Genomic DNA, 115343 nt, shown 5'->3' with positions numbered 1-115343 from the left:
TCGGTTTCTTGCGTGCCAACCACCCGACTTTCGGGTATGTGCCGCAAGGCGCGTTGAATATGGTCAAAGACCTTGGTTTGATGTTCTTTATGGTCGGCATCGGCCTGAGCGCTGGTGGCAAGATGTTTGAGCACCTATCCGAAGTCGGCCCGCAAGTGATTGGCTTGGCGTTTATTGTCAGTGTGGTGCCCGTGGTGTTTGCGTATCTGGTTGGCGCACACATTCTGAAAATGAACCGTGCCCTGCTGTTTGGTGCCATCATCGGTGCCCGGACGTGCGCACCCGCAATGGACATTGTGAACGAATACGCTAAATCAACCATCCCTGCACTGGGTTACGCCGGTACATACGCCATCGCCAACATTTTGATGACGCTTGCAGGTACGATTTTGATACTGCTGAGCTAATCAAGCAGCGCCGTTCACGCGGCGCTGAATTATCGTTTGGCGAGTGCACATGAGCCAATCATCCATCACGGATGAGAAATAAAGGGTATGAAAAAAGGCGCTGAAATCAGCGCCTTTTTTGTCTCTCAATCGAATTAGATATCGATCACGTCAAACTCAACCGCAGGGTTCACGTCTGCTTCATAATCCACACCTTCGATACCGAAACCGAACAGTTTCAAGAACTCTTCTTTGTACAGCGCGTAGTCTGTCAGCTCTTTCAGGTTCTCGGTCGTGATTTGTGGCCACAGATCACGGCAGTGCTGTTGAATGTCTTCACGCAGTTCCCAGTCATCCAAACGCAGACGGTTCTTGTCGTCTGTTTCTGGCGCGCTGCCATCTTGCTTGTAGAGACGCTCGTTGAACAGACGGAAGATCTGTTCCATACAGCCTTCGTGAATGCCTTCTTCACGCATTTTCTTGAATACCATCGCAATGTACAACGGCATCACTGGAATGGCAGAACTTGCTTGAGTCACCACAGATTTCAGTACCGCAACGTTCGCTGAGCCGCCTTTGGCTGCTAGCTTCGCGTTCAATGCAGCAGAAGCGCGGTCTAGGTCCATTTTTGCACGACCTAACGCACCATCCCAGTAGATAGGCCAAGTCAGTTCAGTACCGATGTAGCTGTAAGCCACGGTTTTGCAACCGTCAGCAAGAACACCAGCGTCTTCTAACGCTTGCATCCACAGTTCCCAGTCCTGACCGCCCATCACGGTGATGGTATCTTCGATTTCTTGCTCGGTCGCCGGCTCAACGCTGGCTTCGATGATCACATCTTTATTGGTATCAACCGCTGTAGATGTGTAAGTCTCACCGATAGGTTTCAGTGCTGAACGAATCAGCTCGCCGGTTTCCGGCATTTTACGCACTGGAGATGCCAGTGAGTAAACCACCAGGTCAATCTGACCCAGATCTTGTTTAATCAGTTCAATCGCTTTCTGTTTGGCTTCGTTTGAGAACGCATCACCATTGAGGCTTTTCGCGTACAAACCTTCTTCGTGCGCCAGTTTATCGAACGCTGCTGCGTTGTAGAAACCAGCTGTGCCAGGCTTCTTGTCTGTGCCTGGTTTTTCAAAGAAGACACCGATTGTCGCTGCGCCGCCGCCAAACGCTGCCGCGATGCGAGAAGACAGACCATATCCACTAGAAGAGCCGACAACAAGCACACGCTTAGGCGCGTTCTTGATTGGACCTTGTGCTTTGGTGTAAGCAATTTGTTCTTTTACATTAGCTTCACAACCCACTGGGTGCGTTGTTGTACAGATAAATCCGCGAATTTTAGGTTTGATGATCATATTCAACTTCCTTCAAAAATCTTCGCTAGGATAAAAGGTTCGCCCGCGGTTCGCATCCTATTTCTGTAAAAATGCCTTCATTTCGCAAGTGGTTGGAGCACTCAACGCCTAAATTGGCGGCAAGTTAGGTCATTTTAAGGGGGTGCGCCACATCTCTCACTCGGGGTGTCTGCTTGTGCTTCGTCACGAGCCTCATCGCAAGATGAATCACGACAGAGACGAAGAACACACGAATCTTCCAACGTTTCTAACGATTCCAACGACGTTTCAACGATTCCAACGAAAAGAAGGCTTCGATCAGGAAGCCTTCTTGGATAAACGTGAACGAATCAATTAAGCCACGTTATTGAGCTTAGGTTTACTCTCTTTATTGGTCAAAACTTCGGAGAAATCATGACTAAAATGGTCAACCTGAATGGCTTTATAACGCAGTTTGTCGGCGGCTAAAATCGCCTCTACTTCTTCAGCGTTCAGTACACCTGCCGCTTTGGCTTGTTCCAAGCGCTCAGCCAGCACACCTTTACGCGCCACTTTGCCCTCTTTCACGCCTTTGTTGAGTTTGCGTTCTAAACCTTTCACGCCATACATCGCAAGGAATGCTTTTTCCATCAACCCAACGCTGTCATTTTCATCTTTACCGATGTAGCACAAGTGCGTCAGACGATCACGATGTGCGCCCGGCGTCATGATGCTTTCCGCAATGTTGACCGTCAACGTATCGCTTGGTGCGTCAAAATGGTTGCCCAATGGGAACAGCAGGCCTTTCAGCAACTTGCCGACCGATTTGATCGGGTAGTTGCGATACGCTTCGTTGAGCGACTTCGCCGCATGGTGCAGACAGTACTGCATCGAATAGTGAACAAAGTTCAAATCCGCTTGCTGGCGCCCTTCATCTTCATAGCGTTTCAAGACTGCCGATGCCATGTACAAGTAGCTTAAACCATCGCCCAAACGCGCGGAAATCATCTCTTTGCGTTTCAGTTCACCGCCCAACGTCAGCATGGCGAAATCCGCACTCACTGCCAATGCGCGACTCAAACGCGTCATCTGTTGATAATAAGGTTTAGTCGGCCCGCTCATGTCGGCTTTGATAAAGCGAGAGCCCGTCAACGCAGCCCCTAACGCGCCAAAGGTGTTTTTGGTCGCATGAGCGATGTGTTTAAACAGCAGTTCATCGAACGCTTTCGCCGCTTGTTTTTCATCCGGGTTCGCCGCAGCTTCCATCTCTTTCAACACGTATGGATGGCAGCGCGTCGCGCCCTGACCGAAGATCATCAGGTTACGCGTCAGGATATTCGCCCCTTCAACGGTAATAGCCACCGGCACACCCAAGTAATGGGTTGAAAGGTAATTCATCGGGCCATCTTGGATCGCACGGCCGGAGTGAATATCCATCGCATCATCCAAAATGGTGCGCGCAATTTCAGTCATGTGATACTTGGCGATCGCTGTAACAATCCCCGGTTTCTCTTTGAGATCGAGCGAGGTTGTGGTCAGCGTGCGCGTGGCTTCCAGCAGATAAGTCAGGCCACCAATGCGCCCCATCGCTTCCGCCACACCTTCAAATTTACCGATCGACATGCCGAACTGTTTCCGCACATAACCGTAAGCACCCGTGGTGCGCGCTGTCAGGTGACCAATGGCCGTACCCAATGCCGGCAGGGAAATACCACGACCTGCAGATAGACATTCCACCAGCATGCGCCAGCCTTTACCAGCGTAATCCACGCCGCCAATCAGCCATTCCATGGGAATGAACACCTCGTGGCCACGAGTTGGACCGTTCATGAATGCCAGCCCCAATGGGTCGTGACGTTCACCGATTTCCACCCCGTCGTGATCTGCTGGGATCAGCGCACAGGTGATGCCGATGTCGACTTTATCACCCAGAAGTTGGTCTGGGTCGCTCATTTTGAACGCCAAACCCAACACCGTGGCGACCGGCGCCAGCGTAATGTAACGCTTGTTCCAGTTTAGGCGCACACCCAGCACTTCCTTGCCTTCGTGCATGCCGTAACACACCACGCCTTGGTCCGGAATCCCGCCCGCATCAGAACCCGCTTCGGGGCCTGTCAATGCAAAACATGGAATGTCTGTGCCGTCTGCCAAACGCGGCAGCCAGTAATCTTTTTGCGCCTGAGTCCCATAGTGAGACAGCAGCTCACCCGGGCCCAATGAGTTGGGTACCATCACCGTTACCGCAGCGCTGATACTGCGCGTTGCGATTCGAGTCACGATGGTGGAGTTCGCCAGCGCAGAAAATTGGCGACCACCGTACTCTTTGGCAATGATCAGAGAGAAGAAACGCTCTTTGCGTAGATAGTCCCAAACTTCTTTGGGCAAATCACGGTCGTGTTTGATGATCTTATGTTCATCTAACATCGACAGCAGCGTATCCAACTCATTGTCGATGAAAGATTGCTCTTCCGCGGTCAGAGTTGGTTTTGGATAGTGGTGTAGCTTTTTAAAGTCTGGCTTGCCAGAGAACAGCTCACCATCCCACCACACGCTTCCTGCTTCCATCGCTTCCTTTTCAGTATCGGAAAGCGGCGGAAGTACCTGTTTGAACAGTTTGAAAGCCGGGTCACTAATCCATTTTCTTCGTAGAGAGCACATATTCAGATCCTTTTGTTCACTGGTCTTTATACTTATTGTCTTAATTTTAGTGTGCAGCCACGCCGGCTGCTAAGTATGGAATAATCTGGTCAACGACCGCTTTTGCATCGACCTTATTTCCAAAATCGTTTTCAGCAATTTGTGCCAAAGCCTGACTCGAAGACATCGTGAAGACACACGTTCCGAGCGTAAAGTGCAGTCGCCAGAATAAGGTTTCACGAGTCAAATCCGGATTGGCTTTCATCACCGATTCAATAAACAGAGACAGCGCATCGTTATACCGAGTGGTGATAAACCAACGCAGGTGTCCTTGCACATCGGTATAGCCGCGTCCAATCAACAACATAAAGCGGCTGGTGCCGTTCGGACGAACATCATTGAGTGCTCGCAGCGGGCCGCGCAGCGATTCAAACACATCCGCCATGGTGTATTCGTCACGCAAATTCAGGTTGATCAGCGCATCGTGGACTGCAGGCATAAATGCCTCCAGGTAACGATTGAGCACTGCACGCACCAATGTTTTTTTGTCTCCAAAGTGGTAATTCACCGACGCTAAGTTCACGTTCGCCTTGCTGGTAATGGTTCGTAACGAGGTATCGTTAAACCCATGTTCCGCAAATAATCCCTCAGCGACGTCCAGTATCTTTTCCTTAGTACTACTTCTCGCTGCCATTTTAATCACTCGTATCAAACATCTGTTTGAAATATACCGTTGACACAGATCATTAACAAGCAATTAACATCACACTTTTCACTCTTGGTCTGACCAGAATGTATTTTGTACAACTAACAGCTTGATCCAGCTCTAATTCTGAAAAATGTGAATTTTTTTTATCTTTTCTGGGAACTCTTTCTGTGCAGCCCGGTCTGAATTATCGTAGTTGCCAGAGCTTTAAGAGTTTTACAGGCCGTCGAACGTTCTTCTTTCTGCCAACTGACATTTACGCTGCTTTTTCTTATTAACTCCTATGTTTGTATCAGCCCAGATCGTCTTTGTTCTGGGCTTTTTTTCGTCTGCCGTTCAAGGCACACTATGCGTCATCGCCTTTACATATCGCTTAACATGAAGCTTGCCCATAGCCCGATCACTCCACATCATTTTTCCGGCCACGCGTTTTATCTCAAACGGGATGACTGGTTACATCCGCAATTTAGCGGCAACAAAGCGCGCAAATTGATGAGCTTGCTGACGGGGCATTATCCCAACATCACTACCTTGATCAGCTACGGTTCAGCGCAGGCCAATTCGCTCTACTCTTTGGCTGCGCTTGCACACTTACGCGGTTGGCAGCTTGAGTTCTACGTTGACCACCTCCCTGCGTGGCTGCAAGCCACGCCCATTGGCAACTATCGGGCAGCATTGGCATTGGGGGCTCGCCTCATTGAAACTCGGCCACTGGGTTTCGCTCATCCGCGTGATTACATTGCACAGGTTCGCCAACCCGATGACGCCTGTTTGTCGGTGGAAGAAGGCGGACGCAGCGTTCTCGCCGAGCAGGGGGTCACTCAGCTCGCCGAAGAGTTATTGGCATGGATAGCAACGCAACCGGAACAACCCTGGCGTGTGGCGCTCCCGGCCGGCACGGGTACAACCGCGTTGTATTTGTATAAAGCGCTCTCTTCACATCATATCGAGGTGGTCACTTGTCCTTGCGTGGGGGGCGAGGCTTATCTGACGCAGCAATTTCTGGCATTGGGCGAAACGGCCCATCCCACCATCATTTCGCCTTCATCCAAGCATCATTTTGGTCGCCTTGATCCACAAGACTATGCGATTTGGCAAGCGCTCCATGCGCAGACGGGGGTGGAATTTGAGTTACTTTACGATCCGTTGATGTGGCGTTGTCTGTTAGAATGGTTACCCACTCAACCTGCTAAATCGATGATTTACATTCATCAAGGGGGACTGCTCGGCAATGAGAGTATGCTCCCACGCTATCGGCGCCTCTTGGGTGAGCCGAAGCTGCAACCGTAATCTGGGCGCAAAAGGAGTCCATGTATGATTAAACCCCTCAGCGTATGGGCCGCAATGGCGCTGACCGCTAGTGTGCACGCCGCCAGTATGCACACCAACACCGTGTCTACATCCAACCAACACAATACCCTGTTGATGGATGGAAACCTTGGCAAGCGCGTCTGTTATTACGACGATAAAGCGTATTCCGAAGGGTCGGTCTTGCAGATCGGGGCCGTGTATATGATTTGTCAGCGAGCCAATGATTTTGAAACCAATGGCCCGCTGAAATGGGTGCTGTTACAACAAGAGCAACCTAAAACGCCTTAAACCCAGGCGTGCGTGATGGGTTAGTTCAAGCCGCCCATTAAGGTGTATTTCACTTCTAGGTATTCTTCCAGTCCGTGCTTGGCACCTTCGCGTCCCAAGCCGGACTCTTTCACACCACCAAACGGGGCTAACGTGGTGGAAATCAGCCCTTCATTGATTCCAACAATGCCGCTTTCCAATGCTTCACTCATTCGCCACGCACGCGCCAACGATTGGGTATAGCAATACGCAGCTAGGCCGAAATCGGTGGCATTGGCACGCGCCACCACTTCCTCTTCCGAACTAAACCGAAACAGTGCCGCCAGCGGGCCAAAGGTTTCTTCGTGAGCCACCAGCATGTCATCGCTCATGTCGGTCAAGACATGGGGAACCAGCAAGCGGCTGCCATGTTGAGGCAATGTCCCAAACGCCACTTTGGCGCCCTTCTCCACCGCATCATTGATGTGACTCAGCACTTTCGATGCCGCCGCATCGTTAATCAGCGGGCCGATGTGTGTTCCGGCGTCTAATCCGTTGCCCACCTTCAGTTTGCGCACGCGATCCACCAATTTGGCGGTAAATTGCTCATACACGCTGTCGTGCACGTAGATGCGGTTGGCACACACACACGTTTGACCCGCGTTGCGGAATTTGGCGATCATCGCCCCGTCGACCGCCGCATTGATGTCGGCATCATCAAATACGATGAATGGCGCATTGCCACCCAGCTCCAGCGACAACTTTTTCACGTTGGATGCCGATTGTTCCATCAAGATTTTACCCACGCGCGTTGAACCCGTGAACGACAACTTGCGCACCGTTTTACTTTTGGTCAGCACTTCACCAATTGAAATCGCATCGCCCGTTACCACTTGCAGTAAACCATCCGGCAAACCGGCACGTTTGGCGAGTTCGGCTAACGCAAGCGCAGTGAATGGCGTATCGGGCGCCGGTTTGAGCACCACCGCGCAACCAGCAGCAAACGCAGGCGCCGCTTTGCGCGTGATCATCGCAGCAGGAAAGTTCCACGGTGTAATGGCGGCCACAACCCCCACCGGTTCGCGAGACACCAAAATGCGCGCATCGGCTTTGTGTGTGGGAATCATTTCCCCGTACGCACGTTTGGCTTCTTCGGCATACCATTCCACAAAGCTCGCAGCGTAGCCGATTTCACCTTTGGCTTCGGACAGCGCTTTGCCCTGTTCACAAGTCATCAGATAAGCCAAATCATCTTGATGTTGCTCAATCAGATTGAACCAACGACGCAACACACCAGAGCGCGTGGCAGCCGTCTCTTTTGCCCATGCACGCTGCGCGATCTGCGCAGATGCAATCGCACATTTCACCTGTTCCGCAGTCAATTCAGGCACTGTACCAATCACCGAATCATCAAATGGATTGGTCACGGTCGCGGTTTGACCATCGTCACTGGACACCCATTGGCCATCAATAAAACATTGCTGTTGGAATAGTGCGGAATCGGATAATTGCATACCTATCTCCTGAATCGTGAGTCGAGCGGGCTGAAAGTATTTTTCAGTGTATGACATCAGTTATATCACTAAACCGGAACGTCGTCTGAATGAAGTGGGCGATTGACGTGTAAGAGCGCAAAGGTGCAGCAGTTTGGGCGTGATCGTCCCCCAATTCGCCTCTCAATGCAGAAGTGAAATGCAAAAGGTCAAGCAGCAGGCTAATACAGAAGGCTCATACTGAAGGCAAGGCAAGAGACATGCCCGCGCGTTTAGTCGCGCAGCAAGGACGGATAAAAAAATCCCCGAGGAAGCCCCGGGGATTTGCAGACAGGATTGGGCCAATTACGCCAATTTTTCAATCACACGCATCAGCAGGCGAATGCGTGGCTCAATCGATGCCAGCAGCAAGTACTCTTGATCGCTGTGGAAACCGGCGCCAATCGGGCCAAGGCCATCGAGAGTCGGTACACCAAGAATGGCGGTATTGTTGGCATCAGAGCCTCCACCAACCGCTTTCCAATTGATGTCAATCGCCAGCTCGCTTGCCGCAGCTTCCACCAGCTGCATCAAACCTTCGGTTTGCGCGCTTGGCATCATCGATGGTTTGTACGCTTCGCGTTCAAGCGTCACGTGAACATCCGCGGTGAATGGCGCGCTTGCCAAACCATTCAGTTTGGTGTCGACGTCATCGTACTCGTCGTTGCTCCAGAAACGAACGTCGACAATGGCTTCTGCATGATCAGGAACGATGTTCGCGCCATCGCCACCCGACACAATGCCCACGTTCAATGTGGTACCGGATTCAAAATTAGTCATCGCATTGATGGCCAGAATCCAGTGCGCCATTTCGGTAATCGCACTACGACCATTCTCCGGGTCGTTCCCCGCGTGGGCAGCGACGCCATTAAAGGTGATTTTGTAGCGTGCCATGCCTTTTCGCGCTTTCACCAAACCGCCGTCTGCACGCGCCGCTTCTGCCACCAACACATGCTTGGCGTGTTTGGCCACCGATTGAATCCAATCGACCGAATCCAGCGAGCCCGTTTCTTCATCCGGGTTCATACAGATGCAAACCGACAGGTTGTCCAGCACGGCTGGATCTAGATGACGCATCGCATACACGATGTTCAGCAGGCCAGATTTCATGTCCGACACACCCGGACCATACGCTTTCTCGCCATCCGTCGACATCGGGCGCTGCGCGGCCGTCCCAACTGGGAATACGGTGTCCATATGGCCAATCAGCATCACGTCGATATGCGCTGCCTCGGGCTGATTACGGATTTCTAGACCGACACCCGCTTTACCGCAATCGATACGTTTGACTGTCCAACCCGGCAGGGCTTGGAACTTGGCTTCAAACTGCGCCGCAACCACTTCGATGCCGTCGGTGGTGTACGTCCCACAATCGACATTGATCAGCGGACGCAATTCTTCAAGGTATTCGTTAAGAGAAAATTGCATGATGAACTCCTAGACAAACAAATTCATGACCAGCATGGCGCCAAATGCGTTGATGATCGAAATGATGATCATCACTGGAATGTAGCGACCTTCAGTCCCGATAGGGCCCATGATGCGGCCCATGTACTGAACCTGAGACCCCATCAGGTAGATAGCAGGTGCCAAAATCGCGATGTGAGTACCGTTCAGAATGCCTTGGTCGAACAGCGTGATCACCACGCCCACAGCGCCGCCCATCGACATCCACGCGCCAATCAATACCGCAGCAGCTTCACCCGGCAAACCAAAGACCGCCATGATTGGCGAAAACACCGTGCCCATCAGATCCAGCGCACCCGTGATTTGTAATGCAGCGATAATCACAAACGCCATCAGCACGTTTGGCACTGTTGACGTGGTTGCGATCACCCAACCTTTCTTAGCGCCTTCGACGAAAATATCCGTCACCATCGGCTTACTTGCTTTTGGGTTACTCATTGTGCCGCTTCCTCTGTCAAATGCTTCGCGTCTTTCTTACCTTGTTTGTCTTCTTTGCCTTCCGTGATGTTGAGGTACACACGGAACAGGTTCGCACCCACGATCTTAAAGGCAAACATCACCACCACTGCCAGACCAATCGACGACGACACCGCCAAAGAGCCATCTGCCATGGTGAGCGTAAACAGCACAGCGCCAGAAGAGAAAAAGTTCACAATGGCCGCACCGGCGGTGAATTGGAACATCGTAAACACGTCGGTTTCACGTTTAGTGAGATGCCCTTCATCTTTCAGTTGGCGAGTCATGGCTGCGCCAGCATCCGTACTTTGCAGCGATGCGATCAGCGCCAAACCGGTATTCCCAGGAATCCCCATGATTGGACGTAGTAAAGGCGTCAGCAGCTTACGAGCCGCTTCAAGTGCGCCGTAATGCTCTAGCACATTGATCATGCCAAGTGCGAACATCACCGTTGGGATCAGGGTGAGCGCAAAGATAAAGCCATCGCGTGCGCCGCTACCGCCCGTACCACGGAAAGACGTGGTGGCGGCTTGGACGACGCCATCGGCCGTGGTCGTAACGCCGTGCGCCACCTTACCGAAAGAGCCATTTAATGTGGTGAAGTCGAATACGCCATACCACGCATTGGATTGCATTAAACCAGAGAAGAACACCACGGCAAACGCCAGTGCGATATAGCACCCAAACGTCACCTTGCGTTCAGTTGGAACAGGAGTTGTCATAAAATAACCTACACATGAGGAACAGGGCACACATGCTCCTCCTAATATAAAACGGGAAAAATGATCAAAATCAAATCGCTCGTTAAACAGGTTATTCCCTACAATTATGAATTTTTATTTTATGATTTCAATCACACTCGAAATATAATAAGAATTGCGTTAATAATATCGACACATCGCACTAAATGAATCATTCCCGCATAAACAATTCATATTAAAGATGACTTAATGAAATGACACTGACATCGAATTTGTGATTCATTTCTTATTTTGTGCAGCGTAAATCTACTGATAAATCAGCAGCATGAATAGATACAACCCAGCGTATTCAAAGCAGGTTGTATTGATGGGATTTTATTTGAAGTCATCCGAAATGATGCGGCTCCAAATCAGTGGGTGATTCATCTCCTGCACACCCATGTGTTTGTTCTGGGATTGGTCGAAATAAAAATAGAAGAACATTAAACCACTCATCCAGTCATTGTTTAAATGAACGGCCACGCGTTCAGCTTATTTATAGCCTTGTTATCGACTGCCACTAAAATATTTAGGACGCGCGCATAATGGCGTAATAATATTGATAAAAACAATGACAAGTCACCGTGATGATTCAAGGAATGAAGGCACGCTCGCGTGATCAGAAACGATCGTTAACTCTGTAAGCACCGATGCCATGACAACACAGCATCGGCTAAACGGAGACGACGAAGCGTCACGGCTACGACTCTTTTAATTGCAACTGTGGCTTAATCAAATCGTATACGTAATCAAATTCATCCGCGAGTTGATACATGTGGTTGATGATCCCACCGGCCATATGAGGGTGACCACCACCAAAGCCGATACCGCTGTCGTTCAAGGCTTTGCGCACAATGCGCGCCACGTTGTTGTGTTGGCATTCTGAGCGGAGTGAAAGAAAGGTTTTCTCTTTGCTTCTGGCACTCAAGACCACCATGTCGATCTCATCGACACCCAGCAGGAAATCCCCCAGTACACCCAGCATGTTTTTGCTGCACCCTTCCGGCAACACCGCGAACGCGCAGTTCTTTTCTCGCTTCATAGACGCAAGCAAGGTGTCGAACAGTTTAAGTTCGTGAAACTCAATTTGATTACGGCAAATGCGATTGACCATCGCCATGTCGGCCTTGGATTGCAGTTGCAGCAAGGCATGAATATCTGCAGGCCCAACAGCGCGCGTGAAATTCGCGGTATCAAATGTGAGTCCCACCAGCAACGCGGTGGCGATTTTAGCCGGGATGTCGACGTCACACTGATTGTAATACTCAACCATCATGGTCGCGGTTGAGCCGTAATCAGGACGAATATCGGCATACCACACAAAGTCAGGAGCGCTGACTTGATGGTGATCGATCACGCCCACTTCCAAGCCCGGGAAATCCGTCACGTTCTTTTCGCCAATACAGCCATCGACCACAATGATTTTGTCATCGGGCGTCAACCCCAGTTGATGCGGTTTGACGATGGGAATGTGCAACCATTCAATCAGGTTGCGCAGCGAAATGCGGTCGATAAAACCGTGGTATGTGATGAATGGCTTGAAGCCGAGCTTGCGCAGAAGATAAGCCAACGCAAAGGCCGAGCCTAAAGCGTCGTGGTCTGGAAAATCATGGGCTTGAACGATGATGCGTTCACACTGTTTCAAGCTAGCAAGAAACGTTTCAAAATCGTGGTATTTCATGGAATAGACGTTGTACCGAGATGAAAAGCGGGCGCAAGCGACAAAGAAAACGGGGCTGGCCAATGCAGTTCATTCATTGTTGTTATTGATGAGCCTTCGATTAAACGCTCAAGCCATCAAAAGTACAACACTCAGTCCAAATTCAGACACATTTAATTGACAAAAGTCTCATGTCTACATTTTCTCGCGCTTTAGGGAGACCGCTTCATGCAGCGTCGCTGACCACAAAAAAAGGGCACTGTCACCAGTGCCCGACTCATACTTAGAGCGTTAGGGGGAAGTATGAGTGAAACACTCAGCGAGACGACAACTGACCTTCACTGCCGCACAGGCGGATTTTATCCATCACCACTCGCTTCATGGCCGCTTTTCCTGGTGTGATGTATTTCCTTGGGTCGTTGGCATCAGGATGTTCGGAGAAATGCGTTTTGACCGCGTTAGAAAACGCGATTTTGAGTTCAGTCGCCACGTTCACTTTGCACACGCCAAGCGCAATCGCGCGTCTCACCATGTCGTCCGGCACGCCCGATGCGCCATGCAGAACCAGTGGAATGTCCACCACCGACTGGATTTTTTCCAAGCGGTCAAAATCGAGGTGAGGTTCGGCTTTATACAAACCATGCGCCGTACCGATGGCCACCGCTAATGAATCAATGCGAGTTCGACGCACAAATTCAGCCGCAGAAGCGGGATCCGTCATCAGTGAATCGGCGCTGTCAACGATCAAATCATCTTCCTGCCCGCCCAAACGCCCCAACTCAGCTTCCACGCTGGCATCAAAGCGGTTACAAAACGCCACCACCGATTTCACCACCTCAATATTTTGTTCAAACGCGTAATGTGAACCATCGATCATCACCGAACGAATGCCGTGTTCCACTTTGCAGCGAATGTCTGGCAGTGCTTCGTGATGATCCAGATGCAGCACCAACGGAATGGCATGTTTGTGCGCCGCTTCCTTACAAATACTGATGAGGTAATCGGTCCCTGCATATTCGTAAGTGCCCGGCGTCCCCGCGAGGATCACGGGCGACCCCATTTCAGACGCGGTTTCGACGACCACTTGCACCGTCTCGAGGTTATGGATATTGAATGCGGGCACCGCGTAACCGCCCTGTTGAGCGCGCTTTAACATTTCACGAGAAGAAATTAGATACATAGAGCCTCCTGACGGGGTGAGATCACGGCATCAAAGACCAGACGCCCTTTCACCCACGTTTTTTCAATTGAGAAATCAGAACTGACAGCGACCATAGAAGCGTATTTCCCCACTTCCAAGCTCCCCAGCTGATGTTGAATGCCTAACGATTCGGCGGGCGTGTACGACGCCATCAGCCACGCTTGCTCAATCGGCACATTGAGCCAACGGTGAATGTTCTTGACGCCACGAAGCAATGTTAATGTGCTGCCAGCCAATCCTCCCGAGGAGGTCATGACCACCCCTTGCTTCATGTCGACTTGGTATTCGCCCAAGGTGTATTGCCCATCTGGCATGCCAGTCGCGCGCATGGCATCGGTGATCAATGTCATGCGCGAGCCACAGCAGCGATGAGCAACATCAATCGCGGCAGGATGCACATGGTGACCATCGGCAATCATTTCCACAAAGCAGTGCGGATGTAGCAGCCCCGCGCCCACCACGCCCGGATCGCGATGATGCAGACCGCGCATTCCGTTGTAGCAATGCACAATCCCTTTTGCGCCCGCCGCAAACGCCGCCTTCACTTGCTCGTAGCTGGCGTCGCTGTGGCCCAACATGACGTGAATGCCATGCGCATCGAGATAACGAATGGCCTCCAGCGCGCCAGTTTTTTCCGGCGCTAAGGCCACTTTGAGCAGTTGGTTGTCGCTGTAAGAGATCCAATCTTCCAGCTCTTCTACTGCCAACTCACGAAACCATTGGGTCGGGTGCGCGCCTTTGTTTTTTTCGGTGAAATAGGGCCCTTCCAAATACGCGCCAAGAATCTCCGCCCCCTCGACGCCGTCGTGCTTACTTTTGGCCACTTGTGCCAGTGCCGCCCGAATTTTGGCCACAGGCGCTGTCACGGTTGTTGCGACAAACGCGGTCACTCCCAAAGTGGCGAAATAGCGTGACATGGTGTTGAGGCTGTCATGCGTTGCATCCATAACATCGCACCCTTGGCTGCCGTGCACATGGCTATCGATCAGCCCCGGCATCAAATCCACAGGGCCAAGAGGAATCGCATCGGCATGACGTTGACAGTCGTACGGTTCGATGGCGCTGATCGTTCCATTTTCATCGACCGTCACCACGGCGTCTTGCAGCCATTGCTTACCATGCAGCACTCGCTGAGCGCGAAAACAGTGTGCGTGCGATTTAGATTCCATCGTCTGCTACCATTGTGCTAAGCGGGGCTTTCGCCGCCATTTCTACGGCCAAACAGGTGATGCCACGATGGCCGCATTCCAATGCGAGATTGCGAAACTCAAGTAGCGACAGCGCATCCCTTTCGAGCAACATTTCCGCCGTCATCTGCATGTTGGTTCCCGTGATCACTTCAATATCTTGGCGCGCTTGGCTCAGCAGCGATGCGGTGCGAAAAGGCGTCCCACCAAGTAAATCGGTCAGAAAGACAATGCCTTCGCCACTGTCGATCTCTTCCATAGCTTGGCGCATTGCTGCCTCCAACTGTGGCGTGGTCATCTGCTCAGGAAAATCAATGAATCGAAACTGATCTTGCTCACCAATCACCTGATGCACCGCCTGCGCCATGCCCGAAGCAAACGCGCCATGACCTGATAGTATTACCGCTAACATAGAGGTCTCCTTGATTGGGGCTGACACCTCAGCCCCGTTGCTGTGTGCGATTCGATGTTACAGAACGCCCATAAATCGCCCGGCCACACCCAAAACCATGGTGATGATGATGAGCTTTAACGGACTCCAGCCACGTTTCACCAAGGCATACATCAACAAGGTGTACACCAAGGGCAAGAAGGCAGGCATCAACTTATCAATCACATCGGCTTGCAGTTTGACCACCGCATCCCCGGCTGTAATTTCAGCGGTGGTCGCAAGGCGAACGTATGTCGCGACCAGTGCACCAATGACGGTCATCCCCACCATCGACGCGGCATGACCAACTTTTTTGGTGTTGGCTTTGATCATTGGAATGGCGGCAACCCCCATGCGATAGGCGTAGTGCGCCAAACCAAAGCGCAAGCCAAAATGTACCGCGTTAAATAACACAAAGAAGAACAGCGCCCCCATGATGGAACCTTGCAGCGCAAGGTCCGCACCGATACCGCCGCAGATGGGTAGCAGTGTCAGCCAGAACATGGCATCCCCAATGCCGCCCATCGGCGCACCGACAGCAATTTTGGTGCTCTGAATACTGTTGATGTTCTGTTTAGAGCGTTCCATCGCCAGTACAATCCCCATCACGAACGTGACCAAAAATGGGTGAGTATTAAAGAACCCCATGTGTCCTTGCATTGCTTTGGATAGATCCGCTTGATTGGTATGAATCTTTTTCAGTGCCGGAAGCAATCCATAAAGCCAACCTGAGGCTTGCATACGTTCGTAGTTGAAGGACGCTTGCAAAAGCAGCGAACGCCAAGCCATTTTGTTGATGTCGGCTTTGGTGAGCTCGGCCCCAATCGCTTTGTTCTCATATTCGTCGGCAGAAACGCCTGGCGTAGGCTGAACGGTGATTTGACTCTGCGGCACCGCTTGGTTGATTACATTAGATTCCATCTTCAAGATCCTCGGCTGAAGCGTTAACAGGCGTTGGTTCTGACTTGCGCATAAAATCGATGATGGCCATCGCAGTGGCGGCGCAAGCAATTGCCAAAATGGGTAATTGAAGCCAAGCGGCGGCGACAAACCCTAAGATGAAGTACGGAATATAGGCATTCTTCATCATGATTTTCATCAGTACGGCAAACCCAATCGCTGGCATAATGCCCCCCGCAACCCCTAGGCCATCAATCAATGCTTTCGGGAGCGCCGCAACCATCGCACCTGCATGGTCTGCCCCCAAATAGATGGGCAAAAAAGCACACAAGAAGTAAAAACTCCCCAACACCGCCAGCGCGAAATAGTTCACTCGTTCAATGCCACGAGTATCGGCATTCTTGGCGTATTCATCGCACTTCGACATCACCGCTGACATGGCGGAGAACAGCAAGGTGATGCCCATCTGAACCGCGACCGCAAAGGGAACGGCAACCCCAACTGCAACGTTTGGTTCCACGTTGGTCGTGATAGCGAAAGTGGTGCCCACGATGGTGCCAATGATGACATTGGGCGGCTGCGCGCCAGCCAGTGGCGCAAGCCCCATCCAGATCAGTTCTAACGTTCCGCCGACCAAAATCCCGGTGTGTAAATCACCGAGAATCAGGCCAACCAACGGTCCTAAGACCACCGGCCGGTGAAAGTGAGTCAGGCCATTGAAGAGGTCAAGACCGGCCAAGAAGGCCAGTATGCCCAACATCAACGCCTGAAAGAGTCCTATTTCCATAGTGAATATCCTTAATCAGAGTAGAGTGAAGAGGTCTGTTGCACTTTCTGTCGGGACGCCCTGAATGGTGCAGCGGACGCCGAGTGCTTTGAGTTGTTGAAAATCCGCCACGTCTTCGGCATCCACCGAAACCGTTTTAGAAATTTGTGTTTTGCCATCGATGTAATGCATGTTGCCCACGTTGATCGCGGCGATCGGAACCCCACCTTCCACCAAGCGGCGAAAGTCGTGCGGAGTCTTACACACCAACAAGATGCGCTGACGGTCCGACGCTTTATGGATGGTGTCGATGGTCTTTTGCACCGTCCAAAAACGAATGGCGATTCCGTCTGCCAGCACCATCTCCATCAGGTTCTGCTGAATGGTGTCTTCGGCCACCTCATCATTGGCCACCACCACAATGTTGGCGTCGGCAAATCCCACCCATTGCACGCCCACTTGGCCATGCACCAAACGTTCATCAATTCGGCTGAGTACAATATTTGGCATGATCCGGTCCTTACTGATTCACATCAGGTTGTGGTGAATAGGGATAAATGGTGACGCCTTGCACAACGCGATTCACTTCGCCGGTCGGGCACGGATTGTCTGGCCCCAATCCCAGTTGAAGCGATTTTTCAAACGCCAACATTTGGCAAAACAGGATGTATGGGAAGCAGAGCCAGCGGTCACCAAGGTTCAAACGACCCAACTCAAAAACGTCTTCTTCATCAAGAGGCGCTTCAGTCAGCGCCACATGACGCAGCGCCTGATTATCACGGCGAATTTCACGCAGTAGATCCACATCGTATTGACGCGTGTAGTCATCGCTCGACAGCAGTTGAATCACCAAAGCTTGGTGGTTGATGGTAAATTTAGGCCCGTGGCGAAAACCCAATGAAGAGTCAAACGCCGTCATTACGTGGCCTGCACTCAGCTCTAATGACTTGAGCGACGCTTCACGGGCAAGGCCAGAAAATCCGCCACTACCCAACACAATCAAGCGTTCGTAAGGCAGTGCAGCCAGTTGTTTGACGGCGCTTTGCCACTCCGCCAATTTGCGTTCACACAACTCGGCAGTAGCACGCACTGCCGCCATTGATGAAGCGCCCAACAGCGCCAGCGTGGCCATTAACATGCAACTAAAGCTGGAAGTCATGGCAAAGCTTTTGTCGTTCGAACCTTCTGGCATCAATACGCACAACGCATTCGGAGCGTGTTCGGCGTAACGAGAAAGTTCACCATCGCCATTGCACGTGAGGAACAGGTGATAGCACTCGTTGACTCGCTGATCCGCCAGCTCAACCGCGGCAACACTTTCCGGGCTGTTGCCAGAACGCGCATAGGAAACCAGCAACGTCGGACTGGCGGCATCCAGATACTGCTCCGGGTTAGACACCAGGTCCGTGGTTGGAATTGACGCCACTTGAAAATTCAATTCCGGCTGCAAAAACGGCGCCGCGGCATCCCCAACAAACGCAGAGGTGCCCGCACCCGTCAAAATAATTCGTAGGTCGTCACGCTGTAACAGTGGCGTAAGAAAACCGTCGATGCGTTCCCCTTGCAGCGCCAAACTTTGCGCCAACGCGCGCCACAACGCAGGCTGATGCGAGATCTCTTGAGCCGTATGAATCGCGCGATGTTCGGCAAGCCAAGCGGATGAATAACCTAAATAAGTTGTCATTAAATCGTCTCCTGACACTCAGCCTCATTGCGATAACAAGCATCGGCATACCGCTGAGTCACTTCCATGATTTTGTGAATGATGATCTCCGCGGGATGATTGGCAATCTGTTGCTGCGCAATCGCTCGAGCCTGATTGGGCAAGTATTGGCTTAATAACGTCGTCGGTAAGGGGTTATCAATAAGGTTGGTCAACTGGGTCTGCTGCGCTGCTTGCACGTCCGAATGCGCCCAGTAATAACGAATGCGGTCACTCAGGCTGTACGTGCAATCTAAGAATTGCTGATGCCCTTTGCTTTGATAATGCGAACGCCAGTAATTGGGCTGTTCATGCATCACTTGTTCGATGGTGTCGCGCAGGTGGGATGCGTGATGCGCGCCCAACCACTCTTTCTCTGCCGCATCTAACGCAAAAAGTGCTTCACGCAGTGCAAACGTCAGCGCAGGCCCCACTTTCAAAATCGCAAAATGGTCGCGCACGAGCGCATGATAAGCCGAAGGGTTTTGGTAATCGGTCGAGTGGGCTTCAAACACCAAGTGTGGTTGGTGCTCAATCATTTGACTCAGTGGTTGTGCTTTTTGGCTTTGATAGTGATGCACATCATGGTGATCAAACTCCACGCCAGGCTGCACCACCAAGCCAATCACACGCGGCCAGACATACGCCAACCCTAAATCACTGAATGCTTGATGATGCGCATTCAACGTCGCAATGGCTTGCGCTGGCTGCGTCACTTGCATGTCATGCTCGTGCAACGATTCAAGCGCGCCCCCCGGAATTGGTACTTCCGTGCCAATCACATACAACGGCGCTTCGCCACCCCGGCTTTTCCACGCTTGCTCAGCGACCATACACAACTGCGCCGCACGCTCGGCCATCACCGCTTCACTGAGCGGCGTGTCGTCTCCATCGCAAGCCATCGAACAATCGAGATGAATTTTATTGAAACCGGCGGTGACGTAGTCGTGAATCAGCTGCGCGGAATACTCCATCGCTTGTCGTGCAGGCAAATGCTGCCAGCAGTTTGGACCAAGGTGATCGCCGCCCAAAACCAAGCGCTCTTTCGGAAAATTCAAGCGCGCCGCCAAAGCAACCACATCATCGGCAAACGCGCGCGGGGTTAGGCCGGTGTAGCCGCCAAACTGGTTCACTTGGTTGGACGTCGCTTCGATCAACACCAGTTGATCATCGCGCGCCGCTTGTTTGATCGCAGCTTCCAACACCAGAGGATGCGCAGAACACACGGAGTAGATCCCCTTGGCTTGTCCTTGTTTATGTTGCTGAATTAACGAGAGTAGCGTTTTCATGGTTTGTCCTAGTTCAACTTACGGTGTGAGGAAATGTGGTCTGCGATGATGACGTCCACCCCCATCTCCAGCAGCGCTTGATGCGTGGCGTGTGGAATGAGGCTGTCGGTCACCAGCACATCGATCTGGTTGGCTGCGCGGATCAGGCAAAAGCTTTTACGGCCAAACTTGCTTGAATCCGTCACCGCAATTACTTGCCTCGCCACATCGCACATGGCGCGATTCACTTGTGCTTCATGGCTATCGGGCGTGGTAATACCGGCGTGTAAATCAAATCCATCCACCCCTAAAAACAACTTGTCGAACAAGTAGGAACGAATGTGTTGTTCGCCATGGTGGCCCGTTAGAGAACAAGATGCGCGGCGCAAACTGCCGCCAATAACATGCAGCTCCACATTGTCGTTGTGGCTCAGTTGGTACGCGGTGTTGAGTGCATTCGTCATCACGACTAATTTTTTCTGGGTCAGATGCTGAGGCATCAACGCGATGGTTGAGCCGGAGTCGAGAATGACGGCTTCGCCATCGCTAATTAACTGCGCGGCTGCCAAAGCAATCATCTGTTTGGTCGTGCGATTTAGTTGATCTTTTCGATGTAGCGGTTGGTCAAACGCGAAATTGGGATTGAGGTTTGCGCCGCCGTAACAGCGAAAAACACAGCCTTCTTTTTCAAGCACATTGAGGTCATGGCGAATCGTGACGGCAGAGACATTAAAGGTCAGCGCGAAATCATCCACTTTGCCCGAGCCGTGTTGCTGAATGTGAGACATGATTCGTTGTCGACGTTCTGCGCTGGTCATCATTGTTCTCCCCTTTCGTTGCCTTTCAGTTGGCTTTCCACAGCTTTCGCTTCGTTGTGTTTTTATTTAATCAGGGGCTGTTTGAGAAAAATGAAAGCCAGATCACAGCGGAAAACCTTTCGATTTAACGACAAAAAGCCTTTCACTTCGCAAAAAGTGAAAGGTTAATCTTTCGATAATTCGACAGTCAAACGAGGGTTAACCACAGAAATTCAAGGAAATAAGGGAAGTGAAAGTGAAAGGGAAAGCAGTGGTTAAAAAAGCGGCGCAATTTCACATCATGACCTGCGTGAGATCACACTTTGCGAAAGTCAGCTTAAAATTCAGCGGTCACCCTTTGGGGCACATGGTGAAAAGGAGGCAATCATCAGGCCGTTGGCAGCCGGTCCACCAAACGCACATCCACCCCCATCGCCACCAATTCACGGTGATAATCGTCAGGAATACCACTATCGGTAATCAGCATGTCCAACTGTTCTGGACGCGCGATTAAACAGAAACTTTGCCGGTTAAATTTCGAAGAGTCCGCCACGGCGATCACCATCTGAGCCGCCGCCACCATGCTGCGATTGATGTTGGCCTCGCCCGAATGGGGCGTGGTGATCCCCGCAGACTTATCAAAACCATCCACACCCAAAAACAGTTTATTGAAGCGAAACTGGCCGAGCAGCGCTTCACCGGACTCGCCATGCAATGAATACGAATTTTTGCGCATCACCCCTCCCGTCACAATCACTTCAATGTCTTCGTGATTGGCCAGGTGGTACGCAATGTTGATGGCATTCGTCATCACCTTCAGCTGCTTTTTATGCGTCAAATGAAATGCAATGTGCTCTGTGGTCGAGCCGGAGTCGAGAATTAAGGTGTCACCGTCTTCCACCAGCGAGGCAGCATACGCACCGAGCTGGCTTTTGATGTCCTGATTTAACTGCTTTTTATCGTGCAATGGTTGGTCAAATGCAAATTGCGCGTTGATCAGCGCGCCGCCATAACAACGCGTCACACAACCTTGTCGTTCAAGGATGTTCAGATCGTGGCGGATGGTGACTTCAGACACTTGATAGCGCTTTGAAAAATAGCGAACCGTGCCACGCTGATGAAGTTGGATATAACTGAGAATTTCAGCTCTGCGCTCTTTCGACGTCATCAATACATTCTTAGAAAACAATGAGGTAGCTTTCAGTCTAACCCATATGCATCGAGGCTTCCTATGAAACTACTCATAATTTTGGACTTGTCGGCGTTAAACGTGGCGTCACGCCAAAACGCATCTAGTTGAGATTGCAGAAACGAAAAAGCCCCAGCATTTCTGCTGGGGCTTAGAATTTGGCGGTGAGCAAGAGATTCGAACTCTCGATACGTTGCCGTATACACACTTTCCAGGCGTGCTCCTTAAGCCACTCGGACAACTCACCGTTGTGTTAACCTTATCGGCTAACGAGGCGCTAATTTAATGATTCTGCTGAAGATGGTCAAGAGCAAAACCTAAAAAAAGCGGACAATGTGGTTTGTTTGCTTACTAATTGGCTAATTCGCACAAAATCACCGCGTTCAGATGTTTTGATAGTAACCTGGCACTTTAAACCAACGGCGACACATGTCGAGGAAGTAACCATACAGCACGCCCATGCCACAAGACACCAATGCGTTACTGGCTACCGCGGTGATGATCTGTTCGCTTGACGCGCCAACGGTGTACAAAATCGCCGCGTAAACCGGTGACTGGAACAAGACATACGCCACCAAATCCGAGATGTTCTTCATCACGCTCCCGGTCGACAGTTTTCGACCTTGACGCAACACGAAATCTCGAAAGACGCCATACGGCCATGCAATGGCGATGTTGACCGGAATCGAGAGCGTACGCGAAGCCAGCGACTGCTCAAACGTCATACCTGAAATAAAGATCTCGATGATCATTCCAGCGACAAAACAGAACACGACCATGGCAAATGTATCCGCGGCTGCGTGTCTGATACAAAACGGACCACGTGGTTTCATTTACACCCTCATCAATGAAATATTTAACTGCAATTTAAATGATTTAATAAAACAGATGACTGGATATTACATTTCATCCAGATTATGGCGCTATTAAATCACACAAATATTAGTTTTAGGTTCCGTTTTTCGTTTCAAATGGTAAATAAACTACCAAAAAGTGAGAGAAAAGTAGCCACTCCCGCTAAATTTACAACTACTTAACAAGACAATCGTTTAACTTTGCGCTCTATTTGTAATTTAATTACAGAATTCAGTCAGTAAGACCGTTAAAAGATCGATTTGATCGTGTGAGGGAACGCGCCCTCTTCTTAACGATTCAAGGGTCTGTTCCAGAACGTGGACAATCTGGTGATCGGCAGGAAGTGGAAGGGTTTGTTGCAATGATTCGGTGATTTCCAGCGCGTCATCAACGGCTTGATTATCCAAAGCAATATAGAGTTTGACCAACAGCTCTTCGGTTGAACCGGAGAACACGGGCTTTCGCTGATGCGTCTGAAATTGATACAGGGCATTGGCATGACGATATAACGCATCGTCTAGTTCATTCTCGTCAATCGGTTTGGCAATAATAAAATCGGCGCCCGCATGGAGCATCTGCTCGCGCGTTTCTTTAAAAACATCTGCGGTGCAGCCAAAGATGAGCACTTTGGCTTTGTCGCTATCCAAGCGTCGAATGCCATCAATCGCTTCAACGCCATCTTTAACTGGCATGTGGTTGTCCATCAAAATGAGGTCGTAATGACCATCTTTGACGGCTTTGATTGCTAAAGCGCCATTTTCGACACACGAGCACTCAAACCCTTTGTTTTTCATGAAAGTTTCCAGAATGACGCTGTTGGTGCGATTGTCTTCGACGATCAGTACTCGCAATCCTGTGTAACTGACGTGACGCAGTGGTTTCGTGGTGGTGGTTTGTGACTCCGTCGCATCAATGGCCACGCGAATGGTAAAACTGGTTCCAATGCCCACTTCACTCACCACGTTGACAGAACCGCGCATCAATTCGGTGATCTGCTTGACGATGGCCAGCCCCAACCCAGTGCCACCAAAACGACGTGTGGTAGACGATTCCGCCTGCTCAAACGGTTTGAAGATTTTGTTTTGCGCGTCTTTGGGAATGCCGATGCCGGTGTCACGCACTTGAATGATGAGATACAACTGCTCGCCAACAATTTCTTCTTCAAGAATGACCTCGACCAACCCGCGATAGGTGAACTTAACCGCATTGTTGAGTAGGTTGAATAGGATTTGGCGCAAGCGTGCTTTATCTGAGTAATACCAACGGTTCTCTTCAATTTGCGAATAGACTTTAAATTGCAGCCCTTTTTCGTTACACAACGTGGAGTAAACGCTGGTGACGCTACCAATGATGGAATCCAGCGGAAAACTGCTGCGATCGAGCTCCAAATGGCCCTGCTCTATTTTGGAGAAGTCGAGGATTTCGTTCAGCAGCGTCATCATGTGTTCACCGGACTCGTAGAGGCTCTTCATCTGCTGACGTTGTCGCGGTTTGAGGTCGCTTTTTAACAGAATTTGCGCGGTTCCCAACACACCATTCATCGGTGTACGAATCTCATGAGACAAGGTCGCTAAGAACGCACTCTTGGCTTTGGTTGAAGCCTGGGCTTTGACTTTCTCCGCTTCGAGATAGACGGTTTTTTGATTGAAGGTATCGATAAGGTACCGGATTTCATCTTGGCTGTGATACGGCACATCGATGATGCCGCCTTCCATCGACTCATCTACTTTTTGTGCAATCACCACAATCGGCTTAATCAAGTAGCGATTAAGCAGGTAATAACCGAACATGACGCACAGCAATAGCAATGGAATCAACCCACGCTCCACGCCCGAGATCAACTCATACACTTGCTCGTTGACCAATCGACGCGCATTGACCACTTCCAACTGCCAATGGAAATCGCCAAACGGGTAGCGGCTGACATACGCGCCGCGGCGTAAATGAAAATTGTGCTCACTGATGATCGACCCATAGGCATCATGCAGTTTAATCCCAAGGCCATATTCCTCTGCGTGATCAGCAATAAAATCCACAAAGCCTTCGAGCGACAAATCCACCGTAGCCACACCCGCAAAATGTCCATCCACGTAATACGGTGCGGAGGCGGTGATCATCTGCACTTGGGTGTAAGAGTCCACATAGACCGGCGACCACATCACGCTGCCTTTGGGTTCATCCACCGCCGACAGATACCACGCTTCACGGTCATAACCACCGGCTGCCGGATTGTTCCAAGAGATCAATTGATCAACCTTGCCATCAGTGGCGCGGTTGAAGAACAAACTCGTGTACTGACGATCAGGCACGATGCTGTTGGGCGTTGGCCACAATCCACCGCTGATCACCACACCGTCAAGAATGGAGAAAAGCGACCGCAGCATTCGGCTTTGCTCCGTCTGCCCTTGCCCACTTTGGCCGATGCTCACAATGCTCTGTAACACGCCAATGGAGCTGTTCAGCGGCTCCCGCACTTGTGTCGCTAACAACGTCGCGCGCAAATCCAGATTCTGCTGTACCTCTTGGCGAAAAGGGGCTTCCACCACCCAATAGGTCACCGTTCCTATCGTCGCGAGGAAGAAAAACAGGTACACGCCCAGAGCGAGCATACTTTTACGTTTTAGTGAGGAACGTATTTCCATAAGCCTTTGAAATTTTTCCGTTTGTACAAGTATAGTGAATAAGTTATTGAGTAAAATGTTTTATTCATTGATTTCGTGATTCAGACACCGCTCTCTTTTGTTCGCAAAGCATTCGGTTTTAATGCAACTAATTCGCCTTTGAGGTGCGTTTGAGGGTAAGATGGGCGCTTATTTTCCCCAGATAAGTATGGAACTCTATTTTGACGTTACACGATATTCTCGCCTTACCTGAGTTAGAAGACCGACTGCTGAACGAAGCGAAGACCCGTGGTTTTGTGACAGCGATGGCTTCCGCTCCCAACATTCTGCCACCCGAAGAGTGGCTGCCATTCTTATGGGGCGGAGAAGAAGTTGCGCCATTTACCGACGCCGAAGTGATGGAAAGCTATTTTCAACACATCATCGACATGTGGAACGTCTATCGCCCAGCGCTGTTAAATGGCAGTTGGGCATGGCCAGAAGGCTGTGAACTGGATGAAGAAGAGATCATCAATCAAGCCGCCCGCGATTTTTGTGAAGGCACACTGCAAGGCTGGCAGCTCGCGCGCGATGACTGGGAAGTGCTGATGCCGCAAGAGAGCCAGGACAACGCATTGCTCGGTGGTGTGTTGCTCTCGCTGAGCATGCTCTATGATCCGGAAACCTCGCTCGCAACCTTGGCTGAACAAGGTTTAGAAGGCCTTGATCAGTTTGAAGAGATTTACAATGCGATTCCAGTGATGCTATGTGGCCTGACCCAACGTGGGGTGGCACTGGCTGAGCAGCAGTGATCGATATGATGTAAAAAAGCCCGTCCAATGGACGGGCTTTTTCGATGGATTTGCGATCAATGAAAACTCACTGACGGCTTACGCGTTGCCTTTGACTTGCATGTTCAGTTGTTCAGCAAAATCCAGCATGCGATTAAGTGGGATCAGTGATTTCACACGGAGCGCTTCATCCACAAAGATTTCATGCGCTTCACCGCCATCACGCAAGGCCTGTTCAATCGCCTTCAAACCGTTCATTGCCATCCACGGGCAGTGAGCGCAGCTACGACAGGTTGCACCAGCACCAGCGGTTGGCGCTTCGATCAACTCTTTTTCTGGCACCATTTGCTGCATCTTGAAGAAGATGCCTTTGTCCGTCGCCACAATCATTTTTTTCTGTGGCAGCGATTTGGCCGCTTTGATCAGTTGGCTGGTTGAACCGACAGCATCTGCCAGTTCCACCACGCTGGAAGGTGATTCCGGATGCACCAAAATGGCAGCATCAGGATACAGCGACTTCATTTTTTTCAGCGCATCGGCAGAGAACTCATCGTGCACGACGCATTCGCCTTGCCACAACAGCATGTCTGCGCCCGTTTTATTGGCGATGTATGAACCTAAATGGCGATCCGGCCCCCAGATGATTTTTTTATCATCGGCATCCAGATGTTCCACAATTTCTAACGCAATGCTAGAGGTGACAACCCAGTCTGCCCGTGCTTTGACCGCCGCGGACGTATTGGCATACACCACCACCGTGTGGTCTGGGTGCGCATCGCAAAATTCTGTGAATTTGTCTGCTGGGCAGCCCAAATCAAGCGAACATTCCGCTTCCAGTGTTGGCATCAAAATGCGTTTTTCGGGCGTAAGAATTTTGGCGGATTCCCCCATGAAGCGCACACCAGCAATAATCAGCGTGCTGGCAGGATGGCGGTTACCAAACTTAGCCATTTCAAGGGAATCACCCACAAAGCCGCCCGTTTCTTCAGCCAGTGCCTGAATTTCAGGATCGGTGTAATAGTGGGCAATCAACACTGCATCTTTGTCTTTCAGCAGTTGTTTGATACTTGCGATATACGTTTGTTTTTCTTGTTCTGTTAACGGAATCGGTTTGGGAGGGAACGGGTAAACCGTGTCTATCTTATCCAGTATATGACTCATTGCTCTTGCTCTACGCAACTTCCTTAATCCGGGCATTGTACACTGTAACCTCAGCGATAGGCAAAAGTGATTGGTGCCAGAACGTGGTATCCAAACCGTCCATTATCGCAACACACCAGAGACAAAAAAGGCCGCAGAATGCGACCTTTTGACTACTTGAGATTTTCTTTTGCCACTTTGGCAGATGCACTGTCTGGATATTCATCCACAACTTGCTGATAGTATTTCTTTGCCTGTGCAGCGTTGTTATTACGCTTGGCGATATCGCCAAGTTTGACCATCGCATCCGCACGCTTGTTGGAATCTTTGTATGCCAACACAGCCGCGAAGCTCTTCACCGCTTCTGGATCTTGCTTCTTCGCAAAATAGAGCTGGCCTAGCCAGTAATGCGAATTCGAGGCGAAATTTGAATTAGGGTAGTCTTTCTGAAACTGTTGAAACGCAGCGATTGCGCCAGCGTAATCACGTTTTTTCAAGATCAGATCGACGGCATTTTCATAGGCAGCTTGTTCGTCAGCATCACTGCTGAATGTACCAGCCGGAATCTCTTCACTTTGACTGGTATCTGCCACGGCAGCCGCAGCCGGACGTTTTTTCATGTCACTACGAACGTTATCCAGCTCGACAAACAATTCGCGCTGACGCTCCAGCATTTGCTGCATGTCGTAGTTGTTTCGTTCTATCTGCCCACGTAATTCATTAATTTCCAAGGACATATCGTCCAGTTGCTTTTGCATTTGCAACTGCATGCGATTACGGTTTTCTAGCAAGCGTTCGAGACGTGCCACCTCACCTTCTGGCGCACCAGAACGTGTCGCAGACGCGGAATTGTTGCTGTTACTCAGGTCAGATACTGGAGCTGGTGCAGCGAACGAAACGCTCGCTGCACTTGCCAGTAACGTAAGCGTAAACACGCGCTTTAGGTTACTGAACATGAGGTTCATCCTCAATTAGTATACTAGAACAGCACGGCGGTTCTTCGCGTATACTTCTTCAGTTTGACCTAGAAGTAGCGGCTTCTCTTCACCGTAGCTTACAATAGCGATTTGGTCAGCTTGAACACCCAGTGCTTCTAGGTATTTAGCAACAGCTTGCGCACGACGCTCACCCAGTGCGATGTTGTACTCTGGAGTACCACGCTCGTCTGCGTGACCTTCGATAGTCACTTTCAGGCTTGGGTTTTTAGTCAGGTATACAGCGTGCGCTGCTAGCATTTCTTCGTAATCGCTTGCGATTGTTGCGTTGTCGAATGCGAAGTAGATGGTTTGAGTTTCACGAAGCGCTTGTTCTTTCAACTCTTGTTCAGAAAGTTGTGCATTCTCGTCCATTGGCGAAACAACGGTTGTATCCACGTTGCCTGCTGTACCTGACGTAGTTTGGTTAGTTTCAGAACCAGAAGCGTTTGCCGCTTCGTCGCTTGAACTACATGCAGTCACTGCTAGTACTGGTAGCGCAATCAGTAGCCCTTTAAGAACTTTGTTAAGTTGCATCTTATTTTCCTTACTATGTAATAGTTAGTTGCTATAAAAACGGAGACCAAGCAGGTGCTCTAACGCGCCCATTAGTTGCCGGTAATCTAGCTTTAAATCGTCCATCTATCGACACCATAGACAATACGTTTGCCTTGTTATAGATAGAACTGTAAATGACCATACCACCATTCGGTGCAATACTTGGAGACTCATCAAGCAAAGTCTTCGTCAGAATTTGCACAGAACCGGTTTCCAAGTCTTGTTTTGCCAAGTTAAAACCAGAGTTACTGCGATTCACCATCACGAGGAATCGGCCATCCGGCGTAATTTGACCACCTAAATTTTGGCTACCTTGCCAGGTCAGACGTTTGGTCGCACCGTCTGTCAAATTTACTTGATATATCTGTGGTTTACCACCCCGATCCGATGTAAATATCAGGGATTTACCATCAGGATTCCAGAAAGGTTCTGTGTTATTTGACCGACCACTCGTAATTTGCGTCAGCTTGCGGCTGGTCAGATCCAGTGTGTAGACCTGCAAACTACCGGTTTTTGATAAAACCAAGGCCAGCGTTTTGCCATCCGGAGAGAATCTTGGCGCCCCATTGTGACGTGGGTATGACGTCACTTTTTCACGCTCACCGGTATAAATGTTCATGATGTAAATTTCTGCCTGGCCGTTTTGAAAGCTCACATAGGCAAGTTTCTTACCGTCCGGAGACCAAGCAGGCGACATCAATGGTTGTTTCGAGCGCAACACCAAACGTTCGTTGTAACCGTCGTAGTCGGCCACACGCAGCTGATAAGGATAAGCATCTTTATCGTTCACCACCACGTAAGCAATGCGCGTTAAGAAAGCGCCACGTTCACCAGTGAGTTCTTCGTACACCAGATCAGCAATACGGTGCGCGTATTCACGCATGCGCTTGGCCGGAACCGTCGCCACTTTATTAAACAGCACATGATCTTTCGACAAGACCAGTTGACCATCAGAACTTAACGCACGGCTTTGGCCTTGGGTTAACTGACCTCGCACCACATCGACCAATTGATAGTTGATGACGTAGTTGCCATCGGCATTTTGGGTAATACTACCGGTCAGTAGCGCATCGACACCAATACTTGTCCATGCGTCGAATTTGACGTCGGCTTCGTTGTATGGCGTTTGAGGCATTTTGTTGGTTGGAATGGGGCTAAATTTACCACTGCGCTGAAGATCCGAGGCAATCACGCCAGAGACATCTTGTGGCAGTTTGGTTTTTCCTTCCCATTTGAAAGGAACAATCGCAATTGGACGCGCGGAGTTGATACCGTCGGTGATCACCAGCTCCAACGCCGCATTGGCAAATTGCACGCTGCTTGATACCACAAGCAGGCATCCTAACATTAATCGCTTTAACACAAGCTTTTCCTTTTTACTCTGGTACTACGGTTAAATTGATGTTCTTTAGCTTTTCGATGACGTCAGATTCATCTTTCTTCGGCAGTGGGAAGGTCCCCACTTGCGCCACCGCACGTTTGGTGGCCGCACACAGTCGGCTGTCACCATCAAGAATACGAAGATCGCCAACAATCGCGCCTGTTCCAGTAGGGATGAGGCGCAGATTCACCCTACACTGCTTTCCCTTGAAACTATCTTCCAGTAACAAGTTTTGTTGAATCAGCTGCGTGTAGATCGCGCCCCAACGTTGCGCTTCACTGGTAACGTGCTGCGAGCGTGCCGCTGAGTTGTTTTGCGATTCCGTTTCCAAGCCGGCGAAGATATTGTTCAACGCGGCTTCTTGTTCTTTGCGTTCTCGCTCAGCTTGCTGCGCGCGCTCTTTTTCAATGCGAGCTTTTTCAGCCGCAGCTTTGGCTGCCTTTTCTTTCGCGATACGTTCTTGTTCCGCTTTGGCAGCCGCTTCGCGCTCTTTACGCGCCTTTTCTTGCGCTTCTTGAGCCGCTTTCTCACGTGCGACTCGCTCTTGTTCTGCTTTCGCTGCCGCCGCGGCTTTAGCTGCTCGTTCTGCTTCAGCTTTCTTCGCTGCTTCTTCTTTCAGCTTACGTTCGGCTTCAGCTTTGGCAGCGCGTGCTTGTTCCTGTTTCGCTTTTTCTGCGGCAATTTTTTGCTCTTGTTCTTTCTGTTGGCGAGCCTTTTCAGCTTCTCGAGCCGCTTTCGCGTCTTTCGCTTGTTGTTCTTTCAACTGGCGAATACGCTCTTCAGCCTCTTTGCGGTTCTTTTCCAACTGCTCGCTTTCGCGGCGCAACTTATCCAGCCGCTCCTGCTCTTGCTTTGCGGCTGCTTCCCGTTGGCTGCGAATCTGCTGTGCCTGCTGCTTGACCAAATTCGGGTCAATCACCACAGCTTCCACCATCCGGCCACTGACTTCGGGTTTGGACATCGTAAAGTCCGTGCCCCATAGCAAGGCCACCACCAGCACCACGTGTAAAGCAACCGAGATGACAAGCGGCTTTTTGTAATCGTTTTTCTTCGACTTCTGATCTTTCATGAACAGTATTAAGCCTATTCCTTGATATCCGTTAATAAGCCAACTTTAGGAATACCTGCTCGGCTCAGTTCGTCCAGTACCAGCACCACATCCGCATACGGCGTGGCTCGGTCGCCGCCCACCGCCACAGGGGAATCGGGCTTTAGCGATAATTCCGCTTTGATGCGAACAATCACGTCCTGTAGCGACAGGCCGCGCTGTACTTCTTCATCGTTCACGCTCAAACCGAGGTTCCCCTCTTTATCGATTTCAACGATGATAAAGCTGGCGTCGCTGTCTCCCGCCATATCAGACATCGATTTGGCCGTGGTCGTTTGAGGAAGCTCCACATCCACACCTTGTGTCACAAAAGGCGACGTCACCATAAAGATGATTAACAGTACCAACATGACATCGATGTAAGGTACGACGTTAATCTCAGCCGTCATCTTCCGCTTTTTCGGTTGATAACCTGCCATACGTTATTCCCTACCTGCCATCGCCTGACGATGGAGAATACTGTGAAACTCTTCAGAGAAGGTGGCGTAACCGTGTTCCAGCTTACTGACTTTGTTGCTCAGACGGTTATATGCCATCACCGCAGGAATCGCGGCAAACAGCCCCATCGCGGTCGCGACCAGCGCTTCTGCGATACCTGGGGCAACCATTGCCAGTGTCGCTTGTTTCACCTGCCCCAACGCGATGAAAGCGTGCATGATCCCCCACACGGTACCAAACAGGCCGATGTAAGGGCTGATTGAGCCAACCGTTGCCAGAAATGGCAAGTTGGTTTCTAAATCATCAACTTCACGCGCCACAGACACGCGCATCGCACGGCCAGTGCCTTCCATGACGTAGTCTGGAGAAGCTGCATTGGTTTTGCGTAGGCGGGCAAACTCTGTAAAGCCAGAATAGAAAATCTCTTCTGTGCCGGCGATTTCGTCCTTGCGCTTTTTGACATCTTGATACAGCACCGACAGATCTGTTCCTGACCAGAACTTATCTTCAAATGCTTCCGCACTACGTGCAGCTTGAGACAGCACTTTACTGCGCTTGATGATCATCGCCCACGAGACAATCGACATCCCCAAAAGAATCAGCATCACCACCTTAACGAGGAAGCTGGCTTGCAAAAATAAATCGAGAATAGAAATATCAGCAGTCACTATGGGTAAACTCCAAAAAAATTGATTGAGGCATCGCCTTGGGTTTCATTTTCTCATTGTCGATACATGCTACCTTAACCATTGCTTTACACAATAGTCGCCCATCAGGATTTACCAGCTCCTGACAGAAGGTTAACGACGCCTTTTTAAGCTCTGCGATTGAGGTCACGACCGTCAGTTGATCGTCAAGACGAGCCCCTTGCAAAAAATCGATGTCAGCATGTCGGACAACAAAGCCGATGCTTTGTTCCAGCAACACTTGCTGCGACACACCGAAAGAACGCAGCATTTCTGTCCGCGCACGTTCGAAAAATTTGAGGTAATTGGAATGGTAGACCACGCCACCGGCGTCTGTGTCTTCGTAGTAAATAGTAATTGGCCAGTTAAAAACTTGCATGATAGTGACGTAACCGTCTCACTAGATGGCTGAATGAGTGGGTTACTATAACGCATCTCATTGATGTTAGTACAAGGTGTCGCAAAGATTTCGCCTGCGACTGACAAAAAATTAGCGCTGCCTCAAAGAGACAGCGCTAATTCGAATAAATCATCATCAATGATGCTGCTTTGTTATCCGATCACGCGGATCGCCAACAAACAAAGCAGAATCGGCAGTGAGATGTAAGGGCTGAATACCAGTTGCCAAATCCATTTACGTGGTTTGAAGCCGACACCGTATACCATGCTTGAGCAAATCGCCCAAATCAGTAACGGTGCCACCACTGCATTAAAACCACCAATGCTCGCGCTGTACGCTTCTGGATCCCACATCACCATTGCAACGTGGTAGAAACCGAGAATCAGGGATAGAACCTTCAATCGGGTTCTATCCATTGGCGCATGTAAATTGGCAATCTGATCAGACCAATTACTCACTATCTTTGTCCATCATTTCTGAGTGCTCTAACCAAAGAGCATTGATGATGCCGAATGCACAGGCGAGCAATACGCCAAGAATCCACGCAAAATACCACATAGTCTGAGCTCCTTAGTACAGTGAGTTTTTGTTGTCTTCGATGAACTTGTCATCCAAGCGGCCGAACATTTTGTAGTAACACCAAGTGGTGTAACCCAGAATGATTGGCACCATGACAAACGCCACACCCGTCATCAGGTTCAGGGTCAGCTCACTTGAGGTTGCATCCCACATGGTCAAGCTGTGGCTAGGCATCAGGCTTGATGGCATCACGAATGGGAACATGGCAAAACCCGCAGTGAAGATAACGCCCGCGTTACCCAAGCTTGAAGCGAGGAACGCAATGCCACCTTTCTCAACGCGAGAAGCGAGCACCGCCAGCAGCGGCATGACAACACCCAAGGCTGGCGCAGCCCAAAGCAGAGGATACTGCTCAAAGTTATGCATCCAAGCACCTGCTTCGCGTGCCACTTCTTTGTTCAGTGGGTTCGATGGGCCCATGGTATCAATCGCACTGGTAATCACGTAGCCATCGATGTTTTGTACCCAGAAGCCTGCTGCAACAAACAAAATCACGGTAAGCAAACCAGTCAGTTGAGCCATGTTGCGAGCGCGAACATGTACATCACCGGTGGTTTTCATTTGCAGCCATGTTGCACCCTGCATCAGGATCATAAACAGGCTGACTAGGCCACAGACCAAACCAAATGGGTTGAGCAGACCAAAGAACGAACCGTGGTAAGTCGGCATTGCGAACTCGCTCAGCTGGAACGGTACGCCTTGCAGCAAGTTACCAAATGCCACACCAAAAATGATTGGCGGCACAAAACCACTGATTGAAATACAGATGTCCCAAGCATTACGCCATTTTGGGTTTTCCAATTTCGAGCGGTAATCCAAGCCAATCGGACGCAACCACAAGGCAGCCAGAGTCACGATCATCGCCAGGTAGAACCCTGAGAATGATGTCGCGTACACCAGAGGCCATGCCGCAAACAGCGCACCACCTGCGGTGATCAACCAAACTTGGTTGCCATCCCAGTGAGGCGCAATCGAGTTAATCATCACACGGCGTTCGTTGTCGTTTTTACCGATAATCGGCACCAACGCACCAACGCCCATATCGAAACCATCAGTGATGGCAAAGCCCACCAGCAGTACGCCAATCAGTACCCACCAAATGAGTCGTAGGATTTCGTAATCAAACATAATCTTCTCTCCCTGCCTTACGCTTCGACCTGACGACTAACTCTGTCTTCCACAGTGTTGCCGTTTTGCTCAAAGTGGTAGCGGCCTGTTTTCAGGCTGCTTGGACCTTTGCGAGCAAATTTCACCATCAGATACACTTCAGCAATCAAGAATGCAGTGTACAGCGCAAGAATCGCAAACAGTGATGTCCAGATTTCACCAGCGCTCAGCGCCGATGCTGCAGTATGCACTGGCAGGATTTCACCAACCGCCCATGGCTGACGACCAAACTCGGCAACGAACCAACCCGTTTCAACGGCAATCCATGGTAGTGGAATGCTAAACAGTGCGGCTTTGAGGATCCAACGTTTCTGTTCGATCTTCTGACGACATGTTTGCACGAATGCGGCACCAAATACGAATAGCATGATGAAACCACACGCAACCATGATGCGGAAAGACCAGAACAGCGGCCATACCGTCGGAATAGAATCATCCGCCGCCGCTTGAATTTGATCTTCAGTCGCGTCAGTCACTTTGTCTGTGTAGCGTTTTAGCAACAGGCCGTAACCAAGGTCATTTTTCACTTCGTCAAATGCTGCAACGTTCTCTGCAGATTTATCACCCGCACGTAGTTTTTCCAGCAATTCGTAAGCGTACATACCGTTACGGATACGGTCGACGTGTTCTTCACGCAGGTCGCGCAGACCGGTCACTGGCGTATCAAGAGAACGAGTGGCGATGATACCCATCACATACGGAATCTTGATTGCGAAGTCAGTATTCATGGTTTCCTGATTCGGTAAACCAAACAGCGTAAAGGCCGCAGGAGCAGGCTCGGTGTGCCACTCGGCTTCAATCGCAGCCAGTTTCACTTTTTGCACTTCGCCCACTTCGTAACCAGATTCGTCACCCAGCACGATCACAGACAGAACTGCTGCCATACCGAAAGATGCTGCGATAGCAAAAGAGCGACGTGCAAACGCAATATCGCGACCTTTCAACAGGTAGTATGAGCTGATGCCTAGAATGAACATTGCACCTGTTGTGTAACCGGCAGCGACCGTGTGTACGAATTTAACCTGAGCCACTGGGTTGAACACCACTTCCGCAAAGCTCACCATTTCCATACGCATGGTTTCGAAGTTGAAATCAGCGCCCACTGGGTTTTGCATCCAGCCGTTTGCGATCAAGATCCACAACGCCGAGAAGTTAGAACCCAAAGCCACCAGCCAGGTCACGGCTAAGTGTTGACGTTTTGACAATCGATCCCAGCCAAAGAAGAACAAACCGACAAAGGTGGATTCCAAAAAGAAGGCCACGAGTGCTTCGATAGCGAGAGGGGCGCCAAAAATATCGCCTACATAATGAGAATAGTATGACCAGTTGGTACCAAACTGGAACTCCATGGTCAGGCCGGTCGCCACGCCCAGAGCAAAGTTAATACCGAAAAGCTTACCCCAGAACTTGGTCATGTCCTTATAGATTTGCTTATCAGTCATTACGTATAAAGACTCCATGATGGCAAGCAGGAACGCCATGCCTAGAGTCAATGGAACGAACAAGAAGTGATACATCGCTGTCATTGCGAACTGCAATCGCGATAGATCAACTACGTCAATCATGGTAACTCCTTTGTGTCGGCTGAATGACACTTTCGACATAAATCAACAGAAAAAAGACAGGTTAACAATAACGTTAATTTGTTAGTTTACCGCTATAACTTGTTGCAATTATGTACCATTGTGGTTAGTTAATTGTTAAGCATCAGCTAATATAGCTGGAACTAATACTACTGCCAAAAACCAGATGTTTCAAAAGGTTTATAGGAGAAAACCGCCTTGATTTACATCAAATTATGCTGTCCAAAAATGTATAAAAAAACCACAAAATGATACAGATCAACGAAAGATAAACTTTCTTGTTAGCATTAGGTAAAAAACACAATTAGATACGAGAAAAGGCGTACAAAGGGTTAACAATTCATCGAAATTAGCTAACCCTTTCAGCGTAAGGGAATTTCAAAAAGTGTGATTTAGATCCACAAAAACACTTTTTTATTTGAAGGGAGAATTAATTGTAACGTTATTTTTCTAAACCAAAATGCAAGTAGGCGCGATCGGTCGCAATCCGGCCGCGAGGCGTTCGTTGCAAATAACCCTGCTGAATGAGAAACGGTTCGATCACATCTTCAATCGTATCTTTCTCTTCACCAATCGCAGCAGCCAAGTTATCGAGGCCAACCGGTCCCCCACCAAATTTCTCCATAATGGCCAGTAGCAACTTACGGTCCATGTAATCAAACCCTTGATGGTCCACATCCAGCATATTAAGCGCTTTATCTGCGATGTCAGCACAAATATGACCATTGCCCTTCACTTCTGCAAAATCACGCACTCGGCGCAGCAGACGGTTGGCAATACGGGGTGTACCGCGAGCACGACGCGCCACTTCCAGCGCCCCTTCAGCATCCATAGAGAGGCCAAGGCAGTCCGCACTGCGCTGCACAATGTGTTGCAGGTCAGCCACTTTATAGTATTCAAGACGCTGCACAATGCCGAAACGATCGCGCAGCGGTGAGGTTAACGACCCAGCGCGGGTTGTGGCCCCAATCAAAGTAAAGGGTGGCAAATCAATTTTGATGGAACGCGCAGCTGGTCCTTCACCAATCATAATGTCCAGCTGATAATCTTCCATCGCCGGATAGAGAACCTCTTCCACCATAGGGCTGAGACGGTGAATTTCATCGATGAACAGCACATCGTTCTCTTCCAAGTTGGTCAGCAGCGCTGCGAGATCGCCCGCTTTTTCCAACACTGGGCCTGACGTGGTGCGAATGCTCACTTCCATCTCATTGGCGACAATATTAGCGAGGGTGGTTTTTCCCAACCCCGGCGGCCCAAAGATCAGCAAATGGTCGAGTGCTTCGCTGCGTTTTTGCGCCGCTTGAATAAAAATTTCCATCTGATCACGGACGTGATCCTGACCTCGGTAATCGGCCAGCTTCTTCGGACGAATCGCACGATCGATCACCTCTTCATCTTTAAATGAAGGGTTGGTCGGAGCAATAAGGCGATCGGCTTCAATCATTCAACAATTCCTGTTCGTTAGCAGGGAGACTATAGGGGTAACAACGCTGTGTGGGCAGCGAAACCAATCAACACAATAAGCACCGCATCCATTGGCTTGAGAAAAAAACAGACGGCTAAAGTGAGCCGTCTGTTGGGTTTAAACCATCGACTTCAACGCTTCGCGAATCAATTGTTCGCTGGTCATATCCGGTTGCGCCACTTGAGACACCGCTTTGGACGCCTGCGCTGGTTTATAACCAAGCGCCAGCAGTGCGCTCACCGCTTCCTCTTCGGCGTTTTGGTCATGGATCGCGCCCATCGCATCAAGCGGTGCTGCGTCGGTTGCCGGAGTAAACAAATCACCAGCCCCCCACCCTTTGAGGCGGTCTTTCATTTCCACCACCAAACGTTCTGCGGTCTTTTTACCCACACCGGGCAACTTCACCAACGTTGAAATGTCTTCTCGTTCTACACAAGCAACAAATTGGCTCGCCGTCATACCAGACAGAATGGCCAAGCCCATTTTCGGACCAACACCATTGGCTTTAATGACTTCACGGAACAACGCACGTTCGTTTACGGTATTAAACCCGTACAACAATTGTGCATCTTCACGCACCACAAAGTGAGTGTAAATAATAGCTTCATCGCCGATATTCGCGAGTTCATAAAAACAGCTCATCGGCATTTGTACTTCATACCCGATGCCGCCGACTTCAATCAGAACTTGTGGAGGTTGCTTTTCAATCAGTGTGCCGCGAAGACGTCCAATCACTGGGAATCCTTGGTTTTGATGAGTTTAGAATGCTCAAGATGATAATCAATAACTGGATGGATAGCCAGTAAAAGATAGGTCAAACAGGAGGCAGAAAGCCTCCCGAACGTTGCGTTAGCGATAGCGGCCGCGTCGGGCACTGGTCGCTTGCCCAGCCAAGGCAATCAGGGTTTTGTTGGTGTTGGCATGACAAATGGCCACGCCAAGCGCATCCGCCGCATCCGCTTGCGGTTTGGCTGGCAGTTTTAACATCTGCTGCACCATGTGCTGCACCTGTGCTTTTTCCGCGCCACCATTCCCCACCACCGCTTGTTTAATCAGACGCGCCGCGTATTCAAATACCGGCAGATCGGCATTCACGGCGGCCACAATGGCACTTCCGCGAGCTTGGCCAAGTTTCAGCGCGGAGTCGGCATTTTTCGCCATAAACACCTGCTCAATCGCAAACACTTCCGGTTGAAACTGCGTGATGATTTCGCTCACACCGGCATAAATCTGTTTCAGACGCAGCGGCAGATCTTTTTCCGATGTACGAATACATCCACTGCCCAAATACTGCAAATGGCGACCTTGCTGGCGAATCACGCCATATCCGGTGATACGAGAGCCCGGGTCAATGCCCAGAATAATAGACATGAGAGTTCCTCATTGTTGATAAGGAATAAATAGCAATCACGTGTCGCGCTCACCACAAGGCCTCACGCAGACACAAAAAGAAAGTGGGCGATGTCGCCCACTTTACACAATCGTTATTTACGACGCCATGTCGTACCACTTGGACCATCTTCCAGCACGATCCCCATCTCGTTCAGCTTGTCGCGCGCCATGTCCGCATTCGCCCAATCTTTGGAAGCGCGAGAGTCGTTGCGCAGTTTGATCAGCGCTTCGATTTCAGCAACTTCGTCATCGTTGCCCGCATCGCCTTTCAAAAACGCTTCCGGATCCTGATACAAAATACCAATCACATCCGCCAATTCACGCATCAGCGCGCCCAAAGCACTCGCTTTATCGGTATCTTCCGTTTTCAGGCGGTTCACTTCACGCGCCATATCAAACAGAACCGAATACGCTTCTGGCGTGTTGAAATCGTCATTCATCGCGGTTGTAAAACGAGTTAGGTATTCTTCGCCACCCGCGGCTGGGACGGTCATGTCTAGACCACGCAGTGATGTGTACAGACGTTCCAAAGACGCGCGAGCTTGATTCAAGTTTTCTTCACTGTAGTTTAGTTGGCTACGGTAGTGGCCAGACATCAGGAAGTAACGCACGGTTTCTGCATCGTAGTGATTCAACACATCACGAATGGTGAAGAAGTTGCCCAGTGACTTCGACATTTTTTCTTTGTCGACCATCACCATACCGCTGTGCATCCACGTGTTCACGTACTGCGTATCATGCGCGCAGCAAGATTGAGCAATTTCATTTTCATGGTGTGGAAACTGCAGATCAGAACCCCCACCGTGAATATCAAAATGGTTGCCCAAAATCGATGAGTTCATCGCAGAACATTCAATGTGCCAGCCAGGACGACCCGGTCCCCATGGTGATTCCCATGTCGGTTCACCGGGTTTAGACATTTTCCACAGCACGAAATCCAATGGACTGCGTTTCGCCATGTCGATGTCAACGCGCGCACCCGCTTGCAACTGATCCAAGTCTTGCTTCGACAGCTTGCCGTAATCATCAAACTTGTTGACTTCAAACATCACATCGCCGTTGTCTGCTACATAAGCAAAACCACGGTCAATCAGACGCTGAACCAATTCAATGATCTCTTGAATATACGCCGTTGCGCGAGGTTCAACATCCGGGCGCTTGATGTTCAGTGCATCAAAATCAGCATACATTTCTTGAATCAAACGCTCCGTCAAGGATTCACAAGATTCCTGATTTTCGGCGGCGCGTTTGATGATTTTGTCATCAATGTCAGTGATATTGCGTACGAAGGTTAAATCGTAACCAAGGTAGCGCAGGTAACGGGCCACGACATCAAACGACACAAAGGTGCGACCGTGGCCGATGTGACAGAGATCGTAAATTGTGACTCCACAGACATACATGCCAACTTTGCCGGCAGTGATGGGTTTGAATTCCTCTTTTTGTCTTGTAAGTGAGTTATAAATCTTCAACATGATCTCTATCTAATTACCGTTAAAACCAAAATAGTGGCACAGTATAACAACTCTGTTATCGCTAGGTCATCCATTTGATGTTTTGAATGAACAAAAAGTTAGGCTAAAATTCGGTATTCATACAAAACAAAGCAAAGGTAATGCACATGATCACCCTTCACACAAATTTTGGTGACATTAAAATTCAGCTGAACGAAGAGAAAGCGCCAGAAACAAGCGCAAACTTCCTACAGTACTGCCGTGACGGTTTCTACGACAACACACTGTTCCACCGTGTTATCGATGGTTTCATGATTCAAGGCGGCGGCATGACGTCTGGCCTGCGTGAAAAAGCAACTCGCTCTCCAATTCGTAACGAAGCGAACAACGGTCTGAGCAACAAAGTCGGTTCAATCGCGATGGCGCGTACCATGGAACCGCATTCAGCAAGCTCTCAGTTCTTCATCAACGTCAACAACAACACCTTCCTGGACTTCCGTTCAGAAAACCGTGACGGTTGGGGTTACTGTGTATTCGGCGAAGTGGTCGAAGGCATGGACATCGTGAATAAGATCAAAGGCGTAAGTACCGGTTCTTACGGCATGCACCAGGACGTACCACTAGACGAAGTGGTCATCACTGGCACCACCATCGAAGAGTAATCGATCAAAGGAGCGCGTTATCGCGCTCCTTATTTCTGAACCTATGCATACACTATTTATCTCTGATCTCCACCTGACCCCAAGTCGCCCCGATATCACTCATTGTTTCACTCAATTCATGCGCAACGAAGCGATCCACGCCGATGCCTTGTATGTGTTGGGCGATTTGTTTGATTTTTGGATTGGCGATGATGACCCGACCCCGTTCGCCAAACAAATTCAGCAAGAATTTAAACACCTAACCGCGCAAGGGGTGCCTTGTTACTTTACTCAAGGGAACCGTGATTTTCTGGTGGGCCGCCGTTTTGCAAAACAAACGGGCGTCACGTTACTGCCCGACGAAACGGTGATTGACCTGTACGGCACTTCGGCTGTTATTTTGCACGGCGACACTTTGTGTACCCAAGACGTACGCTATTTGGCGTTTCGCGCAAAAGTGCATCAGCCTTGGTTGCAATGGCTCTTTAACCGCCTGCCGTTCTTCATCAAACAACGCATCGTGGCCAAAATTCAAACCGACATTCGCTCAGATAAAAGCCAAAAAGCGATGGAAATTATGGATGTGACACCGGACGAAGTGGTTCATGTGATGGACAAATATCAGGTCCCGCTGATGATTCATGGCCACACCCATCGCCCTGCCATTCATCACATCAGTGACGCCCCGCAAAAAACGCGGATTGTTCTGGGCGACTGGTATACCCAAGGCTCGGTATTGGTCTATTCTGAAAGCGGTTATTCATTGGAAAAGCGACGTTTCGAATCGCAATTATGATTTAAATCGCAATCTACCACGCAAACTTTTGCGATGATGCTAAGCAATGAATATGTGTACTGATATTATTCACAATACGAAGCAACCACGATAAGAATCAATCAGCCTTGACGTACTCTTATATTGCACGACAGCCCATTTTAGACAGCGACCGAAAAACCGTGGGTTATGAGTTGCTGTTTCGGGATGGGCCTAAAAATACCTTCCCTGAGATTGACCCAGACCTGGCAACCAGCCGGTTGCTGTCTGATCATTTTCTGTCGACGCATTACAACATGCTCGGGAATCATTTGGGCTTTGTGAATTTTCCCTATCAAAGTTTGATCAACATGATCCCGACCCTGTTTCCCACCAACAGTTTGGTGGTCGAGGTATTGGAAGATTGCGAACCGACCGGGGAGTTGCTTCAGGCAGTGCGAAAAATGGCTCACATGGGGTATAAAATCGCGCTGGATGACTTCGTACCTAGCCCAGAGTGGAAGGCATTTTTGCCGTATGTGTCGATCATTAAGTTCGACATTCGCATCATTCCTATCGAAAAAGCTCGCCTGTTCATCAACAAACTCAAAGGCTCTAAAATTATCTTCCTCGCTGAGAAAGTGGAAACATACGAAGAGTTCGAACAAGCGAAGGCCGCTGGGTTTCGTTACTTTCAAGGGTATTTCTTCAGCAAACCTGAGATTATTCAGCGTAAATCGCTCGAACCAGCATTTCTGACCGTCGTCCAACTGTGTAAAGAGATTGCCAAAGACGAGATCGACTACAAAGAACTCGAAGCCTTAATCGCCAAAGACGTCACCTTATCGTACAAGCTGCTGACGTTTGTCAATTCATCGGCGGTGGTCAGCTCGAAAATTCAGTCATTCAAACAAGCGTTGGTGTATCTGGGCGAGGAACGACTGCGTAAATTCGTGTCGCTGGTTGCGATTGCTTCCACACACAGCGATAAACCCGATTACCTCTATGGCTTGTCGATTCAACGGGCCCGTTACTGCGAACTGGTGTACTCACGTCTGAGTGAAAACAGCGACATGGGCAATGCCTTTTTGACGGGCATGTTCTCGCTGCTTGATAGCCTGCTGGATCAATCACTTGAATCGATCATCAACGAAATGCCTGTCGAAGAGAGCGTCAAACAAGCTTTGGTTGCTGAAAGCGGCACTCTGGGCGATATTTTGTCGCTGACAAAAGCCTACGAACAGGCCGATTGGGAGAAAGTATCGACCATTGCCACGCGGCTCAACATTAGCGATGAGGTCCTTAGCAGCTGTTATGATGAAGCGGTGAGCTGGACAGCAGACCTGCTCAATCTCAACACCTAAGCAAACCTCTCCAACACTCGACACGCTGCGTGCAAGCCCATAAACTATGGGCGTTTTTATCAGCGTATTCGAGACAACACCATGACCCCTTGTTATTGTGGCAGCAGTGCAGCCTATGCCAACTGCTGTCAACCTATTCATCAGGATCACAAGCACGCACTCACTCCCGAACAACTGATGCGCGCACGCTACAGTGCACACGTCCTCGGCTTGGTCGACTTTGTGGTTGCAACCTACCACCCATCGTGTCATGCCGAATCGCAACGCGACGCCATTGCAGAGTCCGTCCATAGTGACTGGCAACGATTAGACGTTATCAGCGCTTCAGCGGGTTCACACGATCAAGAGGGTTTCGTGCATTTCAAAGCATACCTGTGCGATCAACAGCAGGAATTGTGCTTAGAAGAGCGCTCGCGATTTTTACGTGAAGAAGGTCTGTGGTACTACGTGGATGGTGAGTTTCCGCAACAGGCACCGGCACACAAAGTCGGCCGCAACGACCCTTGCCCTTGCGGTAGTGGAAAGAAATTTAAGAAGTGTTGTGGGCAATATTAGTAGCCAGCAACTTTGTTCCCATGCTCGAGCATGGGAACAAGAGTAAAATAGTAAATGCACCCGATATTTGAGGGGAAACACCACCAGTGAGTGCGATTACTGCTGGTCAACCAACCACTTACGAAAGTCTTTACGTTCGTTTGGAGACAATTTCAAATACTGCATTTTTGCTCTTTGCATTTCTAGGCTATCTTGGTCAACAGACTTCGTTGTCTGCTGCATACCGTTTACACGACTCGTATCGGCGATGGCATTGCCCGCAAAAGTAATACCGTTAGCTGCGTTATAAATAGCCAGTTGCTCGTCAAGATTTGAATAAGGGAAAGTACCCTTTTTCCCCACCATTTTAACTTGCTCGTAGTCTATATAGCTGCCATTGAAGCTAACATTCCAATCAATCTTATTGCCCTCAAACACTTTTTTAGCTTGTAATACATCATTCAGTTGCGGACCATCAATCTCCAGTTCGCCACCATTAACATCCAAGGTAAGAATGTAAGGCGCTGAAGTGAAGTTACCACGCTTTTCACCTCGGCCTAACATTGTATTCATACGCAATACGATTTGATTCGCCCCCATTGCAAGCGTAAATGGTTTATCCATCTGCTTTGCATCTTGGCTATTAATAAATAGAACCTCAATCCCCTGAGCAGCATCCAATTCCGTCAATTGATTGGTATTTGCATACACATTAGGGACACTCAATGCGGAAAGCGCCATTAAAATCGAAGTCCAAATTGTACGTTTCATGATTTAACCCTTTTATTATCATTAAGTTCTATACCCAAATAATCTCAAAGCTTTGATATCACAATGAAATTTAAGCTCAGTTGGGTATAACACCTACAACTTCCCAATATAATCAAAAAGGCCGCATAAATGCGACCTTTAGATTATATTTAACTTGATGCCAAGTTATTAGAATGTGTAGTAGATACCTGCTACAACACCGTTACCTTCAACTTTGTTGTCGCTGTCTGCTTTGTCTTCAGCATCAGTATATTCAACGAACGCTAGGATGTTACCAGATACCGCGTAATCAGCACCTAAAGTGTAGTACGTGAGTTCTTCGTCGTTATCAGCATCAGTGAAGCCAAACGAAGTGTAAAGGCGTGCTTTTTCGATTTGGTAGTCTAGAGCAGCAGAAACTGTTTCTAGATCTGAAGCGCCATCAATGTCTTCTGAAACGTAGTTCACTGCTGCACCGAAGCCAGCGATCTTCATACGTGCTGCTACACCCATGATTTTGTGATCATCACCAAGGCCACGATTGCCTTGATCTTGGTAAGACGCACCTACAGTGAACATTTCGTTAAATGCGTACTGAGCAGACACACCGTATGCTACATCTTCATCTTCATCAGAAGATAGGTAAGAATCAGCAATTAATTTAAGACCACCAGTTGTGTACTTCATTGAAACTGCGTGACCAGCAGACTCTAGAGAGTTAACGAAGTCATCCATGTAACCTAGGCCTTCGTTAGTGTTGTCGATTGTGATTGCGTCTAGAGAGTCACCGAAGTCACCAATTTCACCTGCAGCGATACCGAAGTTTTCACCGAAGTTGAAACCAAAGTAAAGGTCATCAGTCTTCATTGCGTTATCGTCGGACGACGTTAACTGGCTTTTCCAACCGTCGAAACCGTTGCCATTTTCGATTTCGAAAGAACCGAATGCAGTTACGCTATCGTTCAGCTTATGTGTTGCATCGATCTGGATTTTTGCCCATAGATCGATGTCAGCATCAGTACTATTTTTAGTTGTTACACCACTAGTTGTTGTTTTAGTCTCAGCTGCACTTACGTAAGTATCGATTTCACCTTTCACGTTGAACGCTGTAGTACCGTCATCATAGATGTTGCCGGCTGCAAGCGCAGAAGTAGAAATCGTTGCAACTGCCAATGCTAAAAGAGTCTTTTTCATATTAATCCACTGCCTTTTCTTAATTGGGAAGTCCGTTTCGATTCCCTCTTGTTTTATAGATGATGATTTCCCAACTCTGCGGTTAGTTATCATCGCCCACTAAATTCGAGGTTTAGATTGCAAAAGATTATGCTGCGTGTCAAATGTGAAAAAAAATATTTCTAAACAACACACAAATCATTTTAAATCATAGTCTTACATATAAATTTCACAATATCTCGGCGAAGTTCTAATCAAAAAAATAAGAATAGGTAAATGTTAAATGTTTTAACATAATAGTCTTTCGTGTTGTTAATACTCAAAAAAACAAAATCAAACAGCATTTAATTCAGCAAAACACCCATAAATGGAGTTTTATATTTTTTATCATTCAAATTAAATTTAAGTGTATGAAGGTTCAGTTTTTTTTTGTGAAGGAGATCTAGATTTGTTCTAAAAGCACACGATTTCGTGAACTACGTATCGCTTAGTAAACTGTGCTAACATCCGGGACCCGATACGCAGGTCACATTATGCTTACTACCAAAATTCAACAGTCCATACGCAACAGCTATCAAAACCTTCAAAACCAGCTCGATAACTTTGTTCCTCGTCGAGCTCAAAATTATCTTGTTGCAGAAATTGCAAAAACGCTTTGTGGTAGCTATCACAAGTCTACTCGTATGCTGGTCGCAGAAGCGGGGACCGGAATCGGCAAGTCGTTATCTTATTTAATGGGCGTGATTCCTGTTGCGGTGAGCAACAATCGAAAAATCGTCATTTCTACGGCGACCGTGGCGCTTCAAGAACAGCTTGTGCACAAAGATCTGCCACTGTTTCGCCGCATCACAGACCAAAAATTCTCTTTTATACTCGCGAAAGGTCGACAACGTTATTGTTGCACCGAAAAACTGGCCGCGGCCTCCGGCGCTGATGGCGGACAAATGGCCATGTTTGAGTCCAAACCTGCAGAAAAGGATATACAACAGCTTCAGCAGCTCTACACCGAATTGTCTCAAGGTAAGTGGGATGGTGACCGTGATTCATGGCCAGAGCCTATCTCAGAGACGGTCTGGAACAGTGTCGTCAGCGACAAACACAGCTGTAATGGTAGCTTTTCAGCCCATCGTCAGTGCCCGTTTCAAAAGGCGCGCTCAGAGCTTGATAAAGCGGACATCATCATTGCCAACCATAGCTTAGTCATGGCTGATGCCGATCTTGGTGGTGGTGTGATCCTTCCTGAACCAGAAAATACGATTTACGTATTCGATGAAGCACATCATTTACCTCATGTGGCGCGCGAGCACGCCTCCGCGGCAGCGACCATGAAGGGCGCAGCAGCTTGGTTAGAAAAACTCAATCAATCTTTATCTAAGCTCGCAAATCTGGCCGACGAAAAACGTGTCTCCCGCTTTCGAAATGAAGCGCAAGATGCAATACAAGCGCTGATACCGAGCTTGAGCCAACTCCCCAAACAGTTTGATGCCAGCGCATTTGAAGAAAAACGTTATCGATTCGAACACGGCGATTTGCCGACATGGCTTGAAGAACAAGCAAAAGACCTGAAACGACAAAGTAAGAAAGCCAATCAAGCCGTGGCAAAAATCGCCGACTTAATTGGTGAACGGGTTAAAGATGGTGAACTGGCACCACGCCTTGCTGAGCCTGCCTTGGCCGAACTTGGTTTCTTCATCCAACGTTTGGAAAATTTGGCGCAGGTATGGCATTTGATGGCGGAACCCAAGCGCGAAAAAGGAGCCCCGCTCGCTCGCTGGTTGGAGCTCAGCCCAGAACGTGAGGGGGATTACGTCGTGAACGTATCGCCACTTGAAATCGGTTGGCAACTCGATCAACAGATCTGGAGTCGTTGCGTCGGCGCCATTTTGGTCTCGGCAACCATGCGCGCGCTCAACTCATTCAATTTTTTCTGCCGCCAAGCCGGCATCAGCGAAAAAGCCGAGGACGGTGTTCAATTTTTAGCCCTTGCTTCACCATTTGATTATCAAAATCAGGCTGAATTGCTGATTCCTAAGATGCAATACGAACCTCAGGCTCCCGAATACACCGATTATCTAGCCGATAAAGTGGCCGATTACATCCAAGATGGCAAAGCAAACCTCGTTTTATTTGCGTCTTATTGGCAAATGAAAGAAGTTGCGGAGAAATTATCTAAATTATTTATAAAAAAAGGTTGGGCGCTGCAAGTTCAAGGCGAAAAATCCAGAAAAGAAATTCTAAATAAACATAAAACCCTAGTCCAATGCGGAAAAACCAGTGTGTTGTTTGGTACAGGAAGCTTTTCAGAAGGGCTCGACTTACCCGGAGAATTACTGGAAAACCTTATCATCACCAAGATTCCGTTTGCCGTACCAACCTCACCCGTAGAACAGGCACATGCTGAATACATTCAGCATCGCGGCGGCAACCCGTTTCTACAAATCACCGTCCCGGAAGCCAGTAAGAAATTGATTCAATCAGCAGGCCGTTTACTGAGGAAAGAGCGCGATTGTGGTAGAGTCGTGATACTTGACCGCCGCGTGGTGTCAAAACGCTATGGCAAAGCCTTATTGGATTCGCTGCCACCGTTTAAACGCACCATTGAATACTGAGTTTTCTGGACCGTAGAAACATGAGTGATTTATCGAGACTAAACTCGCTATTGGATGAATTAAAGCACCACGCCGCACAAGTCGACCGTGTTCGTGGAGAGCATCATCAGCCCCTGTTTGATGATGTTCTGTTTCACTGTCGGGGGAAGTTGCTCACACCGTGCGTGCAGGAAGCAGAAAGCACACTAAATGCAATTACGCGTGAACAACATGCGGGGAAGCTGACGCAACACCGAGCCGAGTACCTCACCGAACGGTTGCTGGCGCAAGTCGGGGCGATTCAACGTGAATTGTCGACACAATCCATCCGCAAAAATGAACCGAAACACAGTAGCTATTACCGCAAACCCATCAGTGATTTGTATCAAGATCTCGCGCAGCATCAAGATTGGGAACGTCGCTTGATGGAAATGGTGCTCGATAAACAGCAGGCACTTGAACAGGCCTCGGTGTATCACAAACAAGCGGCGCAGCAGGCATTGCTGGCCGTTGAGCAACGCCTGAAACGCTGCCAAGATGCCAAAGCCAAAATTGAAAGACAAATCACCTACCGAGAGAAGCATCAGTAATGACGCAACCATCTGTCCCCCTCAGCGACGCGCCTGATGAAATCAAATTGGCCGTTGATCTGATCTACCTGCTAGAAAGCAACGGCGTTGATCCCAAAGTTGCCTTGGCAGCACTGGCGATCGTCAAAGCCGACCTTCAACAAAAGCTCGACAACCACTGATATGGCATCGTCATCGCATGGGCGAAAATTTCAGTGAAAAAAAGAGCGCCACTGCGCTCTTGTTTCGATTTAGACTTTAAACTGTGACACCAGCCGTTGTTGTTCTTGGCTCAGCTCGCTGATCTGCGTTCCGACCGCTTCCGATTCCCCGGCTTGCTCTAGGATTTGCGCGCTGAGATCTCGAATGTTGGCCACACTTTGATTGACTTCTGCCGACACCGTTTGCTGCTCCTCCGCCGCTTTCACAATCTGCGAATTCATGTCATTGATCGAGGCGATGGCATCAAACACCTGTCCCAGTTCAGCCACAGCGTTTTGAACTTGTTGCGCAGTCCCATTGGCCAGTTGATTACTGTCTTGAATTGCGGCAACCACATCTCGCGTGCCTTTGTGAACTTGCTCAATCACCAAACGAATTTCGCCGACGGAATCTTGTGTTCGGCTGGCCAAATTGCGCACTTCATCTGCGACCACCGCAAATCCCCGTCCTTGCTCCCCTGCTCGTGCAGCTTCAATTGCCGCATTCAGGGCCAACAAGTTGGTCTGCTCTGAGATACCTTCGATGACTTCCAGAATTTCCGTGATATTCGCGTTGTTCTGCGCCAATTCTTCCACCACCGGCACGGCTTCGCTCATTTTCTGCACCAGTTTGAGCATTTCTTGCTCCGATGCTTCGATAACATTTTGTCCCAACTGCGCCGAATGATTCGCTTGCTCTGCCGCCTTCACCGCGTTTTCAGCATTATGAACTACCAGACTTGCCGTCTGGGTCATCTCTTCCGACGCCGTTGCCACCAAGTCAACCTCTTTGAACTGCGATTCACTACGTAAGCGAGTTTGCGCGGCCGCCACTTTGGATTGCTCAGAAGTCGCCGCCACGGAATGGGTCGCATCCACCACCTGACGAATGGTCGACTGCAACTTATCCAGAAATTGGTTGAATCCCAATGCCAGTTGGCCGACTTCATCTTGGGAAGCCACCGCCAAACGCTGCGTCAAATCCCCTTCTCCTGAAGCAATGTCTTTCAAACGAACCACGACGGCCCGAATCGGTTTCACAATGCGCGACGCAGTCAGGGCAATAATCAGCAGACCGAGTACAACAAACAACAAGCCGGCGATAAGCTCTGCTTTCACCCCATTTTCCACTTGTGTGGAAATCACGCTATCGAGTTCATTAGCATCTGCCAACACGCTGCTGCGTGGCATCTCAAAGATCACGCCCCACGTTTGATTGGCTACATGAATTGGTGCAAACACCGTTAGCCACGCACGATCATCAGTCCATTGTGTTTTGACTTCATTGCCAAACAACAGATCCGTCACTTGATCGCCGCTTAAGGTCGAACCTGAAAACGGCTGACCGATCGGTAATGCGTTGTCATCACTTGCGATCAACGTCCCATCCAAACTAATGATAAACACTCGGCCATTGCCACCGAACAGGCTGCGATCCGAATCTTGAGCAATTTTCAGTAGCGGATTGAGCTTTAGATCAATCCCGTAAAAACCAACCGCAACATCATCAATTTTGATCGGCACGGAAATCGATGTCGCCAAGAGTCCGCCATTGTCTTGTTCAATCAAACGCGGCGTGGTGACACACGCTTCACCACTACTGAGCGGACAATAAAATCGCTCGCTGTTGGCTGAATCGGCCAGCGATTTTTCACTCAGCACATTCGCCACCACATTTTCACCATTGGCAGTCGTCATCCAGTAAGGCGCAAAACGACCTTTTTCATTCGAGCCAACGTAATCCGCATTGATGTAGTTGTCGTCCTCGCTATCAAGCATGTTGGGTTTGAAAACCAGATACGCCCCATCGATGGTCGCAAAGTTCAGCACCGATTTGCGCACCATGTCGTCCAGCGATGTGCGCAGCTCTTCGCTGTCGCCGAAATTTTCTTCAGCATTGGTTTTTAAGAACAGCGCATTGGACGCGAGCATTTCCGCTCGATAAATGGCTTCATTGAGGAATTCAGAAATTTCAGTCGCATTTAACTGAGCACGTGTCTGCAGCAGTTGCTGAGATTTGTTGATCACCGAAGCAGCACTTTGCTGTTTGATGATTTTTTGATTATTGACTGCGTTATAAACCGAAAAGCCAATAAGAGAAAGTGACGTCACGAGAAGGCAGATTCCCGCCATCAGCGTAATTTTCCACTGAACTGATAGTGTTCGCATACAACATCCTTATGCTTGCGCCATTTGCCCTTTAATCGAACAAGGAAGCTTGAAATTAGACCACAATCTATCGATTTATCAACTGAAAGTTTACACCGTTTTTACAACTTCCTGACTCAGACAGTATTGCAGAGGTTTTTCGTCTTGTGATCACTTTTGAAGCTGGTAACATCGTTGATTAAAACCATAAGAAAGGACAAACCATGAAAGTCATCAGCTTTAATATCAACGGCTTGCGTGCTCGACTACACCAACTTCAAGCAGTCATTGATAAACATCAGCCTGACGTAATTGGCCTACAGGAAATCAAAGTTCATGATGAAGCGTTTCCACTCGAAGACGTGGAAGCGATGGGCTACAAGGTTTACTTCCACGGTCAAAAAGCGCATTACGGCGTCGCTATGCTGTGCAAGCAAACGCCCTTGGAAGTCCGCAAAGGCTTTCCAACCGACAATGATGATCATCAAAAGCGCATGATCATGGCGACCTTCCTCAATGAACAAGGCCAAAAAGTCACGGTCATGAACGGTTACTTCCCTCAGGGCGACAACATCAGTCATGAGACGAAATTTCCCTATAAGCGCCAGTTCTACGCGGATCTGATGACCTATCTGAATGACTACCACACGAAAGACGATCAACTGATTGTGATGGGCGACATCAACATCAGCCCAATTGACTTGGATATCGGCATTGGTGAGCCGAACCGTCAACGCTGGCTAAAAACGGGCAAATGTTCATTCCAACCTGAAGAGCGTCAGTGGTTAAAAACCCTGCTAGATTGGGGCTTTGAAGATACATTCCGTAAACTGCACCCGGCGGTTAACGATCAGTTTTCGTGGTTCGATTACCGCTCAAAAGGGTTCGATGACAACCGCGGCCTGCGCATAGATGTGATTCTGGCCACGCCATCGTTGGCCGCAACATGTGTCGAAGCTGGAATCGACTACGAACTACGCGGTATTGAGAAACCTTCTGACCACGCACCGATTTGGTCAGTCTTTTCAAATTAAACTGCACCTGCGATAGCTCAAAAAGCCCCGAACTCGGGGCTTTTCTCATTGCGTTGTCGCTCCGTCGAGGCGTTCGCCTCAAGACGTTAACTCAGAGGACGCAGATACGCGAGGAAGCGTTTCTCTGCTTTTTTGAAGCAGAAGATAATGATAAACGTGAGCGACATGTAAAACAGACCAGCGGTAAGGAATGACTCAAATGGCGCGTAGTAGCGCGAGTTGACCAAGCGCGCTGCCCCCGTCAAATCCATGATGGTGACGATCCCCGCCACAGCGCTACCGTGTAACATGAAGATCACTTCATTACTGTAGGCCGGCAATGCACGACGCAATGCGCTTGGCAACACCACTCGGCGATAGGTTTTCCACGTGCTCATGCCATACGCTTTGGCCGCTTCCACTTCACCTTTGGGTAACCCGTTGATGGCGCCACGAATGATTTCAGCGGTGTAAGCCGATGTATTGAGCACGAACGAGACCAACGCACAAAACCATGCATTTTCCCACAAAGTGTCTTTCACTGGGAAAAACTGATCCATGCCGTAATAAATGAGATACAACTGAACCAGCAGCGGCGTTCCACGGAAAAAGTAGATGTATGCCCACGCTGGCGTGCTAATCGCATAATTGCGACTGTTGCGCGCAATCGCCAATGGAATCGCAATGCTGAGCCCGATGACCAGTGCAACCCCCACCAGCCAAACCGTCGTCCACAGGCCACTGAAATAGATAGGCAAACTTCCGATAATGAGAGAAAAATCCATAGTCGTTTACCTCGTGTGAATACTGAATTTTCGTTCAACGATCTTCAACAGACCGGTGGAAACACTGGTAAATAGAAGAAAGATGATCGAGACCGCCATGTAGAACGTAAATGGCATTTTGGTGGAACCTGCTGCCAGCGAACTCATCCGCACCATGTCTTCCAAACCGATGATCGACACCAACGCCGTGGTTTTCAGCAGCACCAGCCAGTTGTTGCCAAAACCGGGCAACGCGTGACGAATCATTTGCGGTAAGAGAATGCGACGAAACGCGAGTGCGGCACTCATGCCATAAGCTTTTGCAGCTTCAAGTTCGCCTTTGTCGACTGCCATAATGGCGCCGCGAAAGGTTTCTGCCATGTACGCGCCGAAGATAAAACCGATGGTCAGCACTCCCGCAATAAACGGGCTGACATCAATGTAATCCGGTAGATAAGAGACCCATTCGTGGTTCGGGTCGCTAGACATAAACCAGTTGTTCAACCATTCGTTGATGGCATACAAACTGTTGTTGAGAAGAATTTGACCACCAAAGAAAATGAGCATCATCAGAACCAAGTCCGGAATACCGCGAATGATGGTGGTATAAACGGTCGCAATGGCTCTCGCCCAACGGTACGGTGCGAGTTTGGCCAACGCACCTAACATGCCTAACAGCATCGCTAGCAGCAGTGAAAGCACGGCAACTTCGATGGTCAGCACGGCTCCTTTGAAAATGGAGGCTTCGTATCCCTGTAAATCCAGCATAACAATGTTCCTAGTCCCTGAAAGCCTGGTTGCTGGGTACTGCTACGAACTAGGAACCAGCAACCAGGAATGCCTTTTGTTATCTCAACACGAACGGTCGCGTTGTGTTCGGCTGATTATTCGCCGTAAACATCATATTTGAAGTATTTCGCGGCGATTTGTTGGTATTCGCCTTTCGCACGTAGGGCATCGATCGCAGCATTTAGTTTCTCTGTCAGATCTTTGTCTTGTTTACGTGTTGCGATACCGAAGCCGTCACCGAACCATTTCGGATCGGTCAATGAAGGGCCCACGAATTCGTAGCCTTCACCACCCGGTTTGTTCAGTACGCCATCTTCCAGTGCCGACGCATCACCCAGAACGGCTGCGATACGGCCATTCGCCAGATCCAAATACGCTTCATCAAATGAACCATAACGCACGATCTCAACCGCATCGCCATAATTGTCAGTCAGGTATTTATCGTGTGTAGTGGCACGTTGAACACCAATTTTCACCCCTTTCAAACCTTCTTTCGTGAAGTCGAGCTGCGCGCCTTTTTTCGCGATAAATTTATTAGGGATCAGCGCGTATTTGTTGGTGAAATCAACTTTTTTCTTACGCTCTTCAGTGATGGACATCGCCGCGATGATGGCATCATATTTACGTGCCAACAGCGATGGAATGATGCCATCCCAATCCTGTGGAACGATCTTACATTGCACCTGCATCTCTTTACACAAAGCGTTGGCCATATCCACGTCAAAGCCTTTCAGAGAGCCATCTGCTTCTGTCCAGCTAAACGGAGGGTACGCGCCTTCAATGCCGAAGCGAACGGTTTTCCATTCTTTCGCTTGGGCGACACCCGTTGCTGCTGTTGCTGCCAAAGCCGCCACTAATAACCACTTTTTCATTTCCATACTCCTGTGATTGTATTGTTGTGTTTGTTGTTGCTCTACGCTGCGAGTTCATACTTCGGTGCCACCACGGCATTCCGACGACAAACCTTGGGCATAAAAATCAATAAATTGATGAAATAAACTGTTTCAGACGTTCTGAATCTGGGTCACTGAACAACTTGGCCGGATTCCCCTGCTCTTCGACACGCCCTTGATGCAAGAACATCACGTGGTTAGAGACATCACGCGCAAACGCCATTTCGTGGGTCACCACCAACATGGTGCGTCCTTCTTCAGCCAGATCACGCATCACGCCAAGCACTTCGCCAACCAATTCAGGGTCAAGCGCGGATGTTGGTTCATCGAACAGCATCACTTCCGGATCCACTGCCAGCGCGCGAGCAATCGCCGCACGTTGTTGCTGACCACCAGATAAGTGACCTGGGTAGTAATCGCGACGCTCGTAAAGACCAACTTTTTTGAGCAGGATCTCTGCGTTCTCGATCGCCTGAGCTTTGGGGACGCCAAGGACGTGCACGGGAGCCTCAATGACATTTTCCAGCACGGTCATGTGCGACCATAAGTTGAAACCTTGAAAAACCATCGCCAGACGCGAACGGATGCGTTGGACTTGCTTTTCATTGGCTGGAGACGATTCCCCCTGTCGGTTTTTCTTCATTTGGATCAGTTCACCTTTGACCCAAATTTCACCTGCAGTGGGTGTTTCCAATAAGTTGATGCATCGAAGAAAGGTACTTTTGCCAGAACCCGATGAACCGATGATCGAAATCACGTCACCTTTGTGAGCCTGAAGTGAAATGCCCTTCAGAACCTCGTTCTGGCCAAACGTTTTGTGCAGGTTTTTGATATCCAGCGCGGCTACATCAGTCATGCGCTCTAACTCCCTGTATTTTTTATCACTGCCGAGCATTCCAGCTCAATTTCGGATACAAACTAGCACTCTCCCCAATAACATGCAACAAATCATTAACCTAAAAAATCGGTATATTTAGTTATTTAATCTGACTAGTAATTCAAGTTTTAGCCAATTCTTCTCCAAACACCGCATAGAATCACACGAAACCAGAAGAAAAATTTACTGACATTTATTAACATTTTTATAAAAGTAAGACCTGCCGCAAGATTTATGGGCAACATTTGTCACCAAGTGATACATCTCTCAAACTGAATAAATTTTTGGAAAGAATACTTACAATTTGAAATTAAATTTCACACTTAATCGCCAGTATGTGACTGATTTCATTCGTTTAATGTAGCTTAATTTCATATCTATTCTTAAAGTGATCAAGATCAATCACCCTAAGGGGTTAGCACGCTAAACTCGCCAACAAATAAAAGAGTAAATAAAAACTCTGTATTCAATCAGTTGGTTATGCATAGTCATTGCAAAAATGAACACTTATGCAGTTTAAACCGTTTCGCTTCGGCAATTTATTTAGAATTCAATTAAGAATTACTTACTTTTAACATATGAGGAATCTATGTCAGACGTAGTCAATCAAGAGCGCTCAGACATCGACACAAAGAGCTATAAAGAGCTCCACCGTCCAGCATCTGAGTTTGCAAGCCGCTCCGATTACCTAGACCACGAACTGCAGATCATGAAGCCACGTCGCTTCGGCCTGAACCTGCCTGGTCGTGACTTCCGTTTTGAACTTGAAGACTTAGTTCCAGCGCTTGCTGGTACCATCGGCATTATCGCGATGTACTCTGCCGTCATGATGTCTTGGGCTGAGGGGCTGACCCAAGCTTGGGATCATGTCTCGCTTGGTAAAGACTTTGCGATTGAAGTGGCACGTGTAGAAATGCTGATCCCAGCACTGCTGTTCTGTATCATTTCTTCAGGCTTTCTCAACCCACGCGCAAACCTTGCGGGGAACCATGGTCCAATGATCCCATTGATCGGAACGATCGCTCTGGCGGGTGCTCACCCACTGGCGCTGGCGATTCTGATCGGTGTGTTTGGCCTGATTCTGAGCTTCTTAAAAGGTGGTTCAAAACTGGTGAACCTCACCTCGGAAGGAACAGCCGGTGGCTTGCTCATCTTCTTAGGATTGACCGGCACCATGAGTCAGATCACCTCCATCCAAGAGTGGGCCGTAGGCCTGCAATCGGCGAGCGTTGAAGCGGGCAGCATGGGTTATGTGGGCTTGATTGTTCTGGGTGTGACTGTCGCTATTTATGCGTACCTTGCCAAAGTGAACAAACGCTGGCTGGCCATCCCGGTGTGTGCCTTTACCGGTCTGGCGATTGCGCTGGTTCTGGGTGCAGGTTTTGACATCAAGTTTGAAACCCAAATGGGCTTACCAAACCTTAACCCAGTTTACTGGTGGGGCAGCACTGAACAAGGTTGGATGCTGGGTCTGCCTAACGTAGAACACTTTATTGCTTCGCTACCGTTTGCGATTCTTGCCGTTGCCATGTGGTCACCTGACTTCCTCGGTCACCGCATCTTCCAAGAACTGAACTACCCGCGAAAAACTGAAAAAGTGCTGATGGATGTCGATGACACCATGACCATGTGTTCTGTACGCCAGATGGTGGGGACTGCCGTTGGTGGCGGTAACATTACGTCGTCTTGGGGGACATACATGATTCCAGCGGCGATCGCGAAGCGTCCGATCCCAGCTGGTGCCATCCTACTTGGTTCATTCTGTATCATTGTTGCGATTCTTGGTTTCCCAATGGACGTTGCGGTATGGCCGCCAGTGATGCGTGTGGCACTATTAGTTGGTGTCTCCCTACCGCTACTTGAAGCGGGTATGCAAATGGTCCGTGACACGAAAGATTCACAAGCAGCTGGTATTTGTATCTTTGCTTCTATTGTTACGAACCCAGTTTTAGCATGGGCGCTGACCATGTTCTTGGATAACAATGGTTTGATTGGTGACAAAGAGCGTGCATCACGCCTGTCATTCGCCGATAAAATCCTTATCCCAGTCGGCGTGTTTATTATCTGTTTAGTTGCTATGCTTGCTGTGGGTATGCTGGAAAGCCAATATGGCCTCAAGGCTTGGCTGTAAACCGGCAACTCTGGATTCAACAATACTTTGGGTAGTGCTTAGCACTACCCAAACTTTATTTGAAATTTTTAACTTTTATTGATTTAGTTTAAGGTTTACGAGTTTTTTTTAGCTTACATTGCCAATCAAGGGGAACAAATAACAATATCTATATTCAAACAGATGAGTATAATTTTTGCGTATAGATTGAATATAGATATTGTTATTCAATGAGTGTACTGCCTCCCGCATTACATGCAGGATAGCTGGCTCAACGGCGAAACAGTACGTGTTTTTTCTACTAAAAAGGTAGGTATGTCATGGCAGAGCAATTTGCTAAAGCTTGGGAAGGTTTTGCAGCAGGTGACTGGCAAAACGAAGTCAATGTTCGTGATTTTATTCAAAAGAACTACACTCCTTACGAGGGTGACGAATCTTTCCTAGTTTCTGAAGGCACCGAAGCAACTAACAAGCTTTGGGCACAAGTAATGGAAGGTATCAAACAAGAAAACTCAACTCACGCTCCTGTTGATTTCGATACTTCTGTTATCTCTACCATCACAGCTCACGATGCGGGCTACATCAATAAAGACCTAGAAACAATCGTTGGTCTTCAAACCGAAAAACCTCTGAAACGTGCTCTTATCCCTAACGGTGGTATCCGCATGGTTGAGAGTTCTTGCCACGCTTACGGCCGTGAACTAGACCCTGAAGTTAAAAAAATCTACACCGAGTACCGTAAAACTCACAACCAAGGTGTATTTGATATCTACACACCAGCAATTCTTGCTTGTCGTAAATCAGGCGTACTGACTGGTCTTCCAGACGCATACGGCCGTGGTCGTATCATCGGTGACTACCGTCGTATCGCACTTTACGGTATCGACTTCCTGATGGCTGACAAATTCGCTCAATTCACTTCTCTACAAGAGCAGTTTGAAAACGGCGAAGATCTGCAAATGACCATGCAACTGCGTGAAGAAATCGCAGAGCAACACCGTGCTCTTGGCCAAATCAAAAAAATGGCTGCGAAATACGGTTTTGACATCGGTCGCCCAGCAGAAACTGCACAAGAAGCAATCCAATGGACTTACTTCGGCTACCTAGCTGCAGTTAAATCACAAAACGGTGCTGCAATGTCTCTAGGTCGTACTTCGACTTTCCTAGACGTGTACATCGAACGTGACCTGAAAGCAGGCACAATCACTGAAGAACAAGCGCAAGAAATGATCGACCATTTCGTGATGAAACTGCGTATGGTTCGTTTCCTACGTACTCCTGAGTACGATGAACTGTTCTCTGGCGACCCAATCTGGGCAACTGAATCTATCGGTGGTATGGGTCTTGACGGCCGTACTCTAGTTAGCAAAACTAACTTCCGCTTCCTGAACAGCCTATACACCATGGGCCCTTCTCCAGAGCCAAACATCACTGTACTTTGGTCTGAAAAACTGCCAGAAGGCTTCAAAAAATTCTGTGCAAAAGTTTCAATCGACACGTCTTCTATCCAATACGAAAACGACGATTTGATGCGCCCAGACTTCGATTCTGACGACTACGCGATCGCATGTTGTGTATCTCCAATGGTTGTTGGTAAACAAATGCAGTTCTTCGGTGCTCGTGCAAACTTGGCGAAAACTATGCTTTACACCATCAACGGTGGTGTGGATGAAAAATCTAAAGCACAAGTTGGTCCTAAAATGCCAAAAATCACTTCAGAAGTTCTGGATTACGATGAAGTATGGGACAAAATGGACCACTTCATGGACTGGTTGGCAAAACAATACGTCACTGCATTGAACGCTATCCACTTCATGCACGACAAATACAGCTACGAAGCGTCACTGATGGCACTGCACGATCGTGATGTGAAACGTACAATGGCTTGTGGTATCGCTGGTCTGTCGGTTGCTGCTGACTCTCTGTCTGCAATCAAATACGCAACTGTTAAACCAATCCGTGACGAAGATGGCGTTGCAGTCGATTTCGAAATCGAAGGCGATTACCCTAAATTCGGTAACAACGACGCACGTGTTGATGACATCGCATGTCAACTAGTTGAAGTATTCATGAACAAGATTCGTGAACTGAAAACTTACCGCAACGCGATTCCTACTCAGTCTATCCTGACTATCACTTCAAACGTGGTATACGGTAAAAAAACTGGTAACACACCTGACGGTCGTCGTGCTGGCGCTCCATTCGGTCCTGGTGCAAACCCAATGCACGGCCGTGATGAGAAAGGTGCTGTTGCATCACTGACTTCAGTAGGTAAACTACCATTTGCACACGCTAAAGACGGTATCTCTTACACCTTCTCTATCGTGCCAAACGCACTGGGTAAAGAAGAAGGCTCACAACGCGCTAACCTTGCTGGTCTGATGGATGGTTACTTCCACCACGAATCTGGCATCGAAGGTGGTCAGCACCTAAACGTGAACGTACTGAACCGTGAAACTCTGCTAGACGCAGTGAAACACCCAGAGAAGTACCCACAACTGACTATCCGTGTATCTGGTTACGCAGTACGCTTTAACTCTCTGACTACTGAACAGCAGCAAGACGTTATCGCTCGTACTTTCACTGAATCACTATAAGTTTCAGTCTCGACATAGTCGATGATCAATCCCCGCTCATTGAGCGGGGATTTTCTTTTATTTCAATCTAAAAATCAGTCAAATAAACAAGTTGCATATTAATGTAACCTACACCTCAATTTCACTGCATCAAATCCGCTTTATTCATACTTGAATCGACTTTTACGCTACCATCATCACTCTCTGACGGAATGATGTAGCCTTCTATGAAGTTATTGCGCCTATTACCTCTTACTTTGCTTTGCGGGCCAGCATTGGCTGCCACGCAAGCCACCTTGTCGATGCACTTGGACAATGACGGCATTTTTGGGGTTGATGAAGATTACACCAACGGTATTTTTTTCACCTATACTTCTCAAGGCATTCGTCCCCCTTGGTGGGTAAAGCCCTTAAGCGTGTCCGCTTGGGGAGCCAGCAGCCTTGATAAATGGGAAATCAGCGTGGGCCACAAAATGTGGACTCCAGCCGACATTACCTTGGAAAAACCGCAAGCCAACGAACGTCCTTATGCGGGTTATTTGCATGCGGAGTTCAACTACCTCAGCCTTCACCCGCAACAAGCACAGCGCTTTAACCTGACGATCGGTACCACAGGCGACAGCTCGCTCTCGGAGCGCGCACAAACCCTGGTACACAGCATCACCAACTCCGACGATCCCAACGGTTGGGATTATCAAGTGGAAGATAAAGTCGCAGGCAGCGTCGGCTATCTCGGCCATTTTAATTGGATGCGTTCGAGGACTTGGCATGGCTTGGAGTGGGACGTCTCCAACGTGTCGGAAGTGAATGTAGGTAACTTTCGTAGCGACATCGCCACTGGCATCATGCTGCGCTGGGGACAAGATCTCGCAGGCAACTTTGGCAGCGCGCAAATCTCCGCAGAAAAGCCATTTTTGCCCGGCATGATTGGCGCATCCAGCCAAGGGTGGTTTGTTTACACGGGTATTGAAGCACGATATCGCTTTAACGATTTAACCATTGAAGGGCACCGACCGCTGAACGACTTAGACCACGAACCCAGTTACTACGAAGTCACTGTCGAACCGGTTCAAGCGACAGCCGTCTTTGGCGCCGCTTGGTACGGTTCACGAATGGGGGCAAGCCTCGCGGTTGCTGCCAACAGCGCGGAATATAAAGAGAGCCGGGATGCTCTACACAGTACCGGCTCTTTTACACTCTATGGCTTTTTCTGATCGACGATTTCATCGGTGATTCAATTGCTCGGGTGATCCAATTGATCGCCTGTGAAATCGTATCGGCCGTTAAACCGTTCAGTTAGATCGTAAAGCGCTGACAATCGCTGTTTAGACTGGTCGAACGCTGGTCCACAATCTGGCTGGTTGAACGCAACTGATCATTGTTTTCTTCCAACTGTTTCATCGCACTGGAAATCTGCGTCATGCTGTCGGCCATCGATTGACTGGTGGTTGCCAGCTCTTTCATCGACGCAAAAATCACTTCCGTTTGATGGGCCGCTTGTTCCGCCTTTTCAGTAATGTGCGTCAGCGCTTCCATCGCTTCCATCCCGCGCTCTTGACCGGTCTTCATGCTGTGCTCGGACTGACCAATGTACTGAATCACCTCTGCGCTCTCTTTTTTCATCGTTTCAATGGTGCCGGAAATTTCGGTCACCGCATCAACCGTGCGCACCGCTAAGCTACGAACTTCATCAGCCACCACGGCAAAACCTCTTCCCTGCTCGCCAGCCCGAGCCGCTTCAATCGCCGCGTTGAGCGCCAACAAGTTGGTTTGCTCAGCAATGCCATTGATGATTTCCATTACGGAATCAACTTTCGACGACGCTTGTTCAAGCTGTTGAATGTGCCCTGCTGCCGAGCTCAAAATTTTGCCTACGTCTTCCAGCGAACCAATCGCCGCAGCGATAACTTTCGAGCCATCTTCTGCCGCTTGGGTCGAGGATTTACTCACATCCGACACAAACTCCAGCGAATTCGACACTTCTTGCGTGGTGACACTCACCTCTTCCGTGGCGGACGCTAACAATTGTGTTTGCCCCAAGATATCCGACTGACTGCGCGCCAAGTTGTCCACCCCGGCATTGAGCTCAGCCGCATCACCGGACAACGCTTGGCTGCGATCTTGCACCGCTTTGACCAACTCACCTAGGTTCTCACAGCTTTGGTTGATCGCCACCGCCAGTTGATTAAATTCATCGTTGGCATTGCGCGTAATGGTCAAACGTTGCGACAAATCGCCGCCGGATAAACGTTCCAAAATCGCTTTGGTTTGCGACAACGAACGCGACAACGAAAGACTGAGCATCACAAAAATGGAAATGGTGATCACCGCCAACACCGCGCAGGCCACCAGCACCGACCACAACGTATTGCTGCCCGCTCGGTCTGCCGCGCTTTGATAGCGGCCACTCATGGTTTCGAGTTTTTCAGAAATCGATTCAATGAGCGACTGCGCTTGCGTTTCACTGTTCACCAATGCCGCTTCCTGCACTTTCACCTGCTGAGACAACTCACTGACGCGCGCGAACGTCGCTTTGAACTGCTCAACCTCTTTTTCATACAGCTCTAGCATGGCGTAGGTATTCGACATGTTGACGAACCCAGCCATGGCGCGGTTAAACAACTTGAGGTTTTGATCGTTGGGTTGCAACAGATAATTTTGTTGCGCTTTGATCATCGCTTGAAAGTCCGAGTTCAACGTCACCATGCCGGTTTCTGCAATTTTCTTTTCAATGGTTCCGGCCAGTGATTTCAGTTCCCCGAGTTTGCCTTCTTCAACATTAAAGCCCAGCTCCGCTTTGATGTTCATCCAAGGGCGCAGCGCATCACCAAATTCCTGAGTGGCTTGACCGAGTTGATTGGCTTCATCATTCAATCCGCTCGATTGTAGAAACTGTACATCGTTGGCCACTTCCGACAGCAATTCACTGAGCTGAGTGGTGGTCTCGCTCACTTGGGCGGCGCTAAGATCATCACGCTCAGCAGCCAACGTCAGCAATTTAGCTTGAGTGGCGTGGATAGCGACCGCGCCGGTGGTGATTTTTCGGCTTTGTTGATACTGCGCGCTCATGCTCGACAAGCTGCTGGCGGTGTACACCCCCAACGCACTAAATCCGATACAAAGAATCACGATAAACGCGATGATTTTCTGTTTTTGAGAGAGATTAAATACTTCCATGCATTCATTCCTTACCACGGTGCAAATGACTGACGACATCAAGGAAAACGTAAATCTTGTGTTTGCTTTTCTTATAATTAATAACAAGTTTATAACATAATTTTATCTATAATCGATTATTTTTATGCCCAGCGTTCGTCGCCAATAGATTGGACAAGGAAAACCTATTTAAACCCTACCTTTTGTAATAAAATAACGAACACATTCAGCAAACGAGAGCAGCTTATGTCTACTACTGGTCGTATCCATTCATTTGAATCTTGCGGCACTGTTGATGGCCCCGGCATTCGATTCATTATTTTTCTGCAAGGTTGCTTATTCCGTTGTAAGTACTGCCACAACCGAGACACTTGGGATACCCACACAGGTAAAGAAGTGTCTGTTGAAGAAATCATCGCAGAAGCGAAGTCTTATCGTCACTTTATGAACGCATCTGGCGGCGGCGTGACGTGTTCGGGCGGTGAATCGATGCTGCAACCGGAATTCGTGCGCGACTTTTTCCGCGCTGCACAAGCTGAAGGGATTCATACCTGTCTTGACACCAATGGCTACATTCGTAAATACACCCCTGTAATCGATGAAGTCTTGGACGTGACCGATTTGGTGATGCTTGATATCAAACAGATGCAAGACGAAATTCACCAAGATCTGATTGGCGTATCGAACAAACGCACACTGGATTTTGCCCGCTATCTGCAAAAGATGGGCAAGAAGACGTGGATTCGTTACGTGGTCGTTCCTGGCTACACGGACGATGAAGAATCGGCGCACCTGCTGGGTCAATTTATTCAAGACATGGACAACGTCGAAAAAATCGAATTGTTGCCATACCACAAATTGGGCGCTCACAAATGGGAAGCGATGGGTGAAACGTATCCACTGGAAGGTGTGAACCCACCGAGCAAAGAAACCATGGATAAAATCGTGTCAATCCTTGAGCAGTATCACTCAAACGTAAAATACTGATTCAATCCCACGCGCGAATCGTAAAAAATACCAGCCATAGCGCTGGTATTTTTATGGAAAGGAGTTCGCGTGCAACTGGAAGAATTGGCCTCGCTGGTCGTGATCCTACTGTTTATTGTGGGGACTGCACGTGATGTCCGGACTTCGTTCTGGCCCAAATTCACGCATGAGAAAACATTTCAGCACCTCACCTACTTCGTGATGTTTGCCCTGTTTCTGCTTTGGTCCGCGCAAGCCAGCGTCAAAGAAGGGTTACACATTCACTTCCTTGCCCTCACCACCCTGACGATGATGTATGGCTGGCGCTGCGCATTCCTTCTCACCATTCCTGTCACCGCCGCACTGGTCGTGGTGGGGAAACTGGGTGTGTATGACGTGCCCGAATATTTGCTACTTTCTGCGCTGCTGCCCATTCTCATCAGCTACGCAATTTTCGCACTTAGTTATCACTACCTGCCCCGTAACATCTTTGTGTTCATCTTCGTTGCGGGATTTTTTAATGGCGGTATGACCGGCAGTTTGCATTTGCTGCTGAACACGCTCTACCAACTGGCATTGGGCGGGCACGATTGGCAAACCATCTACGACAATTATCTGATTCTTGTACCGTTATTGGCGTTTCCTGAAGGCCTGCTCAACGGCATGGCACTGGCGATTCTTTGTGTGTTTAAGCCCGAATGGTTACGCGTCTTTTCCGATCGAGATTACATCTACAATCACTATCACAAGTAAGTCCCGCAGGCCGCCACCGACAACACGCTGCACGCCGAGCACTGCCTCAACGAAAACGATAAAAGATGCAGATATTTTGTACTTTCTCCATTAAATCCGTGTTGAGATCATGTTTCAGGCCTACCCGTACTGTTAACCTTAACTCAGAAAAAAATGACACAGTTTAACTTTTAGTGAGGCCAGCTATGGAAATGACAAACGCACAACGTCTGATCCTGTCTAACCAATATACATTAATGTCTCAGCTTGATCCGCAGAACGCTGCCAAATACAAACGTCTGCAAACCATCGTTGAACGTGGTTACGAGTTGCAGATGTGCGAACTGAATAAAGAGTTTGGCTGCATCTCTGAAGCGCAATGCCGCGAAGTGATCGACATCATGGAGATGTACCACGCGATGCAAGAGTCGTTCAACATGTTGGAAGAGGATGAGCGCAAAGATGTGGATGTTCGTCGCCTGAACTACCTTGGCTACGACATTGCGTCGGAAGCACAATTGGTGAATTACGTTCGTTTTCTTGTGAACGCTGAAGGCCTCTACCCGCAATTCGACAAAGGCGATCACCACTTCAACAGCCAAATGCCAATGCAAGAGAAATATCGCCGCATGTTGACCACGTGGCGCAACTGCCCGCGTCAATACCACTTGTCTGCCAGTGAACTGAGACAGATTTTTAACGCATAAGCGGAACGAAAAAGGCTGGGAATCCCAGCCTTTTGTCATGATTCAAACCTCATCGTGAGCATGCAACGATTTCATCGTCTTTGCTCACCCGCCATTAGAACACGTAAGCGATGCCCAAAGTGCCCATCACGCTGGTATCGCGGCCAACCACGGGGCTGTCGGACAAATCACTGTCGAGGTTGGAGTAACGAATGCCGCCATTGACACGTACGCTGCGCGTAATCGACCAGTAGGCTGACGCACCGATAAAGTACTGCCCATCCCATCCGGCATCATATTCTTGCAAACCGCTGCGTGCCGATTCACTGGCCGAGACGCCGTACAAATGGTTGTTGAGTTTGTCGGAGTTGTATGAATAACCGATCGCCGGCGTAATGCCCCAGTTCGAGAAACGCAGCGGCAAACGCCAAGCAATTTCACCGTACATCCCGTTGTGACGGCCAGCCACATCGGCGCCCACCGAGGCTTCCCACATGCCCACCAAGGTACGGAGCTGATAACTCACACCACCGAGTACCGTCGACTTGCGCTTATCCAACAACCGGATTTGCGGGTCATCCGAATCTTCTGGTTTGAGTGTGCGTGGGTCGTAGGCCAAACGAAACACAATGTTCTGTTCAGAGCCCATCGGCATCAAACGATAACCGGCGGTAAAACCACGCAAAAATAGGTGTTCACCTTCATAGCCAATCACAGGAATGACCGTACGGTTTGACGACGTATCTTTATACACCGCAGGTGAGTATGCCGCAGCAACCCCGACTGACCATTGGTTCATTTCTGCGTGTGCAAAGGATGAAGCCGCGAGAGCCGAAACCGCCCAAGCCGCTTTGAAAATTGGATAGCGCATACTGACCTTGTGAAATTGTTGTATAAAAAGGATGAGAGACAAATGATACGACGTGTCCCCCCAGCACACAATCTTTGACCGGAAATTCGCCAATTTTCAGTCAGCGAAGTGCCAATTTCAGCGAAAACGCCTCGCATTCTCCTGCAAAATCAATTGAACATTTCGCTCGCATTCATCGTAAAAATAGATAATAGAAAAGACGTCATTCCAGTCACGAATTTGAAATAAATACATAATCTCTAAGCAAAATCGACAATTGCGAACTAGGCTTAATTTGTTAGGGATTTGTGTTTTTAAGCGGTTGTATGTCATCACGACATTTTCAGAGGGGAATCACTATGAGTATTTTTGACCACTTTCAGGCACGCTATGAAGCAGCCAAGGACGAAGAGCTTTCCATTCAGGAGTTTCTAGCTCTGTGTAAAGAAGACAAAAGTGCTTACGCCAATGCAGCGGAGCGCTTGCTAATGGCCATCGGCGAACCTGAGTTTGTCGATACATCGAAACACCCACGACTTAGCCGAATCTTTTCAAACCGTGTGATTTCTCGCTACAAAACGTTCGAAGACTTCTACGGGATGGAAGACGCTATCGAACAAATCGTCTCTTACCTCAAACACGCGGCCCAAGGATTGGAAGAGCGGAAACAAATTTTGTACTTACTCGGCCCAGTGGGCGGGGGTAAATCATCACTGGCTGAAAAACTCAAAGCCTTGATGCAACAAATGCCGATTTATGTGTTGTCCGTCAACGGGGAGCGCAGCCCGGTGAATGACCACCCATTTTGCCTGTTTGACGTCACCGAAGACGGTGACCTATTGAAACAGGAATATGGTATTGAAAAACGCTATCTGCGTTCAATCATGTCGCCTTGGGCAGCCAAACGCCTACACGAATTCGGTGGCGACATCACCAAATTTAAAGTCGTCAAAGTCCGTCCTTCGATTCTCGACCAAATTGCGGTCGCCAAAACCGAACCGGGCGACGAGAACAACCAAGATATTTCATCACTGGTCGGTAAAGTCGACATTCGTAAACTTGAGCACTTCTCACAAGATGATCCAGACGCCTACAGCTACTCCGGCGCATTGTGTCGAGCCAACCAAGGTTTGATGGAATTCGTTGAGATGTTTAAAGCACCGATCAAAGTGCTGCATCCCCTACTAACTGCCACGCAGGAAGGCAACTACAACGGGACCGAAGGCCTCTCTGCCCTGCCGTTTGACGGCATGATTCTGGCGCACTCGAACGAGTCCGAATGGCAAACCTTCCGTAACAACAAAAACAACGAGGCGTTCCTCGACCGTGTGTACATCGTCAAAGTGCCTTACTGTCTGCGTGTGTCGGAAGAAGTCAAAATCTACCAAAAACTGCTGGATCACAGTGAGCTGTCGCAAGCCCCTTGCGCGCCAAGCACCTTGGATCTACTGGCCCAGTTCAGCGTACTCTCACGCCTAAAAACCCCCGAGAACTCGTCCGTGTTCTCGAAAATGCGGGTCTACGATGGTGAAACACTCAAAGACACCGACCCGAAAGCGAAAAGCTATCAGGAATATCGTGATTACGCCGGCGTCGATGAAGGGATGTCGGGGCTGTCGACCCGTTTCGCGTTCAAAATTTTGTCTCGCGTGTTTAACTTCGATCACAGTGAAGTGGCCGCCAACCCAGTGCATCTGTTCTACGTCATTGAGCAACAAGTCGAGCGCGAACAGTTCCCACAAGAAACCGCAGAACGCTATCTAGAATTCCTCAAAGGGTATCTGGTACCGCGTTATGTTGAATTCATCGGCAAAGAAATTCAGACCGCTTATCTTGAGTCTTACTCTGAATACGGTCAGAACATCTTTGATCGCTACGTCACCTACGCCGACTTCTGGATTCAAGACCAAGAATACCGCGATCCAGAAACCGGTCAGTTGTTTGACCGTTCGGCACTCAACAGCGAACTGGAAAAAATCGAGAAAACGGCCGGCATCAGTAACCCGAAAGATTTCCGTAACGAAATCGTCAACTTCGTGTTGCGTGCGCGTGCCAACAACAACGGTCAAAACCCGGTTTGGACCAGTTACGAAAAACTACGCACCGTGATCGAGAAAAAAATGTTCTCGAATACCGAAGAGTTACTTCCTGTTATCTCCTTCAATGCGAAAACCTCTTCTGACGATCAGAAAAAACACGACGACTTTGTCGCCCGTATGATGGAGAAGGGCTATACAGAGAAGCAAGTCCGATTGCTGTCTGAGTGGTATTTACGCGTACGTAAATCCTCTTAACAGTCAATCAGCCCTGGCCTCAGTTGCGGTGGCATTCGGATAGGATGCCACTTCTGCTGGTCTAACACACAGGGCAGGCCCGAAGTCGTTTGAGCGAACAACGCTCACTGGGGGACGTATACAGGGAGAATCTCATGGCGCAATTTATCGACAGAAGGTTGAACGGCAAGAACAAGAGCGCAGTCAACAGACAGCGTTTCTTACGCCGTTACAAAGAGCAGATCAAGGAATCGGTCGCTGATGCCGTCAATCGTCGTTCCATCACCAACACGGAAACCGGCGAAGACGTTTCTATTCCGCATCGTGACATCAAAGAGCCCGTTTTCCATCAAGGTAAAGGCGGCCTGCGTGAACGCGTGCACCCGGGAAATGATCAATTCATTCGCGGCGACAAAATCGAACGGCCGAAAGGTGGTCAAGGGGGCGGCTCGGGTGAAGGGGAAGCCAGCCCGGATGGCGAAGGCGAAGACGATTTTGTATTCCAAATTTCCAAAGACGAATATTTAGATATTCTGTTTGAGGATCTGGAACTGCCAAACCTCAAGAAGAATCAAGTCAACAAAATTACGGAATGGAAAACCCACCGTTCCGGCTTCCAAACCGCCGGGATTCCAGCCAACATTTCCGTGGTGCGTTCATTGCAACAATCATTGGCTCGTCGCACGGCAATGACCGCAGGTAAACGCCGCTTAATGAACGAACTGGAGGCCGAACTGGAGCGAATTCAGCACGCCGAACCGGCGCAGCTGCTGGAAGAACGTCGCCTCAAACAGGAAATTGAAGCGTTACGCGCCAAAATTGATAGCGTGCCGTTTATCGATACATTCGATTTACGCTTCAAGAACTATGAAAAAAGACCCGTGCCTTCCAGCCAAGCCGTGATGTTCTGCTTGATGGACGTATCTGGCTCGATGGATCAAGCCACCAAAGATATCGCCAAACGGTTTTATGTGTTGTTGTATCTATTCCTCACGCGAACGTACGAGAACGTGGAAGTGGTCTTCATTCGTCACCATACCCAAGCCAAAGAAGTCGATGAACATGAGTTCTTCTACTCACAAGAAACCGGGGGCACCATCGTCTCCAGTGCATTGAAGTTGATGAACGAAATTATTGAAGCGAGATATCCACTCGGGGAATGGAACATTTACGGCGCACAAGCATCTGATGGCGACAACTGGGCCGATGATTCCCCCCGCTGTAAAGAGCTGCTCACCAACAAGCTCTTGCCGTATTGTCAGTACTACGCGTACATCGAGATCACGCGACGTTCGCACCAAACTCTGTGGCACGAATATGAAAAACTGCAGCCTTCATTCGACAACTTCGCGATGAAGAATATTCGCAATGTGGAAGACATTTTCCCTGTGTTCAGGGAGCTATTCCACAAGGAAACAGCATAGGGAGCGCGCACATGACGACAAAGACCAAAGCGACCTCAAAGCGCAAAACCAAAAGCAATATGTTGCCCGATGGACCGGATTGGACGTTCGACCTGCTCGAGCAGTATCACGTTGAAATTAAACGGGTTGCTGAACATTACAAACTCGACACTTACCAGAATCAGATTGAGGTGATCACCGCAGAACAGATGATGGATGCCTACTCCAGCATTGGGATGCCAATTAACTATAACCACTGGTCATTCGGTAAAAAATTCATTCAGACAGAGCAGAACTACAAGCACGGCCAAATGGGCCTTGCCTATGAAATTGTCATCAACTCCGACCCCTGTATTGCCTATTTGATGGAGGAAAACACCGTCACCATGCAAGCGTTGGTGATGGCCCATGCGTGCTACGGACACAACTCGTTTTTTAAAGGCAACTACCTGTTCCAAACGTGGACGGATGCCAGCTCGATCATCGACTACTTGTTGTTTGCCAAGAACTACATTAGCCAGTGTGAAGAGAGGTACGGCGTCGCCGAGGTGGAACAGTTACTCGACTCCTGCCACGCTTTAATGAACTACGGTGTGGATCGCTACAAACGACCTGAAAAAATATCCATTGCGGAAGAGAAAGCTCGCCAGGAAGAACGCGAAGCCTATCTGCAATCGCAGGTGAACGAACTGTGGCGGACCGTGCCGAAAAAAACAGCGGAAACAGAAAATCAGCACCGTTTCCCCAGCGAACCCCAAGAGAACATTCTCTACTTCATTGAAAAGCACGCTCCCCTGCTTGAACCGTGGCAGCGCGAAATTGTGCGTATTGTGCGTAAAGTGAGTCAGTACTTCTATCCGCAAAAGCAAACGCAAGTGATGAACGAAGGCTGGGCGACCTTCTGGCACTACACCATTCTCAATCATCTGTATGATGAAGGATTGGTGTCTGACAAATTCATTCTTGAGTTTTTGCATAGCCACACCAGCGTTGTGGCACAACCGTCCTACAACAGTCAGTATTACAGTGGCATTAACCCCTATGCGTTAGGCTTTGCCATGTTCCGCGACATCAAACGCATCTGTGAAGAGCCGACAGATGAAGACCGTGAATGGTTCCCTGAATTGGCGGGATCCGACTGGTTGGAAGCGCTCCACTTCGCGATGCATAACTTCAAAGACGAGAGCTTCATTAGCCAATACCTGTCACCGAAGATCATTCGTGACTTTAAACTGTTCGCTATCTCCGATGATGACCACAAAAACTTTATCGAAGTAAGCGCAATCCATGATGACTTGGGCTACCGCCAAATCCGGGAGAAATTGGCCGCTCAATACAACCTCAGCAACTTAGAACCGAATATTCAGGTCTACAGCGTCGACGTGCGCGGCGATCGTTCCATCACGCTGCAATACGTGCCGCATGATCGTATTCCTTTAGATCCAAGCTACGAGGAGGTGCTGAAACACATGCATCGCCTGTGGGGTTTTGAAGTCAAACTAGAGGAGGTCAAGGAAACAGGAAGAAGAGAGATCCTCGCAACCTGCCCGAAGAGGAATGACTTCGAAAGTCATAATTAAACGGGCAAAACACAACATCTAACATGCAATTTGTAATCAAAAGCCCCGCGATTGCGGGGCTTTTCTTATTTGGTTCGTGCGATGAACTCACACAATTAACCCACGATGCGACGCACCGCTTCTAAATCTTCTGGCGTGTCTACACCCGCTGGCGGCGCTTCAAGCGCAACGGCCACGTGGATTTTTTCGCCGTACCACAGCACGCGCAGCTGTTCGAGGCTTTCAATTTTTTCCAACTGACTTGGCTGCCAATGGATATAAGTATTGATGAAGCCGGCGCGATACGCGTAGATCCCAATATGACGCATCAGGGGTTGAACGATGGTTTTGTCGTTGGCAAAGTTGTCGCGATCCCATGGAATTGAAGCGCGGCTAAAATACAACGCATACCCGTCTTTGTCGGTCACCACTTTCACCGCATTGGGGTTAAACACCTCTTCGGCATCGCTAATTTCAACCGCTAGGGTTGCCATCGGCGCTTGGCTCGCGGCCAGATTATCGGCCACTTGACGAATAATGCTCGGCGGGATCAGCGGCTCATCACCTTGCACATTGACGATGATGTGATCATCTTCGATGCCCATTCGTTTCACCACTTCGGCCAAGCGTTCAGTACCTGACTGATGGTCCGGCGATGTCATGCATACCGTGCCGCCAAAGGCGTTCACCGCCTGTTCTACTCGCGCATCATCTGTCGCGACAATGACGCGATCCGCGCCCGCTTGCATCGCTTGTTCATAGACCCATTGCACCATTGGCTTGCCTGCGATATCCGCCAGCGGTTTGCCCGGTAAACGCGTCGACTGGTAGCGCGCAGGAATGACAACCGTAAAAGACATTAGCGTCCCTCATCCATCGACATGGTGCGAGCTTCGTTTTCCAGCAGCACTGGAATCCCTTCTTTAATCGGGTAAGCGAGGCGATCCAATTTACAAATCAGCTCTTGGTGATCTTTATCGTACGTCAGTTTGCCTTTACAGACTGGGCAAGCCACGATTTCAAGCAGACGGTGATCCATACTGTTCCATTACCTCTTTAATTGTTTCCAGAATGCACTGTTTATCTTCGGCGGCAATTTCCGCTGAAACAGGTAAATACCACCAGTTGTTCTCGGCAAAGCCGGTGCATTTGACGGCATCTTTTTCTGTCATGATGACATGGTCTCCGCGACTGGCTAATACGCGCAGTTCAGAGACATCAAATTCTTTATGGTCTGCAAACCCATGCGTCACCACCGGGGTTGCGCCGAGCTGTTCTAATGTGTTGAAGAAGCGAGGTGGGTGTCCAATCCCCGCCCAAGCAACCAGATTGGTCAGTTCACTGACCGACACTTTCTCACCCGTAACCAAATTGACAGCCCGCTCAGGTTGAAGGCGCATGGCAATTTCGCCATCTTGAGCCACACCACCGTTGGTCATGATGAAGTCAACCTCTTTGAGCCGAGCAATCGGTTCACGCAGTGGGCCAAGTGGGATCATCTGTTCATTTCCAAAACGACGAACGCCATCGATCACGACAAATTCAATGTCGCGCTCTAACGCGTAGTGCTGAAGGCCATCGTCGGTGATCACGACATCGATCGCCTGTGCCAAAAGCGCCTTCACTGCATTGGCACGAATTGGATCGACTGCCACGGGCGCCCCTGTACGCTGATGAATCAGCTTCGGTTCATCGCCACAATAGGCTGCTGGTGTTTGCGCATCAACCACCAGCGGGTAAGACGGCGCTTTGGCTCCATAACCGCGAGAAACCACCCCCGGCTTGTAACCCAACGCTTGCAAGGTTTCCACCAGCCACACCACCACAGGCGTTTTACCGTTGCCTCCGGCGGTGATATTCCCCACCACAAGAACGGGAACTGGCGCTTTGTAACTCGGTTTTAGGCCACGTTGATAACGGTGTCTGCGCGAGCGACTCACCGCAGCGAAGAGCACACTCAGTGGCCACAATAGTGGCCACAGCAGATAAGACATCCAGTGACGCTGAAACCATATCTTTTCAATCACGAATTATTCACCGAACTGAATGCGGTGCAATTGCGCGTAAGCACCATCTTTTGCCAGCAATTCAGCGTGCTTACCACGTTCGATAATTTCGCCCTCATCAACCACCAGAATCTCATCGGCTTGTTCGATCGTCGACAGGCGGTGCGCAATCACCAGCACTGTTTTATTCTTCTGCAGCTCATCGAGAGCCGCTTGAATCGCACGTTCCGATTCGGTATCCAGCGCAGATGTCGCTTCATCAAGAATCAAGACCGGCGCATCGCGCAGCAAAGCTCGCGCAATCGCAATGCGTTGACGCTGACCACCAGACAGGCTCGCACCATTTTCACCAATCATGGTATCCAAGCCGTCATCCATGTTCTGCACGAAGTCCATCGCATGCGCCAAACGCGCCGCTTCTTCAATCTGTTCACGCGTGTAGTTGCCTTCCGCCGCATACGCAATGTTGTTGGCAATGGTGTCGTTGAACAGGTGAACGTTTTGCGAAACCAAAGCAAAATGCTGGCGCAGGTTGGTCAGTTTGTAATCGCGAATGTCATGTTCATCAAGCGTGATCGAGCCAGAATCCACATCATAAAACCGTGTAAACAGATTGGCGATGGTCGACTTACCCGACCCAGAACGCCCAACCAGTGCCACGGTTTTGCCTTGTGGAATGGTAAAACTCACATGCGACAACGCGGGCTTTTCTTTGCCTTGGTAAGTGAACGTCACATCTTTCACCGCAATGTCACCGCGCACTTTATCGGTTTCAAATTTACCGGTGTCGTTTTCGGTTTCTAGCGCCATCAGTTGGAACAACGTTTGGCTTGCAGCCATACCGCGTTGGAAATCAGAGGTCACGTTGGTCAATGCTTTGAGTGGACGCATCAAGCCAAACATGGCCGAGAAAATCACCGTGAACGTCCCCGGAGTCAATTGGTCACGAATGGAATCAAAGCTTGCTAAGTACAGCACCGCCACCAGCGCCATTGATGCAATCATTTGAATCACTGGGTTGGCAATGGACTGCGCAGAAACCAGCTTCATGGTTTGCTGGCGCATCTTATTACTCACGGTTTCAAAACGCTTTGTTTCCACGTTTTGGCCACCGTAACTCAGCACCACTTTGTGGCCTTTCAACATCTGCTCGGCAGAAGACGTCACATGCCCCATCGTGGTTTGCATGCTTTTGGAGATCTTACGAAAGCGCTTCGACACGACGCTGATCCCCATCGCCACGACAGGCGCGACTACCAAGAGCACCAGCGACAACTGCCAGCTGTTCCAAAACATCAACACGAGGAGGCCGACAATGCTCGCACCTTCACGTACGATGCTCACCAGCGCTTTACTGGTTGCGCCCGCGACTTGTTCGGTATCGTAGGTAATGCGTGAGAGCAATCCGCCCGTAGACTCGCGGTCAAAGAAGCTGACCGGCATGTGCATGAACTGATTGAAAATACGGCGACGCATCAACATCACCACATTCCCCGACACCCAACTGAGGCAATAGGAAGAGACAAAGCTACTGATGCCGCGCACCATCATTAACCCCAGAATGATGAACGGCAGCGTTTTCAGAAAATTAGATTCCGCTTGGCCAAAACCTTCATCCAGCAAAGGTTTCAACAACGAAATCATATAAGTATCAGAAACAGCGTTCACCACCAGTGCGATTACTGCAACCACCAAGCCCGCTTTGTAAAGGCGAATATAGGTCCACAAGCGTTTAAAAGTTTGCCAAGTGGTTTCGTCAGAATTCAGTGACATAGATAAGCTTTATTTTGATGACAATATTGCGGTCATTCTACCCCTTTACGTAGCATCTGCCTATACCAAGGGGGATATCCTGACTGGCGCAATGTTGATAATAGACGAGTTTCTGCGCGATAGCTGAGGGTGATTTGCCCCGCCTCCCCCGTATCCAGCCACTTTGCCCCAGTCGCTTGATAGCGTTGAACCACGTCTTGATCGGGCAGATGCCATTGATTGCCTTTGGCCAACGAGGCGATTGCCACCTGCGGCGCCACGTGTTCGATAAAGCGAGCGGTCGAGGAAGTTTTGCTACCATGATGCGGCACAATCATGATATCGCTCTTGATATCTTTGGCTTGGCGACTGAGTAACCACTCACCGACTGCCGTCACATCGCCAGCCAACAACACGGAATGACCATATTCAGGATCGCTGAGCCTCAGCACGCAGGAGTGCACATTGTGCGCGCGCGAGACCGTTTTCGGCGGCCACAACGCCTGTAATCTCAGCCCCTGCCAATCCCATTGTTGCCCTGCAACACACGTTCGCCATTGGGGTTGACGTTGACTGGCCAGTATCCATGACGGAGACAACCATTGCTGCGCATCCGCCAAACCGCCGGCATGATCGCTATCCATATGACTGATAATCAACCCATCCAGTTGATGCACGCCACGTTGATGGAGCAGTGGCACCACCAGTGAGCGCACGTAACTGCCATCAGGCCAACCACTGCCGGTGTCATAAAGCAACACGCGCTGTTGGCGCTCAATCAGCACCGCCAGACCATGGCCGACATCAAGCACATCAATGCGCCAGCGATCCTTGGGCGAATTGAACTCCCACATGCCAAGCGCGAGTAGTGCAACAGCGATTCGGGCATCGCGACTCAGCAATGGACGCAGCACCCAACCGATCCCGCCAGCGCACAACACGAACGTGGTGGCATGACTGACTGCCACCCAACTGGATTCAGAGAGTGTTAATGCCTGACTCAAAGGCCAAAAGCTGAGATCAATCAGCGTCCATATCCAATCGACTTGCTCAAACAGCGACGTAAGGACCAACCCCAAGAACAGCAGCGGCACAATCACCACGCTGAACCACGGAATAAACACCAAGTTGTAGAGCGCCGACGATAGGCTAAAACCAGAGAAAAACAGCGCAGAGATCGGCGTCATCAATAGAACCAACGTGCACTGTGTCATGACAAGCTGTCGCCACCCACGTTGTGTCGATGAGCGACTCGCGAGCTGATACAGCACGACCGAGACGGCCAAGAACGACAACCAAAAACTCATCGACAGCGGCGCAAATGGCGACACCAGCAGCAACGCACCCAGTGTCAACAGAATGCGCTGCACAGCCGTGATGCGCCACCCGCTCATGGTCAATAGCACATTCAGCGTACACATGAGCAACGCGCGCTGTGTCGGCAAGGTAAATCCAGCTAACCACGCGTACACCGTGGCCATCAGCAGACCGACGATCCATGGCAGCCACAGCGCGTTGACGTGGATGCACATCAACGCGCTTCCCAACAAATAACCTACAGCGAAAGCCATGCCGATGTGCAGTCCAGAAATCGCAACCAAATGGATTAATCCGCTGTCGCGAAGCGCACGCCAGTCATCTTCCTGAATGCCATTGCGATCGCCAAACGTCAGCGCCAAAATCATGCCTTGTGCTTGGAGATGTTGCGTAGCAACTTGGATTTTTTGGTGCAAAGTGTCCCGCCAGCTGGGTCGAGAGACGACCGAAAACGCCGACTGCGGTTTGACGGTCGCGCGAGCAACCCAACCTTGGCTGAGATAGTATGCTTCTATATCAAATCCGGTTTCATTGAGGCGTCCATAAATCGGTTTCACCGTGACTGAAAACGTCACCTGATCGCCGATATGGAGTGCAATGGGCGCGACTAATCGGACAATCGGCTGACGAAAGGTGGGCAATTGTTGACCGTTAATTGATCTCACCACGATACTGCCTTCATTCCCGTAACTTATTTGCTTAAAAAAGCTGTCAACCTCACCTTTTATGGTAATATCCTGCCCTGCTTGAAAAATAGTGTTGGATTGAGATCTCATTACGTTGCCATGTGTTACTATCACTAACACGGCAAACGCGATCCCGCCCCATCCTCTGAGCCGAGTGACTAATACGGTGCCCATCAGAGCGACAAGGCAAATGAATGCAAAACCCCAACTTGGCATCCGCGGCCAATAGGGTGCAGACAAGACGGTGAGCGAGAACGAAATGAGCATCCAATAATTCGAATAGAGAGTCATGTTCCCCTATGCCAAGAAAATTCATTAAGCGGTTTATGCCTGACCACGACGTCATCAAACGTCAAAAGGCATTAAAAGTTTTTGGCAATGTGCTTTATAACCCAAACTTGTGGTGTCTCAATCGACGCTCTGCTGCCGGTGCGTTTGCTGTTGGTCTATTCATGGCATTTGTGCCACTGCCAAGCCAAATGATCATGGCTGCCGGTCTCGCGATTCTGTTCGGTGTCAACTTGCCTTTATCCATCGCCTTGGTCTGGATTACCAATCCCATCACGATGCCCGTAATTTTCTACTTCTGTTACAAAGTCGGTGCCTTGCTGATGAACGTGCCGCCTCAACCGTTTCATTTTGAGGCGACGTGGGACTTCATCATGCAGCAAATGAGCACCATCGGCCCTCCGTTCTTACTTGGGTGTGCCGTCTGCGGTGTAACCGCTTCGCTACTGGGCTATTTTGGTATTCGCGGTCTATGGCGTTATTCGGTGGTGCGCAGTTGGAAAAAACGTCGTACCAGCAAAGTGGCATCTAAGATAATCTGAACACGTCGGCATGAAGTAAGCTTTGTGCAACGCTGAGAGCGATGAAGAATTCTGGTCTGCAATTCGTTGTAGACTCAGTATGAAAAAAAGGACCCGATGGGTCCTTTTTTATTGCGTTGGTATTGACTTCATCGCGGCTACTTGCTGCTCAGAACTCGCGCCGGATTCAGTTTGCTGGCGCGCGCAGCGGGATACCACGTTGCAAGTAGACTCAAGACAATCGCTGTGCCCGACACCAACAGGACATCCCCACTGTCGACCTGCGACGGCAAAAAATCGACAAAGTAGATATCCCCCGATAAGAAATGGTGGCCAATCAGCGTTTCCAACCCTTTGACCAGCGGCGTCAGGTTAAATGCCACCACAACACCAAACACGCTACCGACAATACTACCCAGTACGCCAGAGAAGACGCCCTGCCAAACAAAAATTCGTTTCACCAACCCATCCGTCGCGCCCATGGTGCGCAGAATAGCGATTTCCGCGGCGCGGTCTTTCACCGCCATCATCAGCGTGGAAACAATGTTAAAGCTCGCCACCCCAATCACGAGCACCATCACCAAATACATGATGGTGCGCACCATCTGAATGTCGCGATAAAGAAAACCGAATTTCTGCTGCCAGCTGCGCAAGTACACATACTCGTTCAATGTATTGCCAACAGAACGTACGATCTGATTGGCACGCAACACATCTGACACTTTGATCGAGACGCCCGTCACCGCGTGATCCAAGCGCGCGTATTGCTGCGCATCTTCCAAAGGCAGCAGGGCTAAGCTGTGGTCTATCTGACCATTGAGCGCAAGCAAACCCGTGATCTGCACGCGAATGCGGCGCGGCGCTTGCACGCGCGACGAACCATCGGCGGTAGGGATCATTAACGTGACATAGTCACCGACTTTGGCGCCCAGTTGATCGGCCACACCTTTGCCCAGAATCACTTGTTGTTCGCTAGGCACAAACCGGGACCACGCCTCATCCGTCACAAACTGCGACAAACGCGACACCGCTTGTTCCATGCTTGGATCAACCCCACGCACTTCAATCGCTTTGAGTTGCGTGCCTCGCTCAGCCAGCGCGGTAAATTTCACGTATGGCGCAGCCGCTAACACTTCAGGATCTTGGGTCGCCTGCGCCACGACGGCTTGCCAGTTTTGCACCGGGCCGCGCACCCCTTCAAACTCCCCATGCGGGATGACCGACAACACGCGATTTTGCAGCTCACGTTCAAACCCATTCATGGCCGATAAGCCAATGATGATCACCGCCACACCGACAGCAATGCCAATGGTTGACGAGAGGGAAATAAACGACACCATTTTGTTGCGCTGTTTCGCGCGACTAAAACGACTGCCGATGAACAGCGACAGAGAAGCCAACACTTACGCTTCCCCCACATTCAGTAGCAGACCATCTTGCATGTGCAATTGACGATCCATTTTCGCCGCCAATTCACCATCATGCGTCACCACCAAAAAGGCCGTGCCAGACTCACGATTGAGCTCTCGCATTAAATCGTAAATGGACAAGGCGGTGTTGTGGTCAAGGTTGCCCGTCGGTTCATCCGCCAGTACCAAATCCGGCTTATTCACCAACGCTCGCGCAATCGCCACACGCTGACGTTCACCACCAGACAGTTCAGCAGGTCGGTGTTCCAGACGATGCGACAAGCCAACTCGCGCCAGCAGTGCTGCCGCTTCTTGTTTCGCCTGCGCCACTTTTTGACCGCCAATCAGCAGCGGCATCGCCACGTTTTCCAACGCACTAAAGTCCGCCAGCAAGTGGTGAAACTGGTACACAAAACCCAAATGCTGATTACGAATTTTGGCTTGCTTGTTTGAGCTGAGTGAACTGAGTTGCTGGCCTAAGAACTCCACATGGCCTTCAGACGCATCATCTAGCGCCCCAAGAATGTGCAGCAGCGTACTTTTGCCCGACCCCGACGTACCAATGATCGATGCGAGTTCGCCTTGTTGCAGTTCAAAGCTCACCCCTTTCAACACCTGCGTCTGAAGATCGCCTTCTTGATAAGTTTTACAAACGTGGTGACAACGTAAAAGGTTATTCATAACGGAGAGCCTCAGCGGGTTTGACAGAAGATGCGCGGTAAGAAGGAAACAACGTTGCCAGTAAGCTCAGCACAATCGCCAACAGCACGACAACACAAATTTGCAGCGGATTAATCAGCACCGGCAGTTCGCCGCCCATCGGAAACAGCGCCACACCAAGTGTCGCCATCATGGTATTGAGATACTTTGCCACAAGCACCCCCAACGCTCCGCCGACCATCGCGCCGATCACCCCACTACTGGCGCCCTGAACCATGAAAATCGCCAGCACTTGGCGATCGGTCATGCCTTGGGTTTTCAAAATGGCGACTTCTGCCTGCTTCTCCATCACCACCATGATCAGCGCCGAAATAATATTGAACGCCGCCACACCAACGATGAGACCCAACATCAAACCCATCATGTTCTTTTCCATACGCACGGCTTGAAACAGTTCGCCACGTTGATCGCGCCAGTCGCTCCATTGCCACCCATCGGGCAGGGCCGTTTTCGACAATTCCCCCACCACAAACGGGTCGTTAAAGAACAAGCGCCAACCCGAGACCGTTTGATCGTCAAAGCGCAGCAGTTTGCCCGCATCATGAATGTGCGTAATCATTAACTGACCATCCACATCGGAACCGGTGTTGAAAATGCCAGCGACAGTGAAATTGCGCTGACTGGGAATGCGGCCCAGCGGTGTAAATTGGCTCGCACTGGTGACCATCAAACGCACTTTGTCGCCCACCGACACATTCAGATTGCGCGCCAGCGTATGGCCGAGAAAGACGCGATATTCCCCTTCCATTAACGATGCCAAACGCCCTGCAATCAAATAGTCGCCAATCGGGTCATGTTGGTTCGGCGCGATGCCGACCATCAATCCGGCCGAAAGTTGAGAGGCACTTTGAATCACAGCTTCACTGCGAACAATGGGTTCGGGTTCACGTTGCGTGGAGAGTGCGCGGATGAAGGCTGGCGCGGTATCGGTCAGCGCCGTTTTGTCCTGCGCTTGGGAAATCACCGCTTGTGGCAATACGCCAAGGATGCGGCTTTTGAGCTGCGCTTCAAAGCCATTCATCACGGAGAGTACCGTGACCAACGCCATCACACCGATGGTGATACCGGCGGTGGACATATAAGACACGAATCGACTGAACCGGTCACCGGAACGTCCGCGCAGATAGCGTAGCCCGATGAAGGTAGAAATCGGATGAAACATAATGAAAACCAATCAAATAGGATGGCGCTACTGTAACGAGAATCCAGCCAAGGTTGTAGTTTTTCTTTGCTAAATCTCTGTAAGAGGCGCTTTAATTCACACCAATAACAATGACATACCTTGATTACTTGGTCCGTATGACGATAATCAACACAGAGGTGAGAAGGAACACACTATGATTGACCAAGAATATTTCACGGTGCATCACGCACTGAACATCAATGTTGAGCCGATGCCGGCCGACTTTCTGCTGCCTTCTCCACTGGATTTTGAAGCTGAAATTCCGGCGCCTTTCGTCGTGGCAAGCGAATTCAGCCAACTGGATCAACTCAACGATGCCGCCAGACTCGAACTCAAAAGCAGCGATTTCAAACATGTTATTCAGCTGTTGGAAACGCAAAACTCCAAGCTGAATTTGCTCCTGAGCTTTATGCTGTCGCAGCAAGACGATCCGGCCTATCGCACCTTCACGATCAGCTTCGGCGCCAGCCAATTTACCTACCGTGCCAAAAACGCGGTGCAAGCCGGACAACAAGTGCGCGCCAAACTGTTTTTGGAACACCCAGCCGCAGCGATTTACTGCTATGGCCAAGTAACGGCTTGCGAAGCTGAAGACAATCAGTTTATCGTGACGGTACGTTACGAACTACTGCGCGATGCCGATCAAGATCTATTGATTAAAGCCGCGCTCTACCAACAGCAAAAGCTGCTGCGTCAACGCTCTTTAGACCGAGACAAATCATAAGCGTTACCATGACAACACAAACTTTATTCTCTCTGCCTGCCGCCTCTGGTGCGGGAGACAAAAAACACGTTGGTAATCTTCATGGCGCCAGTTTGGCGTTAGCCATTGCCGAGTTGGCCAATCAACATCAAGGCCACACACTGCTTGCCGTGCCGGATCCACAAACGGCGCTCAAACTGTTGCAGGAAATTGAACAGTTCAGTCAAGCAAACGTTGCCCTGTTCCCCGATTGGGAAACATTGCCGTACGATAATTTCTCACCGCATCAAGAAATCATTTCTGAACGTATTTCGCGCCTGTATCAACTGCCGTCGCTGTCGCAAGGCATTACCATTGTGCCAGTGAGCACACTACTGCAACGTCAAACGCCGCGCGATTATCTGCTGCAACATACCTTGATGGTTAACCGAGGCGATCGGTTCTCATTAGATAAATTACGCGTACAACTTGAAAATTCTGGCTATCGTCATGTCGACCAAGTCTTTGGCCCGGGTGAATATGCCAGCCGTGGGTCGATTCTGGATCTGTTCCCCATGGGCAGTGCAGATCCATATCGCATCGACTTCTTCGATGATGAAATCGACACCATTCGCACCTTTGATCCCGAGAATCAACGTTCCATTGACGAGATCGACGCGATCCGCCTGCTGCCTGCGCATGAATTCCCCACCACCGAACAGGCGATCGAGGAATTCCGTACCCGCTGGCGTGGCCGATTTGAAGCGCGTCGCGAGCCAGAATCGGTCTACATGCAAGTGTCCAAAGGCACTTGGCCGGCGGGGATTGAATATTGGCAACCGCTGTTTTTTGACCACACCGAAACTCTTTTTGATTACCTGCCCGCTGGCAGTCAACTGCTGAGTGTCGGCCAGTTAGAAAACGCGATCGACAACTTCCTCAGCGATGTCGACTACCGCTACGATCAACGCAAAATTGATCCGCTGCGTCCGCTGTTGCCGCCCGATGAATTGTGGCTGAAAAAAGATGAGCTGTTTGCGCGCTTTAAAACGCTACCGCAAATCCAACTCAGCTTAGCGCCGGTAGAAGAAAAAACCGGACGCGTGAATCCTCGCGTGCAACCCCTGCCCGATCTTGCGGTGCAGCATCAGAACAAAGAACCTCTGGCTGCCCTGCGCCAATTTAGCGAAAGCTTTGCCGGTAAAGTGATTTTCTCGGTTGAATCGGAAGGTCGCCGTGAAGCCCTGCTTGAACTGCTGCAACGCATCAAGCTGCGCCCGCAAAGCAAAGCTGATTTTATGCAAGCCTATCAGAGCGACGATAAGTTCTCGCTGATCTTGGGCTCTGCCGAACACGGTTTTATCTTCGGTGATCAGCAACTGGCGCTGATTTGCGAAAGCGACTTGTTGGGCGATCGCGTCATTCAGCGACGCAAGAAAGAACGCAAAGTCACCAACAGCGATGCTGTGATTCGTAATCTGGCAGAACTGAAACCCGGTCAACCGGTGGTGCATATCGATCACGGCATTGGCCGCTACGTGGGTTTGCAAACCCTTGAAGCGGGTGGCATGACCACCGAATATGTCACGCTGGAATATCAAAATGACGCCAAGCTCTACGTACCGGTTTCGTCGCTAAACCTCATCAGCCGTTACTCTGGCGGCGCCGAAGAAAGTGCGCCGCTGCATAAATTGGGCGGTGAAGCTTGGGTGAAAGCGCGCCGTAAAGCCGCCGAAAAAGTGCGAGATGTGGCCGCCGAGCTGCTGGATGTATACGCCAAACGTGAACTCAAACCGGGTTATAAATTCCAGCTCGATCGCGACCAGTACGCCACGTTTAAATCAGGTTTCCCATTTGAAGAAACCGACGATCAAGCAATGGCGATTAACGCCGTGATGTCGGACATGTGTCAACCCAAAGCGATGGATCGTCTGGTGTGTGGTGATGTGGGCTTTGGGAAAACCGAAGTCGCAATGCGCGCTGCGTTTGTTGCCACCGATAACGGGAAACAAGTGGCGGTGTTGGTCCCGACGACCCTGCTTGCCCAGCAACATTTCGAAAACTTCCGTGACCGTTTTGCCAACCTGCCCATTCGTGTGGAAGTGCTATCGCGCTTTAAATCGGCCAAAGAACAGAAAGCCATTTTGCAAGACGTGGCCGACGGTAAAGTAGACATTGTCGTCGGTACCCACAAACTGCTTTCAAGCGACATCAAGTTTGCTGATTTGGGTTTACTGGTTGTCGATGAAGAACACCGTTTTGGTGTGCGCCAGAAAGAGAAAGTCAAAGCGATGCGTGCAGACGTCGACATTCTCACCCTCACGGCCACGCCGATTCCGCGAACGCTGAACATGGCCATGAGTGGCATGCGCGATCTGTCGATCATCGCCACGCCACCCGCGCGCCGTATGGCGATCAAAACCTTTGTTCGTCAAAGCGAAGACAGCGTGATCCGCGAAGCCGTACTGCGTGAGATCATGCGGGGTGGTCAAGTGTACTTCCTGCACAACCAAGTCGAAAGCATCGACAAAGTCGCTGCAGATCTGGAGAAACTGATCCCAGAGGCTCGTATCACGGTGGCCCATGGGCAGATGCGTGAGCGCGAATTGGAACGCGTGATGAACGACTTCTACCACCAGCGTTTTAACCTGTTGGTGTGCACCACCATCATTGAAACCGGAATCGACGTACCAACCGCCAACACCATCATCATGGATCGCGCCGACTCTTTGGGCTTAGCGCAGTTGCACCAGTTGCGTGGGCGCGTGGGGCGTTCGCATCATCAAGCATACGCGTACTTGCTGACGCCGCATCCGAAAGCGATGACCAAAGATGCAGTGAAACGCCTTGAAGCAATCGCCTCCTTGGAAGACCTCGGTGCGGGCTTTACCCTCGCTACTCACGATTTGGAAATTCGCGGCGCAGGTGAACTGCTGGGCGATGAGCAAAGCGGTCAGATTCAGTCGATTGGTTTTACGCTCTATATGGAGATGCTGGAACAAGCGGTTGAGGCATTGAAGTCCGGCAAAGAGCCATCGTTAGACGACCTGCTGCGCGAGCAAACGGAAGTGGAACTGCGAATTCCTGCACTGCTGCCAGATGATTACATTCCAGACATCAACACGCGTTTGTCGATGTACAAGCAGATTGCCAGCGTCGCTGACAGCGACGAGCTCACCGAACTGAAAGTTGAGCTCATTGACCGCTTTGGTAAACTGCCGGATGCGGCGCTGAACTTACTGGCCATCGCCGATCTCAAGCTCGATGCGGCGCGTTTGAAAATTCGCAAAATTGAAGCGCACGAGAAAGGGGGTTACATTGAGTTCTATCCAAATGCTGACATTAACCCGATGTTTTTGGTTAAACTACTGCAATCGCAGCCGAAGAAATTCGCAATGGAAGGGCCGACCAAGTTCAAATTTGCCTTACCTCTGGTCGATCGCAGAGAAAGAATTCAATTTGTTGCAGACATGCTGAATGAATTCCAGCAAAATCTACTTCCAGCAGCCTAAGAGCGTGACGCTCTTTTGATATACCTGACTGACTCAGCGTGGCCTCAGGCGCCACGCTCTGTTCAACCGGGACAAGAAGACCGTGCTGTGGCACGAATTACGGAGTCATAATGAAAAAGCTGATCCCACTATTACTTTTGCTGGTGTCCATGCCAAGCTTGGCGCAGCGACAGTTCGATATTGAAGTGATCCTCTTCAAACGCGCAGTGGATGCAGAAAAAGTGAGTGAATCATGGCCAAACAGCCTGCCAGAAATCAACGTCTCGCGCGCAGGCAGCTTCGGTGATACCAGCTACCGTCAATCAAAAGGCGTGCAAATGCTGGCTTACTCTCAATATCAGTTGAACGACGAAGTCCAAAAACTGAAAAACCATGCCGGCTTCCAAGTGTTGTTGCACACCGCATGGCGTCAAGGTGACCAAGGCCGAGCCTCTGCACCCATCTTCCATATTCAAGCGGGCAAAGACTATTCGCAGCAGTTTAACCCTGACGGCAGCGAAGTGGGCAAACAGGCAACCACGGATACGCCCGTTAGCGGCGTGGTGGAAGAGAGCATCGCCAAGCCCCTGTATGAACTTGACGGCACACTACAAATTTACGTTCAACACTACTTATATGCCGAAGCCATGCTCGATTTGAAAGAGCCAAGCGTGCGTGATGTGGTGATGCAAGATGCGCAACTCAACCTGAATGTCGCGCCAGACGATCAAAACGCCACCGTGCAAGCCGGCAATTTGGAGTCGGTATCGCCAACGGTGGATGTGGAATCCTTCCTCAAGAGCTACCGCATGGATCAAAAGCGTCGCATGCGCAGTGGTGAAACGCACTACTTGGATCACCCGCTGATGGGCATGATCATTCAAGTTCGCCGCGTCAATCCGAACTAAATCAACCGAAAAGAAGCGCCCCTTGTGGGCGTTTCTTTTATACCGACAGGTTCTCTATACTTAAGCCAGTTCATCGCCTATCAGTCGAGACTTATGAGCCCTGATTTTCAGATCATCACCCAGCGCCTACAATTACGCTTGATCAGCCTCGATGAAGCCACGGAGCTGAGACGCTGTGTCTGTCACTCCCCTTCCCTTCATCAATGGATTGATTGGTGCTCCGCGCAATTTTCCCTACAAGAGGCTGAACGCTTTATTCTCGCCACGCGTCTGAACTGGGTCAAAGCCGACGCTTACGGATTCGGGGTGTTTGATAAAAAGCAGCAGACACTGATTGGCATGGTCGCCATCAACGAGTTTTACCACACGTTTAATATGGCCAGCCTCGGCTATTGGATCGCCGATGCATATCAGCATCACGGCATGGGAAAAGAAGCGCTAGATGCGCTGATTGAGTTCTGTTTTAGTCGCCTTGAATTGACGCGGCTGGAGATCGTGTGCGATCCGCTTAACGCAGCCAGTCAGCGCCTTGCAATCGCCTGTGGCGCCGAGCAAGAGAGTATCGCTCGAAATCGTTTTCTGTTCGATGGTGAGCCCAGAGACGGCATTGTTTATTCGCTGATTCCGGAATAATAAAAAAGCCCCGAAAGGGGCTTTTTAGAAGCCATTAATGCGATGGCTTAGTGCAATTTCAAGTTTGGACGCAACACGCGATTAATTCGTCCAACCAACATCATCAAACCCGTTTTGAAGATGCCATGCAGCGCCACTTGGTGCATGCGATAGAGTGAAATGTACACCACGCGCGCGATACGACCTTCCACCATCATCGACCCTTTGGTCAGGTTACCCATCAGGCTACCCACGGTTGAAAAGCGACTCAGCGACACCAACGACCCGTGATCTTTGTAGACATACGGTTTCATTTCACGTCCAATCAGTTTCGCCACGATGTTCTTAAACGCGAGGCTTGCCATCTGGTGCGCAGCCTGAGCGCGCGGCGGAACAAACGAACCATCCGCTTGTGTGCATTGTGCCAAATCACCAATCACGAAGATGTTCTCATCACGTGTGGTTTGCAGTGTCTCTTTAACCACCAACTGGTTAATGCGGTTGGTTTCTAAACCCGCAATGTCTTTCATGAAATCAGGTGCTTTGATGCCCGCAGCCCAGACCATGATTTGTGCGGGAATTTTTTCACCATCTTTGGTGGTCAGGCCATCGGCGTCTGCTTGGGTCACCATAGTCGCGGTGCGAACATGCACACCCAACTTGGTGAGTTCACTGTGCGCCGCGGCAGAAATGCGTGGTGGCAGAGCAGGTAGAATGCGTTCACCCGCTTCAATCAGGTTCACGTTCAGCTTGCTTGAATCTAAATCGCCAAAGCCATACGCATGCAGCTCTTTCACGGCATTGTGCAGCTCTGCTGACAACTCAACGCCGGTCGCACCTGCACCCACAATTGCGATGTCCACGGTACCGTTGCCATTTTTGGCATGCAGTTTCAGGAACTCGTTATTCATTTCAGTGCGGAAGCGATTGGCCTGTTCAGGGCTATCTAGGAAGATACAGTGTTCGCGAACACCAGGGGTATTGAAATCGTTAGACGTGGAACCAATCGCCAGTACCAGAAGGTCGTATGGCAGCTCACGTTTTGGCATCAACAATTCGCCCTGCTCGTCTTTGAGTTCGCTCAACGTAATGGTTTTGTTGTCGCGATCAATCGACTCAAGGCTACCCAATTGAAACTCAAAGCTGTGGTTTTTGGCGTGGGCACGGTAACTCAGCGCATCCACCCCTTCATCCAGAGAACCGGTTGCCACTTCGTGCAACAGCGGTTTCCATAGGTGGGAAGATTTACGGTCTACCAGTGTAATGTCTGCGCGGTTTTTGCGGCCCAGTGTGCGGCCCAGTTTGGTCGCAAGTTCAAGACCACCAGCGCCGCCGCCTACTACAATAATGCGTGTCACAACAACAATCCTCAAAACAAATATCAATAACTATGGCTCGGCACGATGACTCGCACCGAAAGAATTCTTTGTAAACTGTCGTCTGGGTATCGATGTCAGTTTTAACTTTTGTTGTTTTTATTTATCGACACGTCAATTGGGCTAAAGCGTGGTTAACGCAAAAATTCGGGCAAGTTTTCTTGCTTGCTCTTTCTGTTTTTTTGATATCTATCAAATTATTTTGTGCGAAAGCACATTATATAGAGGTAAATTCCCGGTGCAACCTAAGAATTCTCTGAATTCGGTACTTTTTTTGCGAAAAAAAACGACCCCAATCAGGGGCCGTTAAAACGTTGATTATTTGTACCGTTTACGCATTTTTGAACGCTTTCATGGTCTGCAAATGCTGTGAAATCTTCTTAAACTTGTGCGATTGCGCTTCATCCCAAACGATCTCGTAGTAGTCTTGAAGTTCATTCGCCGTGTCCTGATTGTTGAGGAATTCATCCTCACGCGACAAAATCACCAAGCAGCGCCCCTTATTCTTCACTCGGTACTGTTCCACACATTTCGTGGCGATGTCGTCGTATTCTTCTGGGCGGTCAATTCGGCCAACCATGTTACGTTCCGGATGCAGGTTCGGATTGAAAATCACCTGCTTGATGCCACATAGAAATCCAATTCGCTCAGACCAGTAGCCTCCCAATCCAACGCCACACACAATAGGATGCGGATCATTCGACTGTTCAATCGCTTTATGCACTTCTTTCAATAAGTGTTGCATGTCGTGTTTAGGGTGCAGCGTGCTGTAGTTGATGAAGCGCACATCGTCGTCGATGAATTGAAGCTGCATGACTTTCTCGTGGTTCCCTGGGCTGGTTGAGTCAAACCCGTGCAAATAAATAATCATAATATCCCCCGATTCCCTTGGATTTCTAATCTACCACGAACCGCATGGTTTTTACGGCTTAGCATTTAATTTACCGCAACAAAGCGTGCAAACAGTGATCCTAACTACAGAATGTATCTTTAATATGCAACGCCTGCTGGTAATAGCTGTCATCGCCCCATAACTGATACGCCAACAAGTACCACAGCATCGCCATCATGGTGGTGCGCGGTAACCACGCTTTCACACCATCGACCCACACATCGACATCATCGATGTCTCGCAACTGGCAGTAGCGAAAAACCGAATCCAGTATTTTTTCGCCCGCGACATTGATACTCAGCGCCAAATCCATCCGCGGATCAGCGATGGCGGCATACTCCCAGTCGATCACTTTATTGCCGTGTTCCGTCTTCACCATGTTGTAGCCCGCCAAATCGAAATGGCACAGCGCATAAGGCACATCTTCAATGTTGGGCGGATGACGCCAATCGCGATAGAGCTTTTCGATTTCATCCGTTTTCAATTCGGCTTTGAGTTGCATCCAATAATGGTCGACCCGTGCAGTGAAGCTAAACGGCGCCACGGGAATGCGTGAGATGGTGAGCTCGTGAATGCGAATCTGCGTACGCAGCAAAGCATCAAATGGCAAGTGATGGGTCAGCGATTCCCCTTCAATCCATTCCACCAATAACCCTTGATCATTGATGGTGACAGGCGCTGGGCCAATCTGGGTGGATTCAATCGATTTGAGAATCTGAAATTCTTGAAAGCGGGAAATAGAAAAGGCTTTTGTAATGGCTGTGGCGGGACGCCACACGTAAGCCAGGCCATGCTGGCACATCACTTTCCAGCACCGATTGGTGAGCCCTCCCGTCAGCGTTTGTGCGTATTCAGGAGGGTATGCAAAGAAATGAGTTAAGGACTGCAGCGTCGGATCGAGCTGACACGCTTCTCGCCATGACATTCTCGCCATAACTCACCTCTTATCGTGGCTGTTTACATTCCAAAGAAACTTTTAGACTGCTGTTTGCGGATTTCAGTTTCATCGGCCCATTCAATGAGACCGGTTTTTAGATCCATCAAACGCATGGTCATTTTGTAATACACGTCAGTGTTGCTGCCCGCATTTTTCACGATGCTCGACAAGTTGCCATACAACATGTATTCCGCGCCCACCATTTTACCAAACTGAATCGCGGTGCTTTGGTTCACAAGCTCGTCGTTGTTCTGGAACTTCAACTGATCGCGAACCGCTTCAACGCGGTCCATATCAACAAAACGGAATTTACCGGAGTTCAGCATTTTGGTGCTGATAGTATCCGTGATGGATTCGGTATCGATGTGTTCACTGGTTTTGTTCTTGATGCGCTCAACAAAGACGATCGGGCGAGAATCACGCGTGATCGCCGACACGGAGCCAGACATCATCATGCTGTCGATCATATCCGCAGCGATTTTCTGCAAGTCGGTCGAACCGAAATCCACCGTGACTGTTTCAACCGCTTGTGCATCACCATAACTGACTTTGTTTGAACAACCGCCAAGGATCACGGCTAGACCCAACAATGCAATAATACTTTTTTTCATTTCAAATCCTCTAAACTTACACAGCTCAATCATTTGATGCACGAATCTGAACACGGAACTGAGTTCCATTCGGATTCACAGAAACTTCAGACAGGGACACGGTCTCTTCGCCACGAATAATCACTTGCTTCCATGGGCTTGGCTGCGTGTTCACTTCGAGCCCTTCATCGTCATACCAATAAAAACGGTATTGCAGATGTTGGTCGCCACGGTAGTTACTCAGCAGACGCACCACACCACGCGTGTGGCCATCAAAGGCCGTGGTCGCGATATCTTCAATCTGCAAACGCCCTGCCAGCACATTATCGCCAATCAGAACCCGTTGCGTGTTGCCATCGACTCTCAAGCCGGCGGTATTGTCTGCACACCCCATTAATACAAGCGCCGTCAATACACTCACGAACCATTTTTTCATCACAATCTTCCCAACTGTTTGTGCCATAACGTAGCATGGTTGCCCTGACGTGATAACCACACCAGAGTTGTGCCGCGTGACGGCACGGAAAACGTATAAGTTTGACCACCAACCTGCAGGCTTTGTTCACCGGCTGTTACCACCGTACTGGTTGCACTCACGGCGCCCGGTAGCGTTAACCAACTTCGCGTGTCCGGTTGCTCAGTCAACGTATTAAAGATATTGAAGATCAAGCTCCCCACATCATCGCCTTTGGTCGCTTCTTTACGCAATTGATCTTTCGCCACCACACGCAGTGCTTGGCGTATCACGATCGTCGGCATACGTTCGCGCAAATCGCGCTGCGCCATCAAATCGACATCGGTCAGGCGATCACTCGCCAGTGATTCGCCATTGAGTACCAAGGCGGAAAACCGCGGCGCACTCTGCGTGCCATAGTAAGGCAGCGCCAAAGAATACAATGCCGTATTCCCACGGCTGTCAAAAAGCGGTAAAGAAAGTCGCCAGCTTTCCAACGCTTGCACGACGCCTTGCTCATCGAGCACAATCACGCGCCCTTGTTGATCATTCAACGATTGGCTTTGGCCATAGCGCTGGGTTAACTGTGCTAAATCCTCACGCATGCCAAGCCGCTGAGCCACGCGAATCGTGCCGTCAATCACCGCGCGGTTATCCGGCGCAACAGCCAGTGCACGGCGATAATCCACGTAGGCACTGTTTAAGTCGTTCGAAGCTTCATACAACAACGCGGAAAGATACAACAAATACCCGTTTTGGACGGCCTGTAAGGTTTTGCCCGCATCGGGATAGCGTGCCAGCACGCTGCCCAAATTCGGCGTCACCCCTTTAGACTGCATCTCTTGCTGCGCTCGTTCCAACTCAGCCTCGCGCGATTTCCTCGCTTGCTCTTGCACCTGATTTGCTCGGCGCATTTCCACCAGCGCACCTTCTAAACTATTGTTTTGAAGATAGTTCAAACCGAGGTAAAGATGCAAAAATCCCAACTCGTAATCGGCAGGTGTGTATTCATTGAGGTTGTCGTTCACCGCCAAGGCGCCAACGCTGCTTGCGGTTGAACTGAGGGAGATCACGGCTTGATCCTGTTGACGACGAATTGCCGTGTCAGACAGCTCAAACGCCGATTTGCTCTCGGGGTATTGGCGATTGAGAAAATAGACGCGCCCTTTTTCCAGATTATCCAGAATATCTCCGGCCACGTAATCGGAAAACTCGTCGGTCGCCTGCTGATAATCCCCCGACTTGACCGACTGGTACAAATCAGCGTTCTGCGCACTGTAGTGGCTAAACAGATTTCCGGCGGTAAAATTGGCGCAGGCGCTCAGCCAGACACACGTAAGCGAAATGGTCAGGTGTCGTATATGAAACTTCACTACAAACTCCGCTGAACGGCGATGACAACACAGCCCGGCGTCAACCGAGCTGTGTTAGAAATTAACTCATTAATAGCGGGCCCAGCGGACGGCCGCCGACGAGGTGCATGTGAATGTGGTACACTTCTTGGCCGCCATGCGAGTTGCAGTTCACCAACAAACGGTATCCATCTTCTGCAATGCCTTCCTGCTCAGCGATTTTCTTCGCCACAGTAAACATACGACCCAACGCCAATTCATCTGCTTCTTCAACATCGTTCACGGTAGGGATCAACTTGTTCGGAATGATCAAGACATGACTTGGCGCACGAGGATTGATGTCACGAAATGCGGTGACTAAGTCATCTTGATACAGAATATCAGCAGAGATTTCTTTACGGATAATTTTGCTAAAAATGGTTTCTTCAGACATGAAGGGCTCCATCAGACGTGTTTTGAAATATCGTAGTTTGACTGAGTATGCGACAAGGCGTATGAAAGCTCAATAAAAAACACTGTTCACTTAACAGAAACCCACTTTGGCCACCCACAAAAAAATAGTTTTGCCGTATACGTCATAAAATGTGCTTCTCGTGCTCCATACAATAATGATTCTTTTGTTAATTTTTTACGAAAATTTTGTCACCATTATTTTTATATTTGTCATTACTATTCTTATAAAAGAACGATTGTATCAAGGGAGAGAACTATGCAAGGTTCTGTAATCAGGCGCATGTACGCCGGCTTTGCGCTGATCATCATTATGTTTGTCGTCACTGTGGCAACCATGATGCAAGGCATGAGCCAGATCCATTCCAATTTCGAAGGCGTCTCCAACACCGCCTTACCACTCGTCTCACTATCCAACAAAACCAGCGTTCAACTGCTTTCCGCAGACAAATCATTTAAAGACTTTTTGACCACGCAGAACCGTGAACGCATGACCGTCACCCGCAATGAATTTGCCCAAGCCAAGGACGATTTCAGTGCGGTGTTAAACGAACTGGCCAACGCCAGCACCAGCCATCCCGATTTACAAGAGCGAATCGAGGCGCTCAAGCAACTGGAAGCTCGCTACTTTGATGAAGCCAACGAAGCCATGAACAACTATCAAGCGATGTTCTCGGCGCAAGATCAGGTACAAAAATCGACCCGTGAATTCCAGCGTTTGCACTCTGAGCTGAGTGTTGGCATGAAAGAGTACGTCGACGATCAAAGCAGCATCTCGGTCAAAGTCATGGCCAAGAGCTACTTCATTAAATTGAAAGATGCCGAAGTGATCACGTCCGATGCACTGGCAAGCTCGGATATGGACTTCGTTGAAAAAGCGGTGTTGAAAAACAAAAAAGCGGTGACGCACCTGAACTACGCTTACCGCGGCCTGACAACGCAATTGCCGGCACTGAAAAAAGTGTTTGATGAATCGGTCGAAAAATTCACGCAAGACATTGGCCAAAAAGGCGGCGTACTGGATCAGCACAACGAGTACCTTAAAGCCCGCAACGCACTGTACGACAACATCGCCAACCTCGCCGCGGAAGTCGACAATGCGATGACGATTCTGGACTCGTTCAACCAAACCGCCACCCAAGATTTGGATAACTCACTGGCGGAAGCTGGCAATGTGTATCAGCAAGGGGTTTATAAAGCCATTGGCATTAGCTTGGTGGTGGTCTTGCTTGCGGCGGGGATCGGGTATCACATCGCCCATAGTGTTCGTTCACCACTTAAGTCGATCTTAACGACCTTAGAAAGCCTGACACAAGGTGACATGACGCCGCGCATTCAGATTACACATCAAAACGAGTTTTCCCGCCTCAGCGGTCACATCAATTCTCTGGCGGATAACCTGCACGACATCCTACGCCAGCTCAATCAAGCATCCGATGATTTGACAGACACCGCGAATCAGAACCAATCGACCTCGCAAGGCGCGCAATCCCAACTGAGTACGCAACGCGAGCAAACCGCCAGCGTGGCCACCGCCATGACGGAGATGGCGCACTCGGTGCAGGAAGTTGCGCACAGCGCGCAAAACTCACTGGAAATGGTTCAACAGGTGGAAAGTGCCTCTGAATCGGGTCGCCAGATCATGAGCAACAACATCAGCACCATTAACCAATTGGAAACTCGCCTCAATGACTCTGTGGATGCAGTCAGCCAGTTGCGCCGAATGAGCAGCCAAATTGGATCGATTTTGGATGTGATTCGTAACATCGCTGAACAAACCAACCTATTGGCCCTCAATGCGGCCATCGAAGCAGCGCGTGCCGGTGAACAAGGGCGTGGCTTTGCCGTGGTCGCCGATGAAGTGCGCGTGTTGGCGCAGCGGACCACGGAGTCAACGTCTGAAATCGAAACCATGATCAGCAACCTGCAAACCAGCTCCAGCTCGGCCAGCAAAGTGATTGAAAGCTGTATGCAGGACATGGAACAGTCGGTTGAACAAGCATCGCAGGCCAACAGTGCCATGGAAGAGATTCAAGCGTTGATCATTGAGATCAGTCAGATGAGTACGCACATTTCTCAAGCCGCAGCTGAACAAAGTGAAACCACCACCGCCATTGCGCAGAGCATTGAAGACATTAACCTGATTGCCGACAAGAGCTATCAAGCGATGAGCGAAATTGCACAAACCAGCAGTAACCTGACACAACTGGCGAACCAGCAAAGTCATTTGGTTCACCGATTTAAACTCTAACAGAGATTCGTCTCACACCGCCTGCTGTGTTAGCGCGGTGTCAAATATTGACCTTGGGCGACTTTTATTCGGAGTCGCCCTTGTTTTTTGTGCGCTGCGTCGTTATATGAGTAATACGGCTTGCAACACAACTTCTCCAAACATCTCAATTTTTGCAAGCCAAACATGAGGATAACGTATGGCCGTTCATGTTGGCATCATTGACCAAGATCCGGTTCGCTTGGTCACTCCACTACTGGATAACCGAACCATCAGTCGCCACATTGTGTTCATTGGCGATAGCTCGCAAGAAACGATGTACGCCCGTTTGCACACGGTACTCAATGAGCGCGATATTACCTCTGAATTTTTCGAAATTCCTTCCGGCTCAAACATTGCCGACATCAAAGCCTCAATCCGCGAACTCGCAGAAGATCTGAAACAACGCAACATGGACGTCAAACTCAACGCAAGTTGTGGTCTTCGTCACCGTTTGTTGTCGGTCTATGAAGTGTTTCGGACGTACCATTGGCCTATTTTTGTCGTCGAGCCAAACAGCGACCGCTTATGCTGGCTCTATCCTGATGGTAATAAAGACACGCAAGTGCAAGACCGCATCACTATTTCCGATTATCTCACCATCTTTGGCGCGCGCGGCGAGTTCAACCAACAAAGCCTGCCACCACAACTCGATCAAAAATTGTATGAATTGGGTGAACGTTGGGCGAGTAACGCGTTGGAACTTGGCCCAGGCCTTGCCACACTGAACTACTTGGCGACCACTTGCCGCAAAGAGCAGCGACTGGACGTTGAATTGTCAGACAAACAACAAGGCTATCGTGAACTCAACTTGCTACTGAGCGATTTGGTGGAAGCGAACATCGCCACCTATGACAAAGGCATTTTGACCTTCGCGAATGAAGATGCACGACGCTTCTCAAACGGTGAATGGCTTGAAACGCTGGTGCACAGCACCGTACGTCAGATCCAAGACGATATGCCCACCATTCAAGACCGTTCGCTGAACGTGCAAGTGTATCGCCAGTTGGGCGATCGCGAAGTGCGCAACGAACTTGACGTGGCCACCGTGGTGAACAACAAACTGCACATCATTGAATGTAAAACCAAAGGCATGCGAGATGACGGCGATGACACGCTGTATAAGCTGGAATCATTGCGTGATTTACTGGGTGGCCTTCAAGCGCGAGCCATGCTCGTCAGCTTCCGTCCACTGCGCCACAACGACATCACTCGCGCAGAAGACCTTGGCCTGGCCTTGATTGGCCCTGATGAGCTCAAAGATTTGAAAACGCATCTGAAAAACTGGTTTGCCGCTGCCGGTGGCAGCGAAGAAATCTAACCCATGAAAAAAGCCCGCTAAGCGGGCTTTTTAGTATTCGGCGGTAACGACTTAGCAATCGTCTTCGGTGAAGTTCGAAGGCAACGTCGTTTTCATCTGGTTCCAGATGTGCGCACTGGCAATACCATATTGGCGAATAACTGCCGGAATTTGTTCGCGGTCGCCGGTTGAACAGATGTCCAATAACTCACGGTAAAACTTCATCGCGAGTTGGCGCGCTTCTGGGTTGGAGAAGTAGTAGCTTCCCACGCGATCGTACAGCTTTCTCAGACCATTAAAGATCAAACCATAGATTTGGTTACCAGAATGGAACGCCAAACGTTGGAATAGCATGTAATCGTAGAAATTGAAGGTTTTAGCCAACAACAATTGCTGACGCTTCGCTTCATCTTTCTCACCATCATCTTTCACGTGTTGCACAATTTTCTCAGCGTATGGCGATGACGCAATAAATTCATCCCAAGACGTCGCTTCCATCAGTGATTCACACGATTCAATCACGTTCGAAATAGTGCGTTCGCTGTTCTCTTTGTTCACCTTAAATGCATAGCGCATAAAGATAGGACTGATGTTGGTACGCGCCGCCAAAAGATCCTCAACAATGCTGGTTGCATTTTCTGCATCCAACGTCATCAACGTATCCAAAATATGCAAACCGGAGGTTTCCATAAACTGGTTCACTTTCGTTGGCTTGCCATGTTGAATGGTTAACCACCCATCACGTGCTAAGCGTTGTAAGACTTCGCGAAGCGTTGTACGTGTTACACCAATCAGTTCGGAGAGCTCTCGTTCGGCAGGGAGAATGGAGCCTGGTGGAAAACGGCCATTCCAAATGCTTTCAATAATGTATTTTTCTGCAAAACCTGCTGGACTTTTTGCCTTGATGACCATTAAGTACTTTTCCAGTTTTCTATTTTTTTGGGTCGAATGGCACTCATCATACCACTAGTTTTCATTCAGCGGAAACAAACCATTGGTAAACTGGTAACAACCACTCAATTAGAGTTTTAGCTCTATATGAAATTTATTTCTTTGTATTAAGGCTGTTTTATTGTGAAATAAACGTTTCAATATGTTTCAAAGTATTTCAAAATAAATATTCCAGCCATAATAAAACTCAAGATAAAGAGAGATTGCTCACATTATTATTTTGATAAATTTCAAACTTAACTTACCAGAAAGTCATATTTTTCATCGTTAAACTTTCCTTTACTGGCAATGTCATTCCCTATCACCTTCCAAATGAATTTTTTATAAGTTTTATGGTATGCTGGCGCCACTTTGATCGCGTTTCTTCACGAAAAACCGGTGAGTGGTTTGTCAATTGATGCTTCGTTATTGACTAAATCACGTCTCACTGTATTGTTGCGGTCAAAGCACGGAGTGCTTGTTTTTCTCAGGGAGTGACTCAGTAAATCGGTCGGATAACATCCACTTGTTGATTTTCTAAGTCATTGTTGGAAAAGATTTTTGTATAGACGTCCGTCTAATTTCTTGAATTAGATCCAAAACGGGCACATAACTTAGTCTATTAATAACTAAAGTAAGAGTAATCACCATGCCGATGTCGCTAGGAAGCGCATTTATCAAAAACTTCTTAGGTAAAGCGCCAGATTGGTACAAAGTTGCCATTATTGCCTTCCTTATTATCAACCCGATTGTGTTCTTTTTTATTAATCCGTTTGTCGCTGGATGGCTATTAGTCGTTGAATTTATTTTCACGTTGGCTATGGCATTAAAATGTTACCCGCTACAACCTGGTGGTTTATTAGCAATTGAAGCAATCGCAATTGGAATGACTAGTCCTGCGCAAGTTAAGCATGAATTAGTCGCCAACATTGAAGTGTTATTACTGCTGGTTTTTATGGTGGCAGGCATCTACTTCATGAAGCATCTGCTGCTATTTATTTTTACCAAAATTTTACTTGGCATCCGCTCAAAAGCGCTGCTTTCCGTAGCGTTTTGTGTCGCAGCAGCCTTTCTTTCCGCTTTCTTGGATGCATTGACGGTCATCGCGGTCATCATTAGCGTTGCAGTTGGCTTTTACTCGATTTACCACAAAGTCGCCTCAGGACAGTCGTTTCACTCTGCACACGACCACACGCAGGATGAACATATTTCTGAACTCACACGTGATGACTTAGAGAACTACCGCGCCTTCTTGCGCTCACTGTTAATGCATGCCGGTGTGGGGACAGCACTTGGTGGGGTGACCACCATGGTGGGTGAACCACAAAACCTGATCATTGCAGACCAAGCAGGCTGGTTCTTTGGTGAATTCCTGATCCGCATGGCGCCAGTGACCCTGCCCGTATTCCTGTGTGGTATCGTCACCTGTGTGCTGGTCGAGAAGTTTAAAGTCTTCGGTTATGGCGCTCGTCTGCCAGCCAACGTACGTCAGATTCTGATCGACTTTGATACCGAAGAACGCAAAACCCGAACCAACCAAGACGTTGCGAAGCTGTGGATTCAAGGCGCCATCGCGGTCTGGTTGATTGTCGGCTTGGCGATGCATTTGGCCGCTGTTGGTCTGATTGGTTTGTCGGTCATTATTCTTGCGACCGCCTTTACCGGGGTGATTGAAGAGCATTCAATGGGCAAAGCGTTTGAAGAAGCGCTGCCGTTTACAGCCCTGCTGGCCGTCTTTTTCTCGATTGTTGCAGTGATCATCGACCAAGAGCTGTTTAAGCCCATCATTGATGCGGTATTGCACATTGAAGATAGCGAAACGCAGCTTGCCTTGTTCTACATTGCCAATGGCGTACTGTCGATGGTTTCGGATAACGTCTTTGTCGGCACCGTTTACATCAACGAAGTCAAAACGGCCATGATGGAAGGCATCATCACACGCGATCAGTTCGACCTACTGGCCGTGGCGATTAACACCGGTACCAACCTTCCTTCAGTCGCGACACCGAACGGTCAAGCGGCCTTCTTGTTCTTGCTGACGTCGGCGCTGGCGCCACTGATTCGTTTGTCATACGGTCGCATGGTTGTGATGGCTCTGCCATACACCGTGGTTCTGACACTGGTTGGCTTGGCGGGCATCGTATTTTTTGTTGACCCAATGACCAGCTATTTCTACGACATGGGGTGGATCACACACCACAGTGTACCCGCGATGGGAACGGTCGTGTCTGGCGGTCACTAAAAATGTGTTGAACCGGAAACTTTTCCGAGATAAAAAGCTCTGAGTTATCAGAGCTTTTTTTTATGTTGAACCACTAAGGATTGTTACGTGAACTTTCTATCCGGCCTTAACTCTTTTTCTCGATCTCGTCTTTCTTGGGCCTTGCTTCTGGCTTTCGTGGTGTTCTTTGAAGCCTGTGCCTTGTTCTTTCAGCACGTCATGATGCTGGCGCCCTGCGTCATGTGTATCTATGAACGCATTGCGATGCTGGGCATCGGCGGAGCCGCCGTGCTGGGCTTGATTGCGCCACACAACCCACTGTTTCGTTGGCTTGGACTGGCCGCATGGGCTGGCAGCGCTTATAAAGGCTTAACGCTGGCGATGCAGCATGTCGAGTACCAATTTCACCCGTCTCCATTTGCAACGTGTGACCTGTTTGTCATGCTTCCCAGTTGGGCGCCATTGAACCAGTGGTTCCCTTGGATGTTTGAAGCGTATGGTGATTGCAGTAAAGTGGTATGGCAGTTTTTGAATTTGTCCATGCCCCAATGGTTGGTGGTGATTTTTGCCGCCAACTTGATTGCTCTGGCAGTCATTGTGATTGCGCAGTTTGTTCATGCGAAACGTGCATAAGTACCGAGCGTTGCATCACCCGACCTCAACGTGTCAACTTGATTGAGGCCGGTACAAACCTTATTTAGGACAGTACAACGGTTAGAAAAAAGGCGCCATCAGGCGCCTTTTCTTTGGATGACAGATTAATCTCTTACCGGAGCGGGCGCGAGCACCTCACGGTTACCGTTGTGTCCAGGGGCGCTGACAATGCCCTGAGCTTCGAGCTGCTCTACAATGCGAGCAGCACGGTTATAACCAATCTTAAAGCGGCGTTGGACACCAGAAACCGAACCACGGCGGCTTTCAACCACATGCTCCACCACTTGGTCAAACAGTGGATCCATCTCTTCATCACTTTCCATCTTCTCTCCCGGCAACAAAGCATCTGGGCCTTGATCACCGTTGGTGATTTCTGTGATGTAATTCGGTTTACCGCGCGCTTTCCAGTTGTTCACCACCGCATGCACGTCATCATCGGATGCAAATGCACCGTGAACGCGAATGGTATGACTGGAACCCGGTGGCAGATACAACATATCCCCCATCCCCAGCAGCGATTCTGCGCCGCCTTGGTCAAGGATGGTGCGTGAATCCGTTTTGGTTGACACCGTAAACGCGACACGCGTTGGAATGTTCGCCTTGATCAGGCCGGTAATCACATCAACGGATGGGCGTTGTGTCGCCAGAATCAGGTGAATCCCCGCAGCACGCGCTTTTTGCGCCAAACGTGCAATCAGCTCTTCGACTTTCTTACCGACCACCATCATCAGGTCAGCGAATTCATCGACCACCACCACGATATAAGGCAGTTTTTCCAACAGCGGCGGTTCAGGATCCATACTGTCCCCTTCTTGCCACAATGGATCATGAATGGGGTGCCCAGCTTCTGCGGCCATTTTTAGCTTGTCGTTGAAGCCTTTGATGTTCCGCACACCCAAGACGGACATCAATTTGTAGCGACGCTCCATCTCGCCCACACACCAACGCAGGGCATTCGAGGCATCTTTCATGTCCGTCACGACTTCAGACAATAAGTGAGGAATGCCTTCGTATACCGAAAGCTCCAACATTTTCGGGTCAATCATGATGAATCGAACATCTTCCGGCGTCGACTTGTACAACATACTCAGAATCATCACGTTCACGCCCACGGATTTACCTGAACCCGTAGTACCCGCCACCAACACGTGCGGCATTTTCGACAAATCAGCCACCACGGCGTCGCCCGCAATGTCCTGCCCCAACACCACGGTGGTCGGTGATTTCGATTCTTTAAACTGCGTGCTGCTGATGACATCAGACAAGTAAACCGTCTGGCGACTCATGTTTGGCAGTTCCAGGCCCACATAAGGTTTACCCGGAATCACTTCAACCACACGCACGGCCATCGCAGACAGAGAACGCGCCAAGTCCATCGACAAGCTAGAAATACGGCTCACTTTAACGCCCGGCGCCAAATCAAGTTCAAAACGCGTAATGACAGGCCCAGGGAAGATATCCACCACCTGTGCCTGAATCTTGTAATCGGCCAATTTAGATTCAACCAAACGAGCGATCTGCTCTAACGCATCACGGTCAATGAAGTTTTCACGTTTTTCAGGATGGTACAGCAGCTCCAGTGTTGGCATCGGCTCTGCCGGTTTGGGCAGGTTCACATTTTGCTGCACCAAAAACGGGTTCTGTTTCGCAGCCATATTCGCTTGTGCTTCCGACACCAAATTCTGGAATGCAGCCACATCCTGATCGCTGTCACCCTCATCATCTTCGTCTGCGTCATCGACAGGTTCTACAGAATAGTGTGGCGCATCGTCTATCGCCTCACTCACCGCCGCGGGCACATTCAAGGCAGGCTCTTCTTCCTCATCCAGAATGTCGAAATTGGAAATCGTCGGTTCGATGTGAGAGTGATCGTCTTCCACGTCATCAATGGTCTGTGTCAACGCCACCGGATCCACTCGCGGTGGCAGAGGTTCGGAAATCGATGGTTCAGGTTCAAACACCGGTGTTTGCGGTACTTGTGGCGATTCTTCCCATGGTAGCGCATCAGCGAAGTCATCTTCTTCTCGCGCGACCATTTCTAACTCTTCAATGGTTGCACCAAGCTGGCGACTTCTCGAGTGCTCAAGGTCATCGTCATCTTCTTCCGTATAAGTGTACAGGGGTGCGGTGTTGACCACCGGCTCTGGCTCAACCTGTGGTGGCGTCGTGTGAATCGGCTCTTGGCGCTCTGGGATGTGAATGTTAAAGCGACGCTCTTCAGGCTCAATAGCGGCCTCAAACGCAGGTTGAGGCGCAATCGGTTCCATATCAACCGACGAGTTCAGCACCGGCTCACTCGCTTGCGAAACCTTCGGCTCGGCAACCACAGGGGTAACCAGTTGCGGTGCGACAACTTCCTCTTTTTCACCACGCAGGCGATTGATCAACCAATGGAAGCCACGGATACTGTTTTCACCGAGGCGCTCCACCATGCTCAGCCAAGAGATCCCCGTCAACAGCGTGAAACCAGCGCCCCACAAAAACAGCAGCACTAAGGTGGTTCCCAAGACGTTCAGCGTCGGCAAAGCCAAGCTAGTGAGGACATCCCCAACCACACCACCGGATGAAAAGTACCAAATATCATCGAAGTTGATGTCGGCTAAACCGCAGCTTGTTAGCAGCAGAACCACCAAACCCAGTAGACGAGTCCCCCACAACATGAGGTCAATCGACTCATCTTCATCACGATGACGCAGCAGGATCCACGCAGTTGCGGTCAAGATGATCGGCAAAGGATAAGCCAGAGACCCAAACACAAAAAACAGCGTATCGGCCACCCAAGCGCCAACAATACCGCCTGCATTTTGAATATCCGATCCCCAAGCCGTTTGCGACCAAGATGGATCGGCAGGATTGAAGGTGAGTAAGGCGACTGCCAGTAGAATGGATGCAAGCACAGCCAGAATAAGACCGCACTCACGGAGACGTTGAGCACCATTCAAACGAGGAGACTGAGGCTCTTCACTCGTTTTGATAATGGTTTCGACTTTATTGTTGTTCTCTTTGAACATAAACCAACTTGATTATGATTATGGCCAATGTGACTCACACTATACGCACATTGGTGGGGTGAAAACAGTCCGAGCGGCAAAAGCCGCTCGGTTTGTTCGAAGATTTAACCATATCAAGGTCAAAAACCCAATTAGCGAAAGTCAGAATGTGGAAAGAAGTACCACTATTCTGACAGATTCTAATTAACGTGTTTTGATCACTAGCTGGTTGGTCTGCTTCACTTCTTCCATTACCACGTAAGTTCGAGTGTCATTCACGCCTGGCAGGCGCAGCAATGTATCACCGAGTAGTTTACGATAGGCACCCATGTCGGATACGCGAGTTTTGAGAAGATAGTCGAAATCACCTGATACCAGATGACATTCTTGGATATCATCCAGTTTCTGAACCGCGGTATTAAACTGTTCAAACACATCAGGAGCACCACGGTTAAGCGTGATTTCCACAAACACCAAAAGCGAAGCGTCAAGATATTGCGGGTTCAACAACGCGGTATACCCCGTGATATAACCCTGACGTTCTAATCGACGAACACGTTCCAAACATGGGGTTGGAGAGAGTCCCACACGCTTAGACAATTCTACGTTCGAAATACGACCGTCTTTCTGCAACTCATTCAAAATGTTGCGGTCGATACGGTCTAAATCCTTGGACGGCCTTTTATAGTTGTCTGCCATTTTTTATTCCACCTTATTACTTCCTTGCAAAAAAATATACTACAACTTTTTAATATTCAGTATCAAATTACTTATTACACTAACTATACTAGCCATAAATTCGATACAAAAACCCTACAATAGTCAATACAACCACACAAACATAAGGAGTCAGGATGATCATTGGCGTACCAAAGGAAATCAAAAACCACGAATACCGTGTGGGTATGATTCCAGCAAGCGTTAGAGAGCTTGCCTCACATGGGCACCAAGTCTTTGTTGAAACAAATGCCGGTGCCGGCATCGGCTTTTCAGACGATGATTACATCGCTGTAGGCGCATCCATTCTTCCTACTGCTGCAGACGTATTTGCGAAAGCAGACATGATTGTAAAGGTTAAGGAACCTCAAGCTGTCGAGCGAGCTATGCTCCGAGAGGGGCAAATTTTATTTACGTATTTACACCTCGCTCCAGATTTTCCACAAACTGAAGAGCTAATCAAGAGCAAAGCTGTCTGCATAGCCTATGAGACTGTAACAGATAATATGGGTCGCTTGCCACTATTAGCACCAATGTCTGAAGTTGCGGGCCGAATGTCGATTCAAGCCGGCGCCCTAACACTGGAAAAATCGCATGGTGGCAGTGGCTTATTACTCGGTGGCGTCCCCGGTGTCGCACCGGCAAAAGTGGCGATCATCGGCGGTGGCGTGGTGGGAGCCAATGCCGCTCGCATGGCGATTGGCTTGCGTGCCGATGTCACCATTCTTGATCGCAACATTGATACGCTGCGCAGACTGGATGAAGAATTCCAAGGTCGTGCCAATGTGGTGTATTCCACCGAAGATGCAATTGAACACTACGTGCTGGATGCCGATTTGGTGATTGGCGCCGTATTAATCCCAGGCGCGGCTGCGCCGAAATTGGTCACCAAAGCGCACATTCGTCGCATGAAACCCGGTTCTGCAGTCGTGGATGTGGCGATTGACCAAGGAGGCTGTTTTGAAACCTCGCACGCCACCACACATGCCGACCCGACATATATCGTCGACGATGTGGTGCATTACTGTGTTGCCAATATGCCCGGCGCGGTGGCTCGCACTTCAACCTTTGCGCTCAACAACGCGACCTTGCCTTACATTGTTAAATTGGCAAATAAAGGTTATCAAGCCGCGTTAACATCCGATCCCGGCTTTATGAAAGGACTGAATGTCATTCACGGCAAAGTAACATGTAAAGAAGTCGCCGAGAATTTCAATTTGGCGTATGTCGCTCCGGCCGAAGCCATCGCGATGTTCAACTAAATCAGACCGCGTGCAATAGCCGGGCGAATGCCCGGTTATCATGCCTGCCAAGCGTGGATGAGTATATTTCTTGGCGTCACAGTTCGTTCACAAAACTCCGACACTTCAACCTGATAGCCCCGCTCTTGCAAATACATGGCTTTATCTAAGACCAGCCACATTTCGATCAGACGCAGAAACCCCAATTGCACTAAGCTGAGTCGCTCCATTTCCCAAAAACGTTGCTCGCCTTGGTATTGATAATGGGCAAAATCGACCGTCGGCAACGCGATTCCTTTGTGTTGCGCAGCCCAATGGCAGAATGCTGTAAATCCATCACTCAATTGCGATTTTTTAATACTTGGCACGGGTTGATAGGCGGTAATGCCCAATTCCGCTTTCAGCAATGCATCAAAGCCGAGCCGATAGCTCATCTCTTCAAATCGGTGCCGCCGCACACGCTCACCGCCCGTGACCGTTTCTTGCAATGGAATTCTCAACTCTTGGCGAGTCAACGACAGAGAAGACGTTTGCGCGAGCTGCGATAAGCATTGATAGTGCGACGACTGGGTGAGATGGTAACAGCAGGGAGAAAAGCTGATCGCTTGCAATGACGCATCGGTCGCGTACTGCATCAAACGCACATGCAAGTCGCCGCACGCATGCAGTGCTACTGCATGCTGCTGCGCAGAAAAACACGCTCGGCTTTGTTCATCAAACGCATCTCCCTGCACAAAGCGCATCGGTAAATGCAACGCGTCGGCGTCTTGCTGCCCTCGTTTACATAGCTCGGTTTGATATTCAAAACTGGTGACGTGTTGCCTGGTTTTACTCGCCAACACGCGCCCTAAATAACCTTTGCCCGAGCACCACTCCAACCACGCCTGCCCACGATGCAAGCTCACGACCGCACCACCGAGTCGGCGAATCTGCTCCAACTTTCGCCCCGGGATCCCGCTTTCAATCGCGCTCGTCTGGCAATCCATCAAAGGCGCTGGCGGTAATTGAATACGCTGCCACGTTTCTGCCAAACCGTCGACCAAAGGCGACAGACTCGCTAACAGCTCAGATGGAGAGGTTTTTAGTTGCTCGATTGTTGGCTCGTCTAAATGATGCAGCCACTGGTCAAGTAAAGGATAGGCCTGCGCCCAAGGCACACAGGCTTGCGCGCTTGCATGAAACGACTCAAACCGCCACAACGGCTGCGTGTGAGTCAGAAAGTGATCCAGATGTAGAAAAAGTTCGCGCATTCGGCCCCCGAGTTGAAGGCGCTATTGTAGGGCCAACACAAGGAAGATCAATGCGACAAATCAGCGCACCGGCAACTCGATATCGCGAAACATTTCTTCAATTTCATGGTTGGATTTCAACGAGATCGCGCGTTCAACCACCGGACGCGTTAAGTGCGGCGCAAAACGTTCCATGAAATCATACATATAAGTACGCAGGAATGTGCCTCGACGAAAACCAATGCTGGTTGTGCTGGCACCAAAGATATGACTGGCATTGATGGCCACCAGATCGCTGTCTTGAATCGCATCCATCGCCATACTGGCAATCAAGCCGACCCCAATCCCCATGCGAACATACGTCTTAATCACGTCCGCGTCCGTGGCGGTAAAGACCACGCGCGGCGTCAACCCCACTTGGTGAAACGCAGCGTCCAATTCTGAACGGCCAGAAAAACCAAAGACATAAGTCACCAATGGGTAATTCGCCAGCTCTTCAACACTGATGTGATCTTTCTTTGCTAAGGGGTGATCTTTCGGCACCACAATGGCTCGGTTCCAGTGATAACACGGCAGCATAATCGCGTCGTGATAGAGATGCAGCGCTTCAGTGGCGATGGCAAAGCTCGCCGACCCTTTAGCAATCGATTCTGACATCTGAGCCGGCGTCCCTTGATGCATGTGCAAAGAGACTTTCGGATAACGCGCCGTGAAACCTTTGATCACCTCGGGCAGCGCATATCGCGCCTGCGTGTGCGTGGTTGAGATATTCAGCATCCCCATTTCAGGATGCGTATGTTCCCCCGCGACCGACTTGATGCTTTCGACCCGCGACAAAATCTCAGTTGCAATGCGAACAATGTCTTCGCCAGCTTGCGTCACCTGCGTTAAGTGCTTCCCACTGCGTTCAAATATCTGAATGCCCAGTTCATCTTCCAGCAAACGAACCTGCTTACTGATGCCGGGTTGTGAGGTATAAAGACTTTCAGCGGTGGCAGAGACGTTTAAGTTGTGATTGACCACTTCAACGATGTATTTCAGCTGCTGCAACTTCATAATTGACCTGTGTATCCTTACGGAGTGCTACATCACGTGTTTATAGTTTATAATTATTAGTTATAACGCGTCGAGAACATAATTCAAAGCACAACCCCGAAATTGTTTTTGAATGTATTCACCTTTTTGCGTATTGAACAAAAAATTGCCACCGAGCACCCAAACTCAGCATTCTGTTGCAGTTTTTTGGTGGTAAAACAGGAATAATGAAAATTATAAAATAGTAGGTGTAGTGAAAAGTTAGGATAGTGTATCCTTCATCATTAGGCCTTGGGAAATGTAGACACGGATTATATGAATATCGGTTTAATTATCGCTCTGATTGCCATTCTGCTGGTTTTGATTCTGGGTTATAACATTATGCTCCAGTATAAAGTCAAAGTAGAAACCGCTAAGAAGCAGGAATCTTCGCGTTACCTGACGATTATTGATGCCACTGAAGATCTGATTGGTAATGCGCATCACATGCCTTTTAGTAAAGATCTCTTGGTGTGTCTGAACAATCGCATTTTGGACGCGCTACAAAGCATGTACGAGCTGGATCCGAAGAACAAGCAGTTGGCGCAGCGTATCGAAAATATGGCCGCGCAAATCAAAAACCTGCAAGACAACCATCCGGGTAATGAAAGCACCACGTTTAAAGTACCAAGCAGTGATAAACAAGCGATCGTGATGTTGAAGTTGGTGAAGCGCCTACGCGATACCATTCGCAGTGAGCACAACAAAGGCCGCTTTGATACGCAAGCCTACGTCACTGAAAATGCGCGCTTAGAAACCATTCAAATTCGCATCAACATCGAAAACGTCATTAAGCGTTCAAATGATGCCATTGTGCGTGGCCAACCGGGCACCGCCGTGCAGCTTCTGCGCAAAGGGCTGGAAGTGTTAAGCACCAAAAATGATACCTACTCCAACCAAGCCCGAGAAAAGCTACAAGGCATGTACGATGAATTACAGCAACGTCGTCAATCCAAAAGTGCGGCAGAACTGCAACAAATCGAAGAGAAAGAGCGTAATAGCGATATGGAAGCGCTCTTTGGTGAAAAGAAAAAATGGTAATATACTCGCACTAAGAGTACCGATTCATTGAAACAAAGGTCGCCAATGCGGCCTTTTTTATTAATAAGATCATGACGAATACCCCAGCAATTCAACAACTTCTAGAACCAATTAACCAGTTCTTGCACTGCGAAACACCGGACGCGTGGATCGAAGAGGCACGCCAACCACACAACTTACCAACGTTGCTGTTGGATCACCTGCTGTGCGAGCTCAAGGCTGGCCAATCCGCCATGTACCTGATCCGCAAATATGCCGTGGATAAAGAGAGTCAACACTCGCTGTTGGAATGGTTTAAACCATACGAAGATTTTGCGTATCGCAACACGGGATCCATTGAAACACTAAAAGGCAAAAGCCAGATTTCTAAAGCGATCATGGCGAAGTCTGCATCCCCTTACAGCCAAGACTTAATCGACAAGATGGTGTTGTTGATCAAAGAGGAATTGCATCACTTCTATCAAGTGTTGGAAATCATGGACAGCCGTAACATCGCTTATGAATCGATTCCTGCCAGCCGTTATGCCAAAGGCTTGCTGTCACACATGAAAACTCATGAGCCACAAACCTTGATCGACAAACTGATCATCGGCGCTTACATTGAAGCCCGTTCTTGTGAACGTTTTGCGCGTCTCGCACCTCATCTTGATGACGACATCGCCAAATTTTATGTGTCCTTATTACGCTCTGAAGCGCGCCACTATCAAGATTATTTGGCCTTGGCGGAGCAAATTGCCGGTTGTGATATCAGCGCACGCATTGCCTACTTTGGCCAACTCGAAGCGGATTTAATCCTGTCAGACGATGAGGATTTCAAATTCCACAGCGGTGTTCCTACTCACCGAATCAAATAGAAAAAGGTCAGCATGTGCTGACCTTTTTGATCATGACGGCCAGGAGTGTCCAAACGTTAAAGCAATGATGCGTTAATCGCCGCCAGCACCTTGGCAGGCTCCGCAGCTTGCGTGATTGGGCGGCCAATTACCAAATAGTCGGAACCGGCCTGAATCGCCTCATACGGCGTCATAATGCGGCGTTGGTCGCCGACATCAGAACCAGCAGGACGAATCCCCGGCGTCACCAGCTTAAACGCCTGCCCGAGCGACTGTTTGAGCATGGCCGCTTCCTGCGCCGAGCACACCACGCCATCTAAACCTGAGTTTTTGGTCAAGGTGGCCAGTCGCATCACTTGTTGTTGCGGCGCTACATCTAGGCCAATACCAGCCAGATCACGCTGTTCCATGCTGGTCAGCACCGTCACACCGATCAGTAACGGGCGATCATTGCCATAAGGCTCAAGGATTTCACGAGATGCAGCCATCATGCGTTCACCACCACTGGCATGCACGTTCACCATCCAAACGCCAAGCTCTGCAGCTGCGCGAACAGCTTTAGAACAGGTGTTCGGAATGTCGTGGAACTTGAGGTCAAGAAAAACGGAAAACCCGCGTTTGTGCAGCTCGCGTACAAACTCTGGACCAAACAAGGTAAACATCTCTTTGCCCACTTTCAATCGACAGCTTGCAGGATCGATTTTATCGACAAATGCCAGCGCATCCGCTTGATTGTCATAATCCAGTGCCACGATCACTTTTTGGTCGTTCATTTCTACTCCTAAGATACGCGTTGAGCCTAAAAAAATGCAGCCTCTACAGCTGCATGTCTTATCAAACCGGCGGTTAGCCAATTCTTTGATTATTCTCCGTCCAAACCACGAATCGGTTTGATCGAGCCCCATCCTTTACAAGATGGACAATGCCAATACAGGGAATGGGTGGAAAACCCACATCGACGACAACGATAGTGTGGTTTTGCTTTCAACTGCTCACCCACGAGCTTTTGCAGCGTCGACAAACTGGCCTTTGCCCGTCCCTCTTCCGCTTCAGCAATATGGTAGTCAATCAGGCGATAGAAGCCTTTCATGGTCGGGTTCTTCACCAACTGGCGAGTCAGTAATTCTTGCGCCGATGCCACCCCTTCATGCTGTGCCACCAATTGAGCCAGCATCAGCTCAGCCGATACACCAGCTTTATCGGAGATGCATTGGCGAAGAAACTGCACCAACTCCTGCTCTTGCCCAAGATGGTGGTAGCACTCCGCCAACGTTGGCAGCACTTCGCCGATAAAGTCGATGTCTTGATCCAACACCATTTCCATGTATTGAATCGTTTTTTTGTAGTCTTCGCTTTCTAGGTACAACTTACCCAATGAAATGCTGGCACGAACGCACTTCGGGTCTTCCTGAAGTGCCTTCTTAAAAAGTTGGATCGCTTTGTTATCGTGGCCGTCGGCTTTTTCTTGCATCGCCAATTCACACCAGAAGTGGGCAATGCTCGCTTTCATACGTTTACGCCCCATTTTGACCAGTGCATGAGCGCAATCAATGGCTTTATGCCACTCACGAGTTTGCTGATAAATTGCGGTCAATTGTTGCAGAGCCGATTCGCGGTGCTCAGGTTCATCGACCAATTGTTCGAAAATGCGTTCAGCGCGATCGAGGAAACCGGAGACCATGTAGTCTTTCGCCAACTGTTGCAGCGCTAAGTTTTTCTGTTCGATGGTTAAACCCGAACGAGAGATCAGGTTTTGGTGGATACGAATTGCGCGGTCAACCTCGCCGCGAGAGCGAAACAGGTTGCCCAATGCCAAGTGGGTATCGATGGTCTCGTTATCCACTTGCAATAGTTCAATGAAGTGATCAACCGCTTTGTCTGATTGATCAGACAAAAGCAAGTTCAACCCCGTCACATATTGACGGGAGATCTGATGGGAATGTTTCTGCTTGTCTTGCTGGGCACTACGATTACCCATATACCACCCGTAAGCGGCGGCGATTGGCAATAACAAGAAGAGAATTTCTAACATCTAAAAACGACCTTACCCGATATTCGCTTTTTGCTCTGACACATCGTGAGACGACGTTTGTTTTTTCAGTTTTCGGTTCAGCTTGCGAATCTCAAGTTTGGATTTCAGGTGCATACTACCAAAAATGATCCAAGCGATCAGAAAGCCGATCACAAAGACCGATCCGAGCAGCGTTGACAGATGGAATTCACCCTGCGCCAACAGATAATTGAACGTCACGATCTCCTGATTTTGAGATCCTAACGCCAACGCGATCAGAAAGAGAGCAAGTAACACCACGATTTTTATTATTTTCATAATCTATTACCTATTCACGAATTGGCTACCTGATTATGCAGGAAAACAGCCCGACAAACCATGGCTATCGAGCACACACCCGCAAAAAAGCGGCACGCTAAATCAGCATGCCGCTTTATCCAAGAATCTTTACGTAAATCAGATATTTTCGTTTACACGTTCACGGAGTTCTTTGCCTGGTTTGAAGTGTGGAACGAATTTACCTTCCAACTCTACTTTCTCACCAGTTTTCGGGTTGCGCCCGACTCTTGGCTCACGATAGTGCAGGGAAAAACTGCCGAATCCACGAATTTCGATACGGTCTCCTGCCTCTAGGGTGTTTGCCATGTGCTCAAGAATATCTTTTACCGCGTCTTCGATCTCTTTTGCAGACAAATGTGTTTGCTCAGCACAGAGTCTTTCAATCAATTCAGACTTAGTCATAGTTTCCCTCATCGAGTTTTTATCCTGATTATAGTCAGTAATATCAATTCCAACAAACACTTGCTTAATATTGTAGAAAATTTCTACGGCTTCGCTAAATCTTTTTTTGCTCACAAGATTTATTTTACTTGGCAGTTCGAAATTACAAGTCAGAGGAAAGATAAGAGAGGTGTTGAATGAAACATAAAAAAAGGAGCCTCACGGCTCCTTTTTAATTAGCGATACGGAATTATTCGCCTTTAGCAGCTTTGAAAGCGTCTGCCATTGCGTTACCGAATGCAGCGTCATCTTGTTTGTTGATAGATGCCATTGCTTCTTGCTCTTCAGCTTCGTCTTTCGCTTTGATAGACAGGTTGATTACGCGGTTTTTACGGTCAACGCCAGTAAATTTCGCTTCAACTTTGTCGCCAACGCTCAGGATTAGAGAAGCGTCTTCTACGCGGTCACGAGAAACTTCAGAAGCGCGGATGTAACCTTCAACGCCATCTTCTAGCTCGATAGTTGCGCCTTTCGCGTCAACTGCAGTTACAGTACCGTTTACTAGAACGCCTTTCTTGTTGTCTGCAACGTAAGCATTGAATGGGTCATTTTCCATTTGCTTAACGCCTAGAGAAATACGCTCACGCTCTGCGTCTACTGCTAGAACTACTGCAGAGATCTCGTCGCCTTTTTTGTACTCACGTACAGCTTCTTCGCCTGGAACGTTCCAAGAGATGTCAGACAGGTGAACAAGACCATCGATGCCGCCTTCTAGACCGATGAAGATACCGAAGTCAGTGATTGACTTGATCTTACCAGTAACTTTGTCGCCTTTAGCTTGCGCTTCAGCGAATGACTGCCATGGGTTAGCTTTACACTGTTTCAGGCCTAGAGAGATACGACGACGTTCTTCGTCGATATCAAGAACCATAACCTCAACTTCGTCGCCAACATTAACAACTTTAGATGGGTGGATGTTCTTGTTAGTCCAATCCATTTCTGAAACGTGTACCAGACCTTCAACGCCTTCTTCGATTTCAACGAAGCAGCCGTAATCAGTCAGGTTAGTTACACGACCAGTCAGTTTGTGACCTTCTGGGTAACGTTTAGCGATTGCTACCCATGGATCTTCGCCAAGCTGTTTCAGACCTAGTGATACGCGAGTGCGGTCACGGTCGAACTTAAGAACTTTAACTAGGATCTCGTCACCAACGTTCACGATCTCAGATGGGTGTTTAACACGTTTCCACGCCATATCAGTGATGTGCAGAAGACCGTCAACACCGCCAAGATCAACGAATGCACCGTAGTCGGTAAGGTTCTTAACGATACCTTTAACTTCAGTACCTTCTTGTAGAGTCTCAAGAAGTTCGTCACGCTCAACGCTGCTTTCTGATTCGATAACAGCACGACGAGAAACAACAACGTTGTTACGTTTCTGGTCTAGCTTGATTACTTTGAACTCTAGCTCTTTGTTTTCTAGGTGAGCTGTGTCACGGATAGGACGTACGTCAACCAGTGAACCAGGTAGGAACGCACGGATGCCGTTCAGTTCAACAGTGAAACCGCCTTTAACTTTACCGTTGATGATACCAACAACAGTCTCAGCTTCTTCGTAAGCTTTCTCAAGAACGATCCAAGCTTCGTGACGTTTCGCTTTCTCACGAGAAAGTTGAGTTTCACCGAAACCGTCTTCTACAGCGTCTAGAGCTACGTCAACTTCTGAACCAACTTCAACTTCAAGTTCGCCAGCAGCGTTCTTGAACTGTTCAGCAGGGATAGCAGACTCAGACTTAAGACCAGCATCAACAAGAACGTAACCGTTCTCGATCGCTACTACAGTACCTTTAACGATAGTACCTTGTTGGAATTCAGTCTCGTTTAGAAACTCTTCAAAGAGTTGAGCAAAAGATTCAGTCATTTAATTAATCTTCAATAAGTAAACGTCCACGGGTGTCCTACCACATGGGGTTATTAAATTCGCCAGTCATCATCCTTGCGACCGACGCTCTTAACTGACGTGGTTTATTCCGCCAGCTTCGATTCGATATATTGTAGTGCTTTTACCACCACTTCGTCGATAGACATTTCAGTGGAATCCAGCAACAGCGCATCCTCAGCAGGGCGTAGTGGCGCCACTGGGCGGTTACGATCGCGATCGTCACGCTCTTGGATTTCGCTCAAAAGGGCGTCAAATTTAACATCAAGCCCCTTGAGTTGCAACTGCTTGAAACGACGACGGGCGCGTTCCTCCGCACTTGCATCGAGGAAAATTTTGGCTTCAGCCTGAGGGAAGACCACGGTTCCCATATCACGGCCATCGGCAACCAAGCCTTTGCCGTCGGCAAATGCGCGTTGTCTGCGCAGCAGCGCTTCACGAACACGGGGTAAAGCAGCCACTTTCGACGCAGCCATGCCGGTTTCTTCTTTGCGCAGCTCTTTCGAGACATCTTCGCCTTCCAGAATGACTTTCACCAAATCACCCTCAGCGATGAACTGAACATCCAGATGCGTCGCTAGCGGCACAAGTGCGTCTTCGGATTCGGTGTCGACACCATGATGAATTGCAGCAAGCGCAAGCACACGGTAGATGGCTCCAGAATCTAAAAGATGAAAACCGAGTTTGTTAGCCAACAGCATGCAAAGTG

104 protein-coding genes and 1 tRNA gene (2 of these 105 cut by a window edge) are annotated in these 115343 nt (G+C 49.4%); 33 read left to right on the top strand and 72 right to left on the bottom strand.

Annotation, left to right across the window (positions count from 1 at the left end):
* Nucleotides 1-407: the 3' end of an aspartate:alanine antiporter gene (locus tag ACF8PK_RS07750; RefSeq protein ID WP_004726371.1), read on the top strand. 1276 nt of this gene lie to the left of the window's left edge; 407 of the gene's 1683 nt are visible here — the last part of the coding sequence; its start codon lies off the left edge, out of view; it ends in the stop codon at nt 405-407.
* A 134-nt stretch (nt 408-541) separates the two neighbouring features.
* Here ACF8PK_RS07750 and fabV read toward each other — a convergent pair whose 3' ends face one another.
* The 3 genes from fabV to ACF8PK_RS07735 all read right to left on the bottom strand — a co-directional run bounded on the left by fabV (nt 542) and on the right by ACF8PK_RS07735 (nt 5042).
* Nucleotides 542-1744, bottom strand: coding sequence for an enoyl-ACP reductase FabV (gene fabV, locus ACF8PK_RS07745; RefSeq protein ID WP_004726372.1), 1203 nt, complete (start codon nt 1742-1744; stop codon nt 542-544).
* A gap of 333 nt (nt 1745-2077) precedes the next feature.
* The gene (locus tag ACF8PK_RS07740) at nt 2078-4360 is read right to left on the bottom strand and encodes an acyl-CoA dehydrogenase (protein WP_158107216.1); all 2283 of its coding nucleotides are present in this window, start codon (nt 4358-4360) and stop codon (nt 2078-2080) included.
* Between the two features lie 46 nt (nt 4361-4406).
* The gene (locus tag ACF8PK_RS07735) at nt 4407-5042 is read right to left on the bottom strand and encodes a TetR/AcrR family transcriptional regulator (protein WP_392440680.1); all 636 of its coding nucleotides are present in this window, start codon (nt 5040-5042) and stop codon (nt 4407-4409) included.
* A gap of 381 nt (nt 5043-5423) precedes the next feature.
* Here ACF8PK_RS07735 and ACF8PK_RS07730 point away from each other — a divergent pair, with 381 nt between their 5' ends.
* Both ACF8PK_RS07730 and ACF8PK_RS07725 read left to right on the top strand, forming a co-directional pair.
* Nucleotides 5424-6335, top strand: a complete 912-nt coding sequence (locus ACF8PK_RS07730; RefSeq protein ID WP_392440679.1) for a 1-aminocyclopropane-1-carboxylate deaminase/D-cysteine desulfhydrase — start codon at nt 5424-5426, stop codon at nt 6333-6335.
* A gap of 24 nt (nt 6336-6359) precedes the next feature.
* Nucleotides 6360-6644, top strand: coding sequence for a YnjH family protein (locus tag ACF8PK_RS07725; RefSeq protein WP_392440678.1), 285 nt, complete (start codon nt 6360-6362; stop codon nt 6642-6644).
* A gap of 20 nt (nt 6645-6664) precedes the next feature.
* Here ACF8PK_RS07725 and ACF8PK_RS07720 read toward each other — a convergent pair whose 3' ends face one another.
* The 18 genes from ACF8PK_RS07720 to ACF8PK_RS07635 form a co-directional block, all read right to left on the bottom strand.
* On the bottom strand, nt 6665-8116 hold the full coding sequence (locus ACF8PK_RS07720; protein WP_392440677.1) for an NAD-dependent succinate-semialdehyde dehydrogenase: 1452 nt from the start codon (nt 8114-8116) through the stop codon (nt 6665-6667).
* Nucleotides 8117-8440: 324 nt separating this feature from the next.
* Nucleotides 8441-9562, bottom strand: coding sequence for a M20 family metallopeptidase (locus ACF8PK_RS07715; RefSeq protein WP_014205349.1), 1122 nt, complete (start codon nt 9560-9562; stop codon nt 8441-8443).
* A 9-nt stretch (nt 9563-9571) separates the two neighbouring features.
* Nucleotides 9572-10039, bottom strand: coding sequence for a YjiG family protein (locus ACF8PK_RS07710; RefSeq protein ID WP_004726379.1), 468 nt, complete (start codon nt 10037-10039; stop codon nt 9572-9574).
* A complete protein-coding gene (locus ACF8PK_RS07705; protein ID WP_004726380.1) occupies nt 10036-10779 on the bottom strand; it encodes a nucleoside recognition domain-containing protein in 744 nt (247 codons plus the stop codon). The genes ACF8PK_RS07710 and ACF8PK_RS07705 overlap by 4 nt, the downstream gene beginning before the upstream one ends.
* Nucleotides 10780-11497: 718 nt before the next feature.
* Nucleotides 11498-12478 (bottom strand): bifunctional oligoribonuclease/PAP phosphatase NrnA, encoded by a 981-nt coding sequence (locus ACF8PK_RS07700; RefSeq protein ID WP_004726382.1) that lies wholly within the window; start codon nt 12476-12478, stop codon nt 11498-11500.
* Between the two features lie 295 nt (nt 12479-12773).
* Nucleotides 12774-13637 carry a tagatose bisphosphate family class II aldolase gene (locus ACF8PK_RS07695; RefSeq protein ID WP_392440676.1) on the bottom strand — a complete coding sequence of 288 codons (864 nt, stop codon included), beginning with the start codon at nt 13635-13637 and terminating at the stop codon, nt 12774-12776.
* Nucleotides 13628-14827 carry an N-acetylglucosamine-6-phosphate deacetylase gene (gene nagA, locus ACF8PK_RS07690; protein ID WP_392440675.1) on the bottom strand — a complete coding sequence of 400 codons (1200 nt, stop codon included), beginning with the start codon at nt 14825-14827 and terminating at the stop codon, nt 13628-13630. Before nagA ends, ACF8PK_RS07695 begins: the two co-directional genes overlap by 10 nt.
* Nucleotides 14817-15257 carry a PTS galactosamine/N-acetylgalactosamine transporter subunit IIA gene (agaF, locus tag ACF8PK_RS07685; protein WP_014205354.1) on the bottom strand — a complete coding sequence of 147 codons (441 nt, stop codon included), beginning with the start codon at nt 15255-15257 and terminating at the stop codon, nt 14817-14819. The genes nagA and agaF overlap by 11 nt, the downstream gene beginning before the upstream one ends.
* Before the next feature lie 57 nt (nt 15258-15314).
* Entirely contained in the window at nt 15315-16196 is an 882-nt protein-coding gene (agaE, locus tag ACF8PK_RS07680; RefSeq protein WP_392440674.1) for a PTS N-acetylgalactosamine transporter subunit IID, read from the bottom strand.
* Nucleotides 16186-16962, bottom strand: coding sequence for a PTS N-acetylgalactosamine transporter subunit IIC (agaW, locus tag ACF8PK_RS07675; RefSeq protein WP_041942579.1), 777 nt, complete (start codon nt 16960-16962; stop codon nt 16186-16188). The genes agaE and agaW overlap by 11 nt, the downstream gene beginning before the upstream one ends.
* A gap of 15 nt (nt 16963-16977) precedes the next feature.
* Complete coding sequence (gene agaV / locus ACF8PK_RS07670) at nt 16978-17451, bottom strand: PTS N-acetylgalactosamine transporter subunit IIB (protein WP_004726388.1); 474 nt, start codon at nt 17449-17451, stop codon at nt 16978-16980.
* 10 nt (nt 17452-17461) lie between these two features.
* Nucleotides 17462-18625, bottom strand: a complete 1164-nt coding sequence (locus ACF8PK_RS07665; RefSeq protein WP_392440673.1) for an SIS domain-containing protein — start codon at nt 18623-18625, stop codon at nt 17462-17464.
* Nucleotides 18625-19932, bottom strand: a complete 1308-nt coding sequence (locus ACF8PK_RS07660; RefSeq protein WP_392440672.1) for a D-tagatose-bisphosphate aldolase, class II, non-catalytic subunit — start codon at nt 19930-19932, stop codon at nt 18625-18627. Before ACF8PK_RS07660 ends, ACF8PK_RS07665 begins: the two co-directional genes overlap by 1 nt.
* 8 nt (nt 19933-19940) lie before the next feature.
* A complete protein-coding gene (gene agaR / locus ACF8PK_RS07655) occupies nt 19941-20729 on the bottom strand; it encodes a transcriptional repressor AgaR (RefSeq protein ID WP_041942699.1) in 789 nt (262 codons plus the stop codon).
* Between the two features lie 367 nt (nt 20730-21096).
* Nucleotides 21097-21876, bottom strand: coding sequence for a transcriptional repressor AgaR (gene agaR / locus ACF8PK_RS07650; protein ID WP_014205361.1), 780 nt, complete (start codon nt 21874-21876; stop codon nt 21097-21099).
* Between the two features lie 180 nt (nt 21877-22056).
* Nucleotides 22057-22144: transfer RNA gene (locus ACF8PK_RS07645), tRNA-Ser, on the bottom strand.
* Between the two features lie 136 nt (nt 22145-22280).
* Nucleotides 22281-22730: an L-alanine exporter AlaE gene (locus ACF8PK_RS07640; protein WP_014205362.1), complete on the bottom strand. Its 450-nt coding sequence runs from the start codon at nt 22728-22730 to the stop codon at nt 22281-22283.
* Between the two features lie 240 nt (nt 22731-22970).
* Nucleotides 22971-25394 carry an ATP-binding protein gene (locus ACF8PK_RS07635; protein ID WP_392440671.1) on the bottom strand — a complete coding sequence of 808 codons (2424 nt, stop codon included), beginning with the start codon at nt 25392-25394 and terminating at the stop codon, nt 22971-22973.
* A 200-nt stretch (nt 25395-25594) separates the two neighbouring features.
* Between ACF8PK_RS07635 and ACF8PK_RS07630 the strand changes: the two genes are divergently transcribed.
* Nucleotides 25595-26164 carry a YecA family protein gene (locus tag ACF8PK_RS07630; RefSeq protein WP_004726406.1) on the top strand — a complete coding sequence of 190 codons (570 nt, stop codon included), beginning with the start codon at nt 25595-25597 and terminating at the stop codon, nt 26162-26164.
* Between the two features lie 78 nt (nt 26165-26242).
* Here the strand turns inward: ACF8PK_RS07630 and nadA are convergent, their stop codons facing one another.
* The 16 genes from nadA to cysS all read right to left on the bottom strand — a co-directional run bounded on the left by nadA (nt 26243) and on the right by cysS (nt 40492).
* Nucleotides 26243-27304, bottom strand: coding sequence for a quinolinate synthase NadA (gene nadA / locus ACF8PK_RS07625; protein ID WP_014205364.1), 1062 nt, complete (start codon nt 27302-27304; stop codon nt 26243-26245).
* Nucleotides 27305-27456: 152 nt separating this feature from the next.
* The gene (gene ybgF, locus ACF8PK_RS07620; RefSeq protein ID WP_004726408.1) at nt 27457-28239 is read right to left on the bottom strand and encodes a tol-pal system protein YbgF; all 783 of its coding nucleotides are present in this window, start codon (nt 28237-28239) and stop codon (nt 27457-27459) included.
* 15 nt (nt 28240-28254) lie between these two features.
* Nucleotides 28255-28794, bottom strand: coding sequence for a peptidoglycan-associated lipoprotein Pal (gene pal, locus ACF8PK_RS07615; RefSeq protein WP_004726409.1), 540 nt, complete (start codon nt 28792-28794; stop codon nt 28255-28257).
* A gap of 31 nt (nt 28795-28825) precedes the next feature.
* Nucleotides 28826-30163 (bottom strand): Tol-Pal system beta propeller repeat protein TolB, encoded by a 1338-nt coding sequence (tolB, locus tag ACF8PK_RS07610; RefSeq protein WP_086027828.1) that lies wholly within the window; start codon nt 30161-30163, stop codon nt 28826-28828.
* Nucleotides 30164-30191: 28 nt separating this feature from the next.
* On the bottom strand, nt 30192-31265 hold the full coding sequence (gene tolA / locus ACF8PK_RS07605) for a cell envelope integrity protein TolA (protein WP_238810166.1): 1074 nt from the start codon (nt 31263-31265) through the stop codon (nt 30192-30194).
* A 14-nt stretch (nt 31266-31279) separates the two neighbouring features.
* The gene (gene tolR / locus ACF8PK_RS07600; protein ID WP_014205366.1) at nt 31280-31723 is read right to left on the bottom strand and encodes a protein TolR; all 444 of its coding nucleotides are present in this window, start codon (nt 31721-31723) and stop codon (nt 31280-31282) included.
* A 3-nt stretch (nt 31724-31726) separates the two neighbouring features.
* Nucleotides 31727-32410, bottom strand: a complete 684-nt coding sequence (gene tolQ, locus ACF8PK_RS07595) for a protein TolQ (protein WP_004726413.1) — start codon at nt 32408-32410, stop codon at nt 31727-31729.
* A complete protein-coding gene (ybgC, locus tag ACF8PK_RS07590; RefSeq protein ID WP_055466356.1) occupies nt 32400-32807 on the bottom strand; it encodes a tol-pal system-associated acyl-CoA thioesterase in 408 nt (135 codons plus the stop codon). Before ybgC ends, tolQ begins: the two co-directional genes overlap by 11 nt.
* Before the next feature lie 173 nt (nt 32808-32980).
* Nucleotides 32981-33286, bottom strand: coding sequence for a cyd operon protein YbgE (gene ybgE / locus ACF8PK_RS07585; protein WP_041942581.1), 306 nt, complete (start codon nt 33284-33286; stop codon nt 32981-32983).
* A complete protein-coding gene (gene cydX, locus ACF8PK_RS07580; RefSeq protein ID WP_000270284.1) occupies nt 33279-33386 on the bottom strand; it encodes a cytochrome bd-I oxidase subunit CydX in 108 nt (35 codons plus the stop codon). The genes ybgE and cydX overlap by 8 nt, the downstream gene beginning before the upstream one ends.
* A gap of 12 nt (nt 33387-33398) precedes the next feature.
* Entirely contained in the window at nt 33399-34535 is a 1137-nt protein-coding gene (cydB, locus tag ACF8PK_RS07575; protein WP_392440670.1) for a cytochrome d ubiquinol oxidase subunit II, read from the bottom strand.
* A 17-nt stretch (nt 34536-34552) separates the two neighbouring features.
* Nucleotides 34553-36139 (bottom strand): cytochrome ubiquinol oxidase subunit I, encoded by a 1587-nt coding sequence (gene cydA, locus ACF8PK_RS07570; RefSeq protein ID WP_004726417.1) that lies wholly within the window; start codon nt 36137-36139, stop codon nt 34553-34555.
* Between the two features lie 460 nt (nt 36140-36599).
* The gene (gene ruvB, locus ACF8PK_RS07565) at nt 36600-37604 is read right to left on the bottom strand and encodes a Holliday junction branch migration DNA helicase RuvB (RefSeq protein ID WP_004726418.1); all 1005 of its coding nucleotides are present in this window, start codon (nt 37602-37604) and stop codon (nt 36600-36602) included.
* A 138-nt stretch (nt 37605-37742) separates the two neighbouring features.
* Entirely contained in the window at nt 37743-38360 is a 618-nt protein-coding gene (ruvA, locus tag ACF8PK_RS07560) for a Holliday junction branch migration protein RuvA (RefSeq protein ID WP_004726419.1), read from the bottom strand.
* Between the two features lie 114 nt (nt 38361-38474).
* The gene (ruvC, locus tag ACF8PK_RS07555; RefSeq protein ID WP_004726420.1) at nt 38475-38996 is read right to left on the bottom strand and encodes a crossover junction endodeoxyribonuclease RuvC; all 522 of its coding nucleotides are present in this window, start codon (nt 38994-38996) and stop codon (nt 38475-38477) included.
* Between the two features lie 113 nt (nt 38997-39109).
* A complete protein-coding gene (cysS, locus tag ACF8PK_RS07550) occupies nt 39110-40492 on the bottom strand; it encodes a cysteine--tRNA ligase (protein ID WP_004726421.1) in 1383 nt (460 codons plus the stop codon).
* A 146-nt stretch (nt 40493-40638) separates the two neighbouring features.
* On the opposite strand from cysS, the gene ACF8PK_RS07545 reads away from it, so the two are divergent.
* The 4 genes from ACF8PK_RS07545 (at nt 40639) to ACF8PK_RS07530 (ending at nt 43785) form a co-directional block, all read left to right on the top strand.
* Nucleotides 40639-41133, top strand: coding sequence for a peptidylprolyl isomerase (locus ACF8PK_RS07545; RefSeq protein WP_004726422.1), 495 nt, complete (start codon nt 40639-40641; stop codon nt 41131-41133).
* Nucleotides 41134-41176: 43 nt separating this feature from the next.
* Entirely contained in the window at nt 41177-41908 is a 732-nt protein-coding gene (gene lpxH, locus ACF8PK_RS07540; protein WP_038151324.1) for a UDP-2,3-diacylglucosamine diphosphatase, read from the top strand.
* Nucleotides 41909-42015: 107 nt separating this feature from the next.
* A complete protein-coding gene (locus tag ACF8PK_RS07535; RefSeq protein WP_055466354.1) occupies nt 42016-43230 on the top strand; it encodes an EAL and HDOD domain-containing protein in 1215 nt (404 codons plus the stop codon).
* A gap of 81 nt (nt 43231-43311) precedes the next feature.
* Nucleotides 43312-43785 carry a YchJ family metal-binding protein gene (locus tag ACF8PK_RS07530; RefSeq protein ID WP_392440669.1) on the top strand — a complete coding sequence of 158 codons (474 nt, stop codon included), beginning with the start codon at nt 43312-43314 and terminating at the stop codon, nt 43783-43785.
* Between the two features lie 96 nt (nt 43786-43881).
* Here the strand turns inward: ACF8PK_RS07530 and ACF8PK_RS07525 are convergent, their stop codons facing one another.
* Together ACF8PK_RS07525 and ACF8PK_RS07520 are read right to left on the bottom strand one after the other, a co-directional pair.
* Complete coding sequence (locus ACF8PK_RS07525) at nt 43882-44535, bottom strand: DUF2057 family protein (RefSeq protein WP_154180985.1); 654 nt, start codon at nt 44533-44535, stop codon at nt 43882-43884.
* 168 nt (nt 44536-44703) lie between these two features.
* Nucleotides 44704-45708 carry a porin gene (locus tag ACF8PK_RS07520; RefSeq protein ID WP_014205373.1) on the bottom strand — a complete coding sequence of 335 codons (1005 nt, stop codon included), beginning with the start codon at nt 45706-45708 and terminating at the stop codon, nt 44704-44706.
* Nucleotides 45709-46220: 512 nt separating this feature from the next.
* On the opposite strand from ACF8PK_RS07520, the gene dinG reads away from it, so the two are divergent.
* Genes dinG through rsmS form a run of 3 tightly spaced genes read left to right on the top strand, consistent with a single transcriptional unit; the run spans nt 46221 to nt 49026 of the window.
* Entirely contained in the window at nt 46221-48296 is a 2076-nt protein-coding gene (gene dinG / locus ACF8PK_RS07515; RefSeq protein WP_392440668.1) for an ATP-dependent DNA helicase DinG, read from the top strand.
* A gap of 20 nt (nt 48297-48316) precedes the next feature.
* Nucleotides 48317-48865 carry a primosomal replication protein gene (locus tag ACF8PK_RS07510; RefSeq protein WP_004726429.1) on the top strand — a complete coding sequence of 183 codons (549 nt, stop codon included), beginning with the start codon at nt 48317-48319 and terminating at the stop codon, nt 48863-48865.
* On the top strand, nt 48865-49026 hold the full coding sequence (rsmS, locus tag ACF8PK_RS07505; protein ID WP_014205375.1) for a pleiotropic regulatory protein RsmS: 162 nt from the start codon (nt 48865-48867) through the stop codon (nt 49024-49026). Before ACF8PK_RS07510 ends, rsmS begins: the two co-directional genes overlap by 1 nt.
* Before the next feature lie 69 nt (nt 49027-49095).
* Here the strand turns inward: rsmS and ACF8PK_RS07500 are convergent, their stop codons facing one another.
* Nucleotides 49096-51213, bottom strand: coding sequence for a methyl-accepting chemotaxis protein (locus ACF8PK_RS07500; protein WP_038151328.1), 2118 nt, complete (start codon nt 51211-51213; stop codon nt 49096-49098).
* A 203-nt stretch (nt 51214-51416) separates the two neighbouring features.
* Here ACF8PK_RS07500 and xthA point away from each other — a divergent pair, with 203 nt between their 5' ends.
* Nucleotides 51417-52226: an exodeoxyribonuclease III gene (gene xthA, locus ACF8PK_RS07495; RefSeq protein WP_004726432.1), complete on the top strand. Its 810-nt coding sequence runs from the start codon at nt 51417-51419 to the stop codon at nt 52224-52226.
* A gap of 86 nt (nt 52227-52312) precedes the next feature.
* Here xthA and ACF8PK_RS07490 read toward each other — a convergent pair whose 3' ends face one another.
* The 4 genes from ACF8PK_RS07490 to ACF8PK_RS07475 all read right to left on the bottom strand — a co-directional run bounded on the left by ACF8PK_RS07490 (nt 52313) and on the right by ACF8PK_RS07475 (nt 55507).
* The gene (locus ACF8PK_RS07490) at nt 52313-52990 is read right to left on the bottom strand and encodes an ABC transporter permease (protein ID WP_004726433.1); all 678 of its coding nucleotides are present in this window, start codon (nt 52988-52990) and stop codon (nt 52313-52315) included.
* A 6-nt stretch (nt 52991-52996) separates the two neighbouring features.
* A complete protein-coding gene (locus ACF8PK_RS07485) occupies nt 52997-53737 on the bottom strand; it encodes an ABC transporter permease (protein ID WP_004726434.1) in 741 nt (246 codons plus the stop codon).
* 116 nt (nt 53738-53853) lie between these two features.
* A complete protein-coding gene (locus tag ACF8PK_RS07480) occupies nt 53854-54630 on the bottom strand; it encodes an ABC transporter substrate-binding protein (RefSeq protein ID WP_004726435.1) in 777 nt (258 codons plus the stop codon).
* A 106-nt stretch (nt 54631-54736) separates the two neighbouring features.
* Entirely contained in the window at nt 54737-55507 is a 771-nt protein-coding gene (locus tag ACF8PK_RS07475; protein WP_038151475.1) for an ABC transporter ATP-binding protein, read from the bottom strand.
* Nucleotides 55508-56117: 610 nt separating this feature from the next.
* Between ACF8PK_RS07475 and ACF8PK_RS07470 the strand changes: the two genes are divergently transcribed.
* The 3 genes from ACF8PK_RS07470 (at nt 56118) to ACF8PK_RS07460 (ending at nt 61428) form a co-directional block, all read left to right on the top strand.
* On the top strand, nt 56118-57659 hold the full coding sequence (locus ACF8PK_RS07470) for a DUF3360 family protein (protein WP_392440667.1): 1542 nt from the start codon (nt 56118-56120) through the stop codon (nt 57657-57659).
* Between the two features lie 299 nt (nt 57660-57958).
* Nucleotides 57959-60235, top strand: coding sequence for a formate C-acetyltransferase (gene pflB / locus ACF8PK_RS07465; RefSeq protein ID WP_143679211.1), 2277 nt, complete (start codon nt 57959-57961; stop codon nt 60233-60235).
* A gap of 206 nt (nt 60236-60441) precedes the next feature.
* Nucleotides 60442-61428, top strand: coding sequence for a lipid A deacylase LpxR family protein (locus ACF8PK_RS07460; RefSeq protein ID WP_286280261.1), 987 nt, complete (start codon nt 60442-60444; stop codon nt 61426-61428).
* Nucleotides 61429-61510: 82 nt separating this feature from the next.
* On the opposite strand, the gene ACF8PK_RS07455 is transcribed toward ACF8PK_RS07460, so the two are convergent.
* Nucleotides 61511-63391: a methyl-accepting chemotaxis protein gene (locus ACF8PK_RS07455; protein ID WP_014205382.1), complete on the bottom strand. Its 1881-nt coding sequence runs from the start codon at nt 63389-63391 to the stop codon at nt 61511-61513.
* A gap of 225 nt (nt 63392-63616) precedes the next feature.
* Between ACF8PK_RS07455 and pflA the strand changes: the two genes are divergently transcribed.
* From pflA to ACF8PK_RS07440, 3 genes are all read left to right on the top strand, one after another.
* The gene (pflA, locus tag ACF8PK_RS07450; RefSeq protein ID WP_004726441.1) at nt 63617-64357 is read left to right on the top strand and encodes a pyruvate formate lyase 1-activating protein; all 741 of its coding nucleotides are present in this window, start codon (nt 63617-63619) and stop codon (nt 64355-64357) included.
* A 93-nt stretch (nt 64358-64450) separates the two neighbouring features.
* Nucleotides 64451-65089, top strand: coding sequence for an energy-coupling factor ABC transporter permease (locus ACF8PK_RS07445; RefSeq protein WP_392440957.1), 639 nt, complete (start codon nt 64451-64453; stop codon nt 65087-65089).
* Between the two features lie 185 nt (nt 65090-65274).
* Nucleotides 65275-65775: a YfbU family protein gene (locus tag ACF8PK_RS07440; RefSeq protein WP_004726443.1), complete on the top strand. Its 501-nt coding sequence runs from the start codon at nt 65275-65277 to the stop codon at nt 65773-65775.
* A gap of 94 nt (nt 65776-65869) precedes the next feature.
* On the opposite strand, the gene ACF8PK_RS07435 is transcribed toward ACF8PK_RS07440, so the two are convergent.
* Nucleotides 65870-66625, bottom strand: coding sequence for a MipA/OmpV family protein (locus tag ACF8PK_RS07435; RefSeq protein ID WP_055466346.1), 756 nt, complete (start codon nt 66623-66625; stop codon nt 65870-65872).
* A gap of 338 nt (nt 66626-66963) precedes the next feature.
* Between ACF8PK_RS07435 and ACF8PK_RS07430 the strand changes: the two genes are divergently transcribed.
* The 3 genes from ACF8PK_RS07430 (at nt 66964) to ACF8PK_RS07420 (ending at nt 71860) form a co-directional block, all read left to right on the top strand.
* On the top strand, nt 66964-68898 hold the full coding sequence (locus tag ACF8PK_RS07430; protein WP_004726445.1) for a PrkA family serine protein kinase: 1935 nt from the start codon (nt 66964-66966) through the stop codon (nt 68896-68898).
* A gap of 134 nt (nt 68899-69032) precedes the next feature.
* Nucleotides 69033-70301 carry a YeaH/YhbH family protein gene (locus ACF8PK_RS07425; RefSeq protein ID WP_004726446.1) on the top strand — a complete coding sequence of 423 codons (1269 nt, stop codon included), beginning with the start codon at nt 69033-69035 and terminating at the stop codon, nt 70299-70301.
* 11 nt (nt 70302-70312) lie between these two features.
* Nucleotides 70313-71860 carry a SpoVR family protein gene (locus ACF8PK_RS07420; protein ID WP_004726447.1) on the top strand — a complete coding sequence of 516 codons (1548 nt, stop codon included), beginning with the start codon at nt 70313-70315 and terminating at the stop codon, nt 71858-71860.
* A 95-nt stretch (nt 71861-71955) separates the two neighbouring features.
* Here ACF8PK_RS07420 and kdsB read toward each other — a convergent pair whose 3' ends face one another.
* From kdsB to ACF8PK_RS07395, 5 genes are read right to left on the bottom strand one after another with little or no spacing between them, the layout of a single operon-like run.
* Nucleotides 71956-72699, bottom strand: coding sequence for a 3-deoxy-manno-octulosonate cytidylyltransferase (kdsB, locus tag ACF8PK_RS07415; RefSeq protein WP_004726448.1), 744 nt, complete (start codon nt 72697-72699; stop codon nt 71956-71958).
* Nucleotides 72699-72878 carry a Trm112 family protein gene (locus ACF8PK_RS07410; protein WP_004726449.1) on the bottom strand — a complete coding sequence of 60 codons (180 nt, stop codon included), beginning with the start codon at nt 72876-72878 and terminating at the stop codon, nt 72699-72701. The genes kdsB and ACF8PK_RS07410 overlap by 1 nt, the downstream gene beginning before the upstream one ends.
* The gene (gene lpxK, locus ACF8PK_RS07405; protein WP_392440666.1) at nt 72859-73866 is read right to left on the bottom strand and encodes a tetraacyldisaccharide 4'-kinase; all 1008 of its coding nucleotides are present in this window, start codon (nt 73864-73866) and stop codon (nt 72859-72861) included. The genes ACF8PK_RS07410 and lpxK overlap by 20 nt, the downstream gene beginning before the upstream one ends.
* A gap of 3 nt (nt 73867-73869) precedes the next feature.
* Nucleotides 73870-75618 (bottom strand): lipid A ABC transporter ATP-binding protein/permease MsbA, encoded by a 1749-nt coding sequence (gene msbA / locus ACF8PK_RS07400; RefSeq protein ID WP_004726451.1) that lies wholly within the window; start codon nt 75616-75618, stop codon nt 73870-73872.
* Nucleotides 75619-75650: 32 nt separating this feature from the next.
* Nucleotides 75651-77891, bottom strand: a complete 2241-nt coding sequence (locus tag ACF8PK_RS07395) for a DNA internalization-related competence protein ComEC/Rec2 (RefSeq protein WP_392440665.1) — start codon at nt 77889-77891, stop codon at nt 75651-75653.
* Between the two features lie 8 nt (nt 77892-77899).
* Here ACF8PK_RS07395 and ACF8PK_RS07390 point away from each other — a divergent pair, with 8 nt between their 5' ends.
* Entirely contained in the window at nt 77900-78430 is a 531-nt protein-coding gene (locus ACF8PK_RS07390) for a DUF2062 domain-containing protein (RefSeq protein WP_004726453.1), read from the top strand.
* A 137-nt stretch (nt 78431-78567) separates the two neighbouring features.
* On the opposite strand, the gene lolE is transcribed toward ACF8PK_RS07390, so the two are convergent.
* From lolE to lolC, 3 genes are read right to left on the bottom strand one after another with little or no spacing between them, the layout of a single operon-like run.
* Entirely contained in the window at nt 78568-79812 is a 1245-nt protein-coding gene (gene lolE / locus ACF8PK_RS07385) for a lipoprotein-releasing ABC transporter permease subunit LolE (RefSeq protein WP_392440664.1), read from the bottom strand.
* Nucleotides 79813-80499, bottom strand: coding sequence for a lipoprotein-releasing ABC transporter ATP-binding protein LolD (gene lolD, locus ACF8PK_RS07380; protein WP_014205392.1), 687 nt, complete (start codon nt 80497-80499; stop codon nt 79813-79815).
* On the bottom strand, nt 80492-81700 hold the full coding sequence (lolC, locus tag ACF8PK_RS07375; protein ID WP_041942585.1) for a lipoprotein-releasing ABC transporter permease subunit LolC: 1209 nt from the start codon (nt 81698-81700) through the stop codon (nt 80492-80494). Before lolC ends, lolD begins: the two co-directional genes overlap by 8 nt.
* Nucleotides 81701-81875: 175 nt before the next feature.
* On the opposite strand from lolC, the gene ACF8PK_RS07370 reads away from it, so the two are divergent.
* The 4 genes from ACF8PK_RS07370 (at nt 81876) to ACF8PK_RS07355 (ending at nt 87435) form a co-directional block, all read left to right on the top strand.
* Nucleotides 81876-82445 carry a hypothetical protein gene (locus tag ACF8PK_RS07370; RefSeq protein ID WP_014205394.1) on the top strand — a complete coding sequence of 190 codons (570 nt, stop codon included), beginning with the start codon at nt 81876-81878 and terminating at the stop codon, nt 82443-82445.
* Nucleotides 82446-82453: 8 nt separating this feature from the next.
* Nucleotides 82454-85915, top strand: coding sequence for a transcription-repair coupling factor (mfd, locus tag ACF8PK_RS07365; RefSeq protein ID WP_392440663.1), 3462 nt, complete (start codon nt 82454-82456; stop codon nt 85913-85915).
* 110 nt (nt 85916-86025) lie between these two features.
* Nucleotides 86026-86802 (top strand): peptidoglycan binding protein CsiV, encoded by a 777-nt coding sequence (locus tag ACF8PK_RS07360; RefSeq protein WP_004726459.1) that lies wholly within the window; start codon nt 86026-86028, stop codon nt 86800-86802.
* 93 nt (nt 86803-86895) lie between these two features.
* Complete coding sequence (locus ACF8PK_RS07355) at nt 86896-87435, top strand: GNAT family N-acetyltransferase (RefSeq protein ID WP_014205396.1); 540 nt, start codon at nt 86896-86898, stop codon at nt 87433-87435.
* 47 nt (nt 87436-87482) lie between these two features.
* Here ACF8PK_RS07355 and ACF8PK_RS07350 read toward each other — a convergent pair whose 3' ends face one another.
* From ACF8PK_RS07350 to hinT, 7 genes are all read right to left on the bottom strand, one after another.
* On the bottom strand, nt 87483-88772 hold the full coding sequence (locus ACF8PK_RS07350) for an NAD(P)/FAD-dependent oxidoreductase (RefSeq protein ID WP_004726461.1): 1290 nt from the start codon (nt 88770-88772) through the stop codon (nt 87483-87485).
* 349 nt (nt 88773-89121) lie between these two features.
* Nucleotides 89122-89661 (bottom strand): alpha/beta hydrolase YcfP, encoded by a 540-nt coding sequence (gene ycfP, locus ACF8PK_RS07345; RefSeq protein ID WP_143679221.1) that lies wholly within the window; start codon nt 89659-89661, stop codon nt 89122-89124.
* Between the two features lie 100 nt (nt 89662-89761).
* A complete protein-coding gene (locus tag ACF8PK_RS07340; RefSeq protein WP_014205397.1) occupies nt 89762-90616 on the bottom strand; it encodes a phosphotransferase in 855 nt (284 codons plus the stop codon).
* 23 nt (nt 90617-90639) lie between these two features.
* The gene (gene lpoB / locus ACF8PK_RS07335; protein ID WP_004726464.1) at nt 90640-91230 is read right to left on the bottom strand and encodes a penicillin-binding protein activator LpoB; all 591 of its coding nucleotides are present in this window, start codon (nt 91228-91230) and stop codon (nt 90640-90642) included.
* A 25-nt stretch (nt 91231-91255) separates the two neighbouring features.
* The gene (locus ACF8PK_RS07330; RefSeq protein ID WP_392440662.1) at nt 91256-91645 is read right to left on the bottom strand and encodes a YcfL family protein; all 390 of its coding nucleotides are present in this window, start codon (nt 91643-91645) and stop codon (nt 91256-91258) included.
* Nucleotides 91645-93036, bottom strand: coding sequence for a COG3014 family protein (locus tag ACF8PK_RS07325; RefSeq protein ID WP_055466340.1), 1392 nt, complete (start codon nt 93034-93036; stop codon nt 91645-91647). Before ACF8PK_RS07325 ends, ACF8PK_RS07330 begins: the two co-directional genes overlap by 1 nt.
* Nucleotides 93037-93097: 61 nt before the next feature.
* Nucleotides 93098-93448: a purine nucleoside phosphoramidase gene (gene hinT, locus ACF8PK_RS07320; protein WP_004726467.1), complete on the bottom strand. Its 351-nt coding sequence runs from the start codon at nt 93446-93448 to the stop codon at nt 93098-93100.
* A gap of 276 nt (nt 93449-93724) precedes the next feature.
* Between hinT and ACF8PK_RS07315 the strand changes: the two genes are divergently transcribed.
* Entirely contained in the window at nt 93725-95716 is a 1992-nt protein-coding gene (locus ACF8PK_RS07315; protein WP_392440661.1) for a methyl-accepting chemotaxis protein, read from the top strand.
* Nucleotides 95717-95894: 178 nt separating this feature from the next.
* Nucleotides 95895-97055, top strand: a complete 1161-nt coding sequence (locus tag ACF8PK_RS07310; RefSeq protein ID WP_392440660.1) for a DUF1887 family protein — start codon at nt 95895-95897, stop codon at nt 97053-97055.
* A 51-nt stretch (nt 97056-97106) separates the two neighbouring features.
* Here ACF8PK_RS07310 and fadR read toward each other — a convergent pair whose 3' ends face one another.
* Nucleotides 97107-97946, bottom strand: coding sequence for a fatty acid metabolism transcriptional regulator FadR (fadR, locus tag ACF8PK_RS07305; protein WP_004726470.1), 840 nt, complete (start codon nt 97944-97946; stop codon nt 97107-97109).
* A gap of 667 nt (nt 97947-98613) precedes the next feature.
* Here fadR and nhaB point away from each other — a divergent pair.
* A complete protein-coding gene (gene nhaB, locus ACF8PK_RS07300; protein ID WP_055466338.1) occupies nt 98614-100206 on the top strand; it encodes a Na(+)/H(+) antiporter NhaB in 1593 nt (530 codons plus the stop codon).
* 87 nt (nt 100207-100293) lie between these two features.
* Entirely contained in the window at nt 100294-100818 is a 525-nt protein-coding gene (dsbB, locus tag ACF8PK_RS07295; protein WP_004726472.1) for a disulfide bond formation protein DsbB, read from the top strand.
* A gap of 125 nt (nt 100819-100943) precedes the next feature.
* On the opposite strand, the gene ACF8PK_RS07290 is transcribed toward dsbB, so the two are convergent.
* Together ACF8PK_RS07290 and lrp are read right to left on the bottom strand one after the other, a co-directional pair.
* Complete coding sequence (locus ACF8PK_RS07290) at nt 100944-103850, bottom strand: DNA translocase FtsK 4TM domain-containing protein (RefSeq protein ID WP_392440659.1); 2907 nt, start codon at nt 103848-103850, stop codon at nt 100944-100946.
* Nucleotides 103851-104033: 183 nt separating this feature from the next.
* Nucleotides 104034-104528: a leucine-responsive transcriptional regulator Lrp gene (gene lrp / locus ACF8PK_RS07285; protein ID WP_004726475.1), complete on the bottom strand. Its 495-nt coding sequence runs from the start codon at nt 104526-104528 to the stop codon at nt 104034-104036.
* A gap of 155 nt (nt 104529-104683) precedes the next feature.
* Here lrp and ald point away from each other — a divergent pair, with 155 nt between their 5' ends.
* Complete coding sequence (gene ald / locus ACF8PK_RS07280; RefSeq protein ID WP_014205403.1) at nt 104684-105808, top strand: alanine dehydrogenase; 1125 nt, start codon at nt 104684-104686, stop codon at nt 105806-105808.
* Between the two features lie 38 nt (nt 105809-105846).
* On the opposite strand, the gene ACF8PK_RS07275 is transcribed toward ald, so the two are convergent.
* Nucleotides 105847-107037 (bottom strand): methyltransferase, encoded by a 1191-nt coding sequence (locus ACF8PK_RS07275; protein WP_392440658.1) that lies wholly within the window; start codon nt 107035-107037, stop codon nt 105847-105849.
* A gap of 60 nt (nt 107038-107097) precedes the next feature.
* Nucleotides 107098-108072, bottom strand: coding sequence for an HTH-type transcriptional regulator CysB (gene cysB, locus ACF8PK_RS07270; RefSeq protein ID WP_004726481.1), 975 nt, complete (start codon nt 108070-108072; stop codon nt 107098-107100).
* Nucleotides 108073-108366: 294 nt separating this feature from the next.
* Here cysB and ACF8PK_RS07265 point away from each other — a divergent pair, with 294 nt between their 5' ends.
* Entirely contained in the window at nt 108367-109131 is a 765-nt protein-coding gene (locus tag ACF8PK_RS07265) for a hypothetical protein (protein ID WP_004726483.1), read from the top strand.
* A gap of 71 nt (nt 109132-109202) precedes the next feature.
* Nucleotides 109203-109985 carry a tRNA isopentenyl-2-thiomethyl-A-37 hydroxylase MiaE gene (miaE, locus tag ACF8PK_RS07260; protein ID WP_392440657.1) on the top strand — a complete coding sequence of 261 codons (783 nt, stop codon included), beginning with the start codon at nt 109203-109205 and terminating at the stop codon, nt 109983-109985.
* Nucleotides 109986-110041: 56 nt separating this feature from the next.
* Here the strand turns inward: miaE and pyrF are convergent, their stop codons facing one another.
* From pyrF to cmk, 6 genes are all read right to left on the bottom strand, one after another.
* The gene (gene pyrF, locus ACF8PK_RS07255) at nt 110042-110737 is read right to left on the bottom strand and encodes an orotidine-5'-phosphate decarboxylase (protein ID WP_143679228.1); all 696 of its coding nucleotides are present in this window, start codon (nt 110735-110737) and stop codon (nt 110042-110044) included.
* 89 nt (nt 110738-110826) lie between these two features.
* Nucleotides 110827-111996, bottom strand: a complete 1170-nt coding sequence (gene lapB / locus ACF8PK_RS07250) for a lipopolysaccharide assembly protein LapB (RefSeq protein WP_004726488.1) — start codon at nt 111994-111996, stop codon at nt 110827-110829.
* A gap of 12 nt (nt 111997-112008) precedes the next feature.
* Entirely contained in the window at nt 112009-112293 is a 285-nt protein-coding gene (locus ACF8PK_RS07245; RefSeq protein WP_004726490.1) for a LapA family protein, read from the bottom strand.
* Between the two features lie 138 nt (nt 112294-112431).
* Entirely contained in the window at nt 112432-112716 is a 285-nt protein-coding gene (gene ihfB / locus ACF8PK_RS07240) for an integration host factor subunit beta (protein ID WP_004726491.1), read from the bottom strand.
* Nucleotides 112717-112945: 229 nt separating this feature from the next.
* Entirely contained in the window at nt 112946-114616 is a 1671-nt protein-coding gene (gene rpsA, locus ACF8PK_RS07235; RefSeq protein WP_004726493.1) for a 30S ribosomal protein S1, read from the bottom strand.
* Between the two features lie 104 nt (nt 114617-114720).
* Nucleotides 114721-115343 carry the 3' portion of a (d)CMP kinase gene (gene cmk / locus ACF8PK_RS07230; protein ID WP_038151335.1) on the bottom strand. 58 nt of this gene lie beyond the right edge of the window, so 623 of the gene's 681 nt are visible here — the last part of the coding sequence; its start codon lies off the right edge, out of view — the gene reads right to left on this strand; its stop codon occupies nt 114721-114723.

The organism is Vibrio sp. CJQ_6 (genome assembly GCF_043106745.1).
Taxonomy (GTDB): domain Bacteria; phylum Pseudomonadota; class Gammaproteobacteria; order Enterobacterales; family Vibrionaceae; genus Vibrio; species Vibrio furnissii.
This window is presented reverse-complemented; position numbering and strand designations above follow the sequence as displayed.

Coding starts and splice junctions, on each gene's coding strand:
- fabV (WP_004726372.1), bottom strand. CDS start 1,744: ATGATCATCAAACCTAAAATTCGCGGATTTATCTGTACAACAACGCAC.
- ACF8PK_RS07740 (WP_158107216.1), bottom strand. CDS start 4,360: ATGTGCTCTCTACGAAGAAAATGGATTAGTGACCCGGCTTTCAAACTG.
- ACF8PK_RS07730 (WP_392440679.1), top strand. CDS start 5,424: ATGAAGCTTGCCCATAGCCCGATCACTCCACATCATTTTTCCGGCCAC.
- ACF8PK_RS07725 (WP_392440678.1), top strand. CDS start 6,360: ATGATTAAACCCCTCAGCGTATGGGCCGCAATGGCGCTGACCGCTAGT.
- ACF8PK_RS07720 (WP_392440677.1), bottom strand. CDS start 8,116: ATGCAATTATCCGATTCCGCACTATTCCAACAGCAATGTTTTATTGAT.
- ACF8PK_RS07715 (WP_014205349.1), bottom strand. CDS start 9,562: ATGCAATTTTCTCTTAACGAATACCTTGAAGAATTGCGTCCGCTGATC.
- ACF8PK_RS07710 (WP_004726379.1), bottom strand. CDS start 10,039: ATGAGTAACCCAAAAGCAAGTAAGCCGATGGTGACGGATATTTTCGTC.
- ACF8PK_RS07705 (WP_004726380.1), bottom strand. CDS start 10,779: ATGACAACTCCTGTTCCAACTGAACGCAAGGTGACGTTTGGGTGCTAT.
- ACF8PK_RS07700 (WP_004726382.1), bottom strand. CDS start 12,478: ATGAAATACCACGATTTTGAAACGTTTCTTGCTAGCTTGAAACAGTGT.
- ACF8PK_RS07695 (WP_392440676.1), bottom strand. CDS start 13,637: ATGTATCTAATTTCTTCTCGTGAAATGTTAAAGCGCGCTCAACAGGGC.
- nagA (WP_392440675.1), bottom strand. CDS start 14,827: ATGGAATCTAAATCGCACGCACACTGTTTTCGCGCTCAGCGAGTGCTG.
- agaF (WP_014205354.1), bottom strand. CDS start 15,257: ATGTTAGCGGTAATACTATCAGGTCATGGCGCGTTTGCTTCGGGCATG.
- agaE (WP_392440674.1), bottom strand. CDS start 16,196: ATGGAATCTAATGTAATCAACCAAGCGGTGCCGCAGAGTCAAATCACC.
- agaW (WP_041942579.1), bottom strand. CDS start 16,962: ATGGAAATAGGACTCTTTCAGGCGTTGATGTTGGGCATACTGGCCTTC.
- agaV (WP_004726388.1), bottom strand. CDS start 17,451: ATGCCAAATATTGTACTCAGCCGAATTGATGAACGTTTGGTGCATGGC.
- ACF8PK_RS07665 (WP_392440673.1), bottom strand. CDS start 18,625: ATGACAACTTATTTAGGTTATTCATCCGCTTGGCTTGCCGAACATCGC.
- ACF8PK_RS07660 (WP_392440672.1), bottom strand. CDS start 19,932: ATGAAAACGCTACTCTCGTTAATTCAGCAACATAAACAAGGACAAGCC.
- agaR (WP_041942699.1), bottom strand. CDS start 20,729: ATGACCAGCGCAGAACGTCGACAACGAATCATGTCTCACATTCAGCAA.
- agaR (WP_014205361.1), bottom strand. CDS start 21,876: ATGACGTCGAAAGAGCGCAGAGCTGAAATTCTCAGTTATATCCAACTT.
- ACF8PK_RS07640 (WP_014205362.1), bottom strand. CDS start 22,730: ATGAAACCACGTGGTCCGTTTTGTATCAGACACGCAGCCGCGGATACA.
- ACF8PK_RS07635 (WP_392440671.1), bottom strand. CDS start 25,394: ATGGAAATACGTTCCTCACTAAAACGTAAAAGTATGCTCGCTCTGGGC.
- nadA (WP_014205364.1), bottom strand. CDS start 27,304: ATGAGTCATATACTGGATAAGATAGACACGGTTTACCCGTTCCCTCCC.
- ybgF (WP_004726408.1), bottom strand. CDS start 28,239: ATGTTCAGTAACCTAAAGCGCGTGTTTACGCTTACGTTACTGGCAAGT.
- pal (WP_004726409.1), bottom strand. CDS start 28,794: ATGCAACTTAACAAAGTTCTTAAAGGGCTACTGATTGCGCTACCAGTA.
- tolB (WP_086027828.1), bottom strand. CDS start 30,163: ATGTTAGGATGCCTGCTTGTGGTATCAAGCAGCGTGCAATTTGCCAAT.
- tolA (WP_238810166.1), bottom strand. CDS start 31,265: ATGAAAGATCAGAAGTCGAAGAAAAACGATTACAAAAAGCCGCTTGTC.
- tolR (WP_014205366.1), bottom strand. CDS start 31,723: ATGGCAGGTTATCAACCGAAAAAGCGGAAGATGACGGCTGAGATTAAC.
- ybgC (WP_055466356.1), bottom strand. CDS start 32,807: ATGCAAGTTTTTAACTGGCCAATTACTATTTACTACGAAGACACAGAC.
- cydX (WP_000270284.1), bottom strand. CDS start 33,386: ATGTGGTATTTTGCGTGGATTCTTGGCGTATTGCTCGCCTGTGCATTC.
- cydB (WP_392440670.1), bottom strand. CDS start 34,535: ATGTTTGATTACGAAATCCTACGACTCATTTGGTGGGTACTGATTGGC.
- cydA (WP_004726417.1), bottom strand. CDS start 36,139: ATGATTGACGTAGTTGATCTATCGCGATTGCAGTTCGCAATGACAGCG.
- ruvB (WP_004726418.1), bottom strand. CDS start 37,604: ATGATTGAAGCCGATCGCCTTATTGCTCCGACCAACCCTTCATTTAAA.
- ruvC (WP_004726420.1), bottom strand. CDS start 38,996: ATGTCTATTATTCTGGGCATTGACCCGGGCTCTCGTATCACCGGATAT.
- cysS (WP_004726421.1), bottom strand. CDS start 40,492: ATGTTGAAGATTTATAACTCACTTACAAGACAAAAAGAGGAATTCAAA.
- ACF8PK_RS07545 (WP_004726422.1), top strand. CDS start 40,639: ATGATCACCCTTCACACAAATTTTGGTGACATTAAAATTCAGCTGAAC.
- lpxH (WP_038151324.1), top strand. CDS start 41,177: ATGCATACACTATTTATCTCTGATCTCCACCTGACCCCAAGTCGCCCC.
- ACF8PK_RS07530 (WP_392440669.1), top strand. CDS start 43,312: ATGACCCCTTGTTATTGTGGCAGCAGTGCAGCCTATGCCAACTGCTGT.
- ACF8PK_RS07525 (WP_154180985.1), bottom strand. CDS start 44,535: ATGAAACGTACAATTTGGACTTCGATTTTAATGGCGCTTTCCGCATTG.
- ACF8PK_RS07520 (WP_014205373.1), bottom strand. CDS start 45,708: ATGAAAAAGACTCTTTTAGCATTGGCAGTTGCAACGATTTCTACTTCT.
- dinG (WP_392440668.1), top strand. CDS start 46,221: ATGCTTACTACCAAAATTCAACAGTCCATACGCAACAGCTATCAAAAC.
- ACF8PK_RS07510 (WP_004726429.1), top strand. CDS start 48,317: ATGAGTGATTTATCGAGACTAAACTCGCTATTGGATGAATTAAAGCAC.
- rsmS (WP_014205375.1), top strand. CDS start 48,865: ATGACGCAACCATCTGTCCCCCTCAGCGACGCGCCTGATGAAATCAAA.
- ACF8PK_RS07500 (WP_038151328.1), bottom strand. CDS start 51,213: ATGCGAACACTATCAGTTCAGTGGAAAATTACGCTGATGGCGGGAATC.
- xthA (WP_004726432.1), top strand. CDS start 51,417: ATGAAAGTCATCAGCTTTAATATCAACGGCTTGCGTGCTCGACTACAC.
- ACF8PK_RS07490 (WP_004726433.1), bottom strand. CDS start 52,990: ATGGATTTTTCTCTCATTATCGGAAGTTTGCCTATCTATTTCAGTGGC.
- ACF8PK_RS07485 (WP_004726434.1), bottom strand. CDS start 53,737: ATGCTGGATTTACAGGGATACGAAGCCTCCATTTTCAAAGGAGCCGTG.
- ACF8PK_RS07480 (WP_004726435.1), bottom strand. CDS start 54,630: ATGAAAAAGTGGTTATTAGTGGCGGCTTTGGCAGCAACAGCAGCAACG.
- ACF8PK_RS07475 (WP_038151475.1), bottom strand. CDS start 55,507: ATGACTGATGTAGCCGCGCTGGATATCAAAAACCTGCACAAAACGTTT.
- ACF8PK_RS07470 (WP_392440667.1), top strand. CDS start 56,118: ATGTCAGACGTAGTCAATCAAGAGCGCTCAGACATCGACACAAAGAGC.
- pflB (WP_143679211.1), top strand. CDS start 57,959: ATGGCAGAGCAATTTGCTAAAGCTTGGGAAGGTTTTGCAGCAGGTGAC.
- ACF8PK_RS07460 (WP_286280261.1), top strand. CDS start 60,442: ATGAAGTTATTGCGCCTATTACCTCTTACTTTGCTTTGCGGGCCAGCA.
- ACF8PK_RS07455 (WP_014205382.1), bottom strand. CDS start 63,391: ATGGAAGTATTTAATCTCTCTCAAAAACAGAAAATCATCGCGTTTATC.
- pflA (WP_004726441.1), top strand. CDS start 63,617: ATGTCTACTACTGGTCGTATCCATTCATTTGAATCTTGCGGCACTGTT.
- ACF8PK_RS07440 (WP_004726443.1), top strand. CDS start 65,275: ATGGAAATGACAAACGCACAACGTCTGATCCTGTCTAACCAATATACA.
- ACF8PK_RS07435 (WP_055466346.1), bottom strand. CDS start 66,625: ATGCGCTATCCAATTTTCAAAGCGGCTTGGGCGGTTTCGGCTCTCGCG.
- ACF8PK_RS07430 (WP_004726445.1), top strand. CDS start 66,964: ATGAGTATTTTTGACCACTTTCAGGCACGCTATGAAGCAGCCAAGGAC.
- ACF8PK_RS07425 (WP_004726446.1), top strand. CDS start 69,033: ATGGCGCAATTTATCGACAGAAGGTTGAACGGCAAGAACAAGAGCGCA.
- ACF8PK_RS07420 (WP_004726447.1), top strand. CDS start 70,313: ATGACGACAAAGACCAAAGCGACCTCAAAGCGCAAAACCAAAAGCAAT.
- kdsB (WP_004726448.1), bottom strand. CDS start 72,699: ATGTCTTTTACGGTTGTCATTCCTGCGCGCTACCAGTCGACGCGTTTA.
- ACF8PK_RS07410 (WP_004726449.1), bottom strand. CDS start 72,878: ATGGATCACCGTCTGCTTGAAATCGTGGCTTGCCCAGTCTGTAAAGGC.
- msbA (WP_004726451.1), bottom strand. CDS start 75,618: ATGTCACTGAATTCTGACGAAACCACTTGGCAAACTTTTAAACGCTTG.
- ACF8PK_RS07395 (WP_392440665.1), bottom strand. CDS start 77,891: ATGACTCTCTATTCGAATTATTGGATGCTCATTTCGTTCTCGCTCACC.
- ACF8PK_RS07390 (WP_004726453.1), top strand. CDS start 77,900: ATGCCAAGAAAATTCATTAAGCGGTTTATGCCTGACCACGACGTCATC.
- lolD (WP_014205392.1), bottom strand. CDS start 80,499: ATGAATAACCTTTTACGTTGTCACCACGTTTGTAAAACTTATCAAGAA.
- lolC (WP_041942585.1), bottom strand. CDS start 81,700: ATGTTTCATCCGATTTCTACCTTCATCGGGCTACGCTATCTGCGCGGA.
- ACF8PK_RS07370 (WP_014205394.1), top strand. CDS start 81,876: ATGATTGACCAAGAATATTTCACGGTGCATCACGCACTGAACATCAAT.
- mfd (WP_392440663.1), top strand. CDS start 82,454: ATGACAACACAAACTTTATTCTCTCTGCCTGCCGCCTCTGGTGCGGGA.
- ACF8PK_RS07360 (WP_004726459.1), top strand. CDS start 86,026: ATGAAAAAGCTGATCCCACTATTACTTTTGCTGGTGTCCATGCCAAGC.
- ACF8PK_RS07355 (WP_014205396.1), top strand. CDS start 86,896: ATGAGCCCTGATTTTCAGATCATCACCCAGCGCCTACAATTACGCTTG.
- ycfP (WP_143679221.1), bottom strand. CDS start 89,661: ATGATTATTTATTTGCACGGGTTTGACTCAACCAGCCCAGGGAACCAC.
- ACF8PK_RS07340 (WP_014205397.1), bottom strand. CDS start 90,616: ATGGCGAGAATGTCATGGCGAGAAGCGTGTCAGCTCGATCCGACGCTG.
- lpoB (WP_004726464.1), bottom strand. CDS start 91,230: ATGAAAAAAAGTATTATTGCATTGTTGGGTCTAGCCGTGATCCTTGGC.
- ACF8PK_RS07330 (WP_392440662.1), bottom strand. CDS start 91,645: ATGAAAAAATGGTTCGTGAGTGTATTGACGGCGCTTGTATTAATGGGG.
- hinT (WP_004726467.1), bottom strand. CDS start 93,448: ATGTCTGAAGAAACCATTTTTAGCAAAATTATCCGTAAAGAAATCTCT.
- ACF8PK_RS07315 (WP_392440661.1), top strand. CDS start 93,725: ATGCAAGGTTCTGTAATCAGGCGCATGTACGCCGGCTTTGCGCTGATC.
- ACF8PK_RS07310 (WP_392440660.1), top strand. CDS start 95,895: ATGGCCGTTCATGTTGGCATCATTGACCAAGATCCGGTTCGCTTGGTC.
- fadR (WP_004726470.1), bottom strand. CDS start 97,946: ATGGTCATCAAGGCAAAAAGTCCAGCAGGTTTTGCAGAAAAATACATT.
- nhaB (WP_055466338.1), top strand. CDS start 98,614: ATGCCGATGTCGCTAGGAAGCGCATTTATCAAAAACTTCTTAGGTAAA.
- ACF8PK_RS07290 (WP_392440659.1), bottom strand. CDS start 103,850: ATGTTCAAAGAGAACAACAATAAAGTCGAAACCATTATCAAAACGAGT.
- lrp (WP_004726475.1), bottom strand. CDS start 104,528: ATGGCAGACAACTATAAAAGGCCGTCCAAGGATTTAGACCGTATCGAC.
- ald (WP_014205403.1), top strand. CDS start 104,684: ATGATCATTGGCGTACCAAAGGAAATCAAAAACCACGAATACCGTGTG.
- ACF8PK_RS07275 (WP_392440658.1), bottom strand. CDS start 107,037: ATGCGCGAACTTTTTCTACATCTGGATCACTTTCTGACTCACACGCAG.
- cysB (WP_004726481.1), bottom strand. CDS start 108,072: ATGAAGTTGCAGCAGCTGAAATACATCGTTGAAGTGGTCAATCACAAC.
- ACF8PK_RS07265 (WP_004726483.1), top strand. CDS start 108,367: ATGAATATCGGTTTAATTATCGCTCTGATTGCCATTCTGCTGGTTTTG.
- miaE (WP_392440657.1), top strand. CDS start 109,203: ATGACGAATACCCCAGCAATTCAACAACTTCTAGAACCAATTAACCAG.
- pyrF (WP_143679228.1), bottom strand. CDS start 110,737: ATGAACGACCAAAAAGTGATCGTGGCACTGGATTATGACAATCAAGCG.
- lapB (WP_004726488.1), bottom strand. CDS start 111,996: ATGTTAGAAATTCTCTTCTTGTTATTGCCAATCGCCGCCGCTTACGGG.
- ACF8PK_RS07245 (WP_004726490.1), bottom strand. CDS start 112,293: ATGAAAATAATAAAAATCGTGGTGTTACTTGCTCTCTTTCTGATCGCG.
- ihfB (WP_004726491.1), bottom strand. CDS start 112,716: ATGACTAAGTCTGAATTGATTGAAAGACTCTGTGCTGAGCAAACACAT.
- rpsA (WP_004726493.1), bottom strand. CDS start 114,616: ATGACTGAATCTTTTGCTCAACTCTTTGAAGAGTTTCTAAACGAGACT.